Origin of the sequence: Xanthomonas sp. LMG 8993 (assembly GCF_009835065.2) — a bacterium.
GTDB lineage: Bacteria > Pseudomonadota > Gammaproteobacteria > Xanthomonadales > Xanthomonadaceae > Xanthomonas > Xanthomonas arboricola.
On record NZ_QVIF02000004.1, the window covers coordinates 170,985 to 285,768 of the forward strand.

Sequence of the window (114,784 nt, forward strand, 5' to 3'; positions counted from 1 at the left end):
CGACATCGGCCAGGTCGGCCTTGCCGACTTCGTGCAGCAGCGTGCCGGTGGCCGGTTCGATGATCTGCACGGTGCCGCCGTTGCCTGGCACCCAGTCGCCATTGAAGATGCAGCCATGCCACGCCGGAGCAGCGCTTGCGGCAATGGCGGTATTGGGGAGAGCGTTCATGGTCTAGCCTCCTGCTGAGGGGGTGGTGTTACAGAGTGGTGGACGCCAGCCCGCCATCGACCGGCAGGGTGATGCCGTTGATCCAGCGCGCCGCATCGGAGGCGAGAAACACGATGGCCTCCGCCACCTCGTCGGCATACGCCGGTCGCGTCATGCGCTTGGCATCTTCCTTGACACGCTCCTCGCCGAGCATGGTGACGAAATCGCCAAGAATCGGCGTAAACACCGGCCCCGGCGAAACGTTATTGACGCGCACGCCGTGCTCGGCGAACCAGGGCCGCGACTGCAGCAGCGTCCAGACGATCAGCGCTTCCTTGAAGTACTGGTAGCAGGTGTCGTGCGCCACCGGATGCGCCTGCAGCCATGCGTCGCCAGATGTAAAGCTGTCGGTGGCGGCCAGTTGTTTGTGCAGTTCCAGGCGCTGCGGCCACTCGGCGCCCAGGATGGAGGCCACATTGATGATGGAACCGCCGGGCGTCATGCGCGGCAGCAGCGCCTGGCTCAAATGGCGCAGGCCCAGATAGTTGACGCGCGCCACCACCTCCAGCGGCGCGGTACCGGGGACGCCAGCCACATTGGCCAGCGCATCGATACGCGCCGGCAAGGCCTGCACCAGCGCATCGATGGATGCCGGATCACCGAGATCGGCCTGGTGGAACCCGTGCAGCGACATCTGCACCGGCGTGCGATCGACGCCGATCACCGTGGCGCCATGGAAACGGGCCAGACGCGCGACTTCGGCACCGATGCCCGATGCCACGCCGGTGACCACGATGGTCTTGTTCTGCAAATTCATTGCCACTCTCCGAAGAGGCCGGCCGTGCCGGCGCTAGAACACATGGACGTACTGCAGGTTGACGTTGTTGCCGGAGGCGGCGTTCTTGACCTCCACCGGCAGATACACATTGGCAAACAGCATGTTGTTGGCATCCATCCGCCACACGCCGCCGGGGCCGGCATAGAACACGCTCTGGCGGGTATCGGCCACGCGCTGCCCATTGGTGCGGTTATCGCGGAACTGGGTGAGGTAATAGGCATTCACGCCAAGCCGGATGTCGGGCACCACTTCCCAGGAGGTGGCGAAGTTGATCCAGCCCGCGTCGCCGGCCTGGCCGTTGCGGAACTCGAAGCCCGGCGGCAGGTTCGGGCGCCGCTCGCTGCGAAAGTTGTAGATGTAGTTGATGCGTGCGCTGACTTCCCAGTTGGATGTCGGGAACACGGTGAACGCATATTGCGGCACCAGCGACCAGTAGCCGGCGCCCTGATTGAGGTCGCGATCGCGGTCGAACTTGCCGATCGGCGCGATCGCATCGATTTCGAAACGCTGCGAAAACACCGGCCTGCCATTGCGGATCACCGGCAGCATCTGCAGATACGGGCCAAAGGTCAGGTCGCCCACGCCGGCGCCGTTGTCGCGCAAGCTGGCAATGCTGTTGCGCCCGAACGAAGCATCCAGATTGATCAGCGGCAGCAGCGTGTTGATGCCCACTGCGCCGCCGAAGAGCGTGTACGGGGTGACATAGGCGACCTGGGTCAGCAGCAGGGTGGAATCGATGCGTGGGCGGTCGAACACCGGCACGTCGTCACCGCGGGAATCCTTGATCGCGTCCAGTGAGCTCTGGCGCAGATAGGTGACCACCGCCCAGCCGGGCGTGGTGCGGGTGAAGCCGTCCAGATAGCTGGTGCCGCCGGTATTGATGCCGTTGGTCAGCGTCGTACTCTGCGGCAGGTTCTGTGCGCCGGCCGTGCCGGCAGCAAGCAGCGACAGCATGCCAAGCGCTGCGCGGCGCAGTGACGACGCGCGGGAAGACAACCCAGACAGGACCGATCGATAGCTCACTGCGAACATCTCCAGCATTGGGAGGAACAGCGGGAACTGCGGCGGGACAACGGTCAGGCAGGCGCGATCGACACGCCGGCAACGGCGCGTGCGCAGGTCAACAGGAAAGCTGGCCGTGCGCCTGCACGGCAGCGGCGGATTACAGGGTGTCCAGGCGGTCCAGCCGGTCGAGTGCGCGCAGCAACGGCGCCTCGCTGCTGCCCAGCACCACGCTGAGCTGCTGTTCCATGCGCAGCACTTCGGCCTCGGCAGCGCTCAGCAGGGTCACGCCGGCGCTGGTCAGCGACAGATGCTGCATGCGTCGGTCCTGGCGTCCCCGCACCTGCCGCAGCAGGCGGCGCTTGACCAGGCGTGCCACCACGATCGCCAGGTTGGGCGCCGACACGTGCAGCACGTCGCCGATCTGGCGCTGGTTGATGCCCGGGTTGCCGTCCACCAGCATCAGCAGCGAGAAGTCGACCGGCTTGAGGTCGAACGCAGCCACGCAGTCCTGAAACATCCGCCGCACCAGCAACTCGGTGCGGGTGATGCGGTAGCCCAGCAGCCGCAGCAGGCGTGCCTGATCCACCGTGGTGACGGCATCCGGCAGCGGTACGGCAGTGGCAGTGACGGACATGACGGTTCTCGCAGCGAAGACGACAGGCGGACCGGTGCGCGCAACGCTCACCGCCCGCAACGCCGATCCGCGGCGTGAGCTGCATTGTAGACGCGCGCAGGCATGCCGATGTGGGCGTGGCCGCCGAGCGCGTGGCACCGCCGTGCAGGCAGGCGGCCACAGGCTGGTGCCAGTCCAGCGCCAGCACGTGGCGGCCACATGCGGCGGCACGCAGGTGTGGGAAGCGACGGTCATCCAGGCACGGCTGCGACATGGGATCCGGGGTCGGCAAGTGATTGCGTTCCGGAATAGTTATTGATCATAACTACATTGCCAAGCTGCAGCGCAGCATGGTCGCGCTCGCCAGATTGACTACGCGGGTCAATGGGCCTGGCGGGCGTGGTGGCAACGCCTGTGACAGGCACACCGGGCACAGGTGCGCGCGGCATGCCGGGCCTGGCAGCGGTGGTGGCAATCACGACGGCAGGGCTGCGGCCATCGCCAGACGACGCCTGCGGACCCAGCCCACTCGCCCAGCGCATCTCCGCGCCAGGTAGGCCGCGTGCATGCGTGCGGCCTGTGGCCAGCGGGTTACGGGTACGGGTTACGGCAGCCAGAGCTTCTCGAGATCGCGGAAGCCCCAGTCCGAGGGGCTTTCCATCTGCGCGATGCGGTCCTGGCAGTCCGGGCGCGACAGGTCGATGTCCTGCACCAGCACATGGCTGCGCAGCTTGGCCGAATAGAACACGCGCACCTTGGGCTTGAGCAGCGCATCGGGGGTCTGCTCGATCACCACTGCCAGTTTCTGCGACTCCAGCCGCACCAACGAGCCGACCGGATAAATTCCCAGCCGGCGCACGAAGGCCTGGAACACCACCGGGTCGAAGTGCCCCTGCCACGACGCCATGCGCTTGAGCGATTCGGCCGGATCCCAGCCGCGTTTGTAGGGGCGGTCCGAGCTGATGGCATCGTACACATCGCACACCGCGCCCATCCGCGACATCAGCGCGATGTTCTCGCCCGCCAAGCGGTTCGGGTAGCCGCTACCGTCCATTTTCTCGTGGTGGTGCAACGCGATCTCCAGCACCACCGCGTTCTGCACGCCGCCGGCCACCAGCAGGCGATGACCGTCCAGCGGGTGCTGGCGCATGATCGCCATCTCTTCGTCGGTGAGCTTGCCGGGCTTGTTGAGGATGTCCAGCGGCGTCACCGCCTTGCCCATGTCGTGCAGCAGGCCGCCCATGGCCGCCTCGACGACCTGCCCTTCAGGCAGACCGAGCTGGCGCGCCAGCCCGCTCATCAGGCCGGCCACCGCCATCGAATGCAGATAGGTGTAGTCGTCGGCGGTCTTGAGCCTTGCCACGCTGATCAAGGCCTGCGGATGCCGCAGGACCGAATCGTTGATGGCCTCCACCAGCGGCATCGCCGCCTCGGTGTCGACGGTGCGGCCAAGCCGCACATCGCGGAACATCGCCTCGACCGTATCGCGGCCGTCTTCGAAGATCTTGCGTGCGCGCACCACTTCGGACTCGATGCCGACCTGCGCGGTGACGCTATTGGTCCGCGCGGTGCGCGTGGTAGTGGCCGGCTCGGGGGGTTCCGGTACTGGCGGCGGCGGTTGCTCCGGCTCAGGCTGCGGATCGGGCGCGTCCGGCGCCGCCGTGTCCAGGTCCAGGCCACGCGCGGTGTCGATCACCAGTTGCTCGATCCGGCTGCCATGGATCTTCTCCACGTCGTCCGAATCGACCAGGAACGAGGTCTTCCAGAACGGGTGGTGCACCCACGCGCCCAGCAGCTTGTAGACATACATGCCGGGGCGGAGTTGGTCTGAATCGATGGTTCTGAGCATGCCGGCGCTGATCTGCAAATGGTCCGCGGAAGAGCCCGCCACGACGATGGAGGGTCTGTCGGGTTATCGGCAGTGCGCAGGATTTCTTTGGTCCGGTAGAACTCGCTCGCGCCGCGCGGCGACCGCCGGTTGAGAAGTTCAGCGCGCCGGCAGGCGCATGCCCAGCACGGCGATGGCAGCGAGCAGCAGCGGCACGCTGCAGGCCAGATACAGGGCCGCCGGCGACCAGCCCGCATCCACCAGCACGCCCACGCACAACGGCGAGGCGATCGCACCGAAGCGGCCCACCCCGATCGCCCAGCCCATGCCGGTGGAACGCACCGCCGCCGTGAAGACCACCGGCGCCACCGCATACAGCCCGGCGATGGCGGCAAACAGCACCGCGCCGCTCAGCACCGCAATGACGAACGCCCAACCCAGCACCGTGCTGTACCAGCCAAAGGCCAGCAGCGCCAGCGCCGACAGCCCCAGCACACCGGCGGTCAGCCACGACAGCCGCGCACGCGCGGCCAGCGCGCTGAAGATCGCACCGCCGGCGATCCCGCCCAGGTTCAACAACACGCCACCGGTCACGCCCTGCTCTGCCGACAAGCCGGCCACGACCAGCAGCTTCGGGGTCCAGCTGAGCACGAAATAGAACGCAAACATCAGCAGAAAGAACGCCAGCGCGATCAACAGCGACTGCCGCCGCAATGCCGGCACGAACAAGGCCGCATAGCCCCGCGCCCGACCGGAGCCATGCGGCGGCGGTGACGGCAGTACCGCCTGCGGCGGCATGCCCATACGCGCAAGCACTGCGTTGAAGCGTGCGCCTGCGTTGGGTGGGCGACGCGCGATCAGAAATTCCAACGACTCAGGCAAGAACGCCAGCACCAAGGGCACACACAGCAGCGACCCCAGCGCGCCGAGCACAAACACCGCGTGCCAGGACCAGTGCTGCAACAGCAGTGCTGCGATCGCGCCGCCCAGCGTCGCGCCGATCGGATAACCGGTGGCCTGCAGCGCCAGTGCCGTGCTGCGCCACTGGGCGGTGGAATATTCGGCAGCGATGACCGCAACGCAGGCCAGCATGCCGCCGATGCCGATCCCGGTAAATGCCCGCAACGCGCCGAGTTGCCACACCCCGGTGGCCAGTGGCGAGGCGCCCATGCCCATGGTCAAGATCGCCAGGCATACCAGGATCGTCGCGCGCCGCCCGATGCGGTCGGCCAGCGGCGCCAGCAGCAGCGACCCCACCGCCATGCCGACCAGGCCGGCACTGAACAAGGCCCCGAGCAGCTTGCCCGACAACTGCCACTGCGCCGACACATGCGGGGCGGTGAAGGCCATCGCCATCACATCGAAGCCATCGAGCATGGTCAGCAACACGCACACCGCCACCGCCCTCCACTGAAACGGCGTCATGCGTTGCAGTACGAAGGGTGCAGGTGTCGCGGCGCTCTGGGTCATCGGGTGATCCTGGTTAGGGAGGGCAGCTGCATTGGCAACCTCACGCGTGGCCATGCGCTCACGCAGCGCCGCCACGACGAAGACGCAAGCACGCTGGACGCTGCGACGGCCTTCGACAGCGCAGCGGCACTGCAACGCGGCAACGACAGTCGGGGTGTTGCAACGTCACCGCACGCTAGGCCGATCGCAGAGGGCGTTCAAGACAGCGGCCTGCACGGGTGTGCGCTTATCGAACAAGCCGGCAGCGCGCTTCGCTTGCCTCTCCACGCATTCGTTGAGCTGTCTGCGCAGCGGCATCTGCGGTGTGCGCCTTGCCTGCACGGAAACGATCGACCTCGCATGTAGTGCTGCAGCGCGTGACTCGAGTGCGATCAGACCGGGCAACCCTCACGCTCGCCCGATCAGGATTGCAAAGCGCAGTGCCGCACTCGTGATGCAGGCATGGATGCAACGCTGCTGGCAGCGAGGTTGAACGACGCGACATATGCATGACTACTCACCGCCACACACACCTCGATCCGTTCGAAGCGGCAGCGAATGTGCAGGCGCAGCCTCACACGCCCTGGCGCCAGCTGTTCCAACACGCTGCGCCGCTGCATCAGGCACGTCCGCAGCCAGATCGATCCACTGCCGCACCAGCGCTTTCCGCATGCAGACGCTCGCCCGCTATCATGCAGGCCGTGCCCGCACCGGGCGGCACGCCGACATGCCGGAGATCATCGTGACCCCGATTCGCTCGTTCCTGGAAGACACCCCGCAACTGGGCGCACGCGTCTATGTCGATCCTGCCTGCACCATCATCGGCAAGGTGAGCCTGGGCGATGACGTGTCGGTGTGGCCGGGCACGGTGATTCGCGGCGACGTCAATCATGTACAGATCGGCGCACGCACCAACGTGCAGGACGGCACCATCATCCACGTCAGCCACCATAGCCCGTTCAACAAGGCCGGCTACCCGACCGTGATCGGCGCCGACGTCACGGTCGGCCACGGCACCATCCTGCATGCCTGCACCATCGAAGACCTGTGCCTGATCGGCATGGGCGCCTGCGTGCTCGACGGCGCCACCGTCAAACGCTACGGCTTTGTCGGCGCCGGGGCGGTCGTCGGCCCGGGCAAGATCGTTGGCGAAGGCGAATTGTGGCTGGGCAATCCCGCACGGCTGGCCCGCACGCTCAGCGACAAGGAAATCGAAAGCCTGCATTACTCCGCACAGCATTATGTGCGGCTCAAGGACCAGTACCTGGGCACCGTCGGCACCAGCTGAGCCGTTGTCCGCCCTACGCAGGCATGGCAAGATCGGCGCCCTGCGGCGTGGGGACGCTGCCCTCGAATGGATTCGACCCGATGCATACGCGTTTTGCCCTGCGCAGCCTGCTGGCCGCCTGCCTGCTGATCGCGAGCCAGTCGCTGCTGGCCATTCCAGCCGACGCCGTCGACGAAGCGCAGGTGCTGTCTGCCCTGCAGTACCGCAACGGCCACATCGACGTGCCGCAAGCCAAGGCGCACTTCGATCTGGACCCGGCATTCCGCTACCTGGACAAGGCCGACACGCGCCGCGTGCTCGAGCAGCTGTGGGGCAACCCGCCCGACGACAGCGTGCTGGGCATGATCGTGCCGCGCACACCCGCGCTGGATGCGCCGGGTGGCTGGGCAGTGGTGGTGACCTATGCCGACGACGGTTATGTGTCCGACGAGGATGCCGCCAAGATCGATTACAGCGAATTGCTGGCCGACATGCAGAAGGGCACCGCCGAAGACAACGCCGCGCGCCGTGAGCAGGGCTACGGCACCGTCGACTTGCTCGGCTGGGCGGTGCCGCCGCGGTACGACGCCGGCAGCAAGAAGCTCTATTGGGCCAAGGAACTGCGCTTCGATGGCGCCCAGCAGCACACGCTCAACTACGATATCCGCGTGCTCGGCCGCAGCGGCTACCTCAGCCTCAATGCCGTCGCCGGCATGGACCAGCTCGAACAGGTCCGCCAGGGCATGCAGCAATTGCTGCCGATGACCGAATTCGACCAGGGCGCGCGCTATGCCGACCACAACCCGTCCACCGACAAGATCGCCAGCTATGGGCTGGCCGGCCTGATCGGCGGTGGCCTGGCGGCCAAGGCCGGGCTGTTCGCCAAGCTGGGCCTGTTGCTGGCCAAGGGCTGGAAGCTGGTGCTGTTGGGCGTGTTTGCCGTGGGTACGGGCATCAAGCGGGTCTTCTCCCGCAAGGCGCAGGGCACCGGCAGCTGAGGCGTGCCGCGGCTCACGGCCGCGTGGCGTGCTCCAGTGCCGTCAACGTGGCCAGCGCCTGCGCGCGCGATGCGCCGCACATGTCCTCGGACGGACGCAGGCTGGCGCACACCGCCGGCCGCGTCGGCAACCCGAACAGGCGACAACGGCCCTGGCCGTCGAGCTGCACGCAGGGCACGCCCGCCGGCTTGCCTTGCGGCATGCCGGGGATGGCCGAACTGATCGACGGCGCGATGCAGCAGGCCGCGCAGCCGGCGCGGCACGGGAGGTTCTTGCGCATGCCGCCAGTGTAAACCGCCGCCGCGTGCCGGCAGCGGCAGCGTGGCTAGCGCGGCGGGATGTAGCTGGACAGGCGCACGTCGAAGAAGGCCTGCACGGCAGCGAGATTGCTCTTGGCCTGGATGTCCGCGCCCACGTCGCGGCTCATGCCGAGCACGTCGTCATCCGGCCAACCGGGGCCGAAGCACCATTGCGTGCTGGGGATATTGTTCGCCTGCAGATGGGCCAGCATGCGTGTGGTGGCGACCTCCGCGCTGCGGTTGCCGGCCGGGTAGCCGTGCTCGCCGAGATAACCGCGCTTGCCGGCATCCCGCAGGGCGTCGATGAAGGGCGTCACCATCATGATGCCGGTATCGGGCTGGATCACTTCGTTGCGCCCGCCCGGTCCGATCCAGTTGCCGCCGCCAGCCCCGTTGTTGTCCAGATAGTTGTGCGCTTCGTAGACGATGCGGTTGTAGGGATCGGGGATGTCGAACAGGCCCATCGAATCCTCCTGCCAGAGCCGGGCACTGGCATAGCCGTTGCCGCACACGAACACGAAGTGGTCGCGGTCGCGATCGATGATGGTCTTGCAGCACGCAGTGGCGGTGTTCTGCCAGTGCGCCGCCATCGACAGCACGCTGCCGTCGGCGGCGCGCTCGTCGCCCTGATAGGGCTCGTTCATCACGCCCCAGCCGAACACCGCCGGGTGCTGCCGGAACCGGTTGACGATGCGTGCCCACAGGTCGGGCAGGCCGGACGCGTTGTAGAGCGTGCACCCCGGCGTGCCGATCACGCGGTATTCGTACAGCTTGAGCAGCCCATCGCGGCGATCGAAATAGCCCTGGTAGCCGAAATTGCGCAGCGGATAGGTGTCGGCCCAGACCGCGGCGGCCGCCGGGTCGTCGATACGGTTGCCGCGCGCATCCACAAGCGTTCCGCTGGCGTCGCGCCGATAGCCCGACTTGACGGCCACCCGCTGCGGCAGGCGCATATAGTCATGCAGCTCCACGATGGCGCGCTTGCCGCGGGCGGCGATGTGGTCCAGCGCATCCTGGACCTGGCTGCAGTAGGTCTCGTTCAAGGCCAGGCCCTGCCCCCGCGTGAAGCGCGCGGCGGTGGTCGGCAGCCGGAACAACGGGCAGGCCCCGGCGGCGGCCACGTGCTGTGCGGTAATGGCGCGATAGTGCGTGCCGATCTCCGCATTCTCCACATAGCTGTTGGAGGCCAAGCCCGACAGGTTCAGGCCCGCAAACGGCAGGGTGGCGCTCTGCGCAGCCGCGCGACCGCCCCACCCGAGGCCGGCCAGTGCCACCGCGCCGGCTGCGCCCTGCAGCACGCGACGGCGGGTGATCCCGGCGGTTGCTGCCGGCGTCTGGTCGATGGGATGCGGGGCTGCCGCCGCCGTGCGGCGTGGGTGTGGATGGTCGGACATGGGCGCCTCCTGCGGTGCCGTTGGTGGAGATCCTTGGCGGTGGTGCTCCCCTCTGCCGCACCGGTCTGACGGCGATGGTGCCGGTGTGGCAACGGCGCAATCTGCGCTCCGGTTCGCACTCCGGGCACTGCATGCAGCCCCGCATACGTTTACATCGCATTACATGCCACGCCGACCAGCGGGAGGCGCGTGTTCGCGCGCCGTGCCCGCGAACGCTCCGCCGCCGCCTGTGCGATGCGCGCGGCGCGCGCCCTCCCCACCGCCACGGCGTGCCCTGGCCCGCGTGCTACCGTGCCGGATCACCGGAGCGCGCCGCGACCGTTGCAGCAGCAACAGTCACGACGCGGTCTAATTGCCAGCCACCGCTCGCCAATCAGCCGTCGAATTCGCCATGCCCGAGTACCGCTCCAAAACCTCCACCCACGGCCGCAACATGGCCGGCGCCCGCGCACTGTGGCGCGCCACCGGCATGAAGGATGGGGACTTCCACAAGCCCATCATCGCCATCGCCAACTCGTTCACGCAGTTCGTGCCCGGGCACGTGCATCTGAAGGATCTCGGCCAGCTGGTCGCGCGCGAGATCGAACGCGTCGGCGGCGTGGCCAAGGAGTTCGACACCATCGCCGTGGACGACGGCATCGCCATGGGTCACGACGGCATGCTGTATTCGCTGCCCAGCCGCGAGATCATCGCCGACTCGGTCGAATACATGGTCAACGCGCATTGCGCCGACGCGCTGGTGTGCATTTCCAACTGCGACAAGATCACCCCCGGCATGTTGATGGCCGCGCTGCGGCTCAACATCCCCACCGTGTTCGTCTCCGGCGGGCCGATGGAAGCCGGCAAGACCAAGCTGGCCGAACACAAGCTCGATCTGATCGACGCGATGGTGATCGCCGCCGACGACAGCGCCTCCGACGAAAAGGTGGCCGAGTTCGAACGCAGCGCCTGCCCCACCTGCGGCTCGTGCTCGGGCATGTTCACCGCCAACTCGATGAACTGCCTGACCGAAGCGCTGGGCCTGTCGCTGCCGGGCAACGGCACCGTGGTGGCCACGCATGCCGACCGCGAGCAATTGTTTTTGCGCGCCGGACGCGTGGCGGTGGAGCTGTGCCACCGCTGGTATGGCGGCGAAGACCCCACCGCCCTGCCACGCGGCATCGCCACGTTCGAAGCGTTCGAGAATGCGATGACGCTGGATATCGCCATGGGCGGCTCGACCAACACCATCCTGCATCTGCTCGCCGCCGCGCAGGAAGGCGACGTGCCATTCGGCATGCGCGATATCGACCGCCTGTCCAAGCGCGTGCCGCAGCTGTGCAAGGTCGCCCCGAACACGCCGAAGTACCACATCGAAGACGTGCACCGCGCCGGCGGCATCATGGCCATCCTCGGCGAGCTGGCGCGTGGCGGCCTGCTGCATACCAACGCGGCCACGGTGCACGCACGCACGCTGGCCGACGCCATCGCGCAATGGGATGTCACCCAGACCGACGCAGAGACCGTGCACACGTTCTACAAGGCCGGCCCGGCCGGCATCCCCACCCAGATTGCCTTCAGCCAGGCCACGCGCTGGGACAGCCTGGACACCGATCGCAGCGAAGGCTGCATCCGCGACGTCGCACACGCGTTCTCGCAGGAAGGCGGCCTGGCCGTGCTGTACGGCAATATCGCCCGCGACGGCTGCGTGGTGAAGACTGCGGGCGTGGACGAATCCATCCACGTGTTCGAAGGCAATGTGCGCGTCTTTGAGAGCCAGGATTCGGCGGTCAAGGGCATCCTGGCCGACGAAGTGAAAGCCGGCGACATCGTGGTGATCCGCTACGAAGGCCCCAAGGGCGGCCCCGGCATGCAGGAAATGCTCTACCCCACCAGTTATCTCAAATCCAAGGGCCTGGGCAAGCAATGCGCCCTGCTCACCGACGGCCGCTTCTCCGGCGGCACCTCGGGCCTGTCGATCGGCCACGCCTCACCGGAAGCGGCGGCGGGCGGCGCGATCGGGCTGGTACGCGACGGCGACAAGATCCTGATCGACATCCCCAACCGCTCGATCAACCTGCTGGTGTCCGACGAAGAGCTTGCCAGTCGTCGTGCAGAGCAGGATGCCAAGGGCTGGAAGCCGGTGGAAGTGCGCCCACGCAAGGTCACTACGGCGTTGAAGGCCTACGCGTTGCTGGCGACCAGCGCGGATAAGGGTGCGGTGCGCGACAAGGCGATGCTGGACGGCTGAGGCGCGCAAGCAGCACTTATCGCCAAGCCTGCGGCTGACGATCGAGCGGGCTGCGCACCGCCGACGCGCCTCGCCCCAGCACATGGGTGTAGAGCTGGGTGGTCGCCACGTCCTTGTGACCCAGCAGCTCCTGCACGGTGCGGATGTCGTACCCAGCTTCGAGCAGATGGGTTGCGAAAGAATGCCGCAGCGTGTGGCAGCTGGCCGGCTTGTCCAGCCCTGCCTGCCGACAGGCCGCCTTCACCGCACGCTGCAAACCCTTCTCGTCCACATGATGGCGGCGAACCGCACTCCCGCGCGGATCCACGCTACGACGCGGCGCCGGGAACAGATACTGCCATCCTGGCTCACGCGCTGCATTGGGATACTTGCGCAGCAGCGCGTGCGGAAGCCAGACCTCACCTGCGCCCACCTGCAGATCCCGCGCATGCACGCGCTTGGCTTCGTCCAACTGGAGCTGCAGCGCATCGCGCAATGACTGCGGCAGCAGTGTGCGGCGGTCCTTCCCACCCTTGCCATCGCGCACCACGATCTCGTTGCGCGCAACATCCACATCCTTGATGCGTAGGCGCACGCACTCCATCAAGCGCATGCCGGCCCCGTAGAGGAGTGCCTCCATCAGTGCGTGACGCCCCTCCATCTGCGCCAGCACCGCCATGACCTCCACCTCACTCAGGACGGTCGGCAACCGCCGCGGCCGCTTGGCACGCTGAATCTCGTCCATCCATGGCAGATCGCGTCCCAACACCTCGCGATACAGAAACAGCAAGGCGGCCAGTGCCTGATTCTGCGTGGAAGGCGCCACGCCATCGCGGGCCGCCAGCATGGTCAGGAACGCCTCCACTTCGCGCACTCCCATCGTCTCTGGATGGCGTTTGTCGTTGGCCAGGATGAAGCGCCGAATTCAACCAACATAGGCATCCTCGGTGCGCTTGGCACGGCCCAGCCGCTGCAACCGATCGCGGACGCGGTCCAACAGCCTGGCAGGCCGTCGCCCGCTAGGCGCTGCCGAAGACGGCTGCCTGGCGGCCGATGCAGACGAAGACATTGAAGCCGTTCGGTCGGAATGATACGGTCGCATTGCGATGAGTCGCCGCAGGGGAATGCGACATGTTTACGCACCGTGGTCACGCACCACGATCGGGATGTCGCGGTAAAACCAATGGGAATGCACTTGGTGTGGAGGTCAGAGATTACGTACTACACCCCGGCGCTACGCACCTTTTTGACTTCGAATAGTTGTTAGGCGGCACAGGGGAGAATTATGGGTCGGTCATACAACACTTCGCTTGTACTCATTCGGTTCTTCGGATTAATCGGCGTGGTCATGGGCATAATGTGGCTGGTCAATCTGGTTGCAACCTTCGCGCTTCGTGCCTTTGGAGCACCCGATTGGCTAATCAATCCCTTATGGTACGTGGCGTCCCAAGGCCTGCTATCTGGTCCGATTTGGGCTGTGGCCGGCATCGTTGTGCTCAAATACTCAGTCGATCTCGCTCGTTTCGTGGCACGCGGCAATACTGACAGTGAATAGACGGGATAGGCACTCGCGAGTGCCGCCTAACAATTCGTTCAAGCCGAGCCCAAATCGTGGCAGCGCCTTCGTGCCTACGCTACGCTAGCACGCAGTCACCGCCCCGCTTTGGGCCGGCTTAACTCAGGCGTTAGGCCGTGTTGGAGCAAATGCGTTGGTGGTTGCCGCTTCGGTGAGTTCGCGGGCGTGCATGCGGTTGGCTCCGGACAGCAGTCATCACCGTTACTGGTTGGGGTAAGTTCGGTGCTTCGCTTGGCACGTCGTTCCCGCGCTGCGCTCGTTGCAGTTGGCTTCGGTGGCATCACGCGACGCTACATCGCTGGGCAAGCTCCATCCCGCAAGCTGTGGCACACTCGGTCCAGGCGGCAGTGCTGGGGAGCATGGTTGCACCATCCAACCTTCGCGGCCACTCACTGCCTAACAACTCATTCAAGCCGAAGTTGCTTCGCAACTCGGCTTAACTCACGCGTTAGGCCTCTATGAGTCGTGCGGACGTTCAACTATCACTTTCTAAATTCTTTGACCGCGCTGCCTGTGCAGCCGTCGCGGATAAAGCTCTTCTGGCTACATATATGTCCTCACTGAGCGCCTACATCTCGGAGATTGAGGATACCTTTGACCCGATAGATGATTGGTCAGTCCAAGAGTTGGAGAGCGTGTCAGAGTATATTCTCCACAATAGGCAATGGGTTGCGGGAAGCGATCAGGCCATCCAGCTACTGGCTGCCGCCTTCTCGGCAATCGATCGGCACAAGGACTTCTTGGCCGTGAATGGCCTGCTCCCTGACCATCTGCGGGAGAGGCCTAACAACTCATTCAAGCCGAAGTTGCTTCGCAACTCGGCTTAATTCAGGCGTTAGACCTGCCATGAGAGAAATCTACAACTTGATGGTTTTTTCTCTCGGCATCGCGCTGTGCGCGTGCGCTTCAGCTGCGCCGCCCCCGCGCTGCTCGTTCGGGCTTGCCCCTACAGCTACAGTTGCACCAAGGCTGCCACCCCGGCTACACAATGAGTTTTCTGGCAAAGCCCAAGTCGCTTTTGTCATTGGGCCTACCGGGCATGTGCAGTCCCCGGTCATTGTCTCGGCGGAGTGGCACCCCATCGGCCGCAGTCGCGGCCAACCAGTTGGCTACAACGACGCCATCCTTTCCGCTGTAGCACAGTGGCGCTATCCGTCGCGATAGCAAGCCTGCCGCCACCAAGTTCCGGTAGAGTTTCACTTTGAGGGCTCCAGCCCCGCGGTTGGCAGGTCTAACAATTCATTCAAGCCGAACCCGCTTCGCGGGTCGGCTTAATTCAGGCGTTAGGCCGCATGGAACAGATGACCGCAAGCGAACCTATGATGATTGGCTGCGGACCTCACGGCGAGCGAATCTCCGCCATTGTCTGTAGGCATCTGCTTCAAGGTCAGTCTGCTCCTTCTGGATTCGTGGAGAACAGCTGCGATCCAAATGACCTCCAAGCATGGTGCTACCTATGCGAGGATAAGTTCCAGTTGGAGGGAGACATGACGGATGCCTTTAGAGAATTCAATGGCATGGCCGTCGTCTGCGTTGTCTGCTACGGCGAGGCAAAGGCCTGCCACTCAATCTCAGCGGGTCAGTAGCCATGCAACTTGGCGTGCGGCCTAACAATTCATTCAAGCCGAACCCGCTTCGCGGGCCGGCTTAATTTAGGCGTTAGGCCGTGGTGGAGCAAATGCATTGGTGGTTGCCGCTTCGGTGAATTCGCAGGCGTGCATGCGGTTGGCTCCGGACAGCAGTCATCACCGTTGCTGGTTGCGGTAAGTTTGGTGCTTCGCCTTGGCACGTCGTTCCCGCACTGCGCTCGTCGCACTTGGCTTCGGTGGCATCACGCGCCGCGGCGTCGCTAGGCAAGCTCCATCCCACAAGCTGTGGCACACTCTGCCCAGGCGGCAGTGCTGGGGAGCATGGTTGCACCATCCAACCTTCGCGGCCACTCACTGCCTAACAATTCATTCAAGCCAAAGTTGCTTCGCAACTCGGCTTAATTCAGGCGTTGGGCCGCATGAAAGCTAGCCGCATACTGTTTTTCCTAGTTTTGACGCTGCTCACCGAGCCTGCCATCGCGCATCAGGACCGCATACTTAGCCTTGAGCCCGACGGGTCGATCCCCGAGATTCCCGCATCGTTCGGCAAGGCATTTCTGGTTGTTGAGGGCTTAGGCACGAAGGCGCCTGTCGTTAAGCTTAAAATTGGCGCTCGTAGCACCGCTCTACCACTTTGCATGACGCGACTCATTAAAACGCGCCAGAGGTCAAGTATAAGACTGAGCGGATCCTGGTATCACGATGAGAGAATTGTACCTTTCTACATCAATGTTGAGTTTCCTGACCCTGGTCAAGAACAAGAAAAATATCCAAGATCGGGCCAGACGTTCTTGTTCAACCTGCGCACCCCTAGTCTTATAGACTCCAGCTCTCCTGAAGGCTGCAGAACAGTGTCCTCTGCGCTGCGGCCCAACAATTCATTCAAGCCGAACCCGCTTCGCGGGTCGGCTTAATTCAGGCGTTAGGCATCACATGACAGATTCGAGCTACGTTTGTGCCAGTTGCGGCAGGACGCACGAGGGGTTGCCCACAGACTGGGGCTTCAAGTTGCCGGATGAAGCCTTTGAGCTTTCCTACTTGGACAAGTATCGGCGCACCCGCTCTAACACCGACCTTTGCGTCCTTGATGAGCAACGCTTTTTCATTCGCGGCATTCTCATGATTCCATTCACCCACCAAGAAGGTGAGTTTGCTTGGGGCGTTTGGGCCGAGGTCTCAAAGCCTGAGCATGACTTCTACGTGGACAACTACAGCAACGAACTCGTCCAGGGCACCAAATTTCAAGCAAAGCTCGCCAACACCATCCCCGGCTTTCCTGAGATCACCGGACTGCTCCTCGACATTGAGATTCAAAGTGCAAAGAGCCGGCCCATCTTTACGTTTCCGCTATCCGCGGATCATGAGCTCGCTATTGACCAACGCGATGGCATCGGTCACGCCAGACATCATCGATTCCTTGAGTTGTGCGGCCACTTCGACGAGAGTGATGCCTAACAACTCATTCAAGCCGAAGTTGCTTCGCAACTCGGCTTAATTCAAGCGTTAGGGGGCAGTGACAGTTATGGATTGGCACCACGTTCTCTTTGCCGCGGAACAAGGTATTCCTGGGCTCATCGGACTCACCGTTATCCTCCCGGCTTTTGTTCTCTCTTCGACGCCAAACCGTAAGCTCAAGGCGTCAGCCGCAGGCCTTTCTGCTTTCTTTTTCTTTGCGGCCTCATGCCTTGTGGTCGGCATTCCCGGCATTGAATCATCGCAACTCGCTAGGTATTTCCCACTGGCTGGGCTCGTCGTAACGGTCACCCTAGTTGCCCCTTCGGTCTTGGCCCTTCGGTGGCGCTGGGTCGGCGTGCTGCACTTGCTTACTGTCGCAGCGGCTGCGTACTTGTGGTTCGTCGGCAGCCTGGCAATCAGTCATGACGCCACGTAGGCTGCTCCCTAACAATTCATTCAAGTCGACGCCGCTTCGCGGCGCGGCTTAATTCAAGCGTTAGGTGCCATGGGGAAGGTTGCCCGCAACTGGATCGAACACACACAGGACTGGCGCAATGAGCCAATGGCCTACTGGGTTCACTTGGAGCTGGACGGCTCCACATGGCGCGCGTCCGAGTCATACAGCCCGCCGGCTCCCAAGGCCAAGGGTCGCAGCGGCTATCCCGTGCTTTGCGTCGAGTCGCAGGGTTTTGTCTTCCGCTTCTCTTCCGCCGCACAGCTTGCGGAGTGTGTGAATGTCCTTGGGCGCACCCCCCTCCCGACATCGCGTCGTCTATCCGCCATTCGCGGTGGCGGGCACGGCCCCAATAGTCACTGGCTTAGTCGGTTGCCTGGCCATATCAAGTCCCCCAAGATTCGACAACGTGCCGTGGAGGATCTCCGCTCAGTGATCTCTGCCATGGCACCTAACAATTCATTCAAGCCGAACCCGCTTCGCGGGTCGGCTTAATTCAGGCGTTCGACCGCTATGTACCGTCTCGGCCACCTTGTTAACGGTGAGTGGGCTGCCCACTCGCACCTGCCCGTGTTCGACATCGGGCAGCACATAACTGCGGGCGCTCCCGGCGGAGACCCTGGCGTTTTTGAACGATTAGTTGAATGCTTGGGCCCACCGTACCACTTGCTGTACGTGCTTCACACTCCTCGCGGAGAGGCGCTGCCTGGCCGTTACCAAAGCCCAGCCTTGTCGCTGGCTCAGGTCAAAGAGTTCCTAGCCAGGTTTGCGCCGTTTCTCTCCGCAGATGCACGCTTTGACCTCTGGGCATACTCTCCAGGAGACAAGGCCACTGTTGTGTGGGACCGTCACAACCAAGTATTCGGCTATGGCCCACTTGAGCGGTACTCTCGCACTCTGAGGTCCATGGGCTTTGCCCTGGGGCGGCCTGAGGTTCCGGCACCACATGAGCATCACTACCGTGAGGAGTTCGATGCTCTGGCCAGACACGTACTGACCGCTTTTGACTGGTCCCACTCTCCACTGCGCCCGGAGGATGAGCAGTGAGGGCGCAGTCTAACAATTCAGTCAAGCCGAAGCTGCTTCGCAACTCGGCTTAATTCAAGCGTTAGGCCCTGTATGAAATATCCCCGACATCGGCTTCTTCTCGCCGCGTTATTTCTGCAGCCGCTTCCTGCGTTGGCATCGGACCCCACCGGCCTGATCGTACTGCTCTACGGTGTCCTTGTTGCTGGCCTAGCAATCACCTTTTTCTTCACTTGGCTTTTCACACGATCCATTTCTACCTTTTGGCTCAAACTCTTGATCCGCACGGCTGTAGTGTGTGCATTTCTTACACCTGTCCAAATCGGGAACGCCGGTTACTGGTGGGCTGCACCCTTTGTCGTAATGGAACCAAAACTGCTCGCCACGGCGATTTCCTCTGTAATAATTGCCACTTTCACGGTCTGGCTTGCAATACTTATCGTACTCGGGCTCGGCCGTTTCCGGCGCGGCGCCTAACAATTCATTCAAGCCGACACCGCGGTGCGGCGCGGCTTCATTCAGGCGTTAGGCCGTACAGGGGACTCTGTTGCAATCTATCAAATTCTTCGCATTATCGTGTTTGGCGGTGGTCGTGTTTGATGCGGTCACATCTCTCGCGTCTCTGGTGCTTGGCTTTCCTTACACTTACGCAACGTTCGGATCCGCTATTCTCTACATCGCATTTGCATTCTTTGCTGCTCGTAAGTTTGGGTTCTGGGCTGCAGTTTTGCTCGGTTTAGCTATGGGCATCACTGATGCAACGCTTGGCTGGGCCGTCTCTTGGGCCATTGGTCCAGGCCGCCTTGCCGCAGGCACTCTTACCCTGTCGGTTTGGCTCTACACTGCGACGTTTGTCGTAGTCTTGGGCGCAATTTACGGGCTTATTGGCGGCGGCATTGGTGTGCTCACGCCGCGGCAGCGTGCGGCCTAACAATTCATTCAAGCCGAACTGGCTTCGCGGGCCGGCTAAATTCAGGCGTTAGGGGCAAAAAGGATTGCAGCCATGCATCAGGAAGCTGAAAGGACCATCAATCACGGCCTCAGCCTTAGTGCGAGACTGCTCCTTGGTGTCTTTGCCATGCTGTTTTGCGCCGTCATGGTCGTTGTTGCGCCGCCTACCGACAAGGCGATTTATTTCCACTTGTTTGCCGCTTTTTGCTTGCTACTCGCCCTTGCCTGCTTTACTCAAGGCCGAGTCAGGCAATTCATTGGCAGCCTCATTGGCTGCACCATCTTCGGTCTTGGCATCTGGTACCTTGTGGTCGAGCTTTCTAGGGCCCCAACTTGGCTTGGTGCGCGCAGTCAGCCATCAGTTCTAAACGCTTGCTTGTATCTCTTGTTTATCGGTTTTCCAGGTGCGGCATACGCTTATCGGGCACGCTTTGGCATGCGGCGTAAGTCCTAACCACTCATCCACGCGGACGGCTCCGCCGCCGCTTAATTCCAGCTTTAGACCGCACTGATGCAATCACACTCTCTCGAACTATTTGCTGACTACTTACAATTCTATCTCCAGGACGAGGGAGCGAGCGGCGACCTGTCGGATGCGTGGAGTCCAATAGCCATTTAACGCATGTTCGCTGTCTCAATGGGCGTGGTCGGGATCGGCACTGCGCGCAACATGTGCGTACCAGTTACGCTTGAGTTCCTGGATTCGGCGCCGTCTGCTGACTTCATGGAATTCGATCATGTTGTCGAGGGTTCACTCGCGATCACAAAAGGCCCGCTCGTTGTGGCTGGCTGCATGGACTACTTGCCTGATGCGGCACGCTTTGACTTGGCGCCTGGCGAGTACAGAGTCCGTCTTTCTTCTTCCGGCCTTTGCACGCTGTCGGAGGACGGGCTTGATGGCCAAGATCACTACCGCCTACAGCTTTGGCAAGCTTCGCCCACTGAACCAACCGTCCTTAAGCAGCGTGCGGTCTAACAATTCATTCAAGCCGATGCCGCTTCGCGACGCGGCTTAATTCAAGCGTTAGTCCGCAAGGGAGATCGCGTGGAAGGCCCAACCAACAAGCTTCTCATCGTCGGCGGCGCACTGAGTGGCGTTGCAGCACTGGCACATCTTGCATGCTTGGTAGTGGGCGCACTGCCCTTCCGCCTCTTGGGCGCCGGAGAGCAGATGGCGCAACGTCACGTTGAAGGCAGCTGGTACCCCACAGTGGTCACGCTAGCAATCGCCACCATCTTGGCCATTTGGGGTGCGTACGCACTCTCGGCCGCAGGCGTATTCCGGCCGTTTCCGCTACGTCGAACAGTCCTTACGGCGGTCACAGGTATTTACATCGTTCGCGGTGTGGCATTTGTCCCGGTCATGGCCTACTTCCCTGGCAACAGCCTCACGTTCTGGGTCGTGAGCTCGGCGACCTGTCTCGCCATTGGTATAGTGCACCTTGTGGGGCTTCGCCAGTCGTGGGGCAGGCTACGCCGGCTTGCGGCCTAGCCATCCATTCAAGCCGAAGCCGCTATACGGTTCGGCTTAACTCAGGCGTTGCGTCTGCTTTTTCGCAACTGACATTTGAGGCAAAGATCATGAGCGACTCCCGATTTTGCCGTTCCAACCCCTACTTAAAGATTGGCAGATCGCTGGTCTTGGTCGCCCTAGGAGTGATAGCTTTTACCTCGTTCTTTATTCCGGATAAAGATCTCCAAGCTATTGTCCGCAACATCGGTGGCGTGGTGCTGCTTTGCGGCGCTGTCGTCTATGTGATCGGTCGGTTCGTGCAGGCCAAAGGTGCACGGGCGACGGCCTGATAATCCATTCATGCCGTCGCCACTTCGCGGCGTTGCTTAACTCAGGCGTTCGCCGCTGTCAGGAGTCATCGCAAGAGGGAAAGGACACAAGCCGACGCAGTCGCGAAGGCCATTTTGGGGCCGGATCTGCGTACTCAGGAGCAGATTCGCCAGAAGCGTATAGCGGAGACCGCTTATCTCTCGCGAAAGCGCAAAGTAGCATGGTTTGCTTTAGCGGGCTCGGGGATCGGTGCTGGCGTTGCATACCTCATCGGCGTGCAGTTTCCAATCGGAGTGGTTTGGGGCGGGCTTGCGAGCTCCATAGTTGGCTGGCTGGTGACGCGCAGGTCCGGGGCCTAACAAGTCATTCAAGCCGTACCCGCTTCGCGGGTCGGCTTAACTCAGGTGCTAGGAAGCAAAGCAGACATGATCGCAACTCTATTCATCGCACTTCTCGCTGCTAGCTCGTCGACTGTGCCTGCCACTGAGCAACCCGCGCTTCAATGCAACATTTGACCGGCCTTGAAGCAGTTCGGAGGCAATGAGTGGCTGATATATGGCTGCGCTGACGGGCATTCCGTAGTGGTCGCTGCCCGCGCGCCTAATCCCGCTGCGCCGTTCGTCTTTATCCTCACGCCGGACGGTAACGGTGGCATTGAGTTGCGCGGCGAAGGTACTGGGACCGAGTCCGCCACCAAATCCGCGTATGACAGGCTCAGCAAGATGTCCAGCTCGAACCTGGCTGCGCTTTTTCAGGAGGCTAGTCGTGCCAATGGGCGGTAAGCTGCCGCCTAGCACTTCATTCAAGCCGAATCCGCTTCGCGAGTCGGCTTGATTCCGGTGTTGGAACTCAGGAGGAGAGTGCTGTGAACTGGAAGCGCGTCGTTGGCTGGTCTGCTCTACTCATGATCTTGACCAGTGGTGTCGGTGTTGTTAGCGGAGTCTGGGTGGCTCATTCGCAGATCGAACCGGCGACGATTGACCAACTAGTAGAGAGAGCCCGCCTTTTCAGGCGTGTTGCAACTGGGCTTATCGCAGTCGTCTGCTATTGGCGCCTTGCCACTGGTGCCCCGACTCGTAGGGCCTGGCAGGTAGGTGCTGCATTCTTGCTAGTACAGCTGACGGACATGGCTCTGTCTTTGGCACTGGGTGCGCATGTCGGTGAGTTACTCGAGCCGTGGGGTGTCTTGCGTTCTATGTTGTACGCACTAGCAGGCTACGTTCTAGCAACGCTGAGCCACAGCAACTCACGCAAGCCGAAACCGCTACGTGAGTCGGCTTAACTCAGGCGTTAGACCTAGCTGGAAATTTTATGGTGTTCAAAGGCTTGCTCATCACTATGGCTGTCTTGTGCGCCTTTCTCGGATACCGCGTTCTTCGCCTGGAGTCTGAGGTGCATCAGCCCGCTAAAAATTGAGAATAAGGGGGCGGGGTTATTTTCCAGATGTCTCATCGGTATGGGCAACGGCTTCGTTGGACGCTGATCGGCTCCCTGCTTGTTGAGGCAGTTGACATCCCAACAAACTCGCAGCAATCTCTTCCTCAAGGAGCGTAGAAACTCCTCGAACAGCGGTACCCACCTCCGTCAAACCGGTGGGTTTTTTGTGCCTGCAGCGTCTTGCGGGTGCAACCGACGCGATGCCTGCGTCGGGAGGGCGGCTAATACAACACCCTTTGGGGAAATACGCCCGCCGACTGTTCGCGGTTTCTAACCTCCCGACATCCCGTCGCCGCCCGGCGGCGGGGCCTGTTCGTCAAGGAGGGCTTTGCCATGCGTCGACCCACGTCCCGCCCCACCTCAGCGCGCAAGCGCGCCACGGTGCCGCCACCCACCGAGATCGGCTGGCACTCGCTCGACCCCTCGATCACGCCGCGGCGCTACTTGGAGCGCACCCCTATCCCCGAGCCCCGCCCCGATCCCAGCAAGCCGCGCCGCCAAGGTCACCCGCGTGCCCCGCAACGCTGCACCGTCGGCTACGGCTACTACCCCGACAGCCACCAACGCATCCCCACGCTGCGCCTGCGTGGCCGCTGGCTGGAGCAGTTGGGCTTCACCATCGGCAGCAAACTCAACATCCGCATGCGCAACGGCGAGCTGGTCGTCAGCGTGGCACCCAAGGACTAAGCAGATGCGTCGCGCAGCATGCAGACCAACGCCCGCATCAAGCGCAACGCGTTTAGCATCACACCTTGCGCGCTCACTGCTTCTCGCGCAGGAGGACAAAGGTGGAGCACCAGGCCGTCGTCCTGCATCTCACATTGGATCAACTTGACTATGGCATAGCACATGGTCATGGGCAGCCGCGCTGGCATAACGAGCGTTTGTTGCAAAGGCTTGCAGCGATTGACGGCAATGGACGACTCGGCGAGGATCGTTTTTACGCCACACGGGCAACCCCGGTAATAGCCAGGCGACTTGGAGGTTTGGATGAAGTTGATGCTTCTATTGGGTGTGGTACTTGCGCTTGGCAATATCGTTGCATCGGTTGCCGTGCTTCGCGTTTCGGTGCTGTCGCCATCACAACGCGCATTGCAAGTTGCCCTCATCTGGCTTGTTCCAGTCATTGGCGCGGTGGTTTGTGCGGCATTTGCTTCTTCTCAGGCAGCTGGCTCCACGTCGTCCGATACAAGTGACCCGTTCTATCTGTCATCCGATGGTGGCGCATCGGCTGGTCAGGACATTGGTTTTTCCAGTTGCGATGCGGGGGACTCTGGCTGTGCCGGAAGCAGTGACTAGTGGCGACGCCGGGCAAGTCGTTCAAGCCGGATCCAGTTCGCGGTTCTGTTTAATCCAGTTGCTGGACCGCTAAGGATATTTCGAGGGAGACAGATGATTCTTTGGGGAAGGGGCGAGCGAGTGCTGACCTTCGACCTGGCAGAGCATGAGCACTGCCAGAGGTGCGAGCAAGAGCAAGACTTTACATTGCGTCTCAAGTACACGTACGGACACTTCTACCATCTTTTCGGATGGGTTATCTCCAAGCAGTACCAGCTCATTTGCCCCGTTTGCTCCCACGGCTGGATAGTTAACGCTTCGGCGGCGGAAGCGCAGATTGGGTACAACCCAGTGCCGTTCCATCAGAGGTCAGGATGGATTGTCATGCTTGTCCTTGCGGCAATCATTGGACTTGCCGCCGTGACGTATCAGCATGCGGCGTGACAATTCATTCGAGCCGAAGCCGCTTCGCCGGTCGACTTAGCTATTCGCTCAAGCCGAAGACGCCTAACAGTCCAACTTAGCCAGACTATTGAAATCCATGTCTGATCCCCCACAAATATCGGCAATTGAGGCATCACACCTCTCATACAATGCTTTCCTCTTTACTGTAGAGACGTTGGCCGAGCCAGCGGAAGAGCAGTGCCAAGCGATGGGCGACTACAACACCGCTTGGGAGCTACGAGATGATGCTCTGTACGGACAGAACCTGAAAGGTACTGGCTTCTTCACAGAGCAGCAGGAATCTGCTGTTCTTGCATTGATGGCTGCGGCACATCCTGTTCCGGTCAATGACATACCAGGAGGCTCGGGGCGCACCGTAAACCTTGTAGCAATGCAGCGCCCCGCTTGGGAGCAGGTTCACTTGTTGGCTAAAGCTCTCCTGGAAATACTTGCTCCAGTGACCGAGACAAACAGAGCATTTATTGGCTCTCCCGCTGATTCGTCCTAGAATTTCAATCAAGCCTCATCCACCTATCAAATCGAATGAGCGTAGCCGTTCGGTGCTACAGGGATTTGCAATGACTCATTCAACGCCCTACCGCGTTGTGCATCAAACACCGACTGTCGAAGCGTATCGGCATCTTCGGCAAGCAAGCGGCTTGAGTCCGAAGGCACTTGAAGCCGCCGAGCGCGGGCTGCCCAACTCGCTCTTCAGCGTGCAGGTGCTTTGCGATGGCGAGCCGGTGGCGATGGGGCGCGTTATCGGTGATGGCGGCTGTTTCTATCAGGTGGTGGACATTGCCGTCTTGCCAGAACATCAGGGCCGTGGCCTGGGTAAGGCTGTCATGGGCGAGATCGCCAATTATATTGAGCAGGAAGTCCCTGAATCGGCGTACGTCAGCCTGATTGCGGATGGTCAGGCCTACAGGCTCTATCAGCAGTTCGGTTTCGTGTTGACTGCGCCCGCCAGTGTAGGCATGGCCTTCAAGAGGAACACCGCGAGCGCAGCGCCGAACCTTCGGTAGAGCTACCATTGTTCTGCTGCGCTCGCGCCCAGCGTTCCAATCTGTCACTCACGCACTGCCGCCAAGGAAAGCATGTTCTCCATCTTCAAGAAGAAAGCCGCTCCGTTATTGATCGTTCGCGCCGATGGGCGAGAGTTGTGCCGCGTTACCGAGAGCGATGTCCCATGCGAGCTCAAGCCCCGTGCGTGGTTGAAGGCCAATAGCGTCCTGGAGTTTGCCGACTCGGCGGGAGAGGTGCACCGGCATGAACTCGGTGCTGCGACGGGGTGGTTCCACTTCTCCGTTCGTGTGCATCCCAACCTCGGGTGCCAGGCAGACTGTGTCATTTCGCAGACCGAGCAGCTGGAGCCGGATGCGTTTGCGAACGGCAAGGCAGCCGGGATCAGGTTTCAGCCGTTCTTCCTGCCGGGCGCCAGCGTCAGCAGTTCCGTATTTGCAGGCAAGGGGCTGTTTGCCAGGGGGCTGCACTTCAATGGAATCGTCACCGGTGGCAATGTGGTGCTTTCCTGTGAGTGCGACCACTGCCAGCGTTCGTTCCTGATCCGCTCCTATCACGCGGGTTTTAGCAACGCGGGATACTTCTACTCGGGGTCCGGCAAGTACACCATCACCGTCGATAGCCACCTGCCTGGCAGCCCCGCAGCGCTGTCCGAGCCGGATGCCGAAGCGCTTGCTGCGCTGGAAGACGCACTGCCGTTGGCGCCGGATGGGTCCAGCTACGCCTATCTCAATCCCTTTCGCTGCCCGCATTGTTCCGAGCCTTACATCGATTTTGAGGCGAACCCGGGGCTGAGAGCGAGCGAGTACTACGGGAATTACTTCGAGGGTTCAACGCTGTTGCGATACGCGCCGCCCGATGTTCAGCATCCTTCCTGATGACTCCATTGTTGCATTGCCGCTGGTCTTTCCGAGCTCGCAAAGCAACGCTTTTATAACGAGTCCGAATGCGCTTGAGCAGGCATGCATTGCCATCTCATGGGCTGAAAATCAGCCTTGCTTGTTGGCGTGATGTCACGCTTCCGCTACGCAGCGCGGAGTTCCGGAGTTGCAACGCGAGCCCAAGACATTAGAATCAATACGCGTAGTGCGCGTCAGTTCCCGCCTGCGCAGCGTAATCGTTAGGTGGATCGGTTCAACTATCAACGAAGGAATGCTCATGTTGAAACCAGCAGATACCAAGCTCTATTCCAAATTGGTCGGCACCAGCATTGGCATCGGTGCAGCCTTGGGGGCTGCCCTCGGGGCAGCAATGGGCAACCTGCCGCAAGGCCTCGGCCTGGGGCTGTCGCTTGGCTCCGTGTTCGGCATTGCCTGGGCGCGTCGGCGTGGTGCCATCTGACGCCGGCATGAGCTGACACGCGCATGTCGCTCGCCGACTGCGCTGTGCTGCCGGAGCCGACGTTGATACCGCCTGGTAACCGCTGTGACATGCAGCCATGGCAGCGGATTCGCAGCTGTTTTGGTACCGCTCCTCAATGACGGTCGGCAAGGCGCTGGCATGCGCTACCATGGGTCGATGAACGTTAAATCGTGTCTTGTAGTGTTCCTGCTCGGTGCCTGTGCATCGCTTTCGGCCCAAGGGGTTTCGCCCGCCACCACGCGTGAGGTCGATCAGCTTTTCAAGGTCCTTGCGCAATCCAACTGCGAGTTTTCGCGCAATGGGTCGTGGTACGCGGCGCCCAAAGCCAGTGAACACTTGCAGCGCAAGTACGACTACTTACAGAAGAAGGGGCTGGTGACGTCTACCGAATCCTTCATCGAGCTTGCTGCCACCAAGAGCAGCATGTCGGGCACGCCGTATCAGGTGCGTTGCGGCAACCTTGCGCCGGTATCCAGCCAATCCTGGTTCACTGGCAAGCTGCGGGAGCTGCGCAAGTAATCGGCAGGCGTCGGAACCACAGCATCCGCCTTGCAGCGTTGCCTGAGGCGCTGGCAACTGCTGCTGGACAGCTTCTGTGGACCGGCCGGCCGAAAGCGGTGGTTGCACTATCGGCCCTGGAAAACCCGGCGTCAGCTCCAGCGATCAGGCAAGATCACGCGTGGTGCTATCGCGCGCCAAAGATGCGCTGATGTAAATCAGGCAACGCGCAGCCTCTGCGCTGCCTCAGCGCTGCCATCGCGCTCATCGGCCACAAACGCACTCACTGCATCTTCCAGCTGCGCGGCATGGTCGCCCATGGCGCGTGCGGCGGCGCTGGCGTCCTGCATGCGGGTGACGCCGTCGCGCATGTCGGCGTCTACGCCGGCGAGGGTGTGATGCACCTGCGCGATGCTGCCGGCTTCCTGTTGCGAGGCGACGGCGATCCTGCTGAGCGTGCTGCTGACCTGGCCGATGGTGGCGACGATGTGCTGCATGCCTTCGCCGGCGCGGCGCACCTGCTGCACGCCGGCCTGCATATGCGTGACCGATTCGCCGATCAGCGTCTTGATCTGGCTGGCGGCGGTGGACGAGCGCAATGCCAGCGCGCGCACCTCGCCCGCAACCACGGCAAAGCCGCGGCCTTCTTCGCCGGCGCGTGCGGCTTCGACGGCGGCATTCAGGGCCAGGATATTGGTCTGGAAGGCGATGCCGTCGATGACCGAGACGATGTCCTGGATGCGGCGCGAGGCCTGTTCCATCTGCTGCATGGTGCCCATCGCCTGGTGCATGGTGTCGCCGCCGCTGCGTGCGGCCTCGGATGCGGCGGCGGTGAGCTTGTCGGCGTCGGCTGCCTGCGCGGTGTGCTCCTGCATGGTGCCGAGCACGGCCTGCATCTGGGTGGCGGTGCGGCCCAGGGTGGCCGACTGCCGCTGCACCTGCTGCTCCAATGCATCGTTGCGGGTCAGGATGTGGCCGGCGGCGTGATTAATCGCGGTGCTGGAGCTGCGGATCTGCGTGATGATGCGCGCCAGCTCGTCGGCGGTGGCATTGGCGTCGCGCTTCATCTGCTCGAACACGCCTTCGCAGTGGCGGTCGATACGCTGGGTCAGATCGCCACGCGACATCGCCGCCAGCATGCGACGCATGTCCTGCAGGCTGTCGTCGGTGATGGCCAGGAACTGGTTGACGCCCTCGGCCAGCTGGCCGAGTGTGCCGCTCCTAGCATTTCCCTGCAGACGGGCACCGAGCTCGCCACGCGCAGCCTGGGCAATGACCGTGGCCAGTTGCTCTTCCAGCGCCAGGTCCTGGGTGCGGTCCTGCCACTCCACCACCACGCCCAGCGAGGCGCCGTCGTCATCGCGGACCGGGGTGATGTTTTCCTGCAGCTGCAACGCCGCCAGCGCGCGCGTTTTGCTGCTGCCTGCGTCATGCCCCAGCTGCACCGCATCGGCCAGTGCGGTGTGCAGCACGTGCGCATCGACCTGCGTGCTCAGTTGCTGGAACGACTGATTGCGATAGATGGCAGCGCCCTGCCCGTCGACGATGGCCACCGCCATTGCCGATGCATCCAGCGCCAGGCGGATACGGCGATTTTCCAGTAGCAGCTGCTGCTGTTGGGCGATGCGCTCTTCCACCTGCACGCTCATGCGCACCAGCGCCTGCGCCAGCGAGCCGCTGCGGAAGGGCTGCTGCAGGATGGCCGGCGGCAAGGTGGCGCCGGTGGCCAGGGTGTCGGCCAGTTCGGCCAGCGCTTCGGCCTCGTGGTCGAGGGCATCGACCTGGCGGCGCAGCTGGATGGCCATCACGCAGACGAAGGCGGTTTCGACGATCACGTAGCCGGCATGCAGCACCACGATGCCGAAGCCGCTGCCGACGGTGAACGCCTGCACCGGCATGCCGCGCGATTGCAGCCAGTAGAACGCCAGGTGATGCACGGCGATGGCGCCTGCGGCGACCACCACCGGCAGCCAGTCGCGGTAGTACAGCAGCAGCGCCAGGATCACGAACACGCCAAAGTGCATTTCCACCAGGCCATGCGCCTGCTGGATGGTGGCCGCGACCAGGGCCATCAGCACCAGCGCGTTGGTGATGCGGGTCAGGCGCGTGCCGGGGTTGGCCTGCACTTGCCAGGCCATCAGCAACAGGCTGGGCAGCGTAACCGCCAGAAACGTGGTCCATTGGCCCTGGTACCAGGCCAGGCCCAGCGAGCCGACGCTCTGCAGCACGGCCAGCCATAGAAACAGCCGGTCGGCCTTGATCGCCAGGCGGGTGGCGTAGGTGGAGGTCGGCGGCGCCGATGCGGACAGTTCCATCATGACAGCGACTCCACGGCACAGGGACAAGGGGACACCAGCGCGGCACCCGGGGTGCGCGCCAGGACATCGGGTAACCAGCGCGACCAATCCGCCGTGCCGGCGGTGCCGCACACGGCGCCGCCGTCTGCGGGGCCGGCGTAGCGCGGTTGGCCGTCGGCACCGAGCAGCCACACGGCATAGCCGCTGCCACGCAGCGCGGGGGTGTCGAGCATGCGCACCTGGCCGCCACGCGAACGTACCGCGCTGCTGAGCACGGCCCAGGCGCGATCGGCGGCCGGGTCGGTGCAGGCGCAGGCACCTGCGACGCCGATCAGCATCGGCGCCCGCTGCGCGGCCGGCAGGCTGGCCTGGACCTGCGCCCATGCACTGGCGACGTCGGTGGCTTGCGCACGTGGCGTGGTCCAGGCCACGGCGATCCAGCCGCACCACAGCGCGAGCAGGGCAGCGCCCAGGGTGCGTCGCGTTGAGGCGGACAGGGTGCCGAAGACGGGCATGGCGCAGCGGATTCGCGAGGTAAGGTGAGCCCCTTATCGGGTGCCGGTGCAGACGCTTGAGCCGGCTTGCGATTGAAATTAGCGATGGCAGCGATAGCACGCGCCAGGCCCGTTACGCCGCAAGGGTTTGCGGGCGATGCGTGGCGTGGCTGTGCTGGCAGTCGTTTATCCGGCGCGGGATTTTGTGAGCACGCGTTCACAGATCGACGGTGGGGCTGCTGCATGCATGGCAGGCCGTGGTGGCTGTGATGTCGTCACTCTGGATTCGGGTCCAGGTGCCAGGGCGTGCCCTCGACAGCGGCGATGCATGGCGAGTCCGCCACTGAGCCGCCTACGCTTCCGGGCCCGAGTATCGATGCCTCAACAACGCACATCTAGCAGACGCGGAAATCCATCCACCGCTGCGCCTAGTGCAAGCGCTTAGGCGATCCTCCAACGCGTCGAGGCGCCCACCCGGAAGTCAGCGCTGTCAGCTCGCTTGCCGATACTGCAGAGCGACGCTTACGCCAGCGCTTCGTCGGCATCCAGCGCAACCGCCGGCTGCTGGGCATGATCGAAGCGTTCGCGTGCGGAGCGGATGGCCGCATGGTTTTCGCCTGCCCAGTTGAGCAGCTGCGAGATCGGGCCGAGCAGCGCCACGCCGAGCTTGGACAAGGCATATTCCACGCTGGGCGGCTTGGTCGCGTAGACCTTGCGGGTGATCATGCCGTTGCGCTCGAGGTTGCGCAGGGTCTGGGTCAGCATGCGCTTGGAGATGTCCGGCACGGCGCGCTGGATGGCGCTGAAGCGGGAGGGGCCGGGGATCAGCGTCAGCAGGATCAGCATGGTCCATTTGTCGCCGATCTGATCGAGCACGTCGCGCACCGGGCACTTGGTGGCGTCGAACGGCATACCTTGCAGGGACGGCGGCGGCGGAAACAGAGCAATCGCGTTCACTGGGATATCTCACGGTAACCAGGGGGTGGAAAACTGCCTCCTTGCGGAGGTTCGAACGGCCCTGACAATAGGTGCGCGGACCAAGAGTCTAGATAGTAGACCACACCTCTTATCAATACCTACTGGAGTTCACCATGGCACACACCTCCCCCCTGATCCTCGTCACCGGCGCCAGCGGGCAGCTGGGCGCATTGGTGGTCGACGCATTGCTGGCGCGTGTCCCGGCCGCTCGGATCGTAGCAACGGCCCGCGATACTGCGTCACTCGCGCAGTTCGCAAAACGCGACATCACCGTGCGTCGCGCCGACTACGCGGACCCGCAGAGCCTGGATCAGGCCTTCGCAGGTGTGGGCCGGGTGCTGCTGGTGTCGTCCAATGCGGTGGGCGAACGCGTGCCGCAGCACCGCAACGTGATCGAAGCCGCCAAGCGTGCCGGCGTGGAGTTACTGGCCTATACGAGCGTGCTGCATGCCGATACCAGCACGCTGGCACTGGCACCCGAGCATGTGGCCACCGAGGCGATGCTGCGCGAGAGCGGCGTGCCGCACGTACTGCTGCGCAATGGCTGGTACACCGAGAACTACACCGGCTCGATCGCGGCCGAGGTGGCGCATGGCGCGGTGATCGGCAGCGCCGGCGAGGGCAGGATCAGTGCGGCCACGCGCGCCGACTATGCCGAGGCCGCCGCAGCGGTGCTGGCCGCCGACACGCCGCAGGCCGGCAAGGTCTACGAACTTGCCGGCGATACGGCCTTCACGATGGCCGAGTATGCCGCCGAGGTGGCGCAGCAGTCGGGCAAGCCGGTGGCCTATCACGACCTGCCCGAAGCCGACTACGCGGCGGCCTTGGTGCAGATCGGCCTGCCGGCTGCATTCGCACAGGTGTTGGCGCAGTGCTCGGCGTCCTCGCGCGGCGGCAGCCTGTTCGACGACAGCCACACGCTGAGCCAGCTGATCGGCCGCCCGACCACCCCGCTGCGCGATGCGGTGGCGGCGGCCTTGCAGGCGACGCCGGCTGGCTGAGCCGAGCCCTGGCACGGTGTTGCGCGACACCGTGCAGCCGCACCGGCCTGGCGCTACGCCACGCGGTGCGTGATCCGGCAAAGGCGGGCGATGACCCCGCCTTTGCCATGTTTCTGAGTCATCGTCCCTTGCCCACGCGTTGGCGACGACGACAGCACGCCATGGCCGTGCCAAGCACGCGCTTCGGCCTTTGCGTCGGCAGCTGCTCCTTGCGTCACCATCTGCCCATGGCACCGCAGGTCCGATGGCCGGCAGCAGCAACCAAAGCGTCACATCCGCGCCTGATGCCGCGCCGCTCGCCGCTAGGCCGGCCTTCTGCACGTCGCACAACTGACACGCGCCAGACACGCAGCTGACACAGCGTTGCGTTGTGCGGGGCCGCCGGTGTCACCAAACTGACATCAAATCTAAATATAACTGCACGCATTGCCGCACCGTCAGGACGACCGGGCGCCTGGTGGGCGTGCCGGCGCCGTGTTCGCCGCCCGCGAGGCAGCGCCGGCCTGACGCTGCCGCCGACCCGTTTCCCTTGCACGAGCCGGACCAATGAAAAAACGCAATCTCGCCACCGTCCTGTGCGCCCTCAGCGCGACCGCCAGCGGCAGCACGCTGGCCGCCGAGCTGGAGCTGTACGTCGACCGCAAGACCAAGCAGATCTTCGCCGAGCCGGCCCCGGGCCGCGACAAGCTGGGCAAGTTCGTGCAGGTGGACGAGAACGGCAAGCTGCCGGCGTCGGCGATGCCGGCCGCACCGGCACTGCCGCCCGCCCCTGCGGCGCCGGTGCCTGCCGACACCGCCATCGCCCAGGCCGCACCTGCACCCGTACCGGCTGCGGCACCGGCCAAGGCTGGCGAGGCCGGCAAGAAGTGGTACGACAAGCTGAGCCTGCGCGGCTACACGCAGATCCGCTACAACCAGGGCATCGGCGGCGACGCGCAGGATCTGCGCGCACCCGGCGACCGCTTTATCGGCAACGACCAGAGCCTGGGCATCCGGCGTGCGCGCCTGGTGCTGAGCGGCGATCTCAATGAGCACGTGTCGCTGTACTTCCAGCCGGATTTTGCGAGCACGCCGACCGGTTCGACCACCTCCAACTTCGCGCAGCTGCGCGATGCGTATGCCGACATCTACTTCGACAAGAAGCGCGAGTACCGCGTGCGCGTGGGCCAGTCGAAGATGCCGTACGGCTGGGAGAACCTGCAGTCCAGCCAGAACCGTCTCACCCTGGACCGCGCTGACGCGCTCAACTCCGGCCTGCGCGACGAACGCGATATCGGTGCGGTGTTCTACTACAGCCCCACCGTGGCCAAGGGCCGCTTCCAGGACCTGGTCAAGTCGGGCTTGAAGGGCTCGGGCGACTACGGCGTGATCGGTGCCGGCGTGTACAACGGCCAGGGCGCCAACCGCGCCGAGCGCAACGACAGCATGCATGCGGTGGTGCACGCCACCTACCCGTTCAAGTTCGCCAACGGCCAGTACCTGGAAGTGGGTGCCGATGCCTACAGCGGCCGCTTCGTGCCGACCGCGGCGGCAGTCAACATCGGTGGCCGCAGCTTCACCCCGGCCATCACCGACCCGAACGGCTACACCGACCAACGCGTGGCCGCGCACATCATCTACTACCCGCAGCCGTTCGGCCTGCAGGCCGAGTGGACGGTGGGCCGCGGCCCGGAGCTGGATGTCGCACAGCGGCGCATCCGCACCCGCTCGCTGAGCGGCGGCTACGTGCAGGCGATGTACAAGCACGATGGCAGCTACGGTACCTTGCTGCCGTACCTGAAGTGGCAGACCTACCGCGGCGGCTCCAAGTTCGACACCAATGCACCGCGCATGCGCCTGGACGAGGTGGAAGCCGGCGTCGAGTGGCAGCCGATGGATGCGCTGGAACTGGTGTTCGCCTATTCGAAGATGAAGCGCACCGACGTCACCACCGCGCCGTATCCGGTGGTGGAAGGCGACTTGCTGCGGCTGCAGTTGCAGGTCAATTACTGAGCCCTGCACCGTGATGGAAGACCAACAAGCCCCCCGCATGCGGGGCTTGTTGGTGGTTGCGTCGCGAGCCGTGGTGGCGACGTGCGCCGGCACGATGGCGCTAGCCGCGGCCCTGTTGCTTCGGCCGCCGACCCAGCGCCAGCACCGGCGCGCTAGCGGGCTGCCAGTTCTGCGCGAATGATGTCCGCGCCTGCGCTGAGGGCCTTGAGCTTGCCTCTTGCAACGTCACGGGCCAGAGGCGCCATTCCGCAGTTGGTGGACGGGTAGAGCTTGTCGGCATCGACGAAGCGCAAAGCCTTGCGCAGCGTAGCGGCCACTTCTTCCGGCGTTTCGATCGTATTGCTCGCCACGTCGATGGCCCCGACCATCACCTTCTTGCCGCGCACCAGTTCGATCAGGTCGATCGGCACGTGCGAGTTGTGGCACTCCAGCGAGATGATGTCGAGCGTGGATGTCTGCAGCTTGGGAAACGACTCTTCGTACTGACGCCACTCCGACCCCAGGGTCTGCTTCCAGTCGGTATTGGCCTTGATGCCGTAGCCGTAGCAGATGTGGACGGCGGTCTCGCACTTGAGCCCTTCGACCGCACGCTCGAGGGTGGCAACACCCCAGTCGTTGACCTCGTCGAAGAAGACATTGAAGGCCGGCTCGTCGAACTGGATGATGTCCACGCCGGCCGCTTCAAGCTCCCTGGCTTCCTGGTTGAGGATGACGGCAAATTCCCACGCCAGCTTTTCGCGGCTTTTGTAGTGCGCGTCGAAGAGGGTGTCGATCATCGTCATGGGTCCAGGCAACGCCCATTTGATCGGCTGGCGGGTCTGCTCGCGCAGGAACCTGGCATCGTCCACGAACACCGGCCTGGGGCGGCTCACCGCGCCAACGACGGTGGGGACGCTGGCGTCGTAGCGATTGCGGATCCTGACGGTTTCGCGCTTTTCGAAATCGACGCCGCTGAGGTGTTCGATGAAGGTGGTGACGAAATGCTGGCGGGTCTGCTCGCCGTCGCTGACGATATCGATGCCGGCGTGCTGCTGTTCCTGCAGCGACAGGCGCAATGCATCCTGCTTGCCTTCGATCAGTTCCTCGCCCTGCAGCTTCCAGGGCGACCAGAGTTTCTCCGGCTGTGCGAGCCAGGACGGCTTGGGCAGGCTGCCGGCGGTGGAGGTAGGGAGCAGCTTTTTCATGATGAGTGGTGTCTTGCGTTCTTGTTGATCAGACAGCGTGGTGAGAAACCCACTGCGCGAGAATCTTGCCGTAGGGCCTGATGAAGTGCTCCTCGGTGAACTTGCCCTGCGTCACCGCGAGCTGGCTGCGCTCTTCCCGGTCGTAGACGATCTTGGTAGAGGAATAATCCTGGTGCTTCAGGCTCGGCTGGTAGATGGCCCCCGCCGCGGAATTGGCGTTGTAGATTTCCGGGCGGTAAATCTTCTGGAACGTCTCCATGGTGCTGATGGTGCCGATCAGCTCCAGATTGGTGTAGTCGTTGAGCAGATCGCCGAAGAAGTAAAAAGCCAACGGGGCGACACTGTTGGGAGGCATGAAATAGCGCACCTGCAGGCCCATCTTCTCGAAGTAGAGATCGGTCAGGGAAAATTCGTCCTGCCGGTATTCGATGCCGAGCACGGGGTGCCGGTTGCCGGTTTGGTGATAGACCCTGCTGCTGGAGACGCTGATGCAGATGACCGGCGGCTTGGCGAAACGCGCCGTATAGGCGTCCGAGTCCACGAAGTGCTTGAACAGCTTTCCGTGCAGACTGCCGAAATCGTTCGGGATGCTGAAGCCGGATGCGTCCTGATTGTGTGCCGGCAGCAGCACACTGAAATCGTAGTCGCGCACGTAGGAGGAGAAATTGTTCCCTGCGATGCCATCGATGCGCGCGCCGCTCGTCTTGTCGAGGATGCTGGGCTTCAATATCTCGATCAGCGGGAATGCATCGCCACTTTCGTTTTCGCCGATGTTCATCTCGACAGAGATGATGTCCAGCTCCACCGCGTAGCGGTCGCGGGTGGGGTTATCCCAATGCGCCAGGTCGTTGCAGCGGTTGTTGATCATCGCAAGCGTGTTGCGCAGGTTTTCCTGCCGACGCTGCCCCCTGGCCAGGTTGGCAAAGTTCGTCGTGTTGCGCGTGTTGGCCGCGGGACGGTAGTCCTCGTCAAACCGCTGACGTTTGATGCTGAAGGTGAATTCCTGAGTCATTGCAAGCTGACGCCTTGTTTCCGAAATTGATTACGAGCGCAGGTCTCGGCGCAGGGGGGATTCCTGCTGGATGGATGCCGGGACTCTGGATCTGCGGACAGTTGCCAACCGATCCTGTAGCCGGCGAAGGGTGGCGGCCCGCCGCGCAACGGTGGCCGAGTGGCCTCAGGCCGCGGCGACGTTTTCTGCGGCGATGGCACCTGCCTGCCGCGTCAATGCGATCAGCGGCAATGCACGCTGCACCGCCAGCCTGGCCCGCTCGGCCAGGGCCTCGTTATGCACGCGGTAGTCCAGGAAGTCGCGGTCGGTGGCGTAGACGCCCAGCGGCAAGGTGCGTGCCTGGAAGAAGCTGAAAAGTGGCCGCAACTGGTGGTCGATCACCAGCGCATGGCGCTCGCTGCCGCCGGTTGCCGCCAACAGCACCGGGGTGTCGATCAAGGCATCCTGGTGGATGAAGTCGAAGAAGTGCTTGAACAGGCCGGTGTAGGAGCCGCGATAGACCGGCGTGGTCACCACCACCACGTCCGCCTGCTCCACGGCGGCAAGTTCCTGCTCCACCGTTGCCGGCAGCTGCGAGCGCCAGACCGCACCGGCGAACTGTGGCGCCAACGCCCCGAGTTCGACCAGATGTTGCTCGCACGGCACGGCAGCGGCGATCAGCGCCAGCAGGTGCTCGGCCAGGGCGACGGCCTTGGAGGGGCGCTGCAGCCCGCCGGAGACCGCGACGACGCGGAGGGGGTGTGGCACGTTGACAGTCATGCGGGTTGACCTGAAACGACGAACCCCGATGCTAGGGCTCGCATTCAATGAAGTAAAATGGTGTTATTTCAACAATCCATGAATTCGGATCATCTGAATGCTTGAGCGCATCCATCTCACCATCGTCCAGCAAGTCGAGCAGCAAGGCTCGCTGACCGCCGCCGCCGGCGTGCTGAACCTGACCCAGTCGGCGCTGAGCCACAGCATGAAGAAGCTGGAGCAACAGCTGGGCACCGACGTGTGGCTGCGCGAGGGACGCAACCTGCGCCTGACCCAGGCCGGCCAGTACCTGCTGGCGGTGGCCAACCGGGTACTGCCGCAGCTGGACCTGGCCGAGGAGCGCCTGGGCCAGTTCGCGCAGGGCGAACGCGGTGCGCTGCGCATCGGTATGGAGTGCCATCCCTGCTACCAGTGGCTGCTCAAGCTGGTGGCGCCCTATCTGGCCACCTGGCCGGATGTGGATGTGGACGTCAAGCAGAAGTTCCAGTTCGGCGGTATCGGCGCGCTGTTCGGCTACGAGATCGATCTGCTGGTCACGCCCGACCCGCTGTACAAGCCCGGGCTGCGGTTCGAGCCGGTGTTCGACTACGAGCAGGTGCTGGTCGTGGCCAAGGGCCATGCGCTGGCGTCGGCCGCCTACGTCAAGCCCCAGCAGCTCACACGCGAGGTGCTCATCAGCTATCCGGTGGACCTCGAGCGCCTGGACATCTACAGCCAGTTCCTGCTGCCGGCCGGTGTCACGCCCAGGCGCCACAAGGCCATCGAAACCACCGACATCATGATGCAGATGGTGGCCAGTGGCCGCGGCGTGGCCGCCATGCCACGCTGGCTGGTGGAGGAATACGCCGCCAGGATGGACGTGGTGCCGGTGCGGTTGGGTGCGCGCGGCATCGCCAAGCAGATCTTCCTGGGCGCACGCGAGGCCGATATCGCCGTCGACTACCTGCGCGCCTTCATCGAACTGGCCCGCCAGCCTGCCAATGGCACCGCCACGACATCGGGAGCCCACTGATGGATACCACCGCAACCCGCACGCCACTCCCCCTGCCTGCCGGCCACGACAAGGTGTTGCTGCACTCCTGCTGCGCGCCATGCTCCGGCGAGGTGATGGAGGCCATGCTGGCGTCCGGCGTCGACTACACCATCTTCTTCTACAACCCCAACATTCATCCGCGCAAGGAATACGAGCTGCGCAAGGACGAGAACATCCGCTTTGCAGAGCAGTGCGGCGTGCCCTTCGTCGATGCCGACTACGATCGGGACAACTGGTTCGAGCGGGCCCGCGGGATGGAGAACGAACCCGAGCGCGGCGTGCGTTGCACCATGTGCTTCGACATGCGCTTTGAACGCACTGCGCTGTATGCGCACGAGCACGGCTTTCCGGTGATCACCAGCTCCCTGGGCATCTCGCGCTGGAAGAACATGCAGCAGATCAACGACTGCGGCGTGCGCGCTGCGGCCAGGTATCCCGGCCTGATGTACTGGGACTACAACTGGCGCAAGGGCGGCGGTTCCTCGCGCATGGTCGAGATCAGCAAGCGCGAGAACTTCTACCAGCAGGAATACTGCGGCTGCGTCTACTCGCTGCGCGACACCAACCGGCACCGCGTGGAAAGCGGGCGCAATCGCATACAACTGGGCGTGAAATTCTACGGCGATGCGGAACAGGACGATTGAGTGCAGGCGGGTCTTGGGGCGCGGCCGGGATCTCGATGTGCTCTTGGCCCCTGCCCGCTCGATCGGGGCTGACGCAGCGGCGCAGCCAATCACCACGACAGGACGGCAACACCCTTGATCGACCCGGACACGCCCAGCCTCGCCAGCACCATCACCGAGGCCTATTCGCTGGAGGTCAGCGCAAAGCACATTGCCGGGCTGGCTGCAGCGGCGCCCCGGATCACGCGTGGCGCAACCATTGCCATCCCCTACCTGCCCAACCAGGACGACGATGCGCGGCTGGCCGCGGCACGGATGGTGCGCACACTCGGCTTTCAACCGATGCCGCACCTGTCCGCGCGCCGTATCGCCTCGCGCGAGCAGCTGCATGCCTTCGTCAGCCGCGCCGTCGATGACGCCGGCGTCGAGCGATGTTTGGTGATTGCGGGCGATCCGCCTACTCCGCTCGGGCCGTTTCCGGACAGCTTGTCGCTGATCGATACCGGGATCTTTGAGCGCTGCGGCATCCGGACCATCGCCGTGGCGGGGCATCCGGAAGGGCATCCAAGCATGCCTGCAGCCGATCGATGGGAGGTGCTGCAGCGCAAGTGTCGCAGCATCGCCGAGCGCGGCATGGTGCCGCTGATCGTCACCCAGTTCGCGTTCGATGCCGACATCGTGCTGACGTGGTTGCAGGCGCTGCGCGCGCACGGCATTGCACATCCCGTGCGTGTGGGCGTACCCGGTCCTGCCGGCGTGGCGGTGCTCGCACGCTATGCCGCCAGCTGCGGTGTCGGCGCATGCGCATCGATGCTGTCAAAGTACGGCATCTCGCTCGGCAAGCTGTTGGGCACCGCAGGGCCGGATCGTTTTGTGGAACGGCTGGCCACTGGCCTGACTGATGCGCACGGCGAGGTCCGCATGCACTTCTACCCGTTTGGCGGCATCGCGCAGACTGTCGCGTGGGTGGAGCAGTACCGCTCCCGCTCCGCGCGCGTTTAGGCGGACTGAGGCGCGCCGAATTCGGCGCTGCATAGCGACCGCAGACCTGTGCGTTGTGGCAAGCAATGCGTCGTGGACCTCGACATGTCCACGACCTCGATCACAGTCTGTAGTTTTCATTCCTGGCGGTTTGTTTGCCGCGCGTGAGGTGCTGCAGCGCACAGCAGACCTGTCACAAGCGCGCGGTATAACCATCGGCGAATCGCGGCGAGGGGGCGCTGCATCCGATGCCGTTGCCATGCGCGGCGGCATCGCTTCTGCAACGTTCAAGGAGAGATGTCGCCATGCCGAAGCCGTCGCTGTTGTCCTTGCTGTGCACCCTGTCGCTGGTCTCCACGCCGCTTGCCGCGGCCGAGCTGCAACCCAAACAACTGGCTGGCCCACCGGAGGAGTTCGCGCAGATGCGCGCGCCCGATCCGGCCGAGTCGGCGATCCTGTCCAAGAGCGCCTTGCTGCCGGTGGAGTTGACGCCGGCCGGCAAGTCCGCACGCTGGCAAGGCACCTTGCCGGTGGAAAACGGCCATCTGCGTTTCATGGTGCTGGCCGGCGACCAGCCGTGGGAGGCGGCGGTGACTGCACCACGCGTTGCCGGCGCACGTGCCGCTGCTGTTGCACCGCAGTTGCAGGCACAACGCACACTGCTGGGCAGCGCCGAGAGCGGCACTGGCGGCATGCGTTACGCGGTGGAGTCCGCGCAGAACGGCAACTGGGCGCTGACGCTGCAATCGGCGGCACCGGTGGCGCAACGCGGGTATGTGCTGATGGAAGGCGATGCGCGCACGCAGCTGGCCTCGTACCCGCGCCATCGTCGGCAGCAGGTCGGCCAGTCGCTGACGCTCAACGCCTTGCTCAGCGGCAACGATGCAGCCGGCGCGAGCTTGCTGGCCGCGCAGGCGGGGCAGATCGAGACAGCGAGCCTGCGTGTGATCGACCCGCAAGGCGGCATCCGCACGCTGCCGATGGCCGATGACGGACAGCACGACGACGGTGCTGCCGGCGATGGCGTGTATGGCGGCACGTTCCAACCGACGGCCGAAGGCACCTGGATTGCACAGGTGATCGTGCGCGGTCGCGACCAGGCCGGGCAGCCGTTCGTGCGTACCAGCGAGCATGTGTTGCCGGTGCTGGATACCTCCCTGCGTCTGCTCGGCAACGCGCTCAGCGCACGCGCTGCCGACGGCACCCGGCTCAGCATTGCCTTGCCGGTCGCCGCGCGCGGCAAGGCACCATCGCATTACCGCGTGTTTGGCCAGGTCTGGGGCACCGATGCCAAGGGCAAGGACGTGCCGGTGGCATGGATCGGCGGCATGCTGACGCCGCAGCAAGGCCAGCTGCCGTTGAGCCTGGACGAGCGCTGGGTCGCACGTGCCGGCGCACGTGCGCCGTTTACGCTGCGCGGGCTGCGCATCGAGGACCCGGACCATTACATCCCGCTGGTACAGGCCGACACGCTGCCGTTGCAGCTGCCCGCATTGCGCCGCGCCAGCATTGCGCGCTCTGCCGCTGCGATCGACGAAAGCATGCGCATGGGGCCACGTCCGACGACGCTGGCCCGTGCCACTGCGATGGCGCAACCGCAGGCCGCGGGGTCACAACTGGTGCTGGTGCATGGCTATTGCTCCAACGGCGTGTGGCCGCAGGCGCAGTTCACCAATGCGTCCTCGTTCCTTGATGCCAAACAGAACCGCAGCAACGACCAGTTCGCACAGCGGTTGGCGCAGTTCGCCAGTCAGTGGTCCTCGTTCGCGACGGTGGCGCACAGCCAGGGCGGCATGGCCGCGCTGCATCTGTATACCTACTACTGGAGCGGGCTGGATAACGCTACAGGTGGGCGGGTGATGCAGTCGGTCGGCACGCCGTACCAGGGCACCAATCTGTCAGGCATTCTGGCGGCGGTGGGCTCGTGGTTCGGCGTGGGTTGCGGCACCAATACCGACATGACCTACGACGGCGCCAAAGCCTGGCTGGCCGGTATTCCGGCCGATGCGCGTGCCAAGGTCAACTACTACACGACCTCGTTCGCCAAGACCAACTGGTACACCAACGACTACTGCAACGCGGCCTCGGACCTGGTACTGAACGACCCGGAAGATGGCACCGTGGAGCAGGTCAACGCGCAGCTGCCGGGCGGCGTCAATCGCGGCCACACCACCGGGCAATGCCACACCACCGGCATGCGCGACCCGGCGCAGTACCTGGATGCCAGCCGCAATGCAGTGATGAACGCCAACGCCGCGAAGTGATGCGGTTCTAGCAATGTGCAATGCGATGGCCGGCGTCTGCGTCGGCCATCGCAGCGTGCGTGGGAACACGTCGCGTGCCGGCGACTGGCACGACTCCTGCGTTCACATAATTCGATTCCTCCTCCCTTGAAGGTGACGAGGTCCCAACGGGAGCTTGACCCCTTCTCCCGCCGGGAGAAGCTGCCCCAGCAGGAGCGGATGAGGGTACGGGCAAAGCCTCTCAACTCTCACTCTTGTGTGGCTTCGCTCCGTACCCTCTCCCCAACCCCTCTACAGAGGAGAAAGGGGCTTTGGTTGCCTTGAAAGGTGATTGAACGCTGTGGGTGCGTCGGTTTTTAGAGCGGATGATTTGCGGCTTGGTTGCAAGGCCCTTGCCCGCCCACCATCGCGGGACACGCCGCAAGTACGTCCGTGTAGGCTCTTACGCGGCATCCATGCCGCGTAAGGTCCCGCGACGGTGGGCGGGCAAGGACCAGTCGAGATAGTCGGCGTGCAGGGTTTTAAACAAAGATACCGATCAACTCTCTGGTGCGGTGTCCTCGCCGATTGCGGGACCGTGTGGCGGCATGGATGCCGCCACCGAGCCCCCAGGGATGGGTTCACGGCGTGTCCCGCAAGCGGTGAGGGCACCGCGCACTCGACCGACTCAGCTTTTGATTTCGGTACAGCGGTCGAAAGGTTTTACTAGCCACTCCAAGCCGCTTCGGAAGCCCACAGTTCTGCATCCGCGCCTGCAGGAATAAACATCGGCGCGGCCGGATCGGTGGCTGCGCGCCAGATGGCCTGCGCGACATCGATCGACTGCGTTTCGGGGCCGGCGGATGCGCTCATGCGCGCCATCGTCTGTTGCATAAACGTTCCATAGACCTCGTCATCAAGACCGCGAAGACCCGCGCGGGCATTGGCACGAAATTCCGTCTCCCCGCACGAGCCCGGCGAGACGATGCGCACGCGGATACCGAAGTCCTCCAGCTCGGCGGCCAGCGATTCGCTCAGCGCATTCACCGCGGCCTTGGCTGCGCGGTAGGCACCGATCAGTGGGAGGGGTTTGAGCGTTGCGCTCGACGACACGTTGACGATGACCCCGGCGTGGCGCGCACGCATCTGCGGCAAGACCGCCTGGGTTACCGCAAGCGTGCCGAAGGTATTGGTCTCGAACAGATCACGCACCGACTGCAGGCTTGCCAGTTCCAGCGGCGCGGGCGCACCGGAGCCTGCATTGTTGACGAGAACGTCGACCGTGCCGGCCGCAGCGATCGCGGCCTGGATGCTCGCGACATCGGTGACATCGAGCTGCAACACCCTCATTCGTGGCGACGCAGGAAACAGGTCTTCGCGTGGAGTGCGCATGGTGGCGACCACATTCCAGTCGCGCTCTAGGAAGTAATTGGCGGTCGCTAAGCCAAAGCCGGATGAGCAACCAGTGATGAGTACGGTTTGCATGAAGCGCCCTCGGTGATGTTGTGAGGGATGTACGTTAGGCTTCGAATGTCGTACTTTCGATATTCTAAAGTGCTTAATTCATTTGCGAGAGTCCAATGCTGCCCGACCCGCTTACCGAGGTTGTCCTGCTGCTCAGGCCGGCGGCACGGTTTTCCAAGCTCGTCGTGGGCGCCGGTGCGTGGTCGGCACACCGCTCCGATGCGCCAGGCCCGTTTTATTGCGCAGTGATCGAAGGGACGTGCCGTCTGACGCTCGAAGATGGCGAGGCGCGTGTTCTTGAAGCAGGCGACTTCGTGCTGGCACCGGCCATGCTGGCCGTCACGCTCTCCAGCCTGCAGGCGTCGACCGGGCAGGCCCACACGGTGCCGACCAACATGGGCGATGGCACTTTCCGTATCGGCGCGCAGGACGGCCCGACGGATCTTCGCATCGTGATTGGGCATTGCAGCTTCGGCTCGCCCGATGCCGCGCTACTGGTGTCGCTGCTGCCCCGGCTGGTGCATGTGCGCAGCGAGCCGCGACTTACCACGCTGGTGACTCTGGTTGGCGAAGAGGCACGTGCAACCCGGCCCGCACGCGAGGTGGTGCTTGCGCGGCTGTTGGAGGTGCTGTTGATTGAAGCATTACGCTCGCTGACAGCGAGCGACACGACGCCAGGACTGGTGCGCGCGTTATCCGACGCGCGGCTGGCGGCGGCAATGCGTGCACTGCACGGTGCACCGGCGCATGCGTGGACGGTCGATGCATTGGCCAAGGAAGCGGCGCTGTCGAGATCATCGTTCTTTGCGCGCTTCAACCGGGCAATGGGCATGGCGCCGATGGAATATCTGCTGGCATGGCGCATGGCGCTGGCAAAGACGCTTCTGTCAGAACAAGGGCTTGGCGTAGCGCAAGCCGCGCAGCGTGTGGGGTATGGCTCGGCAAGCAGTTTCAGCGTTGCCTTCACCCGCCATACCGGCAGCCCACCATCGCAGTACGCGCGCGAGCGTGCTGCAGCGCCTGCAATGTCTGCAGCCGCTTTGTAACGGCATCAGGTGTGCCAGACCCGAGCGCGCAGTGCCGCCTGCAGCTGCAGTGAGAAACAGCTGTAACTGCAGGCAAGTGCCCTCGCACTGGCGCATCGATGCATGACTACTGTTGCGCTACCGGTGGCGGTTGCGATTGCGCATCGGCGCCGCCGCCGAGCACCTTGTACAAGGTCACCCGGTTGCTCGCTTCGGTCAGCCGCAGGCTGATCAAGGTCTGCTGTGCGCTGTAGAGCGAGCGCTGCGCGTCCAGCGCCACCAGATAACTGTCCACGCCATTGCGGTAGCGCGCATCCGACAGGGTGAAACCGCGTTGTGCCGCATCCACCAGGGCGCGCTGCGCGTCCATGCGTTCGTCCAGCTGGGTGCGCTCGGCCAGCGCGTCGGCCACTTCGCTGAAGGCGGTCTGGATCGCCAGTTCGTATTGGGCGATGGTGATGTCCTTCTGCAGCTTGGCCACATCCAGTTCGGCCTTCAAGGCGCCGGCGCGGAAGATCGGCAGGCTCACGCTGGGCGTGAACGACCAGGTGTGGTCGCCATCGAACAGGCTGGACAAGGCATCGCTGCCGCGCCCGACATTGCCGGTCAGCGAGATGGTGGGGAAGAACGCCGCACGCGCTGCGCCGATGTCGGCGTTGGCGGCCTTGAGCGTGTGCTCGGCCGACAATACGTCCGGGCGCTGCAACAGCACGCGCGATTCCAGCTGCGCCGGCAACGGTGCCAATGCCACGCCGCTCTCGATCGCATCGGCAGCCGGCAACAACGCTGCCGGTACCGACGTGCCCACGACCAGGTTCAGCGCATTGCGCGACTGCGCCAGCTGGGTGGTGAAGCTGGCGACATCGGCGCGCGCGCTTTCCACGCTGGTCTGGATCTGCGCCAGATCCAGCCCGGAGACGATGCCGTTGTCGTGCTGCAATTCGGTCAGGCGCAGCGTCTTGCGCTGGCTCTCCAGGGTTTGCTGGGCAAGTGCCAGCCGCTGCTGATCGGCGGCCACGGTGAGCCAGTCGCTGGCCACCTCGGCCACCAGGCTCAGGCGGGTGCTGCGCTGGGTCTGCTCGCTGGCCAGATAGGTTTCCAGCGCTTCGTTCTTGAGGCTGCGGATGCGCCCGAACAGGTCCAGCTCCCAGCTGCTGATTCCCACCTGCCCGGTGGCGCTGCGGATGATCTGCGGCGCGCCGGTGAAACTGGTCGCGGCCGCAGCACGTTGCGCCGTGTGCGAGACGGTGGCGTCCACCGCGGGAAACAGGTCCGCACGCTGGATGCGGTACTGCGCACGTGCCTGCTCGATATTGAGCACGGCCACACGCAGGTCGCGGTTGTTGTCCAGCGCCAGTGCGACCACCTGTTGCAGGCGCGCATCGACCAGCACCTGCCGCCAGTCCAGCCCAGCCGCAGCGGTAGTGCGGCCATCGGCACTGTCGCCGTGAGGCGGGCTGCCGGTGTCGCCGACCACGCCGGGCACCGGCGCATCCGGGCGCGCATATTGCGGCGCCATGCTGACGCAGCCGCTCAATGCGATGGCACAGGCCGCCGCCAGGCTGAGGGATGTCGTGCGCATCATGGCGTTACCTCGGAGGTGGAAACGACGGGGGAGTGCGCGGCCGCCTTGCCGGGAAACAGGCTGCGCACCATCACGTAGAACAACGGCACGAAGAAAATGCCAAGCACGGTGGAGGCCAGCGTGCCGCCGAGCACGCCGGTGCCCAGCGAATGGCGTCCGCCGGAGCCGGCGCCGCTGTTGATCACCATCGGCAGCACGCCGAGCATGAAGGCCAGCGAGGTCATCAGGATCGGGCGCAGGCGCATGCGTGCGGCGTGCAGGGTGGCCTCGATCAAGGGCTCGCCTTTCTCTTCCAGCTCCTTGGCGAACTCCACGATCAGGATGCCGTTCTTGGCGGCCAGGCCCATCGTTGCCAGCAGGCCGACCTGGAAGTAGATGTCGTTGGACAGCCCGCGCATCCAGGTCGCCAGCAGCGCGCCGACGATGCCCACCGGCACCGCCAGCATCACCGAGATCGGGATCGACCAGCTCTCGTACAACGCGGCCAGGCACAGGAACACGAACACCAGCGACACCGCATACAACATCCAGGTCTGGGTGCCGGCGGCCTGTTCCTGATACGACATGCCCGACCAGGCGTAGCCCACGCCCTTGCCCATGCCGTCCACTTCACCGGCGATCGCGGTCATCGCATCGCCCGAGCTGATGCCGGATGCGGCGCTGCCGGTGATCTCCATCGATTCGCTGCCGTTGAAGCGGGTCAACACCTGCGGCGCATACGCCCAGGCGCTGCTGGCGAACGCCGAGAACGGCACCATGGCAGCGTCGCTGTTGCGCACGTACCAGCGGTCGATATCGCCGGGCAGCATGCGCGCGGACGCTTCGCCCTGCACGTACACGCGCTTGACCCGGTTGTTGTTGAGAAAATCGTTGACGTAGCGCCCACCCATCACCGTGGAGAGCGTGGTGTTGATGTCGGCTGCGGCCACGCCCAGCGCGCCGGCCTTGGCATCGTCGATCTGCACGCGGTAGGTCGGCGCGTCGTCCAGGCCGTTGAAGCGCACCGCCGTCAGGTTCTGATTGCCGTTGGCCAGCTGCAGCAACTGCTTGCGCGCTTCCACCAGCGCCTCGTGGCCGTTGCCGGCGGCATCCTGCAGCTGCAGGGTGAAACCGGAACTGGTGCCCAGCCCGTTGATGGCCGGCGGCGTCAATGCAAACACCTGCGCGTCGGGCAGCGTCATCATCATCGCGCCGGTGATGCGCTGGGCCACCTCCTGCGCCGAACCCTCGCGGTCGGCCCAATCCTTCAGGCGGATAAAGCCCATGCCCGAGTTCTGGCTGCTGCCGGCCAGGCTGAAACCGGAGATGGTCATGATGCCCTGCACTTCCGGCTGCTTGAGGATGAACGCGGTAGCCTGGTCGATCGACTGCTGGGTGCGTTGCTGGGTGGCACCGGCCGGCGCACTGAACATCACCATCAGCATGCCCTGGTCTTCCTCGGGCAGGAACGCGCTGGGCAAGCGCCAGAACAGCAGGCCAAGCACCACCAGCAACAGCGCGTAGACCAGCGAGCCGAGCTTGCGATGGCCGACCACGCGCTCCACGCCACGCCCATAGCGCTCGGTACCGCGATCGAAGCGGGTGTTGAACCAGGTGAAGAAGGTGCCCAGCGCGCCCTTGCGCGAGACATGGCCGCCCTTGTCGATGGGCTTGAGCAAGGTGGCGCACAGCGCCGGACTCAGGGTCAGCGCGACCACCAGCGACAGGATCATCGCCGCGGCAATGGTCACCGAGAACTGCCGATAGATCTCGCCGGTGGCGCCGCCGAAGAAGGCCATCGGCAGGAACACCGCCGTGAGCACCAGCGCGATGCCGACCAGGGCGCCGGTGATCTGGCCCATCGAGGTGTGCGTGGCCTCGCGCGGCGACATGCCCTGCTCGGCCATCAGGCGCTCGACGTTTTCCACCACCACGATGGCATCGTCCACCAGCAGGCCGATCGCCAGCACCATCGCGAACATGGTCAGCGTGTTGATCGAAAAGCCCAGCAGCGACAACACCCCGAAGGTGCCCATCAGCACCACCGGCACCGCAATCACCGGCACCAGCGTGGCACGCCAGTTCTGCAGGAACAGGTACATCACCACGACCACCAGCACGATCGCTTCGATCAGGGTCTTGACCACTTCCTCGATGGAGATGCGCACGAACGGTGTGGTGTCGTAGGCGACCTCGTACTTCAGGCCGGCCGGAAAATACGGCTTGAGCGCATCCAGCTTGGCTTCCACCAGCTTGGCTGCGTCCAGCGCATTGGCACCGGTCGCCAGCTGCAGGCCCATGCCCGAGGCGGCCTTGCCGTTGAACTTGGAACTGGAGCCGTAGGATTCCGAGCCCAGCTCCACCCGCGCGACATCGCGCAGGTAGACCGTGGCGCCGCCGGCATCGGACTTGAGCACGATGTTCTCGAACTGCGCCGGTGTGCGCAGCTTGCTGCGCGAGGTCACCGTGGCATTCAACTGCTGGCCCTGCAGCGCCGGCAATGCACCCAGCGCGCCCGACGAGACATCGGCGTTCTGCGCGGCGATCGCGCTGCTGACATCCGAGGGCATCAATGCGTAGGTGTGCAGTTTCTCCGGATCCAGCCAGACGCGCATCGCGTACTCGGCACCGAACACGTTGACGCTGCCGATGCCGTTGAGGCGGCTGATCGGGTCCTGCAACGAGGACACCATGTAGTCGCCGATGTCGGTGCTGTCCATGCTGCCGTCTTCGGAAGTGAAGGCCAGCACCATGAACATGCTGCCGCTGGCCGACTTGGTCACGGTCACGCCATTGGTCTTGACCTCGTCGGGCAGCAGCGCCTCGCCTTGCGACACCTTGTTCTGCACCTGCACCTGCGCGGTATCCGGGTCGGTGCCGGACTCGAAGGTCAGCGTGAGTTGCGCGGTGCCCGCCGAGCTGCTGCTGGAGGACATGTAAAGCAGATTGTCCAGGCCCGTCATCTGCTGTTCGAGGATCTGGGTGACCGAGTTCTGCACGGTCTCTGCGGAGGCACCGGTATAGGTCGCACTGACCGTGACCGAGGGCGGTGCGATGTCCGGGTATTGCTCCAGCGGCAACGAGAAGATCGAGATCGCGCCGGCCAGCGTGATGACGATGGCGATGACCCAGGCGAAGATGGGGCGGTCGATGAAGAAACGAGCCATGGGATTTCCTCAGTCGGCCTTGGGCGTGGCGCTGGCCGGCGCTGCAGGCGTCGGCGCATCCGCACGCGCAGCGGCAGCGGATGCGCCCGGTGCGGCTGCAGCGGCTGCATTCGGCGCTGCCGCTTTGGTAGCTGTGGTGGCGCTCACCTCGCGCGTCTTCACCGGCATGCCGACCTGGATCTTCTGCAGGCCCTGCACGATCACGCTCTCGCCCGCAGACAGCCCTTCGCTGACCACCCAGCGATCGCCCACCGCATCGCCGGTCTTGAGCACGCGCTGCGCCACCTTGCCATCGGCGCCGACCACCATCGCCACCGCCTCGCCCTTGCTGTTGCGGGTGACGGCCTGTTGCGGCACCAGGATCGCCTGCTCGTTGACCGCCATCGACAGCACCGCCTTGACGTACATGCCGGGCAATAGCAGATGGTCGGGGTTCGGAATCACCGCACGCAGCTTCACCGTGCCGGTGGTGGCGTCCACCGCGGTATCCACCACTTCCAGCGTGCCGGTGCGCGCGTAGGCAGTGCCGTCTTCCAGCAACAGCTTGACCTCGGCCTTGCCATCGGCCGCCTTGAGCTGGCCGGCATCGAGCTTGCGCCGCAGCTGCAGCAGCTGGGCACTGGACTGGCTGACATCCACATAGATCGGATCGAGCTGGTTGATGGTGGTGAGCACATCGGTCTGGTCGGCGGTGACCAGCGCGCCCGGGGTGAAGCTCGAAGTGCCGATACGGCCGCTGATCGGCGCGGTGATGCGGGTGAAATCCAGATTGAGCTTTGCGGTCTGCAACGCCGCCCTGGCCGCGGTGACTGCGGCCTCGTTCTGACGCAAGGTGGCGGTGGCGTCGTCGCCGTCCTGCTGGCTGACCGCATCCAGCTTGACCAGCGTCTGATACCGCTGCGCCTTGGGCCTGGCCGAGAGCACCGCCGCTTCGGCCTGCGCCAGTTCGCCTTGCGCGGACGCATACGCAGCCTGGAACGGCGCCGGCTCGATCTGGTACAGCACCTGCCCGGCCTGCACCTGCTCGCCTTCGGTAAACAGCCGCTTGCGCAGGATGCCGCCCACTTGCGGGCGCACCTGCGCGCTTTGATAGGCCACGGTGCGCCCGGGCAGCGTCTGGTCCAGCGCCAGGCGCTGCACGTCCACGCGTTGCACGCCCACTTCCACTTGCCGCTGCTGCGGCGCTTGCGCAGGCGAACACGCCGCCAGCGCGACGGTGATCATGGCGGCCAGCAGCCACTGACGCGGCACCACGGCAGAACGGGAGGAAGCAACGCAACGCATACGGCGCACTCGGGAGTGATCGGAGGATGCGCACGCTACGCTGCGAATATGGAGCAAATTTGAAGATTTGCATCGGCAGACAGCAGGCGCTTGCTTTCGGGGTTTAATGAAGTCCCAATACGGCTGTGCACGACACGCGCTACACCGGCAGCGGCAGGCGCCGCTGCTGCAACCTGCCGTGACTGCAGCAAGCATCCGTGCCTGACCTCGTTCGCAACAAGGTTGTCCCAGCCTCGATGAAACTCGGAATCACCGCCAAACTCTTCCTTGCCATCCTCAGCGCCTGCATTGCAGTGCTGCTGATCAATGGCCTGGCCGGGCAGCTGTTGCTCAGGAAGCAGTTTCTCGACTATCTCAGCGAGCAGGGCATCGAGCGGATGCTGGAAGTATTGCCGCGCGTGCAGGCCGACTACGCCAAGCACGGCGACTGGAACTTCATCCGCGACAATCCCGACGCCTGGTTCGTGCTGATGCGCCCGGAGCTGCCGCAGAACCTGCCGCCACGCGCACCACCGATCTCCGATCAGACCGGCGCGGTGTTTCGTTTCGCGCTGCTGGATCGCGACTACCGGGTAATCATCGGCAACCCCGATGTCAGCCGCACCGACACGCTGCGCCCGGTGGTGGTAAACGGGCAGACGGTGGGCTGGATGGGCATGCTGCCCTTCGAGAAGGTGCTGACCGCCAACGACGCGCGCTTCTACCAGGCCCAGCAACGTCTGTGGTGGACTATCGGCGCGGCGTCCATCGTGGTGGCCGCGCTGTTCGGCTGGCTGCTGTCGCGCACCTTGCTGCGGCGCGTGCGCAGCCTGACCGCGGCAACCCATCGCCTGGCGGCCGGCGACTACGGCACGCGCCTGGAGGCGCGCATGCGCGATGAGCTCGACCAGCTCGCGCGCGACTTCAACCAGCTGGCGCAGGCACTGGACAACAACGAACGTGCGCGTCGCGATTTCATGGCCGATGTCTCGCACGAGTTGCGCACGCCGCTGGCGGTGCTGCGCGCCGAGCTGGAAGCGCTGCAGGACGGCATCCGGCCGATGACGCGCGACTCGCTGACCTCGTTGCACCAGGAGGTCGGCCAGCTCGGCAAGCTGATCGAGGATCTCTACGACCTGTCGCTCACCGATGTCGGCGCGCTGGCCTACCGGCGCGCGCCGATCGATCTGAGTGTGGTGCTGCAGTCCACGTTGGCCGGCATGCACACGCGCATTGCCGCAGCCGGGCTCACGCTGCAGGCCCACGGCATCACTGCGCCGTTGCGTGTCGACGGCGACGAGCGTCGCCTGCAGCAGCTGCTGTCCAACCTGCTGGAGAACGCCTTGCGCTACACCGATGCCGGCGGCCAGTTGCGGGTGCAGTGCGCACGGCGCGCGCACCTGGTGGAGATCGTGATCGAAGACAGCGCGCCCGGCGTGCCGGCAGACAAGCTCGATCGCCTGTTCGAGCGCTTCTATCGTGTGGAAGGCTCGCGTAATCGCGCCAGCGGCGGCAGCGGGCTGGGCCTGGCGATCTGCCGCAATATCGTCGGCGCGCACGACGGCGAGATCCACGCCACCGCTTCGCCCCTGGGCGGCCTGCGCGTGACGCTGCGGCTGCCGGCCCTGGAGGCATAATGGACGACACCACCACCGCAGCACCGAACGCACACGTGCTCATCGTCGAAGACGAACCGCGCCTGGCCGCGGTGCTGGGCGAGTATCTGCACGCGGCCGGCTATTCGCATCATTGGGTGGCCGATGGTGCGCTGGCGATTACTGCGTTTCGCGCGCAGTCGCCGGATCTGGTCCTGCTGGACCTGATGCTGCCCAATCGCGATGGCATGGAGATCTGCCGCGAGCTGCGCAGCCTCGGCGCGGTGCCGGTGATCATGGTGACCGCGCGCGCCGAAGAGATCGACCGCCTGCTCGGGCTGGAGATCGGTGCCGACGACTACATCTGCAAGCCGTTCAGCCCGCGCGAGGTGATTGCACGGGTGCGCGCGGTGCTGCGCCGCCACCGGCACGATCCCAATGCGGTGCCCACGCATGGATTGCTGATCGATGAGGCCGCCTGCCGCGCCAGCGTGGCCGGGCGCGACCTGGACCTGACCCAGGTCGAGTTCCGCCTGCTGCGCACGCTGTGCGCAGCGCCGGGGCGTGTCTACTCGCGCGAGCAGTTGATGGACCACGTGTATGTGGACCACCGCATCGTCACCGATCGCACCGTGGACAGCCACATCAAGAACCTGCGCCGCAAGCTGGCCGAGGTGGGCGGCGAAGAATGGGTGCGCTCGGTGTACGGCGTGGGCTACCGCTTCGAGTATCTAGCCACCGAAGCGTAATCAATATCCCCCCTCGTAGGAGCGTGCCTGCGCGCGACGCACTCCCGATACTCCAGCAACCACAGGCGCGCGACTCCCAACACTCACACCTTCAACCACCGCGTCGACACCGCCACGCCCACCATCAGCACCGCAACAGCGAGCAAGGCGCCGACCAGGCCGATGCCATGCGCGGCGAAACCGATCAGCGCCGGCCCGGCCAGGATGCCGGCATAGCCCAGTGTGGTGACCGCAGTGATGGCAATGCTCTCCGGCATGCGCGTCTGGTTGCCAGCCAACGAGAACAGGGCCGGCACGATATTGGCGCAGCCCAGGCCGACCAATACGTAACCGGCCAACGAGGCCTGCCATGGGCTCACCAGCGTGAGCACGCAAAAGCCTGCGCTGGCCAGCAGCGCGCCCACCACGATCGAGCGGATGCGCCCCAGGCGCTCCACCACCGCATCGCCCAGCAGGCGCGTCACCGTCATGGTCAATGCAAACACCACATAGCCCACGCCGGCGGTGCTCGGGGCGACCTGGTGCACATCGGCCAGGAACACCGAGCTCCAGTCCAGAATGGTGCCTTCGGCCAGGAACACCACGAACGCCAGGATGCCGATGAACAGCACGATGCCCCTGGGCAGCGCCAGCAACGGCCCCTGTTGCGCCACGCGCTCGGTCCGCCAGTGGCGCACCGACGCCACGGCGACAAGCAGCATGGCGATCGCCCCGGCAACCGCCGCGCTCGGCGGGGAGAGCTGCGCCGACAGCAGCAAGGTCATCGCGCCGGCCCCGACAAACCCGCCGATGCTGAAAAACGCATGGAATCCCGACATCATCGCGCGCCCGGCATCGCGCTCGACCACCACCGCCTGCATGTTCATCGCGCAATCCATCGCGCCCACGCCGGCGCCGAACACGAACAGCACCGCGCCCAGCAACCACGGATCGGCGACCACCGCCAGCAACGGCAGGCTGAGGCAGATCAGCGCCGACGTCACCGCCATGACCGCACGGAAACCGAAGCGTGCCGACACCGCGCCGGCCAGCGGCATCGCCAGGAACGAGCCTGCCCCCAGGCACAGCAGGATCAGGCCAAGCGCGCCATCGTCCACGCCGGTCCTGGCCTTGGCGAATGGCACCAGCACCGCCCAGACCGCGGCAGCAAAGCCGGGAATGAAGAACGCCGCGCGGGTGGCGTGCTGTTGCGCGCGAGCGTTGGAACCGGGGACAGGCGACATGCAAACAATTCCAGAAGGAAGCGGCGAGGAGAGTGCGACGGTGGCCCAGGCCGGCGCGCTCGCTGGCCGGACCTGACCACGGCTCCATTGCGCGTGCTGCGACCGTCCGTGGGGATATGCGACGGTGCGCTAGCGAAACACCACCGTGCGATGGCCATTGAGCACGATGCGGTGCTCGACATGGCGACGCACCGCACGGGCAAGCACCAGCGATTCGGTATCGCTGCCCAGCCGCACCAGATCGCGCGGCGTCATCGCGTGATCCACGCGCGCCACGTCCTGTTCGATGATCGGGCCTTCATCCAGATCTTCGGTGACGTAATGCGCGGTGGCACCGATGATCTTGACGCCGCGTGCGTGCGCCTGGTGATACGGCTGCGCGCCCTTGAAGCTGGGCAGGAAGCTGTGATGGATATTGATCGCCCGCCCTGCCAATGCGCGGCACAACGCGGGCGAAAGAATCTGCATGTAGCGCGCCAGCACCACCAGATCGATCTGCAGCGCCTCGACCAGCGCAAGCAACTGCGCTTCCTGCGCGGCGCGCGTGTCGGCGCTCACCGGCAGATGGTGGAAGGCGATGCCATAGGAGGCGGCCAGCGGTGCAAAGTCGGCGTGGTTGGACACCACCGCCGCGATATCCACCGGCAATTGCCGGCTATGCATGCGGAACAGCAGATCGTTGAGGCAATGCCCCTGCTTGCTCACCAGCACCAGCAACCGCGCGCGGCGGCGCGCATCGTGCAGCTGCCAGTCCATCTGGAATTCATCGGCCAGCAGCGCAAAGCGGCGTTCCAGCCCGGCAATGTCGGTGCCCGGCGGTTTGTCGAAGTGCACGCGCAGAAAGAAGCGGCCACTTTCGTCGTCGCCGAACTGCTGTGCGTCGAGGATGTTGCAGGCCAGATCAAACAGCAGCCCGGTCACGCGATAGACGATGCCGGTGCGGTCGGGGCAGGACAGGGTGAGGATGTAGTCGGAGCGCATCGGCGCAATGATAGCCAATGCGCCCGGCTGCGGGCGCAGTGCTTGCGCCCGTAACTTTCCGCTGCAACTCAGCGCGGCGGCAGGCGCAGCATCAGCCGCCGATTGATCTCGTCCAGTTGCGCCATCGATGCCTCCACCGAGGTCTCCATCGCTTCCTGGGTGGTGATGTGCGCACGCAGATGCGCCGGATCGGCGAGCTCGCCACGCACCAGAAACACGTTCTCGCCCACCTCGCCGACGTGCCGGCTGAGCACCACGTGATCCACCTGGTCGAAGCCATGTTGCTTGGCCAGCGGCAGCAGGCGCGCGGCCATGCGCACGCTGGCCTCGTCGGTGGGTTTGTTCAACTCGGCATCGAGCGCGGCCACCGCTTCGCGGATCTGCGCGAACAGATAGTGGTCCGGATGCTCGGGGTGGTCTGGGCCCACCGGGCCCTGGTCGACGACCGGTACGGCGGTCATCGTGTCCCACCGGCGCAGGTCGTTGCGCGCGGTGTGCGCTCGGTCGAACCGAGCGTGATATGCAGGTGTCGCATCGCATCCTCCCTGGAGCGGCGGCTGTCACGAGCCGGCATTTTAGAAGGTCTGCTGCATGTTGAGGTGAGCAAGACGCATCGCGCGTCACCTGCAAGGCCAGGCACGCTGCGCAGAACCCACGCGCGCGCCTGGGTTGCGATCAGGCCTGCCCGGCCCGCCGCGCCGATACTTCTGCCAGCACCGCCCAGTCGGCGTTGCCGTCGCCATGCGCGATGGCCTCGTCCAGGCCGGCGCGCAGCAACTCGCCCAGTGGCATCGGCACCTGCTTGTCGGCGCCGGCCTGGATCGCCAGATCCACATCCTTGCGGCCCAGGGTGGCGGTGAAGCCGGCGGGCAGGTACTCGCGCTGCATGATCAGGCGGCCGTAGCCCTGGTACGCGGGCGCGGCGAACAAGGTGCTGGTGAGCATGCCCAGGAACTGAGTGGCATCCACGCCGTGGCCGCGTGCCAGCGCGCTGGCTTCGGCCATGGCGCCGATCGCGCTGGCTAGGCAGAAGTTGGCTGCCAGCTTGACCGCATTGGCCTGCTCGGGGGTGCAGCCGATCTCCCAGGTGCGTTGACCGAGCACATCGAACATCGGCTGCACGCGCGCCAGCGCCGCCTCGTCGCCGGCGGCCAGAATGTTGAGCTTGCCGGCTTCGGCCACATCGACCCGGCCGAGCACCGGTGCGGCCACATAGGCCACGCCGCGTTCGGCATGCAGGGCGGTCAGCTCGTGCGCCAGTGCCACCGAGATGGTGGCCATGTTGACGTGCACGCTGCCGGCCGGCAGCGCGTCCAGCACGCCTTGCTCCAGCACGGTGGCACGCACCGCGTTGTCGTCGGCCAGCATCGAAAACAGCAGCGGGCCGTGCGCGGCGTCGCACGGTGCATCCACCACCGTGGCACCGGCCTCGCGCAGCGACTGCGCGCGCTCCGGCGAGCGATTCCACACACGCAGTTCAAAACCGCCGCGCAGCAGGTTGTGCGCCATCGGCAGGCCCATCGTCCCCAAGCCCAGAAATCCTATCGGCATGCGTTGTCCTTGTTGTTATGACGTCTATCGGATGGATCAGCTGGCGAACACGCCACGCGCATCGCGTGGCTCGCAGCGCAGGTATTGCGGCGAGGGCGTAACCGACGCGCCGAGTGCGGCCGCGGCATGCCACGGCCAGCGCGGGTCGTACAGGATGCCGCGCGCCAGCGCGATCGCATCGGCCTGGCCGTCCTGCAGGATCGCCTCGGCCTGCGCCGGCTCGGTGATCAGGCCCACGCCGATCACCGGCGTGCTGACCTGCGCCTTGATCTGCTGCGCAAACGGAATCTGATAGCCCGCCTGCACCGGAATCTGCTGGCGCGGATCCAGCCCGCCGCTGGAGACATGGATGTAGTGCGCACCGCGCGCATCCAGCGCCTTGGACAAGGCGATGCTCTGCTCGAGATCCCAACCGCCCTCCACCCAATCGATGGCGGAGATGCGCACGCCGATGGCGAGCTTGTCCGACACCGCCGCGCGCACCGCGTCGAAGATGCGCAGCGTCAGCCGCATGCGGTTTTCCAGCGAGCCGCCATACGCATCGCTGCGCTGATTGCTCAGCGGCGACAGGAACTGATGCATCAGATAGCCATGCGCGGCATGCAGCTCGATCAGCGCCAGGCCCAGGCGTTCGGCGCGCCGTGCCGCATCGACAAAGGCCTGCACCACCGCATCGATGCCGGCCTGGTCCAGTGCCTGCGGCAACGGCTGACCGTCACGGAACGCCAGTGCCGATGCGGACACGGTCTGCCAGCCATGCGCGTGATCCGGCGCGATGGCCTCGCCGCCGTTCCACGGCAGATCGGTGGAGGCCTTGCGTCCGGCATGCGCCAGTTGGATGCCGATGGGCATCGGCGACCAACGCCGGACCGAGTCCAGCACCTCGCCCAGCGCCTGCTCGGTGGCATCGTCGTACAAGCCGAGGTCGGCGTAGGAGATGCGCCCCTGCGGCTGCACCGCGGCCGCTTCCAGGATCAGCAGGCCGGCACCGGATTGCGACAAGGTGCCCAGATGGATGCGGTGCCAGTCGCTGGCGCGGCCGTCCTGTGCGGAGTACTGGCACATCGGGGCGATGACGATCCGGTTGGCGAGCGCAAGCGGACCGAAGCGGATGGGGGAGAACAGCTGGCTCAAGGGGGCATCCACAGATGACACGGGGATGCCCATTGCACTGCGCCGCGCGCGTGGGCACAACCGCTGCAATGGATCACTGCGTCATGCCGAACGCGCGCTGGCATCGTTGACGCTGCGTGCACGCAGCGGATCGAACGGGGTGTGCAGGAACGCCAACGCCTGCGCGCACGACTGTTCGACCTTCAGGCTGAGCAGCTCGTCCGCGCGTGTGCGCCCGAAGTTGAGCGCGGCGATCGGCAGGCCGGCCTTGGCCGCGGTCTGCACGAAACGAAAACCCGAGTACACCATCAGCGACGAGCCCACCACCAGCACCGCATCAGCCGCCTGCAGATGCGCAAATGCGCGCTCCACACGCTCGCGCGGCACGTTCTCGCCAAAGAACACCACATCCGGCTTCAGCACGCCGCCGCACACCGGGCACGGCGGCACTGCAAAACTGTCGAAGGCCACATCGTCCAGGTCCGCATCGCCATCGGGTGCCTGCGCCGCGTCCAGGTCGGCCCAGCCGGGGTTGGCGTGCTCGAGCAGCAGCTGGAATTCGGTACGGGGCATGCGCCGCTCGCAGCCCATGCAGCGCACCACATCGAGCCGGCCATGCAGATCGATCACCGCCTGACTGCCGGCGGCCTGATGCAGGCGGTCCACGTTTTGCGTCAGCAGCAGTTCCAGCTGGCCGCGCGCTTCCAGTGCGGCCAATGCGTGATGGGTGGCATTGGGTTGCGCCAGCCCGAAGCGCGGCCAGCCGACCAGGCTGCGCGCCCAATAGCGCTGCCGCGTGGACAGCTCGCCCATGAAGGCCTGGAACGTCACCGGTTGCGGACGCTTCCAGCCGCCTTGCAGATCGCGGTAATCGGGAATGCCCGAATCGGTACTGCAACCGGCGCCGGTGAGCACGAACAGGCGCCGATGGCGCTCGATGAAGTCCTGCAACACGTTGCTGTCCTGAACTGCTACCGCCGTCATCGCGCAACTCCGGTGGCCATGAGGTAACTGTGCAGCAACACCACCAGTTGCGCCTGCAGCGGCGCAATCCGCACCGCAGGCGCACCCTCCTCGAGCAGGCTCTTCACCGGCCCGGTGATGGCCGCCATGCCGATCTCGGCCACCGCCTCGCAATCGTCGAAGCGCACATCCGCGGCGGTGGCCAGCGCAGCGGCAAACGCCTGCTGCGAGCGCTTGCGCGCCTGCGACCCCAGCGCGGCGCCACCATGCAGTTCGGCAATGGCGTACAGCGCGCGCGAGACGTCCACATGCTGCAGCTTGGCCTGCACGAAGGCATGCACCAAGGCCTCGCACTGCTGCGCCAGCGTGCGTCCGTGCTGTTGCGCACAGGCCCGTTCCACCGCGTCGATCACCGCCTGCAGATGCCACTGCAGCAACGCGATCAACATCGCCTGCCGATTGGGGTAGTACTGGTACACGCTGCCGACCGACACGCCGGCACGCTCGGCCACCCGCGTGGTGGTGCAGCCCTGCAGTCCGTCGGCTACCAGCACCTGGATGCTGGCCTGGCGGATGACCTCCACGGTGGCGCGCGAGCGCGCTTGCTGCGGGGCCTTGCGCGGTGCTGGCAGGGGGAATGAGGTGCTCACGAAGGCGACTGTACACACGGATGGGTGGCACATAGTCTGGGGGCCTTCTTGGTGATTCCAAGCAAGCGCCCCTCTCCAGCTCCACACCCCTGGCGCTGCACGGCGACGCTGAGCGCCAGATTGCTTCACCGTGTTGCTGGCGAAGCACTGCGTAACGCAGGCTTTGCGGTCAATGCGCCGATGCGGTAAATCACGATCGTACCGCCACCGATCTCGACGACCACGCCGGTCCAGGCAGCGTCGAACAAGCGGCTGCCAGCGTAGCGCGGGTTGCGATGTCCGAGCTGGCACCGGCGCGATGACACCGAGGGCGGAATGATTGGCCTGGTGATGCGCACCGAATGACGCACAGCCGGCAACCTACTGCACACGGTTGAAACCGCTTGAAAACACGTTCCACGTCACAGATCGGCACGCGGGTCCGCCAACTTAGCGTGATCGGGCGCACACGCAATGCTGCGGAAACATGGCGCCGCGACAGTGGGCAGCTCCCCCGCTGACCCCACTCCTGCCATGCCCTACACCCACATCCGGACGCGCTCCGGAGTGCGTCGTGCCGTGTCGCGTCGTCCGCTCGCCGTCCTGCTTGCACTGACCCTGGCCACCCCCGCGCTCGCGCAGGAAGCCGCACCCGCCACGCCTGCCACCCGCAAGGGCGAGGACGGCATCTTCTCGCTGGATCGGATGATCGTCACCGGTGCCGGCCAGGCCCAGAACCAGTTCGACGCCTCGTATGCGATCACCGCGCTGACCGCCGAGCAGATCGACAAGCTGGCCCCGCTCAACCTAGCCAGCCTGATCGGCTCGATGCCCGGCATCTATGCCGAATCCACCGGCGGCGAAGTGCAGAACGTCTACCGCATCCGCGGCATTCCCGACGAAGGCTCGTTTGCCGTGATCCAGGAAGACGGCATCAGCCCCTACCCGGACAACAACGGCTACTTCTACAAGACCGAAGGCCTGGTGCGCCCGGACCTGATGGTCGAATCGGTGGAAACCGTGCGCGGCGGGCCATCGCCGATCTTCGCTTCCAATGCCGCGGCCATCGTCAATTTCGTCACCCGCCAGGGCGGCGACACCCCCGAAGGCGCAGTGCGCACCACCGTCGGCGACACCGGGCTGTATCGGCTCGATGGCTACTGGTCGGGCAAGCTTGCCGACGGCTGGTACCTGGCTGCCGGCGGCTTCGTGCGGCGCAACGACGGCTACCGCGACGTGGGCTTTCCGGCCGACGAGGGCGGGCAGTTCCGCATGAACCTCACGCATACGCTGGAGCACGGCAAGCTGACCTTCACCGCCAAGCATCTGGACGACAAGAACGCGTTCTACATGCCGATCCCGCTGTACGACCCACGCGACACCGCGCGTTCGCTGGACCCGTTGATCGACCGCTTCACCGGCACCTTGAGCAGCGCGCAGCTGAAACGCGCCAGCATCGTCTCCAGCGATGCCAACGGCGCGCCGCAGCGCGAGTTGCGCGACCTGTCCGATGGCCGCCACATGAAGTTCAACCATCTGGGCGCCAACCTGGACCTGGCCTTCGACAACGGCTGGAGCCTGTCCAACAAGGCCATCGTCAATCGCCTGGACATGACCTTCGACGCGCTGTATTCCAGCAATGCGCCGCAGGATGCCGCCGCGTATGCCAACAGCCGCCGCGCCGCCGCCAGCGCCGCGTTTCCCGGCCTGAGCTCGCTGGGCTACGTCTACACCGACGACGGCAGCCGCTTCGATCCGGCCAGCACCGACGGCCTGGTGATCCAGGGCCAGTACCGCGCCATGAACGTGCGCGCCGATTCGTTCGCCGACGACCTGCGCCTGCACCGCCGCTTCGACTGGGGCGGCGACAGCCACGACATCACGCTCGGCGTGTACGGCGCCTACTACGCGCGTTCCTACAATTCGCGTTACCAGAGCTATCTGTTGGAAATGCGGCAGAACCCGCGCACGATCGACCTGCTCGGCTACGACGCGGCCGGCAACGTGGTCGGTGGCGTGACCAAGGACGGCGTGGTGATCTACGGCGCCGACCGCACCCAGGGCAAGGCCTACACCAGCATGCTGGCGCCCTACATCGCCGACACCTGGCAGGTGACCGACAAGCTGCGCCTGGAAGCCGGCGTGCGTCACGAGCGCTACCGCTATCGCGCCTGGAGCATGCTGCGCAGCACCGGCAACCTGGGCATGGCCGACACCCTGGCCGACGATGCCGCGCGCCTGTTCACCGGGGCCCGCGCGCACACCGCGCTGGACGTGGGCGTGACCAACTGGACCGCGGGCTTCAACTACGACATCACTCCCACCGTCGGCATCTACGGCCGCGCCTCGCGTGCGCACCGCGCGCCCAGCGAGGGCGCCAACGAGGGCAACGTCAACATCCCCACCGCCGACCAGTTCGAGCTCGGCACCAAGCTCAACTTCGACACGCTGGATGTGTTCGCCACCGCCTTCTACACCAAGTACGACCCGTACAACATCGGCACCAGCGCGGTGAATCCGCAGACCGGCGCGGCCGAATCCAAGGACTACCGCGGCAGCGTCACCAACCCCGGCATCGAACTGGCGGCGGTGTGGACGCCGGCGCAGTGGCTACGTCTTGATGCCAACCTGACCTACAACGACACCAAGGTGTCCGACCTGACCGAAGTGGTGGCCAATGGCGCAGTGGCCGTGGTCGACGTGGACGGCAACATGCCCAACCGCCAGCCGAAGCTGTACGGCAATGCCGGCCCGACGCTGTTGTTCACCACCGGTGCGTTCGATTGGGAAACCTCGTTGCGCTACGCCTATGTGGGCAAGCGCTACGCCGACCTGGAAAACACCACCGAGCTGGCCGCCTACGACACCCTGGCGGCCAACATCCTGGTGCGCACCGGGCCGTGGGACGTGCAGCTGTCGGTGGACAACCTGACCAACACCTTTGCGCTGACCGAAGGCAACCCGCGCACCGACACCATCTCCGGCCAGGGCACGCGCGCACCGATCTACGGCCGGCCGATCTACGAGCGCAACTCGCGGCTTGTGGTGACCTACCACTTCTGAGTGCGCCGGCGTCCGGGGTGTCGCAGCCTCGATGCCAGCGCTCCACTTCCCGATCCATCGCCTGCAGCGCCGCAGCTGCGCTGCAGGCCACAAGGACTGCCATGACAGCTTCCCGTCTTGCCTGTGCGCTGCTGGTTGCAGCAGCGACGTGTTCCGGCGATGCCGCCGCCTGGGGCCACCGCGCGCATGCCGCCATCGACAGCGCCGCCGTGCAGGCGCTGCCCGACGACGGCCCGGTCTTCCTCAAGCAGTACGCGCAGGTGATCGCCGACGGCGCCACGCTGCCGGACGGCTGGCGCAGCGAGAGCGAACCCTTCCTCAAGATCGAAGAAGACCCCAACCACGGCTGGTTCCGCGAGCAGTTCGCCTTCATGCAGCACCCGCCGCGCTCGCGCTACGCCTTCGTACTGGCGCTGTACGACGAACAACGGCGCATCGCCGGCAGCGACCCGCAACTGGCGCAGCGCATGAACGTGCGTTGGGCCGGCACCTTGCCGTACGCCGCCACCGAAGGCTACCAACGCATCGTGGCGACCATGCGGCAGCTGCGCACGCTGCGCGCCAAGGGCCAGGACACCCGAGAGCTCGAACGCAACTGCGCGTTCTACGTCAGCTGGTTTGCGCACTACATCGGCGATGGCGCGCAGCCGCAGCACGACAGCATCCATCACGACGGCTGGCAGGGGCCGAACCCGCACGGCTACAGCACCGACCCGAAGGTGCACGGCAAGTTCGAGAGCGATTACGTGGAGAAGATTGCGCTGACCCCGCAGGACCTGCTGAGCCGCATGCCGGCCCTGGCGCACCAGGATGGCGATGTGTTCGAGCAGATCCTGGGCTTTCTCGACATCGGCACCGGCCGTGTCGAGCAGGTCTATCGCCTGGAAAAGGCCGGCGCCTTCGACGACGCATCCAGCAGCGCCGGCCGCGCGATGGTCTATCGCACCGCCGGCGATGGCGCGGCGATGCTGCGCGACCTGCTGGTACGCGCCTGGCGCGAAAGCGCGCTGCGCCCCGGCACCTCCACGCCACCCAGCATGGACCCCGGCCATCCGCAGTACGACCCGGCGACCGGATCTGCACCTGCCAGCACCTCGCCCACGCTGTAACCGCCGATGGCGACATGGGTGTGCCGCCATCGGTGTGCCGACCCGCGCGGCACCAACGGGCGCTGCGCGGGGCGGCAGCGCAGCGCGCCCTACGGATCGCGCGTGCCGTCACGCCGCGTCAGTGGGCGTTGGCGGCCTGTTCGACAAAGCGCAGCAGATCCTGATTGAAGCGCGGGCTGTCTTCCAGAAACGGGGCATGCCCTGCGTTGGGATACAGCACCGTCTGCGCACGCGGCTGCAGCTGCCGTGCACGCGCCAGCGCCGGCCCGGTGGTCACCAGTGCATCGCGCGCGCCGTACATCAGCAACACCGGCAGCTGCGTGCGTTGCAGGCCGGCAACGTCGATCGACATGCCCTGCACGGCCCGTTGCATGTCCCACGAGGCCAGCGACGCGTTGGCCAGCAAGGTTTCAAACACTGGCGCCGGAGGCTGGGTGGCAAAGCACAGCCGCAGGAAGTCCTGCACCGCCTGCAGGTGCGTGCGCAGGTCGTCGGAGACCAGATCGCGATAGATCGCCGGATGCGCGCCCAACTGCTCTGCGCGCAGTTCGATCACGCCATCGACATACACCACCCCGCCAAGCCCTTCGTCGCCATAACGGGTGAGGTAGTTGCTGATCACCGCACCGCCCAGCGACCAACCCACCAGCACCGCATCGCGCGCGTTTGCGGCCTTCACCACGGCGGCAAGGTCGTCGGCCCAGCGCATGCCGTCCCGATACGCGGACGCTGCCGCCGGCTTGCCGGACAGCCCATGCCCGCGCAGGTCGTAGGTGATCAAGCGATAGCCATGCAGGCGCGGATCGGCCAGCTGCGCGTCCCAATCGATGCGGCTGCCGAGCAGGCCGTGCACGAACACGATTGCCCGGCCATCAGTGCCGCCATGCTCCTGCACGGCCAGGGCCACGCCGTCGGGCGCGGTGACGGTGTAGCTGCGCGACGCCGGGGATGAGGCCGGCCCCGCCGCCGCCAAGGTTGAAGAGAACAGCAGCAGGCAGGCCAGCAGGTAGCGCATCGGCAACATGCCAATGACGGGCAGAAAGCGAACAGGCATCGGAGTGAGCTCCAGACAATGGGAGCCACCATCCTCGAGCCTCACACCAATGTGAGGGTCAAGCATTGCGTGCAACGTATGCTGGGCGCATGGCCACATCGTCCGAACCCTCACTGAGCATTGGCGCGCTGGCGCTGCAGACCGGCGCCAGCGTACGCTCGCTTCGTCACTACGACGCGCATGGGCTGCTGACCTCCTCGCGCAGCGCAAACGGCTACCGGGTGTTTCCCGCCGCCTGCGTTGCACAGGTGCGGCAGATCCAGCGCCTGATCGCCACCGGCTTCAGCCTGGACGACATCCTCGGCTTCCCCGATTGCATGCGTCTGGTGGAAGGCGCGCAGATGTGCCCGGAAACCGCGCAGGCGCATCGGGCACGCCTGCAGCTGATCGAGCGCCAGCTGGCCGACCTGGAGCGGCGCCGTGCGCGTTTGCTGGAAACCCTGGCACAGGGTGCGGCGGATGCCGCGGCCACGCTGCCGCCTGCAGCGCAGACCAGACGCAGCAAGCGGGCGCGCTAGAGCGGCTGACAGACACCGCGCAGTCGTGCAGCCAGTCGCGCTTGCACGCGGCGGTCGAGCCGCGTCACTCGCCGCGTGCAGGGTGCGGCGCAAAGCGCCCGTATGGCCGCGTGTCGTCGGCGCGCTGGCGCAGCACGTAGGCCGCGGCGAAGGCGAGCGCCAGCAAGGTCAGGCACATGCCGACCAGCGCGCCCCAGCCACCGTGTTGCCAGAACCAGCCGCCGAGCGCGCCGATCACGCTGGAGCCGGCGTAATACGCCAGCAGATACAGCGATGCGGCGTGACTGCGGTGCGCACCGCCGAGCCGGCTCACCCACGCGCTGGCCGCCGAATGCGCAATGAAGAAGCCGATCGTCAGCAACACGATGCCGCCCACCACCAGCGCCAGCACATGCGCCAGGGTCAGCGCCACGCCGAGCACGCACAGCACGATGCCGGTGGTGACCACCGGGCCGCGCCCGAAACGGTCCGACGCCGCACCGGCCACCGACGAACTGACGATGCCGAACACATAGGCGCTGAAGATCATGCCGATCTGGCTCTGGCTCAGGCCGAATTCCGGCCCGCCCAGCCGGAAGCCGGCGTAGTTGTAGAGGCAGACGAACACGCCCATCAACAGGAACGGCAGCGCGAACAGGAACGGCAGGTTGCGGTCGCGCAGATGCCCGGCCCAGGCGCGCAGATGGAAGCGCAGGTTGATGCCGTGCCGGCGCACGAAGTTGCGCGACGGCGGCAGCAACCAGAAGAACGCCAGCGCGCACAGCAGGTCGAACACGCTCAACACCGCCAGCGCGGTGCGCCAGTCGTAGTGATCGGTCAGCACGCTCATCACGATGCGACCGCTCATGCCGCCGAAGGCATTGCCGGCCACATACAGGCCGGTGGCCGCGCCCATCTTGTTGGCCGGCAGTTCCTCGCCCAGATACACCATCGCCACCGCCGGCACCCCGCCCAGCGCGATACCGGACAAGGTGCGCACCAGCACCAGCGCGCCCCAGTGCGGCAGGAAGGCGGCGACCAGGTTGAGCACCGCGGCCAGTGCGATCGATACGAACATCAACCCGCGCCGGCCCAGGTTCTCCGACACTGCGCCGGCACAGAAGATCGCCAGGGCCAGCGCGCCGGTGGCCAGCGACAACGGCAGCGAGGCGGTGGCCGCGTCCACGCCAAAAGCGCGTGCAAACTCCGGAAGCACCGGCTGCACGCTGTACAGCAGCGAGAAGGTGGCAAAGCCGGCCAGGAATAGGGCCAGGCGGATGCGGCCGCTGGCCGGCGCATCGGCGGCGGCGGCGTTGTCGGCAGGGCCGGCGGTGGCGCCCGGCAGGCTGCCGGTGCGGCGATCAGGAGGGGACACGGGCGCAGCATCGAGACGTGGGACGGCGAGTATTCGCCTGCGCTGACCCCCTGTCCAATATATGATTCTGGCAGTTTCCATATGCAGAACAGATAGAATGGAACTTCGCCACCTGCGCTACTTCCTGGCTGTCGCCGAGGAGGGCAACTTCACCCGCGCCGCAGCGCGGGTCGGCGTCGGCCAGCCGCCCTTGAGCCAGCAGATCCAGGCGCTGGAGCGCGATCTGGGCACGCCGCTGTTCCGGCGCACCCACAGCGGCGCCGAGCTGACCCCGGCCGGCGAGGCCTTCCTGGTCGAGGTGCGCCGCGTGCTCGCCGATGTGGAGCGCGCCGCCGAAACCGCACGGCGGGTGGCGCGCGGCGAATCCGGCCGGCTGCGGCTGGGCTTCACCGCCTCGGCCGCGTTCAACCCGGTGGTGCCGCACCTGATCCGCGACTTTCGCCGGCAATGGCCGCAGGTCGAGCTGTTGCTGGAAGAGACCAACACCGCCGGGCTGCTGCTGGCCCTGGCCGATGGCCGCCTGGACGCGGCCTTCGTGCGCTACGGCCTGAGCACGCCGCCCGACCTGCAACTGCTGCGCTTTGCCGACGAACCGATGAAGATCGCCGTGCCCACCGCGCATCGGCTGGCCGCCCGCAACAGCGCGCCACTGGCGGCGCTGGCGGGCGAACCGTTCATCCTGTTCCCGCGCAGCTTCGGGTCCAGCCTGTACGACGAGATCCTCGCCGCCTGCCGGCAATCCGGCGTGACCCTGCGCATCACCCAGGAGGCGCCGCAGATGTCGTCCATCGTCAACCTGGTCGCCGCCGAACTGGGCGTGTCGGTGGTGCCGGCCTCCACTGCGCAGCTGCAGCTGCCCGGCGTGCGCTATCTGGATATCGAAGGCCAGATGCCGCTGGCCCGGCTGGCCCTGGCAGTCGCGCCGGGCGCCCTGGACACCGCGCCACTGGTCCAGCATCTGTGGGCGCTGGCGGAAGTGCTGTGAGCCAGGCTGATCTCGAGCCGACAGCACCACGGTTGTTGTAGGAGCGCACCCGTGCGCGACGTGGCTCTCCCGGTAAGGCCCTCGCGCACAGGTGCGCTCCTACACCTGCCAACAGATGGCCAGATGCCGCTGGCCAGGCTGGCGCTGGCGGAAGTGCTGTGAGCCAGGCTGATCTTGAGCCGACAGCACCACGGTTGTTGTAGGAGCGCACCCGTGCGCGATGTGGCTCTACCGGTAACGCCCTCGCGCACAAGTGCGCTCCTACACCTGCCAACAGATGGGCAGACGCCGCTGGCCAGGCTGGCCCTGGCGGAAGTGCTGTGAGCCCGGCTGATCTCGAGCCGACAGCACCACGGTTGTTGTAGGAGCGCACTTGTGCGCGATGTGGCTCTCCCGGTAACGCCCTCGCGCACAAGTGCGCTCCTACCTGCCAACAGATGGCCAGATGCCGCTGGCCAGGCTGGCGCTGGCGGAAGTGCTGTGAGCCAGGCTGATCTCGAGCCGACAGCACCACGGTTGTTGTAGGAGCGCACCCGTGCGCGATGTGGCTCTACCGGTAACGCCCTCGCGCACAAGTGCGCTCCTACCTGCCAACAGGCGGAAAGATGTTGGATTGCGTTGTCTGCCACCAGCGGTGGCGCTGGTTCTCTTGATCCGAGGTCTGATCCACACACCCTCAGCCGCACCCGAAGCCATCGATCCTGTGGGAGCACGCATGCCCGCAATGCTGCTTGCGTGGCGACATCATCGCGGCCAGGGCCTTCGCTGCAGACAGCATGCACGTTGCCAGCGCGCGCAGGTGCCCTGCCGAATCCGCGCACACCATCCGGGCACACCGCTTGACCTCAACCGCGATTGAGGTCGTTCAATGCCTGCACCTTCCATCACCTGCGCCCGCCATGCATCTTCGCCATCTGTTGCTGCCCTGCCTGGATCCCGACCTCAGCCTGCGCTTCTATCGCGAGGTACTGCAGCTGCCGCAGCACGGCAACAGCATCCGCATCGGCTGGAGCAGCCTGGAATGCGTGCAGGCGCAGCAGCCGGTGGGCAGCGTGCATCTGGCGTTCAACGTGGCGCCGTCGCGCTTCGACGCCGCTGCGCAATGGATCGGCGAGCGCAGCAAGCTGCTTGCCGATCCACATGGGCGTCGGCAGTTTCAACTGGACGGCGTATGGCAGTCGCGATCGGTGTATTTCGCCGGCCCCGACGGCGCGGTACTCGAGTTGATCGCGCGTCGGGCGGTGCAGGACGTGGCCACCGGCGACGGCGTGTTCCACGGCGACGAGTTGCTGTGCGTGAGCGAGATCGGCTTACCCAGCAACGATGTCGCGGTGGTGACCAGCAGCGTCGCCCATCACTTCGGCGTGCGGCCGTTTGCGCCGGCGCTCGCGGGTTTTGCCGCGCTGGGCGACGATGATGGCTTGTTGATCGTGGTCGATCAGGCGCGGCGCTGGTTTCCGCAGCAGCGGCAGCTGCCGTGGGCCAGCGGCGTGCGGGTCAGCGTGGATGCACCGCAACCGGGGCTGCGCTTGCGCGATGCGCAGGGCTGGGAGTTGCTGGCGGCGTGATCGTCCACGCCGCGCAGGTTATGCCGCCGCTGCAGGCGCGGGCAGACGGAAGAACGCCCGCGCCGCCGCGGTGCTGTTGGCCGCGGTCAGCGCCACCTCCTCGCCACGATCGCGTGCGAGTTCGTCGACGATATGCGACAGGAACATCGGCTCGTTGCGGCGGTCCTTGGGCATCGGCTTGAGCGTACGCGGCAGCAGGTACGGCGCGTCGGTTTCGATCATCAAGCGGTTGGCCGGGATGTTGCGTACCAGCTCGCGCAGATGCAGGCCGCGGCGCTCGTCGCACAGCCAGCCGGTGATGCCGATGTAGTAATCGCGGTCCAGGTAGTCGAACAGTTCTTCGCGGCTGCCGGTGAAGCAATGCACCACCGCCGGGCCGAGGCGGCCATCGAAGCTGCGCATGATCGACAGGAAATCGTCGTGCGCCTCGCGCTGATGCAGGAACAGCGGCTTGCCGTTGTCGGCAGCCAGTTGCAGCTGGCGCTCGAAGGCCTTGTGCTGGGCCGGACGCGGGGCGAAATCGCGGAAATAATCCAGCCCGCATTCGCCCACCGCCACCACCTGCGGGTGCGCCTGCAGCGTGCGCATTTCGGCCTCGCATTCGGCGGTGAACTCCACTGCGTGGTGCGGGTGCACGCCGGCGGTGGCGTAGAGGAATCCGGGATGTTGCTGGGCCAGCTGCAAGGCCAGCGGCGAATGCTCGCGGCTGGCACCGGTGATCACCAATTGCGCAACGCCTGCCTCGCGTGCGCGTTGCAGCACGGCGTCGCGGTCGCGGTCGAAGGAGTCGTGGGTGAGGTTGGCGCCGATATCGATCAACTGCATGTTGCGGTGTCGTGTGGGGAGAGCCGGGCAAGTGTAGCGAGTGGGGGTTGTGTGCGCTTAGCGCTTCGCGTCCCTTCTCCCGCCGGGAGAAGCTGGCGCGTAGCGCCGGATGCGGGTGCGAGCGAAGCCTCGCATGATCAACCACCCAATGTGGTGTCGCCCGGTCCCCTCACCCCAACCCCTCTCCCGCAGGAGAGGGGCTTTGCTCCCTTCTTCCAGGAGAGAAAGGGGTTCAACCCACCACCGGCACCACCATTGCATCGATCTTCGCCGCCAGCGCCTGGATCGTCAGCAGCGCCGAGCGCGACAGCTGCCGCTGCGGGGCCACGCACAGCGCCAGCGTCATCGGCTTGGTCAGGTGGCGGCGGAATGGCACGAACGCCAGGCGGCCGTCGGCCACATCCGGCGCGGCGTCCAGCCACGACATCAGGCCCACGCCGGCACCGGCGCGCACCAACCCGCGCAGGGTGCGCACATCGTTGCAGTGGGTCAGCCGCTTCACGTCGATGTGCTGGCGTTGGTACAGCACCTTGGCATGCTCGCCGACGATAAGCGGGGCGGCCGGCAGCAGCAGGCGGTGTTCCAGCGTTTCGCTCAGCTGCAGCTCGGTGCGGGTGCTGAGCGGGTGGCCGACCGGCATCGCAATCCCCAACGGAATGTCGGCAAAGGCGCGCACCTCCAGGTCCACGCTGCTCACCGGGTCCAGCAGCAGGCCGATGTCCACATCGGCCGAGGTCACCATTTCCATCACCCGCTGGTTGCGCGCGGTGGACAGGTTGAAGGTGATGCCGGGGTACTCCTGCACCAGCGCCGCCACCGCCTCCGGCACCACGCCCTCGCTGAGCGCGTCGATCATGGCGATCTCCACGTGCCCGCGGCGCAGCCCCTTGAGCTCGTCAAAGCGCTCCAGGGTGCGGGCGTAGGCCTTCTCCCAGCCGCGCACGTCCACCAGCAGCAGCTCGCCGGCGGCGGTCAGCCGCAGCCGGCCGGGCAGGCGTTCGAACAGCTGCGCGCCCAGCTCTTCCTCGGCCTTGAGGATCTGACGGTCGATCGCCGAGGCCGACACGTGCAGCACGTCAGAAGCCTTGCGGATGCTGCCGCAGCGGGCCACTTCGATGAAGTAACGGGTGAAGCGGGAAAAGGTCAGCATGCGGCGGGGCTCGGTTGGCGTTGCATTTTTTGCAATGGCTTGGCTGAAAATCGATGTTTGATAACACACCCCCGGCTTCCTAGAGTCAATCCGGCACCGCTCCCGCCCTACGCCAGAGACTGGACCCATGGATGTCGCCGTCCCCGCCCTGCCGCTGCACTGCACCTTCGAGGCCGCCGACTGGCAGCGCCTGGCCCAGCACTGGCACGCGGTGGCGCTGAGCAGCGAGGTCGGGCAGGCGCCGTTCAAGGCCACCCTGCTGGACGAGCCGCTGGTGCTGTACCGGCTGGGCGAGGAATTGGTGGCCGCGCGCGATGTCTGCCCGCACCGCGGCGTGCCGCTGAGCATGGGCACCGCCGATGGCGGCGGCGTGGTCTGCGCCTACCACGGGCTGCGCTTCGGTTCGGGCGGGCGCTGCAACCACATCCCCGCCAGCCCCAGCCAGAACATCCCGGCCAAGATGCGCCTGCACACCTACGCGGTGGCCGAGCGCTACGGGTTGATCTGGGTGTGCCTGGCCAAACCGGCTGGCGTCAGCGCGGCCGAGGTGCAGATTCCGCCGATGCCCGGCTGGGACGAGGACGGCTTCCAGCAGATCGTCTGCCCGGCCTTCGACATCGGCGGCAGTGCCGCGCGCCAGCTGGAGGGCTTCATCGACGTGGCGCATTTCGCCTTCGTGCACACCGCCACCTTTGCCCAGCCGGACAAGCGCGAGGTGCCGGCCTACACCACCACCGAGACGCCGACCGGTTTCAATGCCGACTACCTGAGCTCGGTGGCCAACTATTCGGTGGACATGCCGCTGCCGGACGTGGACCCGGATTTCCAGTGGCTGCGCCATTTCGAGGTGCATCTGCCGTTCACCGCCACCCTCACCATCCACTTCCCGGTGCCGGGCAAGCGGCTGGTGATCATGAACGCAGCCAGCCCGGTGTCTAAGCACAAGACGCGCCTGCTGGTGCCGATCGCGCGCAACTTCGACACCCATCTGCCGGTGGAGGACGTGCACGCCTTCAACCTGCGCGTGTTCGAGGAAGACCGCGCCATGGTCGAGGCGCAGCGCCCGGAATACCTGCCGCTGGACCCGCTGCTGGAAGTGCATATCCCGGCCGACCGCAGTTCCATCGCCTATCGCCGTGGCCTGCGCAGCCAGGGCTATAGCGACTTCTTCCTGCGCTGACCGCCAAGGAGCACGCCATGCAGTTGCACGAGGTCCGCGTTGCCGAGGTCTTCGACCAGGGCCATCGCCAGCGCGCGATCCGGCTGGAGCCGGTCGGCGCGGAATTGCCGGCCTTCGAGGCCGGCGCGCATGTGGACCTGCATCTGCCCGACGGCATGATCCGCCAGTACTCGATCGCCAGCGCACCGCATGTGCGCGACCACTACCTGCTGTGCGTGAAGCTGGCCGACGCCTCGCGCGGCGGCTCGCGGCATCTGTGCGAGCAGCTGAGCACCGGCGACCGCCTGCGTATCTCCACACCGCGCAACCTGTTTCCGCTGCATCCGGGCGAGCGCCACGTGCTGCTAGCCGCCGGCATCGGCATCACCCCGCTGCTGTCGATGGCCGAAGCGCTGGAAGCGCGCGGCGAACCCTTCGTGCTGCACTACTACGCCCGCCGGCACGCCGACGTGGCGTTCGGGCAGCGGCTGCAGCAGGGCTTCGCGCACGGCCAGGTGCAGGTGCATCTGAGCGACGGCGGCGAGAGCCCGCGCGTGCATGTGCCCGAGGAATTGGGCCAGGCGCGTGCGCGCGACCAGCTGTACCTGTGCGGGCCGGCCGCCTTCATGGACCACTACACGCTGCTTGCCAGGGCGCACGGCTGGACGGCGGAGCAACTGCACCGCGAACACTTCGCCGCCGCAGAGCCCGGCATCGCCCACGCTGCCGACAGCGCCTTCGAAGTGGAGCTGGCCGCCAGCGGCCGCGTGGTGCAGGTGCCGGCCGGCTGCAGCATCGCCAGCGCCCTGCTGGACGCCGGCATCGAGGTGCCGCTGTCCTGCGAGCAGGGCATGTGCGGCGCCTGCCTGACCGGCGTTCTGGCGGGCACCCCCGATCACCGCGACAGTGTGCTCAGCGACAGCGAACACGCGCAGAACCGGCAGATCACGCTGTGCTGTTCGCGTAGCCGCTCCCCGCGGCTGGTGCTGGATCTTTGAGGCGGCCTGTGTGCGGCGGATGCCTGTGCAGCGCTGCCGCGAGTGCGGCCATTGCCTCATGACGATGGTCCTGCCGGTGCGATTGGTGAGCACTGCAGATGAGCATGCGTTGTGCCGCCGATCGTCATGACCTGCGCGCGGCCGCAGCGCATCACCCGTACATCGCGTGCCCGCTGCCGGAAACGGCCTGGTCGCTGCAGCGCGCTTGCCTGCGCTGCGCTGATGTGCCGCGTCAGGCCTGGTGTGCCGATGTGCAGGACGCTGCGGGAGATTCGCAAGCGACGAAGCAGCGCTTGTCGATCCGCAGGCATTGCTGGTGGCGCGTCGCCTCATGCAGCACTAAGCCGCCTTGCAACCTCGCCCAGGCGTCCACCCACCGATACGAGCTTCAGCACCAGCAAAAACCCACTCCAGTGCTGGCCGTCCACCACGCATGCAAGGCATGCTTCGCATCTACCGGCGTGATTGCGCCATTGCCGTTCTTTTCGAGCTTTCCATCGCATGTCCATCGTTCATCGCAGTCTGATTGTGGCGCTATGCCTGCTGTTGCCCACCGCCGCACAGGCACGCAGCCAAGCCACCCCTGCACAGCAACGCGAGCAGCAGGTGGCGCAGCTGCTGCGCACCGCCGCCGATCAACCTGCGCAGCTGCGTGCCTGGCTGCAGGCGATGCCCAAGGGCGGCGACCTGCATAACCATCTGTCCGGCTCGGTGTATGCCGAGGACTACCTGCAGTGGGCCAGCGAGGATGGCGCCTGCGTGCAGCTGGACGACCTGAGCCTGCGCGCGCCGCCGTGTGGCAACGGCCAGGAGCCGGCACGCGACCTTGCAACACGCAATGCCGCGCTGTATGGCCGGGTGGTGGATGCCTTGTCGATGCGCAAGTTCCTGCCCAGCCCGTCGCAACCCACCGGACACGATCAGTTCTTCGGCACCTTCGGCAAGTTCGACGCGGTGGTGCGCACGCGCGTTGCCGACACCGTGGCCGCGGTGCTGGAGCAGGCCGCACGCGACCGCGTGCCCTATGTGGAAATCATCGCCAACCCGCCGCAGATGGATCAGGCCGCAAAACAGATGCAGTCCTTGCCCTGGAAGGGCGACGACGATGCGGCCAACCTGCGCGCCTTGCAGGATGCCTTGCCACCGCTGGTGCAGGCCGCACAGCGCGCGCTTGCCGACACCGATGCCCAGGTGCGCCGCGTGCTGCACTGCGACCAGCCCGATGCGCGTCCCGGCTGCCAGGTCACCTACCGCTACGTGCCTTACGTGCTGCGCGTGTTGCCGCAGCCGATGGTGTTCGGGCAGATGGCGCTGGCGCATGCGCTGATCGCCGCCGGCGGCAGCCGCGCGGTGGCGTTGAACATCGTCGCGCCCGAAGACAACCCGGTGGCACTGGCCGATTACGCGCGGCACATGGCGATGTTCCGGTTCTTCGCCGCGCACTACCCCGACGTGCCGCTGTCCCTGCATGCCGGCGAGCTGGCCCTGGGCCTGGTGCCGCCGGCGCAACTGCGCTCGCATATCCGCCAGGCGGTGGACGCCGGTGCGCGCCGCATCGGTCATGGCGTGGACCTGCCTTATGAAGACGACGCCGACGGCCTGCTGCAGCGCATGCGCCGCCAGCAGGTTGCGGTGGAGATCAACCTCACCAGCAACGATGTGATTCTTGGCGTCAAAGGCCCCGCACATCCGCTGGCGATGTATCTGCGCGCCGGCGTGCCGGTGGTGCTGTCCACCGACGATGCCGGCGTCTCCCGCGCGGACATGACCCACGAATATCAACGCGCGATGCAGGAACAGGGCATCGATTACCCCACCCTCAAACAGCTCGCCCGCAACGGCCTGACCTACAGCTTCCTGCCGGGCACCAGCCTGTGGGATGCCGGCGGTAACGCTGCGCAGGCCTGCGCCACTGCGTTGCAGCGCGAAACCGATGATGCTGCCTGTCGCGCATTCCGCCAGGGTAGCGAGAAGGCCCGGCTGCAATGGCAGCTGGAAACCGACCTGGCCCAGTACGAGCGCACGTTGTTGAATGCAGGAGCGCGCCAGAGCGCGAACGGGCTTTACCGGTAACCCCCCGTCGCGCGCAGGCACGCTCCTACCAACGCCCTCGATCCATCGCCGCTGCAATGCATTCAACCTTCCACGACAAAAACGCAATGACCGACCCGCACGCCACTTCATCCAGACGCCGCGTCATTCTCGAAGACGACATCGACGGCTTCACACCCGCGCAGCTGCTGCTGTTGCAGTCGCCCGAGGTCGAGGTGCTGGGCATCAGCGCGGTCAGCGGCAACATCTGGCGCGACGAAGTGCTGGCGCATAGCTGCCGCCTGCTGGAATTGGCTGGTCACCCCGACATCCCGGTGCTGCCCGGCCCGGTGCATCCGTTGCTCAACAGCGAACTGGCCACTGAGCGCTGGGAAGCGCTCTACGGCAAGCTGGTCTGGAAAGGTGCCTGGACCAGGCACTGGGTGGATGGCGATACCGTGCAAAGCGCGCCGCGTTATCACGCCCACGACGTGGTGCCCGACCTGCCGTTGGGCAATCCCAGCGTGGTGCGCGCGTCCGACGAGCCGGCTGCGTTGTTCATGCTGCGCATGGTGCGCCAGTATCCGGGCGAGGTGAGCATCATTGCCACCGGCCCGTTGACCAATCTGGCGCTTGCGCAATCGCTGGATCCGGCCTTCGCCACGCTGGCGCGCGAGCTGGTCTACATGGGCGGCAGCCTCAACCCACGCCAGCAACGCAACAGCATCAGCGCGCAGCAGTTCGCGCGCGAGTTCGTCAACTCGCCACGCCGCGAATTCAATATCCGCTGGGATCCGGAAGCGGCCAGCATCGTCATGCGCGCCCCCTGGCGCAGGATCACCATGGTGCCGGTGGATCCATCGACCGCGACCGAACTCACGCCCGACCTGCTGGCGCGCATGAGCGCGGCCGATACCAGCATCGGCCATGCCTTGCGCCGCCGCGAACCGGGTTTTCCGATGTGGGACGAACTGGCCACTGCGGTATGGCTGCGGCCCGAGCTGGCGACACGGACCGAGACGCTCTACGTCGATACCAACACCGCCTTCGATGCCGGCTACGGCGACATCCTGTCGTGGGCACCGGGGTACCAGCCGGGCCTGGGCGAGCAGGCGCAGACCGTGGTGCACGCGGTGGATATCGAAGCGTTCGAACAGCTGCTGGTAGACCACCTCACCGCGCCGCAACCACCAGCAGTCGGCTTGCCGCTCCCCCCTCTCCCCTCGGGAGAAGCTGCCCGAGGCGCGGATGAGGCTGCGGCATCCCAATCCCGACTCCCGACTAGCGAATCCCCGCTTCCAACCAGGTGACCCCATGCAACTCCCAGCGCAGTGGCAGGCCGGCATCGATCGCAATACCGAGGTCCTGCGTGGCCACGCGCAGCTGCTCGCCAGCTTCAACGCGCCGCGCCCCGCCGCACCGGACACCACCACGCCGCGCGGGCTGATCGCCTCCATCGTCAGCACCACCCACAGCCAGCCCACCCTGGCCGCACGCCTTGCCACGCAGACGCTCACGCGCATCAACCAGGCCAACGACAGCCTGCGCGCGATCACCCGCCTGCTGCCCGCACGCGCCGCCGCCGATGCCGCGCGCGTGCAGGCCGCGCTGGCCGGCGGCAGCGACGGCGGTGCCTTGGCCGGGGTGCCGTTCGTGGTCAAGGATCTGTTCGACGTCGCCGGACAGGTCACCACCGCTGGCGCCGTCATGCGCGCGCAGTGCGCGCCCGCCAGCCGCGATGCGGCCGTGGTGCAACGGCTGAGCGACGCCGGCGCGGTGCTGGTCGGCACCGCCAACATGGACGAATTCGCCTACGGCTTCGCCACCGTCAACGCGCACTACGGCACCACCGCCAACCCGCACGATCACCGTCATCTGGCCGGTGGCTCGTCGGGCGGTTCGGCCGCCGCGGTGGCCGCCGGGCTGGTGCCGTTCGCGCTGGGCTCGGACACCAACGGCTCCATCCGCGTCCCGGCCGCGCTATGCGGCGTATACGGCCTGCGCCCCACGCACGGCGCATTGCCGCTGGATGGCGTGTTCGGCTTCGTCGATGCGCTGGATGTGGTCGGCCCGTTCGCCAGCTCCATCGCCGACCTGCGCCGCGTCCATGAAGTCATGCTCGGTCAGCCGCTGGCGTCGTGCAATGCCGGCAGCCTGCGCATCGCCCGCCTGGGCGGCTGGTTCCAGCGCAACCTGGATCCCGAGCTGGATGCCGGCCTCGGCACGTTGCTGACCGCCTGCAACAGCAACACCCTCATCGAATTACCCGAAGCAGAACGCGCCCGCGCCGCCGCCTTCGTGCTCACCGCCGCCGAGGGCGGCCACCGCCATCGCGCCGGCCTGAGCACGCAGGCCGAGCGGTTCGACCCGGCCACCCGCGACCGCCTGCTCGCCGGCCTGCAACTGCCAGCCAGCGCGGTGGCCGATGCGCACCGCTTCGCGCAGTGGTTTGGCGCCGCCATGCAGCGCCTCTGGGACGAGGTGGATGTGTTGATCGCCCCGGCCACACCCTGCGTGGCGCCGCGCATCGACCAGGACACCATCCAGATCGACGGCCTGCCGGTGTCCGCACGCGCCAACCTGGGGATCTTCACCCAGCCGCTCGGCCTGGCCGCCTGCCCGGTGCTGGCCGCGCCGTTGCCGCGCCCCGGTCGCCTGCCGCTGGGCGTGCAGCTGATTGCCGCACCCGGCCGCGAAGACCGCCTGTTCGCGCTCGCCGCGCAACTCGAACGCGACGGCCTGCTGGCCTTCAGCCCACCGGCGGAGACGTGCTGATGCTGCACACCTTGCGCGCGCGCCGCGGCGTGGTCGTGGCCCCGCACCATCTGGCCGCACAGGCCGGGCGCGATGTGCTGCGCGACGGCGGCAATGCCATCGAAGCGGCCGTCGCCACCGCCGCCTGCCTGGCCGTGGTCTATCCGCACATGACCGGTATCGGTGGCGACGGCTTCTGGCTGATCCACGATCCCGACGGCCGCGTGCACGCCATCGACGCCTGCGGCCGTGCCGCACAGGCTGCAACACTGGAGTTCTATCGCGGCCACAGCAGCATTCCGTGGCGCGGCCCGGGCGCGGCCAATACCGTCGCCGGCACCGTCGCCGGCTGGGCGCTTGCCCTGCAGCACGCAGGCGGCGGCCTGTCGCTGCAGCGCCTGTTGCAGGACGCCATCCACCACGCCAGCGCCGGCGTGCCGGTGACGCTGGGCGGTGCGCACATCGCCACCAGCAAGGGGGTCGAGCTGCGAGTGCAACCCGGTGCCTACGCGGACATCTTCGAACCCCACGGCACTCCGCTGCACGAAGGCGCACTGCTGTATCAGACGCAGCTCGCACATACCCTGCAGCGGCTGGCCGACCACGGCCTGGACAGTTTCTATCGCGGCGCATTGGCCGACGACATCGCCGCCGACCTGCAGGCGCTCGGTAGCCCGCTACGCGCGCACGATCTTGCTAGCCACCGTGCCGACGCCAGCGTACCGCTCTCGGTCGCCATTCGTGGTGCGCGCCTCTACAACCACGCACCGCCCACGCAAGGCCTGGCCTCGCTGCTGATCCTTGCCTTGTTCGATCGCCTGCAGGTCGCACAGCCCGACAGCTATGCGCACCTCCACGGCCTGATCGAAGCCAGCAAACAGGCCTTCCTGATCCGCGACGCACACCTCGGCGACCCCGACTGGATGACGCTGGACGCACAGGCGCTGCTCGATGACAGTGGCGCACTCGATGCGCTCGCCGCACGCATCGACATGCGCAGCGCGCTCCCCTGGCCGCAGCCCTCGCAGGCCGGCGACACCGTCTGGTTCGGCGCCATCGACGCGCACGGCCGCGCGGTCAGTTGCATCCAGTCCACCTATTTCGAATTCGGCTCCGGTCTGGTGCTGCCACGCACCGGCATCACCTGGCAAAACCGCGGCTGCAGTTTCCGCCTTGCCCCCGACGGCTGGAACGCACTCGCCCCGGGCCGTAAACCCTTCCACACCCTCAACCCGGCGCTGGCCACCTTCGACGACGGCCGCGTCATGGCCTACGGCACCATGGGTGGCGAAGGCCAGCCACAAACCCAGGCGGCGATCTTCTCCCGCTACGCGCGTTTCGGCGTGTCGCTGCAACAGGCCATCACCGCACCACGCTGGTTATTGGGACGCACCTGGGGCGAAGAGAGCACATCACTCAAGCTGGAAGACCGCTTCGATCCGGCACTGGTGCAGGCACTGCGCGATGCCGGGCATGCGGTGGACCTGTTGCCCGCCTACAGCTCGGTGATGGGACACGCAGGCGCGCTGGTGCGCGAGGCCGATGGCGTGATCAGCGGAGCAAGCGATCCGCGATCCGATGGTGCGGTGGCTGGGTGGTGATGGTCGGGCGTGGTGATGCTTGCTGCGCCTGCGTGGTGACGGGCAGACATCCCTGCCCGCCAATCAGGCGATCGGGTCAGAGCGTGCTTGCACGCCAGCACCGGCTAGCGCGCAGGACCGAGACTGCAGCCAGTTGCAGGCCGACAAGGTGAACATGTCATAGACTCTGGGCATGCTCTCCAAGGCGACGATGGCGGACTCAACCACGCCGTTCACCGGACAGGACGCACCTGCTTTCTTGGGCATGCATGGCGATGGGTAAGCTACGTCGCCGTGCTTATTTCGACAGACGCATCAACCCTTCCACCAAGGAGAGCCATATGACAGAGCAAGAAGACAACCAACCCAGCCTGGAAGACGTCAAGCTGGCGTTCGACGGCCAGAGCCTGGATTGGTATCTGCAGAAGCTGGTCGCAACGGTCAACAGCTCGAACGTGCAGTTCGGCATCACGCTGTTTGTCGAGGGCATCATCGTGTCCGGCCAGCTGGTCAGCGGCAAGCAGTACTTCGAGGCGTTTGCGCAGGAATTCTCTGCCGCCTACCCCGGCGATGCCGAGGAAAAAGAGGATATCCGTCGTGCGTTTGCCAGCCACGCCAGCATCTACGACACCGAGGAAGATGCGCAGCAAAGCAGCCGGCCGCCGCAGTTCATTCACCTGATCGACTCGCGTTGCTTCTCGCCCGGCGGCCAGCCCCTGCCCAGCAACCGTGGTGTGCTCTGGCGCGGCAAGGTCAATGCCGTGTCCGGCTTCACCCTGGGATCGCTGTCGGCCGATTGAGCCTGACAAGTTCCGCGTTGGTGTGAGGTGCTCGTCATCTCACATCGGACTGTTGGAGATAACGCCAGGAGTCCGCCACGACGGCACAACAGCCACACGCGCTTGCGCTTGCTGACAACGGTGCGCTCGCCAACGTTTTCCGTTGTCTCTCGGCATCAGACCGGCGCTGCTCGATGGCAGCAGCACCGGCCATGCGGCAATACCTACGCAGACACCTTGGGTGTGCGCCGCGAGAGGGAGCCAAGCACTGCCTCTGGCGTCGTTGCGTGGCACGGGCCGACGTCCGCGCAATGCGCGCCGCATCGTGCGATCGCCATCGCTCACGGCTGTAAGCGATCGCCACGCCCTGCAACCAGTGACGCGGCCAACAGCAACACGCTGGCACCGACAAAGGTGGCGCCGATCGACACATGATCCAGCAGCACGCCGCCTGCGGCCCCGCCCAGCATGATGGAGAGCTGGATTGCGGCAACCATCAGGCCGCCACCGCTCTCCGGTGCGTCCTTGACGCAGCGGCTCAACCAGGTGGACCAGGCCACCGGCATCGCCGCGTTGAGCGTGCCCCAGGCAATCATCGCCACGGCCACGGCCCACACCAGGTGACCGGCCAGCAGCATGCCGATGGTCGCCACACCCAGTGCGACCGGCAGTACGCTGAGCAGGGTGAACAAGCGCTTCGGCACCAACGCGGTGGCGGCATAGGTACCGACGAATCCGGCCAGGCCCAGGCCGAGCAGCAGCAACGACAGTTGCGACACATCGACCTGCGCAACGGTTTCCAGAAACGGGCGGAAGTAGGTGAAGGCAGAAAACGCACCGGCAAATCCGAGCATCACCGCGAGCATGGCGCGCGCAACATAGCGACGCTTCAACAACGTGACGATGCCGCTCAGCGAAGTTGTGCCCTGTGCGGGCATCGATGGCAGGCTGCGCCATTGCCAGGCGATGGTCAGCGCAACCAACGGCAACATGCCCCAGAACACCCCGCGCCAGCCGATGGTGGCGCCCAGATAGCTGCCCAATGGCGCGGCGAATGCAGCAGCGACTGCGTTACCGATAAACACGATGCCCAACGCCTTGGGCACCGCATGCTCGGGCATGATGCGCATCACCGTGGCGGTGGACAATGCCCAGAAGCCGCCGATGGTGATGCCGAGCAACGCGCGCGCCACCATCAACATGCCGAAGCTGTGCGCATTGGCGATCAACAGCAGCGACAACAGCATCACCCCGGTCAGTGCGATCAACACATGGCGCCGGTTGAAGCGCGACGACAGCGGTGCGATCAGCAGGCTGGCGACCACCGCGAACAGGCCGGAGATCGAGATCGCCTGGCCGGCCATGCCGGCACTGGCGTGCAGATCGGCGGCGATCGGCGTAAGCAGGCTGACCGGCATGAATTCGGAGGCGATCAGCAGCGCAACGCAGAGCGACATCGAGCCGACCGCGCTCCAGGTCTGGCGGGTTGCGACGGCTGCGGCGCGCGAGGATGGATCGGTAGCGAGCGAACTGGCTTGCATGTGGAGCCTTTGTGCGAAGTGGAATGCGAGACGAACGCCACGCCGCAAGCGCGCTGACGCCGCGCTTGATCGCGAACCTGGTGTTCGGAGGGGATGCGCCGCAGGCAGCGATGCACTGCATCGACCTGTCAGCGCAGCGACGCACGACGGGCGCAATGCAGCAACGGGCGCTGCGGCTCGGGCGTGTGCGTGTCTGGATGTGCTGCAGCTTACGCAGGCCGTGAACAGCGATAAAGATGGCGGATGCGCACGGGCTTATGAAGCCCGCTCATCAACCACTTGCCTGCGTCGAGCGCCTCTGCCTGGCGCGGACCCTCAACCCTTGTAGCGCAGCGCATCCACGACGAGGTTGAAGGCGGACGAGGAATGGCGGCGGCTGGGATAGAACGCGTGCAAGCCCGGCCAGGTCGGCGACCAGTCCTTCATCACCCAGCGCAGCCGTCCGGCCTTGATATGCGGGCGCGCCAGATCCTCCTGCACGAACGCGATGCCGAAGCCATCCACCGCCGCGTCCAGCGCTTCGTAGGTGCCGTTGAAGGTCAGCTGGCCATCCACGCGCACGATGACTTCGCGGCCGTCCTTTTCCAGCTCCCAGGCGTAGATGCCACCGGCGGTCTTCATGCGCAGGTTGATGCAGCTGTGCGCGGTGAGATCCTGCGGCGTCTTGGGGATGGGCCGACGCGCGAAATAGGACGGCGCGGCGACGATGGCCATGCGCATGTCCGGTGCGATGCGCGCGGCGATCATGTCCTTTTCCACCTGGTCGCCCAGCCGTACACCCAGGTCGTAACGGTCCGCAACGATGTCGGTCAGGCCGTTGTCGACCACGATCTCGACCTTGATCTCTGGTTAGTCGCGCAGCAGCCTGGACAGCTTGGGCCACAGGATCGCGCGCGCGGCGTAGTCGGTGGCGGTGATGCGCACGGTGCCTGCGGGCGTGTCGCGCATTTCGCCGAGCGCAGACAGCGCCTCCTCGATTTCGGCAAAGCGCGGCGCCACCGTCTGGATCAGCCGCTCGCCGGCTTCGGTCGGCGCCACGCTGCGCGTGGTGCGGGTCAGCAGGCGCAGACCCAGCGTCGCTTCCAGCCCGCGGATGGTGTGACTCAGCGCCGACTGCGAAACGCCCAGCTTGGCGGCAGCGCGGGTAAAGCTGCCCTCGCGAACGATGGCGATCAGCGCCAGAAGGTCCTTGAAGTTGTCGCGCGCCATTGGTGAATCTCTTTCATGGAATCCACATGACTGTAGCAGCCGGTGAAAAAGGAATCCCAAAGCCCCGCTCTTGCGGGAGAGGGGTTGGGGTGAGGCTACGGCTGCTCAGCTATCTCGACGCTGCCGCACCCGCATCCGCCCTTCGGGCAGCTTCTCTCGGAGGGAGACGGAACAACGCCGGCCACGAGCTGCCCGTCGCATTTTTTGCAACGCCCAACCCTAAAAAAACCGCTTTGGGGTGACGGGGCCGGTTCGTATAGTCGATTCGACGGCCGCCGCCGGCCGCGCAAGCACCTGATGCCATTGCTGCGAGGCGACCAACGTTGGCGATATCCGCCCCCTTTCCACACCGCCTGCGGAGGCTCCATGCATCAGTCCCTGTCGCATCGCGGTCCTGGCAGCTGCGTTGAAACAACACCCCCGCACGGCCCCCAATGCTGAGCGCGCAACGCCGCTCACCCGTCCACAGCTCGGGCGCACGCGCGGTCGGCCGCTGCGACGCCCTGGGTGTTCCGCCCTACAGCGACACACCCGGCGGGCTGTTCCGCGCCTGGCTCAGCCCGGCGCATCGCGCCGCCGTCGCACAGGTGGGCGAATGGATGCGCCAGGCCGGCATGCAGGTGCGTCTGGACGCAGCGGCCAACCTGATCGGGCGTTACGAAGGCGCGCATGCCGACGCACCTGCGCTGCTGATCGGCAGTCATCTGGACAGCGTGCGCGATGCCGGGCGCTATGACGGCCCGCTCGGCATCCTGCTCGGCATCGAATGCGTCGCCGCGCTGCACGCCCAAGGGCGGCGCCTGCCGTTCGCGATCGAGGTGATCGCCTTCGGCGATGAGGAAGGGTCGCGCTTTCCTGCCTCGATGTTCTGCAGCCGCGCCGTCGCCGGCACGCTCGACCCCGCCACGCTGGCGGTCACCGACGCGGCCGGCACCGACGTGGCCAGCGCGCTGGCCGACTGGGATCTGGACATCGCGCACCTACAACACGCCGCACGCGCGCCCGGCAGCGTGCTGGCCTATCTGGAAACCCATATCGAACAAGGCCCGGTGCTGGAAGCCGAAGGCCTGCCGGTCGGCATCGTCACCGCGATCGCCGCGCAGCGGCGCTTCGCCCTGCGCTTCGACGGCCGCGCCGGCCACGCCGGCACCACCACCATGGCCTTGCGTCGCGATGCATTGAGCGCCGCTGCCGAGGCCCTGCTGGCGATCGAAGGGATTGCACGCGCCGGCAGCGACGACCTGGTCGCCACGGTCGGCAAGCTGCAGGTCGCACCCGGTGCCACCAACGTGGTGCCCGGCCGGGTGGACTGCACGCTGGACGTGCGTGCCGGCGACGATGCAACGCGCGATGCGGCAGTGCTGGAAATCGAACGCGCACTGGCCCGTATCAGCAAAACCCGCAACATCGCCATCGCCATCGACCCATTGCAGACGCTGGCCGCCAGCCCCTGCGCACCGGCACTGATGACCCGTCTGCAACACGCAGTCGCCGCACAAGGCGTCGCGCCGCGCCAGTTGGTGTCCGGCGCCGGCCACGATGCGATGGTGATGGCCGCGCTCTGCCCCACCGCGATGCTGTTCGTGCGCTGCGCCGGCGGCATCAGCCATCATCCGGACGAACACGTGGCCCCGGCCGATGCCGAGCTCGCACTGGCGGTCATGCGCCACTTCATCGAACACCTGGGAGATCCCCTTGTCACCTGATCTGCGTCACCTGCACACCTTCGGCGAGCTCGATCCCCCGCAACGGCTGTTGATGGGCCCGGGCCCGGTCAATGCGCATCCGCGCGTGCTGCGTGCGATGGCCGCCGATCTGCTCGGCCAGTTCGATCCGGAAATGACCACCTACATGAACGAGGTGATGGCGCTGTACCGGCCGCTGTTCGGCACCGAGAATCGCTGGACGTTTCTGGTCGACGGCACCGCGCGCGCCGGCATCGAGGCGGCGCTGGTGTCGCTGGTCAGCCCGGGCGACCGCGTGCTGGTGATCAACTTCGGCCGCTTCGGCCTGCTGCTCACCGAGATCCTGGGCCGGCTCGGTGCCGACGTGCACACCGTGGATGCGCCCTGGGGCGAGGTGGTGCCGCTTGCTGCAATCGCCGAGGCGATCGAGCGCGTGGCACCCAAATTGGTCGCTACCGTGCATGGCGACACCTCCACCACCATGGCCCAGCCGCTGGATGGCCTCGGCGCGCTGTGCCGCGCGGCCGGCGCGCTGAGTTACGTCGATGCCACCGCCACCATCGGCGGCATGCCCATCGCCAGCGATCGCTGGGACGTGGACGTGGTCACCGGCGGGCTGCAGAAATGCCTGGGCGGGCCGTCCGGCTCGGCGCCGATTACCGTCTCCGACGCGGCGGCCGAGGCGATCTTCGCGCGTCGCCATGTCGAGCGCGGCATCGTGCGCGAGGACATCGTCAACGGCAGCGGGCCGCGCATCGCCTCGAATTATTTCGATCTGGCGATGATCATGGATTACTGGTCGGACAAGCGCCTCAATCACCACACCGAAGCCACCACCATGTTGTACGGCGCGCGCGAATGCGCACGCGTGGCGCTGCAGGAAGGCCTGGACGCCCGCTTCGCCCGCCACGCCGCCGCCGGGCGTGCGGTGAGTGCCGGCATCCGCGCGCTGGGGCTGGAGGTGTTCGGCGACGATGCGCACCGCATGACCAATGTCACCGGCGTGGTGATTCCGCACGGCATCGACAGCGATGCGGTGCGCCGGCGCATGCGCGAGGATTTCGAGATCGAGATCGGTACCGCGTTCGGGCCGTTGCAGGGCAGGATCTGGCGCATCGGCGCGATGGGCTACAACGCGATGAAGCACAAGGTACTGATCACCCTGGCCGCGCTGGAAGCGGTGCTGCGCGCCGAAGGCTACGCCTGCACACCAGGGCTGGCGGTGGAAGCGGCACTGGCGGCCTGGCAAGCGGAGCCGCAGGCATGAACACGGCGCGCGACCTGGTCGGCTATGGCGCCACCCCGCCTGCAGCGCAGTGGCCCGGTGGCGCACGCATCGCGGTGCAGTTCGTCATCAATTACGAAGAGGGCGCGGAAAACTGCGTGCTCAACGGCGATGCCGGCTCGGAAGCCTTCCTGTCGGAGATGGTCGGCACGCAAGCGCAGCCCGGCGCGCGTGCCATGGCGATGGAAAGCCTGTACGAATACGGCAGCCGTGCCGGCTTCTGGCGGCTGCACCGGCTGTTCACTGCGCGCAATGTGCCGGTGACCGTATTCGGCGTGTCGCAGGCGCTGGCCTCCAATCCCGAAGCGGTCGCCGCGATGCAGGCCGCCGACTGGGAGATCGCCAGCCACGGCCTGCGCTGGATCGATTACCAGCATGTGGATGAAGCCACCGAGCGTGCGCATATCGCCGAAGCCATCGCCGTGCACACCCGCGCCACCGGCAGCCGCCCGCTCGGCTGGTACCAGGGCCGCACCAGCCCCAACACCGCGCGGCTGGTCGCCGAGGAAGGCGGCTTTGTCTACGATGCCGACAGCTACGCCGACGATGTGCCGTACTACGACCACCGGCACGGCCGTGCGCAGTTGATCGTGCCGTACACGCTGGACGCCAATGACATGAAATTCGTCGCCTACAACGGCTTTGCCGATGGCGAGCCGTTCTTCCGCTATCTGCGCGATGGCTTCGAGCAACTGCGCAGCGAAGGCGGGCGCATGCTGTCGGTCGGCCTGCACGGGCGCATCGTCGGCAAGCCGGCGCGCGCGGCGGCCCTGGCACGTTTCGTCGATCACGTGTTGGCCAGCGGCGATGCCTGGATTGCGCGCCGCATCGATATTGCGCGGCATTGGCTGCAGGTCCATCCGGCATGAGCATCGACACAGCCGACATCGACCTGCCCGAGGTGATCGCGCAAGTGACCGCCGCCTTCCATGCCTACGAACAGGCCCTGATGGACGACGACATCGCCGCAATGGATGCGCTGTTCCACCCGGCACCCAGCACGGTCCGCTACGGCGTGGGCGAGGTGCTGTACGGCATCGAGGCGATCCGCGCCTTCCGCATCGGCCGCGGCGGCTCGCCACAGCGCCAGCTCGCACATGTGGAAGTGCATGGCTTCGGCCACGACTTCGCCACCACGCATGCAGAATTTATCCGCGACGGCAGCAGCGCGCGCGGCCGCCAGAGCCAGAGCTGGGTGCGTTTTGCCGACGGCTGGAAAGTGGTGGCCGCGCATGTGTCGCTGCAGGGGACGCATGCATGAGCGTGATCGACGACAGCGTGCTGGACGATGCCGCCTTCGTGGCGCGCTACCGCGAGCTGTTCGAGCATTCGCCGTGGGTGGTCGAACGCGCTGCACGGCGGCGCCCGTTCGCCGATGTGTACCGCGGGCTGATGCAGGTGGTGTTCGACGCGTCGCAGGAAGACCAGGTTGCGTTGATCCGCGCGCATCCGGAGCTGGCCGGCAAGGCGGCGATCGACCGCACGCTCACCGCCGCGTCGGCCGCCGAGCAGGCCTCGGCCGGGTTGGACCGGCTCAGCGAAGCCGAATTCAAGCGCTTCCACGCGCTCAATCAGGCCTATCGCCATCGCTTCGGATTTCCGTTCGTGATCTGCGTGCGGCTGCACGACAAGGCCGGCATCCTCGCCGCGCTAGAACGCCGGCTGGATGCCTCGCGCAGCGAAGAACTGTCCACCGCCCTCGCCGAGATCGGCAAGATCGTGCAACTGCGCCTGGAGGCACTGCCATGAGCCTGGCCCAACTCGAACGCGAGCTCCACCACGACCTGCAACGCCTGGCACATGGCGGCGATGCCTGGACGCAGCCGCGCGTGCATCCGGCAGGGCATGTGTATGACGTGGTCATCGTCGGCGCCGGCCAAAGCGGCCTGGGCGCGGCGTTCGCACTGCAACGCGAGCGCGTGCACAACCTGCTGGTCATCGATGAGAACCCGGCCGGGCAGGAAGGCCCGTGGGTGACCTACGCGCGCATGCAGACCTTGCGCACGCCCAAGCAGATCACCTCGATCGACCTGGGCGTGCCATCGCTGACCTTTCGCGCCTGGTGGGAGGCGCAACACGGCGGCGCTGGCTGGGACGCGCTGGACAAGATCCCGCGCGGCAGCTGGATGGACTACCTGCGCTGGTACCGCGCGGTGCTGCGTCTGCCGGTGCGCAATGCCACGCGGCTGGCGCGGGTGGAGCCGGACGTGGCGCCGGGCATCCATCGCCTGCATCTGGCGATGGGCGCGCCGCTGCTGACGCGCAAGCTGATCCTGGCCACCGGCATCCAGGGCGGCGGCCAGTGGATGGTGCCGGACTGGATCAGCGGCGCCCTGCCTGCACAGCGCTATGCGCATACCTCCGGCCACATCGACTTCGCCGCGCTGGCCGGCAAGCGCGTGGGCATCCTGGGCGGTGGCGCCTCCGCGTTCGACAATGCCTGTTTCGCGCTGGATCAAGGCGTCGCCAGTGCCGAGGTATTCGTGCGCCGCAGCGCATTGCCGCGCATCAATCCATTCCGCCACATGGAACAGGCCGGCATCATCCCGCGCTTTCTGACGCTGCCGGATGCGGACAAGTACCGGATGATGGCCAGCTTCTTCGCACACAACCAGCCGCCGACCAACGACACCTTCCAGCGTGCCTGCGCGCATGCCGGCTTCGCGCTGCACCTGGGCGCGCCCTGGCTGGAGGTGGCCGAGCGCGATGGCGAGGTGGTGGTGCGCACGCCGCAGGGCGAGCACCGCTTCGATTTTTTGGCCGTTGCCACCGGCCTGGTCACCGACCCGCAACTGCGCCCGGAACTGGCCGCGCTGTCCGGGCGCATCGCCTGCTGGGGCGACCGCTACCAGCCGCCGCCGGGCCAAGCTAATCCGGTGCTGGATGCGCACCCCTACCTGGGCCCGGGCTTCGAACTGCTGCCGCGCACGCCCGACGATGCCGCGCTGCTGCACGGCTTGTTCGCCTTCAACTATTCGGCGCTGATCAACCACGGCCCGTCGGCCGCGGCGCTGTCCGGGCTCAAGGTCGCGCTGCCGCGGCTGGCCCGCGCGGTGGCCGACCAGCTGTTCCTGGACGACCGCCAGGCCATCGTCGACAGCTACCTGGCTTACGACCAACCCGAGTTCATCGGCCAATGGCCGCAACCGACCCAGGCGGTGGCATGAGCACGCTCTCCACCCACGTGCTGGATACGGCCACCGGCCGCCCCGCCGCCGGCATCGCCTTGCGCCTGTTCGCCGGCGCCACGCTGCACTTCGACGGGGTCACCAACCAGGACGGGCGCTGCCCCGAACTGGCTGCACTCACGCTGCAACCCGGCCGCTACCGGCTGGAATTCGAGGTGGCCGGCTACTGGCGGGCGGCCGGAACCGCACTGTCCGACCCGCCCTTCCTGGAACAGGTGCCGATCGCGTTCGGCATTGCCGACGACGGCCATTACCACGTGCCGCTGCTGCTCTCGCCGTACGGATATTCCACCTATCGCGGCAGCTGAGCGCCCGACGGTTCGGCAACGGATCGGCGGGGCACACGCCGCGTTCCGCATCGGCCCCGTAGAATGGCGCCTTTCCGGCGACAGGCCGGGGCCCCGGAATTGTCATGATCCACAACGATGTACTGCGCAGCATCCGCTACATGCTCGACCTCAGCGACGACAAGGTGGTGGAGATCACCCACCTGGCCGACCCGGAGTTCGCGCTCGACAAGCCGCAGGTACAGGCCTGGCTGAAGAAGGAAGACGAGCACGGTTTCGAGCCCTGCACCGACGCAATGCTGGCGCGCTTCCTCGATGGCCTGGTGCTGCGTTTCCGCGGCCGCGACGAGAGCCAGCCGGTGCGCCCGCTGGAAACCCGCGTCGGCAACAACCTGGTGCTGAAGAAACTGCGCGTGGCTTTCGAGCTGAAAGACGTGGACATGCACGCCATCTTCGCCAGCGCCGGCTTCCCGCTGTCCAAGCCGGAACTGTCCGCGCTGTTCCGCCAGCCCGGCCACAAGAATTTTCGCCCCTGCGGAGACCAGTTGCTGCGCGCCTTCCTCAAGGGCCTGACCGCGCGGATGCGCGAAGCGGGTTGATGCCCGGGTGCTGAGTTTGGCCTGGCTTGGTCGTCCGACGACGCTGCGACTTGAATTCGCAGGTTTTTAGCGCAGTTTTCGTGTGTCTCGAAGTGACTGGATGGTGCGGTTAGAGCGCTCGTGGAGCGGTCGATCTGCTGCTTGGTTGCAGGGCCCTTGCCCGCCCACCATCGCAGGACACGCCGCAAGTACGTCCGTGTAGGCTCTTACGCGGCATCCATGCCGCGTAAGGTCCCGCGACGGTGGACGGGCAAGGACCAAGCGAGATGGTCGGTGTGCTTGGTGCAAGCAATGCATGACGTGCATTGTGCGAATTATGGGCGTCCAGTTAGCCTCTTAATCGACGCCTAGCAACAGGCAAGCTTTGAACAAGGCGACCTCGAACTCCTAGGCGTCCCAAAGCAAACACAGGTTTTGACCGGGCCACCGACCAAGGCTCTGGTGCGGTGTCCCCGCCGCTTGCTGGACCCTTGGCGGCATGATGCCGCCAAGGAGCCTCCACGGACGGATGCACGGCGTGTCCCGCAGGTGGCGAGGGCACCGCGCCCTCGACGCACCGGGCCTTTGATTCAAACACCTGATCGCGCCTGGGCCGCTACAACGCCTTACGCAATCAAGCCGCAGCCGCCAGGCTTGGCCGGCGTGCGTCCAGGCGGAACACCGATACCGCTTCGCTCAGTTCCACCGCCTGCTCTTCCATTGCACGTGCCGCCGCGGAGGCTTCTTCCACCAGTGCGGCATTGCGCTGGGTGGTTTCGTCCATGTCGTTGACGGTGCGGGCGACCTGCTCGATGCCGGAGGATTGTTCGCGCGATGCAGCGGAAATCTCCGCAATCAGCGTGGTCACCTGCTGCACCGACTGCACGATCTGCTGCATCGTCTGCCCGGCCTGGTCCACGCGTGCGCTGCCGCGCTCCACGCTGTCCACCGAGGCGTCGATCAGCTGCTTGACCTCCTTGGCCGCGCCGGCCGAACGCTGTGCCAGCGCGCGCACTTCCGAGGCGACCACGGCAAAGCCGCGGCCCTGTTCGCCGGCACGCGCCGCTTCCACCGCCGCGTTCAAGGCCAGGATGTTGGTCTGGAAAGCGATGCCGTCGATGACGCTGATGATCTCGGCGATCTTCTTGGACGACACCTCGATCTCGCCCATGGTGTCGACCACGCTGGCCACCATCTCGCCGCCACGGCCGGCGATCTCCGCGGCCGCCTGCGCGCCGCGGCTTGCCTGCTGCGCGGTGTCGGCGTTCTGGCGCACGGTGGAGGTGAGCTCTTCCATCGAGGCGGCGGTTTCTTCCAGGTTGGCGGCCTGCTGTTCGGTCCGCTGCGCCAGGTCGTTGTTGCCGGCGGCAATCTCTGCCGAGGCGGTGCGAATGGTCTGCGCGGCCACGGTGATGTCGCCGACGATATCGGTCAGGCGCTGCACGGTGGCATTGGCATCGTCGCGCATGCGTGCGAACACGCCTTGCTGGTTGCCGTGCATGCGCGCGGTCAGGTCGCCGTCGGCGATCGCCTTGAGCAGCTGCGACAGCTCGGCCAGATTCTGGTCCACGTTCTGCATCAGGCCGTTGACGCCGCTGACCATGGCGCGGAATTCGAACTGGTAGGCCTCGGCATTGCCGCGCGTGGCGAAGTCGCCGGCCGCAGCCGCGTCGACCAGGCCACGGATTTCGCCATTGATCGCCGCCAGGTTGCGCTTGGTGGTGTCCATCGCCTCGGTGATCTGCGCTTTCTCGCCCGGTAGGCGCGGCATGTCCACCGACATGTCGCCGACCGCGTAATGCTGCATCACCTGCAGCATGTCGCCGATCAGACCGACCTGCGCGCCGATCAAGCCATTGGTGTCGTCGACCATGCGGCCGTACGCGCCCGGGAAGGCCTGCGCGTCCATGCGGTAACTCATCTGCCCGGCTTCGTGGCGCTGTGCCATGTCGGCCTGCGCGGTGGAGACGTCGGTGAGTGTGTTGACCACCTGGCCCATGGCCTGGCCGAGCAGACCGATTTCGTCGCGCGTGCTGACCGCTGCACGCGCCGACAGATCGCCGGCCGCCACCTGGCGTGCCGCACGCGCGACGTTTTCAATCGGGCGCACGATCGAGCGACGGATCCACCAGCCCAGCACTGCCACCAGGCACAGCGCCGCGGCGATCGTGGCCACCGCCGACAACACCAGCTTGTGCTGCGCCGATTGCGAACTGGCCAGCACCGCCGCATCGGCCAGGGTCTTGCTGCGCTTCACCAGTTCTTCGAGGGTGTGGCTGGGTGCGCGGTCCTGGCCCTTGACCAGTTGGTCGCCCACCTGGGTGTCGTAGCCGGCCTCGGCAAACTTGCCCAGCGCCGCTTCGTAATTGCGCTGCAGACCCAGATGCGCCTTGGCAAAGTCCTGCGCCAGCGTGCGCGCCTGCGGGTCCTGGGTTGCCTTGGCCAGCGCCGCGGTGCTGGCCTGCACCTTCCTGCCCTGCTCGCGGAAGGCGCTCAGGTGCTTGTCCAGCAGCGCCGGATCGCGCCCGCGGATCAGCACGTTCTTCCATTCCTGCACCTGCAGGCGGAAATCGCGGGTGATCTCTTCGCTGCTGGAAGCCTGCGCCACCTCCGGCGGCACCTTGCCCGACAGACTCAGCCACGCCGTGCCCAGACCGCCCAGGGCACACAGCAGGATGACCGACAGACCCAGCGCGAGCGCGCCGAGCAGCTTGCTTTGCAGGCTGACGAATTTTGGGGAAGCAGCAGACATGGGATATCCAAAGCAGGGATTACCCCGGTTATCGACTCGCGTATTACCGATCTGAAGTAACGCTGGCGCCGAAGTCAGCCTTGAACGCCCAAAGGGTGAGCACTTCCGGATTCCCCGACAGGCTTCACCCGACGGCCCGACCGTCGCGCCATCTGTGACGTGCCCGTATCCTTCCCGCGCATGACCGAGCCTGCCTTTCCGATCTCCCCCCTGCTGCCGCAGCTGTGCGACAGCCTGGCCGCCCATCCGCGGCTGGTGCTCGAAGCCCCGCCCGGCGCCGGCAAGACCACCCAGGTACCGCTGGCCTTGCTGGACGCACCCTGGCTGGCCGGCCGCAAGATCGTGATGCTGGAACCGCGGCGCGTGGCCGCCCGCAGCGCCGCCGTGTTCATGGCGCGCCAGTTGGGCGAGCCGGTCGGCGAGACGGTGGGCTACCGCATCCGCTTCGAGAACAAGACCTCCGCGCGTACCCGCATCGAGGTCGTCACCGAAGGCATCCTGACCCGGCTGATCCAGGATGACCCGATGCTGGAGCACATCGGCGCGTTGCTGTTCGACGAATTCCACGAGCGCCATCTGGCCGGCGACCTAGGCCTGGCGCTGGCGCTGGACGTGCAGGCGCAGGTACGCGAGGACCTGCGCATCGTGGCGATGTCGGCCACGCTGGATGGCGAGCGCCTGGCCGGCTTTCTCGACGCGCCGCGCCTGAGCAGCGCCGGGCGCAGTTTCCCGGTGGAGATCGCGCACTTTCCCGCGCGCCGCGACGAAGCGCTGGAGCCGCAGACCCGGCGCGCGGTGGAACACGCCTTGTCCACCCACCCGGGCGATGTGCTGGTGTTCCTGCCCGGCCAGCGCGAGATCGCACGCGTGCACAGCGCGCTGCAGGACGTACTGGACCCGGCGGTGCAGGTGCTGCCGCTGCATGGCGAGCTGGCGGTCGAGGCGCAAAGCCAGGTGCTGCAACCCGACCCGTCCGGCCGCCGCCGCGTGGTGCTGGCGACCAACGTCGCCGAGTCCTCGGTGACCCTGCCCGGCGTGCGCGTGGTCATCGACAGCGGGCTGGCACGCGAGCCGCATTACGATCCCAACAGCGGTTTTTCGCGCCTGGACATCACCACCATCGCGCAGGCCTCGGCCGACCAGCGTGCCGGCCGCGCCGGACGTGTGGCCAGCGGCTGGGCGTACCGGTTATGGCCGCAATCGCAACGGCTGGAACCGCAGCGGCGCGCGGAAATCACCCAGGTGGAGCTGGCCGGCCTGGCACTGGAACTGGCCGCCTGGGGCAGCGCTGCGCTGCGCTTCGTGGATGCCCCGCCGGCCGGTGCGCTGGCCGCCGCGCACGAATTGCTGCAGCGGCTGGGCGCGCTCACCGGCAGCGGCGGCATCACCGCACTGGGCCGGCGCATGCTCGCGCTGGGCACCCATCCGCGTCTGGCCGCGATGCTGGCGCAGGCTGGCGACGCGACACGCGTGGCGCTGGCCTGCGACCTGGCCGCCTTGCTGGAAGCGCGCGACCCGCTGCGTCAGGGCGGCGATGGACTGGCTGCGCGCTGGCGCGCACTGGCCGCATTCCGCCAAGGCCGCAGCGCGCACGATGCCAACCGCGGCGGCCTGGCCGCGATCGACAGCGCCGCCAAACAATGGCGCCGCCGGCTGCGCTGCGACAGCGCTCCGCCCGCCAGCGTGGAAGCGCACGCGCTCGGCGACCTGCTCTCGCACGCCTTCCCCGACCGCATTGCCACACGCCATCCCAACGACCCGTTGCGCTACCTGCTGGCCAACGGCCGCAGCGCGCGCCTGTTCGACCACAGCGACCTGCGCGGCGAACCCTGGCTGGTTGCTAGCGAGCTGCGTTACGAAGCCAAGGACGCGCTGCTGTTGCGTGCCGCGCCGGTGGACGAAGGCTATCTGCGCCGCAGCGTGCCCGAGCGCTTCGTGCAGCAGGATCTGGTGCAGTGGGACGCGGACAAGCGCGCCCTGGTCGCGCGTCGGCAATCCAGCTTCGACCGCATCGTGCTCGACAGCCGCCCGGCCGGCCGCGTCGATCCGGCGCAAGCCGCCGGTGCGCTGACCGAGGCGGTGCGGCAGCTGGGCCTGGATGCCTTGCCGTGGACCGACGGCCTGCGCCAATGGCGGGCCCGCCTGCAGTCGTTACGCGCCTGGATGCCCGAGCTTGCGCTGCCCGACCTGTCTGACGCCGCGTTGCTGGAGACACTGGACACCTGGCTGCGCCCGGCCTTCGCCGGCAAGACCCGCCTGGATGCGCTGGACGAGGCCAATCTGGGCGAAGCACTCAAGGCCGCCCTGCCGTGGGACCGCCGCCAGCTGATCGACCGGCACGCGCCCACCCGCATCAGCGTGCCCTCGGGCATGGAGCGGCAGATCGTCTACGCCCTCGACCACGCCGAGCAACCGTTGCCGCCGGTGCTGGCGGTCAAGCTGCAGGAACTGTTCGGCCTGGCCGAAACCCCGCGCATCGCCGACGGCCGCATCCCGCTGACCCTGCATCTGCTCTCGCCAGGTGGGCGCCCGTTGCAGGTCACGCAGGATTTGAAAAGCTTCTGGGTCACGACCTATCCGGATGTCAGGAAGGAGATGAAGGGACGGTATCCCAGACATCCGTGGCCGGAAGATCCATGGACCGCGACTGCAACCCATCGGGCAAAGCCGCGCGGCACCTGATGTAAGCCCCTCTCCTCTCGGGGGAGGAGTTGGGGTGAGGGTACGGGGCGAAGCCCTCGCGCTGCTCAAGTGCACGTGGCTTCGCCCGTCCCCTCATCCACCCGACGGGCACCTTACTTCCGGCGGGAGAAGCGACGTCAGCGTCGACACCGGCCAGGTCAGGCTTCTGCCACATCCACGTAGATACCGGATCCAGGTAAACGCCGATCACAGCATCGCCCCGCATCATTACTTAACCGCAACCCAAACAAGCCCTGCCACCGCTAACACCGTCTATACGCAACAGCCCACACACTGCGGCCCACGTACTCAGAAAGGAAACGCCTCCAATGAGCAAGTTGACTGTGATCACCGAACGCGCCCTGGAGCGTGCCCTGGAACTGGCTGGCAATGCGGGCGACCATCTGCGTCACGCCGCCTCCAACGCTGGCGATCAGGCCCGTCATGCAGGCAGCAGCCTGCGTCATTTCGGTCCAGGCGCCAGCGAATGGTTGAAGACCGGTGCTGCCCTGGGTGCCGTGCGCACCGGCGGCAAGGTCGTCAGCAAAGTGGTCAAGCGCAACCCGGCCGTCACCGTGGCTGCTGCCGTCGCCGGCCTGGGCCTGATCGGTTATGCCGTGTATCGCAAGCGCCAGCGTGACCAGCAGGTGCTTGGCGGCAACGTCCACCGTCTGGACCGCGAACACGCCAGCAATGCCAGCGCACGTCGCGCCGCCTACCAGCGTCGCGGTGCAGTGACTCCGAGCGACGGCATCGAGTAAGCCGTCCTTCCAAGCATAAAAAAACGCCACGGCCCCGCGCCGTGGCGTTTTTGTTTGTGGACGACGATCGATGCCACCGTTAAATCGCCATGTCATCGACACCCACTCGCGTGGTCGAAGAATGCGGCACTACATGTGCGGGGCCGTAGCGATTAACGATCGCGTGTGATCGCGTTGCTTGCCCATAGTCGCGCTCGTCATTACCGCGCCTGTCCTGACCCGCGCCGTATTGCCGCATCGCAGGGTGGATCGGCACGCAGACACGCAACCGTTGCATCTGTGCTCGCGTTACCAATCCTGCTGCTCATGCCGCATGAGCGGTTCTGTAAGCAGCGCCGTCCAAGATGCATCGAGCTCAGCGCCGCGTGCGGTGCAGCGACCGCTGTACCGAATGCATCAGGCTCCGCGTCGCGTCCTGCCCGGGCGCGCGCCATGTGTTTGTTCGATGCGCCACTGACCCGGCGCCAGCGCATCCAGGGTCCAGTCGCCGATCGCCACGCGGATCAGACGCAAGGTCGGAAGGCCCACCGAGGCAGTCATGCGCCGCACCTGCCGATTACGGCCTTCGGTGATCTGCAGCTCCAGCCAGGCATCGGGCACGGTCTTGCGCACGCGCACTGGCGGATCGCGCGGCCACAGCTGCGGTGCCGGATCGAGCCTGCGCACTTCGGCCGGGCGGGTCGGGCCGTCGTTGAGCAGCACGCCATCGCGCAAGGCCTGCAGTTGCGCAGGTTCCGGGTCGCCTTCCACCTGCACCCAGTAAGTCTTGGGTTGCTTGTGGCGCGGGTCGGTCAAGCGATGCGCCAATGCGCCGTCGTCGGTCAGCAGCAACAGGCCTTCGCTGTCGTGATCCAGGCGACCGGCTGCATAGACGTCGGCCGGCAGACCGAATTCGGCCAGCGTGCGCTTGGGCGGCTGCGAGCGGTCGCTGAATTGCGACAGCACGCCATAGGGTTTGTTCAACAACACCAACATGCCAATCCTGTTGCGCAAGGTCGTTGCCGGCCACGCGCGTGGCGCGTGAGTCGTGCACCGGGTTGAAGAGGTCGCGCTACCAGCGGCAAGCGGTGCGCTGCTGCCCGCAACCGCGTTGCACGCTGACGCAGCCGGCATCGCTACGCGGGGCGGTTGTGCATCAGTGGCCTGCCGCATGCAAACCAGCGCAGCGTTGGTCCAACTGGCCGTCGTTGCGCTGCCCGCGCCGTCCTTACGGTCGTGCAGCCAATTGCACAGTCATCGCATGCCGCGCGTCAGGCCAGCATCGATGCACCGTAGCGGGCAGCGCCCAAGACCAGCATGCCGACGCGCAATGCGTCGGCATGCGGGCCGCGTCTCACTGCTTGACGAACTTCAAGGTCATGCGGTCGCTCTCACCGATCGCCTTGTACTTGGCGTCGTCGGCCTTGTCGTGGTTGTTGCTCGGCGGCAGGGTCCACACGCCACCGGCATAGTCCTTGGTGTCGCGCGGATTGGCGTTGACCTCGCTCTTGCCGGCGAGCTTGAATCCGGCTGCCTCGGCCATCGCGATCAACTGCGCCTGGCCGACATAGCCGCTCTTGTCGTCGGCCGGCACGTCGGCCTTGGCACGGTGCTCGACCACGCCGAGCACGCCGCCGGGCTTGAGCACCTTGTAGAAGCCGGCAAACATCGCCTCGGCATTGCCGGCCATGCGCCAGTTGTGCACGTTGCGGAAGGTCAGCACCAGATCGGCCGAGTTGTCCACGCCGAACGACGGCGTCTTGGGCACATAGGAAACGAACGACGGTTTGCCGTACACCTCCGGCTTTGCGGCAAACTTCTTCTCCAGCTCGTCGCGCCCACGTTGTGCCGAATCGCGGCCGCGCCCCTCCGGCACCGCCGCCGGGTCGACCACTGCGGCAACATACTTGCCCTTATCGCGCAGGTACGGCGCCAGGATTTCCGAGTACCAGCCGCCGCCCGGCGTGATTTCAATGACGGTCTGGGTCGGCTTGATGCCGAAGAACGCCAGCGTCTGGCCGGGATGACGATAGACGTCGCGCTGCACGTAGACGCGATCGCGCCAGTTGCCGTCGATGGCTTTTTGCAGCGCCGCATCGGGCGCCGGCAAGCTGGCGCTATCGGCCGGTTTGATTGCCATTGCCAGTGGCGCGCTCATCGCCACTGCCATCCCCACCACACATGCACACACCAGCTTGTTGCGGATCATCGCAGCGCCCTTTGCGGGAAAAAGTAGCGCGAGCCTAGCATGCGGCCCGAAGCCTGCCATGTGCACGGATCCGTACGCCGCATGACGCGCCGCACCAGGCGCGGCGGACGACATGTTCAGACGACGTGAGTCGATGAGGGCGATCTGCGGAACGCTGAATCCACGCAGGTGTCACACGCAACATCGGCACGCATGACTATCCTGTCGGCAGTTCGAATCAGGAGCAACCGTGATGACCCACTCTCGCGCGCTAGGCCGCTCCGGCCTGCAGGTTCAACCGATCGTGTTCGGTGGCAATGTGTTTGGCTGGAGCGCCGACGAGGCAACCTCGTTCGCGTTGCTCGATGCCTTCGTCGATGCCGGTTTCAATCTGATCGACACCGCCGATGCCTACTCCGGCTGGGTGCCGGGCAATCGCGGTGGCGAGTCGGAAACCATCATCGGGCGCTGGCTTGCACGCAGCGGCAAACGCGACAAGGTGCTGATCGCCACCAAGGTGGCCAAATGGAGCGAGCATCCAGGCCTGTCGCCGGAGAACATCGCCGCCGCGGTGGAAGATTCGCTCACCCGCCTGCAGACCGATGTGATCGATCTGTACCAGGCGCACGAAGACGACGAATCGATTCCGCTGGAAGCCACGCTGGCCGCGTTCGGCCGCTTGATCGAACAGGGCAAGGTGCGCGCGATCGGCGCATCCAACTACAGTGCCGCACGCCTGCGCGATGCCCTGGATATCTCCGAGCAGTACAAGCTGCCGCGTTACGAAAGCCTGCAACCGGAATACAACCTTTACGACCGCGCCGGCTATGAGGCCGAGCTGGAGCCGCTGGTGCGCGAACGCGAGCTCGGCGTGATCAGCTACTACTCGCTGGCCAGCGGTTTTCTGACCGGCAAGTACCGCAGCGCCGACGACGCCGGCAAGAGCAGTGCGCGCGGAGCCTCGGTGGTCAAGCAATACGTCAATCCGCGCGGCCTGCGCATCTTGCAGGCGCTGGACGATCTGGCGGCCACCCACCGCGCCACGCCGGCACAGATCGCACTGGCCTGGTTGATCGCACGCCCCGGCCTGACCGCACCGATCGTCAGCGCCACCAGCGTGACCCAGTTGCACGATGTACTGGCCGCCGCGCAGCTGTCGTTGAGCGCCGATCAGATTGCACAGCTCGATGCCGCAAGCGCCCCCGAGCCGGCCGACGCAGCCTGACGCATCGGCTTGCATCACGCACGCAGTCGACCACGCGCGTCTTTCCGCGCGCAGCCGCCATCGCGGCTGCGCTCCCCCGGTCGCGTACGCGCGGCCTTTTCCGCAAGGAATCCCCCATGACATCGATCACCAATCGCCGCATCGTGCTGGCCTCTCGCCCGCACGGCGAGCCGAGCGCCGACAACTTCCGCAGTGAAGACGTCGCCTTGCCGCCCACCGGGCACGACCAGATCCTGGTGCGCAACCGCTTCCTGTCGCTGGACCCGTACATGCGCGGACGCATGGACGAAGGCCCGTCCTACGCCGCACCGGTGGAGATCGACGCGGTGATGGAAGGTGGCACCGTCGGCGAAGTGCTCGAGTCGCACCATGCCGGCTATCAGCCAGGCGACCTGCTGGTACTGCCCGGCGGTTGGCAGAGCCATAGCTTGCTCACGCCCACCGCGCCGTTGCGCAAGCTGCCCAAGGACGATGCCCTACCGCTCAGCACCGCGCTCGGCGTGTACGGCATGCCCGGCTTCACCGCCTACGCCGGCCTGCACGAAATCGGCAAGCCGCAGGCCGGCGAAACCCTGGTGGTGGCAGCAGCCAGCGGGCCGGTCGGCGCCACCGTGGCCCAGCTGGCGCGTCTGCAGGGGTTGCGCGTGGTGGCCATTGCCGGTGGCGAGGAAAAGGTGCGGTATCTGCGCGAGGTGCTGCGCGTGGATGTGGCGCTGGACCATCGCGCCGACGACTTTGCCGAGCAGCTGCGCGCGGCCACTCCGGACGGGATCGACATCTATTTCGAGAACGTCGGCGGCAAGGTCTTCGACGCGGTATTGCCGCAATTGAACGACTTCGCGCGCATCCCGGTATGCGGCGTGATCGCCACCTACAACAGCCGCGGCCAGGCCTTGCCGGGGCCAGATCGCCTGCCGGAGTTCATGGGCCAGGTGCTGCGCAAGCGGCTGACCGTGCGCGGCTTCATCCAGCACGATTTCATCCGCCTGATGCCCGCCTTCCTGCGCGAGATGGGCCAGTGGCTGCGCGACGGCCAGATCCAGTACCGCGAACACGTCCTGCACGGGCTGGACAGCGCCCCGCAGGGCCTGATCAGCCTGCTGCGCGGCGAGAACTTCGGCAAGGCCGTCGTCGCACTGGACTAATGGCTCACAGCGCCCCCACGACATCAGCTTTTGCGATTCACGATTCCCCATTCCCGATTACCAAAGGAACACAATGACAGTCCCCGCATTCGGCCTCGGCACCTTCCGTCTCAAGGACCAGGTCGTCATCGACTCGGTGCGCAATGCACTGGAGTTGGGCTACCGCGCCGTCGATACCGCGCAGATCTATGACAACGAAGAACAGGTCGGCCAGGCCATCGCTGCATCCGGCCTGCCGCGCGATCAGCTGTATCTGACCACCAAGATCTGGGTCGACAAGTTCGACCGCAGCGCCTTGTTGCCCAGCCTGCAGGAAAGCCTGCGCAAACTGGGCACCGACCATGTCGACCTGACCCTGATCCACTGGCCTTCGCCCAAGGATCAGGTGCCGATGCGCGACTATCTGGAAGCCTTGAACGAGGCCCGGCAGCAGGGCCTGACCCGCGCGATCGGCGTCTCCAACTTCACCATCGCGCTGATCAAGCAGGCCATCGAGATCCTGGGCGCCGAGGCCATCGCCACCAATCAGATCGAAGTGCATCCGTACCTGCAGAACCGCAGCCTGATCGCGTTCCTGCGCGAGCAAGGCATCCATGTCACCTCGTACATGACGCTGGCGGTGGGCGAGGTGCTGAAGGACCCGGTGATCCAGGCGATCGCCGCACGCCATGACGCCACCCCGGCGCAGGTCACCCTGGCCTGGGCGCTGCAGCAGGGTTATTCGGTGATTCCGTCTTCGACCAAGCGCGACAATCTGGAGAGCAATCTCAAGGCGCAGACGCTGCGGCTGAGCGAGCAGGATATGGCCGAGATCGCCGCACTGGACCGCGGGCAGCGGCTGGCCAACCCGAAGGCCATCGCACCCGACTGGGATTGAGGTCCCGGCTGCCATGGGTCGGCGCTGTCCGGCCCGTGGCATCACCACCGTGACGACCGCTCGTCGTCGCGTGCTGGTTGCACGCGGCAGGCACTGCTACGGTGCCGGGCACAGGGGGTAGTCTCGGCAACGGAGTCCTACCCATGCACAGCGCATCCGTCTTGACCCGCCGCAGCGTCGATCTCGACACCGAGATCGCCTACTGGCGCGGTGTCCACGCCGAAGGCCATCTGGGTGGCTACGCCTTCGCCGATTACGCCCGGCTACTCACGCTCGGCTACGACATCTATCTGGCCTATCCGCGCGCGACCGAAGCGCAGCTGTATCGCGTGCTGCAGGACGGCTACTACCACTATCAACCGCTGCTGTCGGTGCCCTGGGACCAGGCGCGCTGGATCGTGCGGCATGCGTGGCGGCATCTGGAAGAGGCCGCCGTCCGGCATTGAAGCAAGCATGTTGACGTGAAGCGACCGTTCGGAAGCCGGCGCAGCGCTTGCGGCCGCGCAGCGCTGTCAGCTCACTGTCACAGTGCCATCGCCTGGCGGTCGATGCGGTGCTTGTCGGCCAGTGCCTGCATGCCCTGCAGGGTGGCGGCGATCAGGCTGGCATAGCGCAGCCGCCACAGCGTGGCGCGGTCGTTGTCGTCATGCGTATTGCCCAGGCCATCGAGCACCTGCGGCAGGCGGCGATCGGCCAGCGCGGAGGGGGCCAGATAGGGCTTCTCGGGTGCGATCACATCCACCGGCGCGCGCCAGTCGTTGGCAACCTGCTGGGAAATGCCCGCCAGGTGCGACAGCTGGTGCATGCCGATCAGCGTCTCGTGCAGCATCTCGCGGCACGCCCACTGCCACAGCGCCACCTTCTCCGATGGGTCCTTGGCAATCTCGGTGAGTGCCAGATCAACCTTTTCGATGCGTGAGTCGAGCATTGCTGAGCTCCGATGCTGCTGTGCAACATAATTCACACCATACACCGTGAGAATCAAGTGAGCCAAACGTTTGCAGGATGTCGGCGCAACGATGCTCGACCCGGTTCACGTTTTACGTGGCGAGGCCCAGACGCCGCTACGGCGCCCCGACGTCCTGCCACAGGTCGATGTCACGCTGGGGCGTGGCCGCCGGGAACAGGCGCTGGCCGACGGCTGCCGCGCGGTGAGGGTGGCGGTGCAGCGCAAGCGGACTTGCGCGCCTTGCGGCGGCCCAACGATTCGCTTCGGCCGGATGGCTACCGTGACCAGGTACGACACCGTGCGTGCAGGAATGCACGCATTACGTATCAGCCGACGGCATGCTGATGCTTGCGCCCCAACTACCGCTGGTTCAGAACCACGCATCGCACACTGGTCGATGCCACCCACGGCGATCGCACGGCGGCAGGCATGGCTGGGTCGGCTCGGTCGTCGCGGTATCAGGCGAGCAGCCATTGCCGCAGTGCATCCGACACCGCCTGCGGTTGTTCCAGCGGCGACAGATGGCCACACGCAGGCACCTGCACCAAGCGCGCCTGCACTGCGAGTGCGGCCATTTCCTCGTGCAATGCCGGCGGGGTGATCGCATCGTCCTGGCCGCACAGCACCAGCAGCGGGCCGGCATAAGCGCGCAGCAGCGCGCGGCCGTCTTCCCGCTCCAGCCGGTTCTGCCGCAGGAACACCTCCACGCCCAGGCGCTGGGTCATGCCACGCACCCGCTCCAGCAAGGCCTCGTCCTGCCAGCGCGAGGGATGCACGTAGTGCCGCAGCAGCCGTTCGCCGAATCCGTGGAAGGCACTGGCGCCACGCACACTCGCTTCCTGCGCGCGCCGTTGCGCCGCACGCTCGGGCGAATCGGCACGTGCAGAGGTATCCAGCAAGGCCAGCCGCTCCACACGCTCCGGCGCGATACGCAGGATTTCCTGCGCGACATAGCCACCCAAGGAAAACCCTGCCAGTGCAAACCGCGGAGGCATCTGCGCCAGCAGCTGTGTTGCCAGCGCGCGCATGCTCTCGCCCTGGGTGATGTCGCCGACCACGCAGTCGGCAAGCTCGGCCAGGGCCACGCGCTGTGCCTGCCACAACTGCGCATCGTTGAGCAGACCGGGGAGCAGCAACAAGGTGGGACGCGTTGCGCTCATGCGCAGCAAAGTCCGATCGGGATCGCAGAAGCAGGCACTGTCATCGCAACAGTGTGCCGCGCGGTGACGCCCATCGCCAGCGCGTGCGTGCGCACCCGGACGCGGGTGCATCGCCTCGTTGGCGTGTCTTGCGTCCATGCCAGGTCGCGCTGACACAGCGACGCCGGCTGCCTGTGTTCTTCAGGGCAGCGCTGCTGCTGCAACAAAAACGGCCCGACGCAGGCGCCGGGCCGTTTCTGACTCCACCACGTGTTACGCGTGGTGCTGGCGTGGATCAGGCCAGGGTCAGGGTGACGTCGATGTTGCCGCGGGTCGCGTTGGAGTACGGGCAGACCTGGTGGGCCTTGTCGACCAGCGCCTGCAGTTCGGCCTGGTCCATGCCCGGCACTGCGATGCGCAGCTCCACGGCAATGCCGAAGCCGCCCGGAATCTGGCCGATGCCGACGCTGCTGTCGATGCTCACTTCGCCCGGCAGCTTGAGCTTGTCCTGCGCCGCGACAGCCTTCATCGCGCCGATGAAGCAGGCGGCGTAGCCCGCAGCGAACAGCTGCTCCGGGTTGGTGCCGTCGCCGCCTGCGCCGCCCAGCTCGCGCGGGGTGGACAGCTTGGCGTCCAGCGCCTTGTCGGAAGAAACGGCGCGGCCTTCGCGGCCGCCGGTGGCAGTGGCATGGGCGGTGTAGAGGACTTTTTCAGGTGAGGCCATGGTGGTTCTCCAGAATGAGCGCTGTCAGCGCGTGATGTAGCTGAGTAGTTGACGATTAAATCGTGTACGACATGTTGCAAAAACGTGCGGACCTTGCGGGGCCGGCTTACCCGGTGCCGAGGTTTGAGCGCAGCGTTTCCAGTTGCTGCTTGAGTTGACGCAATTCGTCCAACGAACACGCTGAGGCGCACAACACCTGCTCCGGCACCGCCCCGGCCTTGGCGCGCAGTGCGCGGCCGGTATCGGTCAGCGCAATGATCACCTGGCGCTCGTCGCTGGCAGCACGCGTGCGGGTGACCAGTCCAGCAGCCTGCAGACGCTTGAGCAGCGGGGTCAGCGTGGCCGAGTCCAGGTACAGGCGCTCGCCGATCTCCGACACGCTGCGGCCGTCGGTTTCCCACAGCACCAGCAGCACCAGATATTGCGGATAGGTCAGGTCCAGGGTCTTCAGCAGCCCGCGGTAGAGCTTGTGCATCGCCAGGTTGGCCGAATACAGCGCAAAGCACAGCTGGTTGTCGAGCTGCAGCAGCGCGTTGGTCCGGGCGTCAGTGGCTGTGGCGGTGTCCATGGCTACAATTTACATAGCGCACGATTTAATTGCAAGCGATTTTTTATCTGTCGCTTTTGCGGGGCTGGTGGCCGCACCACGGCCGCGCGCGACTGCACGGCGCGAGGACTCAGGTGAACTGGATGAAGAAATGTCCCGCCGCAACGCCGTCGCCCAGCTTCCTGGCGCGCTGGTCTGCAAACAGATAACCGGTGCCGTCACCGAACAGGCCGGCGTAGCCGGGATCGACCCGGCCCAATTCCGCCTCTACAAACTGGGCAAGAAAGTAGTAGCGCGGGCTCGTATAGATCGGGTCCTGCAACCAGCATGGTCGGCCGAGTTGTTTGCTCATTCCTGCGCCGCTGTCTTCATCTTCCAGCTCTTCGGCCATGTCGTGGTCGCCAAATGGCTGCAGCCCGATGAAATGACGCCCGAGCAACCGCGCACTGTCACCGACGCACACCTCCTGCGCGGCACGTCGATGCAGCAGCACCTTGCTGTGGCCCTGCGCGAGCTTGTCGGACTCACCTTGCTGGTTGACGGCGAGCCTACGCAGCGACGACCGGCCATCCGCGCCGCCGGGCCGCTCGATCGAGGCGAAGACCGTCAGCACCCTATCGTCGGGCAGATAGGCCGTAGGTAGAAACAAGCCGGTGAGCATGACGATGGGCAGCATCGGTCGGCCGGTCGATGGATCCATTGGCCAGAGCGCTGCATCGTGCAACCAGGCACCGCCGCCAAACTGGCCCAGGCCGCCGTCCTGATCGGTCACAACGATCTTGTGCAGTCCGGGGCCGGGCCGCGTCTGCATGTCTAGGCCCGATGCGCGGTCGCCAGATACTCGGCGCTCTGCATCTCGATCAGGCGCGAGGCGGTGCGCTCGAAGGCGCCGGCCAGGCGCTGGCCGCTGTACAACGCGGGCGGGGCGTCCTGCGCGGTGCAGACCAGGTTGACGTGGCGGTCGTACAGCTCGTCGATCAGATTGACGAAGCGACGCGCGGCGTCCTCGTTCATGCGATCGAAGTGCGGGATGCCGCCCAGCAACACGGTGGTGAATTCGCGCGCGATCTCGATGTAATCGCCCGGGCCACGCGGGCCTTCGCACAGCGCGGCAAAATCGAACCAGGCGATGCTCTTGCCGCGCGCGCGCACGGCGATCTTGCGCGCCTCGATTTCGATGTTGCCACTGCGCGGCTCGGAATTTCCGCTCAGCTCGCCCCAGCGCTGCGTCAGCCACGCATCGGCCTGCGCATCCAGGGGCGCGCGATACACCGGTGAGCGCGTCAGCGCGCGCATGCGGTAATCCTCGGTGCCTTCTGCATAGAGTTCCACGCAGAATTTCTGCAGCAGACCGATCGCCGGCATGAAACTGTCGCGCTGCAGGCCGTTGGCGTAGAGGTTTTCCGGTGCGGTGTTGGAGGTGGTCACCAGGGTCACGCCTTCGGCGAACAGGCGTTCCAGCAGGCGCGCCAGCAACATCGCATCGCCGATGTCGGTGACGAAGAATTCGTCCAGCACCAGCACGCGCAAATTCTCGCGCCACTGCTGCGCGATCTTGGCCAGCGGATCGCTTTGCCCGGCGTGCTCGCGCAGTTGCTCGTGCACCCCGCGCATGAAGCGATGGAAGTGCGTGCGGTACTTCTGCTTGATCGGCAACCCGTCGTAGAACAGGTCGACCAGGAAGGTCTTGCCGCGCCCCACCCCGCCCCAGAAATACAGGCCGCGCACCGGCTCGGGCTTTTTCCAGAACGCCGACAGCCGATCCAGCCAGCCGTCCTGCGCGCTGTCCACCAATGCCTCGTGGATACGGTCCAGCTCGGCCAGCGCCGCCTGCTGCGCGGGGTCGGCGCGCCAGTCGCCGCGTTGTACGCCGGCGGCGTAGCGCTGCGACGGGGTCATCTCACTCATCGTGTTCTCCGCGGGCCGGCTGCTGCCTTGCCCGCTCAACGGCGCATCGCCGGGCGATACGCATGGGCCCTGCCGCGGTCAGACGGCGGCCGGCAACCAGCGCCGGACACCATGCTGGATCGCACCGCGCAGGTCGATCAATTTGCGGTGGAAGAAGTGGCTGGTGTCGGGCATGCGTACCAGCTCGGGCTGCTGCTCCAGAGTCTCCAGCCAGTCATACACCGCCTGCGGGTCGACGATTTCGTCGGCATCGCCCTGCACCACCAGCCACTGCGCCGGCGGCTGCATGTCGCTGAAATCCCAGCGCCCGGCCGGCGGCGCGATCGAGATCAGCACCTGCGGTTCAAGCGAGCCGGCGGCGCGCAGCGATACATACGCCCCGAAGCTGAAACCGGCCAGCCACAGCGTGTCGCCCGGGCGCTGGCTGCGCACCCATGCGGCGACCGCACGCAGATCGTCCTGCTCGCCATCGCCATGATCGAACGCACCGGCCGAGTTACCGACACTGCGGAAATTGAAGCGCACCACGGTGATCCCCAACTCGCGCAGCGCGCGCGCAGCCATGGTGACGACCTTGTTGTGCATGCTGCCGCCCTCGGTGGAGAGCGGGTGGCAGACGATGGCGGTGACCGGTTGCACGGCAACGTCCGGCTCGGGCAGATCGACCGCGACATCGAGCGGGCCGACCGGCCCATCCAATGTCAGCGCAGCCGATTCGATGGGGAATAAGGGATTGGACATACCGTCATAATAGCCGCCCCGCCGGCCGCGTTCATCGCCCTGCCTGCACACTTCGTTGCGTTGCCCATGCATTTTCTGCTGTTTGCCGTCGTTTGCAGTGTCCTGGTGTCGGTGCTTCTCAAGCTGCTGCCGCGCTATCGCCTGGATGCTGCGCAGGCGATCACCTGGAACTACGCCACCGCTGCGCTGCTGGCGTGGCTGACCCTGCATCCGTCACTGGACACGCTGCGCGCGCCGACCACGCCCTGGCTGGCACTGTTTGCATTGGCGGTGGCGCTGCCCTCGATCTTCATGCTGCTAGCACGCGCGGTCGCCACCGCCGGCATCGTCCGTACCGACATTGCCCAACGCCTGTCGCTTCTGCTCTCGCTGGCGGCGGCGTTCACGCTCTTTGGTGAACCGGTCAATGCCTGGAAGCTGGCGGGACTGGGCCTGGGTCTGCTGGCCATCGTCTGCATCCTGCAACGGCCACGGCAGGCCGCCGGTGCGGATTCGGCCCCGACCTCGATCGGCTGGCCGTGGCTGGCAGGCGTGTGGATGGGCTTTGCCCTGATCGATCTGTTGCTCAAGCACATCGCACAGGCCGGTACGCCGTCGCTGACGTCATTGACGCTGTGCTTTGCGCTGGCAGGTGTGCTGATGCTTGGCCTGCAAGTCGTTCGCCGGGGTGGTGTCGCGCGCCTGAGCTTTCGCAACCTGCTCGCCGGCGTGCTCCTGGGCGCGCTCAATTTCGGCAACATCCTGTGCTACGTGCGCGCCCATCAGCTGCTGCCACACAGCCCGGCCACCGTCTTCGCCAGCATGAACCTGGGCGTGGTCATCCTGGGAGCGCTCGTCGGCAAGCTGGGGTTCGGCGAACGCATCGGCCGACGCGGCTGGGTGGGGCTGTTGATGGCGGCGCCGGCAATCGCAGCGATCGCCTGGGGCATGCGGCTGGGCTGATGGCGGCATTCGGCCGGCGCGACGCCGGTTCGCCACTCGCCTCGAAGGGGCAGCGCTGGAGATCATGCGTGCAGTGACCCAAGGGGGGACTGTGATGCGCATGGGTCAGTTGTTTGGCAGCCGTCATCGCGTCGCAGTGTGCTCACTTCGGCGCCTAGATCCGTCGCCGCCCTCCTCACGTCGCCGGCCTGGACGACGGCTCTCGTTGCCAGTCTGCCGAAAAAACAAGAGCACATCGCAAGGCAAGCGACAACGGCTACCGCGGAAGATCCGGACAGCGCCGTTGCCTGTGCGCGCTGTCCGGAGGCCGCAGGTGAGGCATGCGATACACCGCCACGTGGCGGCACATCCGCACGCCGCACTGCAGATGCAAGCCTGCGGCAGATTGCATCCGGAACCAGGCGCGAACGGATGTCGACAGCGCGATCCAGGCCGCCATCAGCGCTGCCAGTGCGGAAACGGATCGTCCAGCAGTTGCCATTGCGCCGGGCCCTGGCGCAGTTCGTGATCGCTGAGCAGGCAGGCATCCAGCGCAGCGCGCGTGCGCGGCGCGTCCATGTCCACGCCGATCACCGCCAGCTCCTGGCGACGGTCGCCCCACAGTGGGTGCCACAGCCGCTGCATCGCGGCGTATTCGCTGGCATCGCCAACCTCGTGCGGTTGCGGCAGCGGCGCGGTCCAGCATTGCGTCTGCTGACGCTGCCAGCCGATATCGGTATACGGCAATGGCGTGATGCTGGTCTGCAGCGGCTCGCCGATGGCATGCGCATCCACGCGATGGCGTGCGGCAAACCAGAAGCCCGCTGCATTGGTCTGGGTCGCGCCACCCACGCTGGACAATTCGCCGACCCAATCCATGCGGCTGGCCAGCCAGAAAAATCCCTTGCTACGTATCACCTGCGGCAGCCCGCCTTGCACCATGCGCGCAAAACGCTGCGGGTGAAACGGCCGGCGGGCGCGATAGACGAAGCTGCTGATGCCGTATTCCTCGGTCTCCGGCGTGTGCTGGCCGCGCAGTTCCTGCATCCAGCCCGGCGCCAGCTGCGCACGGGTGAAATCGAAGCGGCCGGTGTCTAGCAACTGGCGTAGCGGCACCTCGCCATGCACCGCGTCCACGATCGCCGCCTCGCGATTGAGCGCACGCAACACCGCACGCAGGCGTTGCAGCTGCTGTGCATCGATCTGATCGCACTTGCTGATCACCAACACGTTGGCAAATTCCACCTGTTCGCCCAGCAACTGCACCAGCCCGCGGCTATCGTCCGGGCCGGCTTGCTGGCCGAGTTCGGCCAGCGTGGCGGCCGAGCCGAAGTCCTGCAGGAAGCGGCTGCCGTCCACCACCGTCACCATGGTGTCGAGCCGGGCGATGTCGGCCAGGCTGAAGCCGTCGGCATCACGCACCGCGAAGGTGGCCGCCACCGGCATCGGCTCGGCGATGCCGGTCGATTCGATCAACAGATAGTCGTAGCGCTTCTGTTCGGCCAGCTTGCGTACCTCCTGCAGCAGATCGTCGCGCAACGTGCAGCAGATGCAGCCGTTGCTGAATTCCACCAATGTCTCTTCGGTGCGTCGCAAGGCCGCGCCGCCCTCGCGCAGCAGCTGCGCGTCGATGTTGACCTCGCTCATGTCGTTGACGATCACCGCCACGCGCAGGCCGTCGCGGTTATGCAGGATGCGGTTGAGCAGGGTGGTCTTGCCGGCGCCGAGAAAGCCGGACAACACGGTGACGGGGAGGCGTGAATCGCGCTTGGGGGACAGGGGCATCCTGAGAGCCTGGCTGGAGTGAAGTGTTACTATATAACATTCGTTCGACAGGACACCCCCCGATGCGCGTTACCGCTTCCGTGCTGGACAACTCGGCCATCGCCTTATCCAGCCTGTGCCTGCTGCACTGTCTGGCGCTGCCATTGCTGGCCGCTGCACTGCCGCTGCTGGGTGCCTGGAGCCGGGCCGAATGGGTGCATGTGGTGTTCGCCACGGCCGCCGTGCCGCTGAGCGGCTACGCGCTGTGGAGCAGTCATCGCCGGCATGCACTGCCCGCGCCGGTGTGGGCGCTGGCGGTCTTCGGCCTAGCCGGCCTGGTGCTGGGCGCCAGCGGGGTTGCCGGCGGCAGTTGGGAAACCCCGATCACGGTGACCGGTAGCCTGCTGCTGGCCAGCACGCACCTGCTCAACCTGCGGCTGCGCCGCCGCGCCGGGACGTGCGCCAGCTAGCGCGCTATAGCGAAAAACCCAGCAGCACCGGGTCGTGGTCGGAACTGCGCCACGGGCCGGGCAGATTGCGCTTGGCATAGCCGGCATCGTCCATGACATCGGCGTTGATATGCCATTCCACCGCGCCGCGCAGTTGCTTGGCCATCGCCGGGCTGAGCAGGGCGTGGTCGAGCCGCCCGCTCATGCCATCGTAGACGTAGCTGTAGGGCTGCTTCACGCCGGCCACCGCAAAGGCGTCCTGCCAGCCGCTGGCGCGCAGGCTGCGCATCGGCGTTTCCATCGCGTAGGCGTTGAAATCGCCCAGCAACACAGCCAGCTTGGTCTGCGCGCCGGTGGGGTCGGTCTGCAGCCACTGGTGCAGGCGCTTGGCCGATTCGGTGCGGGTGGCGTTCCAGCAGGCCTGGCCGTCGCGCTGGTCGGCATCGGCGCCGCTGGCGCTGCCGCAGCCCTTGGACTTGAAGTGATTGGCGACCACCACGAAGGTTGCCCCGCGGGTGCTGCGAAACGCCTGCGCCAGCGGCACCCGGCTGTGGCTGTCGAACGGCCCGCCGGTCAACGTGGCCGGCTTGCCAACCGGCGTGACCTGCGAACTGCGGTACACGATGCCGACCCGGATCGCGTCATCGCCCGGGCCGCTGCCGGTGTCGACGAACTGCCAGTCCTTGTCCTTGTCAGCCGCGTTGAGCGCGGCGACCAGTTGCGCCACCGCCGCATCGGCGTCATTGCCATCGTTTTCCAGCTCCATCAACGCAGCCACATCGGCGTGCAACGGCACGATGGTGGACACCAGCTTGGTCAGTTGCGCCTGGAACTGCTCGTGCGTGCGCGCACCGCGCTTGGTCGGAAAGCCGCCGCCGCGGCCATTGCCGTTGAAGAAGTTCTCCAGATTGAACGAGGCGATACGCAGGTCGCCGCCCACCTGTGGCGCCACCGCGGTCGGCATGGCCGGCAGCGTCAACGGACTCAGTACCTGGATGCGGTAGTTGCCGTCGTAGCGCTGGTCGACGATGCCGTCGACCGACTTGAGCAGGCTGCCGCTGCGCAGCACCGGATCGGCCGGCAGATAGGCCACCGTCTTGGGGCTGCGGCCGTTGCGCGCGTCGTCCAGCAACACCTGGCGACGGGCGTTGTCGGCCTGCACCTGCGCGAAGGCCGGAGTGCCGGCGGCGGCCACTTCGCTGGGCTGCCACAAGCGCCCGCCGAACGCGGCGACCAGCTCGCCATAGGTGTCCAGACGATCGCTGCCGTTGAGCGTCAGCGCAGCGATGCGCACGTGCTCGCCTTCCAGCGCTTCCCAGTTGGCCGGCGGCCCGCTGAGCATGCGCACCGGCACCGGCTGGCCGCTGGCCAGTCGCTCGATGCTGCTGGCATCCACCGTGGTCAGGCTCGCCTCGCCGCCTGCCGACACCTCGCGCACGGTGCCGACGATGCGCACGCGGTCGCCCACCGCCACCTCGGCATTGCCGGCACCGGTGACGAACAGACCGTGCGAGCGCCGCGGCTCGAAGCCGGGCTGCTGCACGAACAGCCCGGCCAGACCGGTACGCGTATCGGCGGTGACAATGCCCTCCACGTCGACCACACGGCCGTCGTAGGGGCTACGGGTGTCTTCGCCTTGCACGTCGGCGATCGACAGACGTTGCGGCGCGCCCTCGGCGGCACTGCCCAGCAGTGGCGCCAACAGACCGATCACACCGAGCACAACCAGCGAGCAACGCGACATCGACACACTCCAGAAAGACGTAGACCACATGCAAGCGCCGCCCCGAAGGCGGCGCGCGAGAACCGCGACAGGCTAGCAAAACGTTGCGAGTGGCGACCAGCTGCTGCGTGGGTAGCGTGGCCGATCTACAGATGCCGGTAACTGCAGGCATTCCCCGAAGCACTTGCGCCGGCCCGGGCGTCCAAGGCTGACGTTGTCGTGCAAGCACGTCGTGCAGCGAGTGCAAACGCTCGCGCAATGGGTGCTGGCCTACAAAAGCTAAAGCGTGCTCCAGCGCGTGCAAGCCTGGCGATTGACCGGTCGACGCACCCGCGCACGGCGCGCGCTGCCACCTGGCTGCACACCGACCGCTCGTGTCAGCCGCCTGCTGCGCTGCAGGCGCTTACTTCAGATTGCTCAGCATCCAGTCGACCGTGGCCCGCACCTGTTCTTCGGTCAACGCCGGGTTGCCGCCCTTGGGCGGCATGATGCCGCCATCCGGGCCGGTGTAGCCCTCGATCGCATGCTTGTACAAGGTGTCCTTGCCCTGGGCGATGCGCGCGTCCCAATGCGCGTGGTCCAGCGTCGGCGCCTTGCCCACGCCGGTGGTGTGGCAGGCGGTGCACAGGTTGTCGAAGATGGTCTTGCCGTCGGTGCTGCCGCCGTAGGCGGACTGCGAGGCGGCCTTGGCCAGCGCTGCCGCCTGGGCTGCGGCCTGTGCGGACGCGCCGGTGGTGCCGGCATAGACCGCGCCGGCCGGGGCGATGCGTTGCTGCACGCGCTTGGCCGCGGTGGGGGAGACTTCGTCGGGAATGGCGCGTTGCAAATAGGCTGCCAGGGCAATCAGGCCCAGGGTGATCACCACCAGTAGTCCGATCACCATCGAGAATTTCTTCAGGAACTCGAGGTCGTAATTCCGCACGCGCTCACCCCTGGCTGTTGGTCGAAGACCTCTGCTAGCGCCGGAGTATAGAGCACAGTTCGCGCCCGTCTGGCCAGTGTGCATGACCGTGATTGCAGCGGTGTGCGCTGCGCCCTGGCGCGCTATGGGTCTTGCAGGCACGCCGGTCCGCGCAGCCCGATGAATTGCCGCAATGCCGCATGAGACGTTGGTCGCGCTTGAGGGAATTGCGTATCATTCCCATCAATCCACGGTGATGCGGTCCTCGCCTCGCCCGGTCCCGCTGACGAGGAGTCGCCGCGATGAAGTCCTTCCTGCTGTCCTGCCTGGCCTTGGCCAGCATCAGTCTGTCTGCCCAGGCCCACGAGATCTGGATCGAGCGCGACGGCAGCGGTCCGGTGCGCATCTACTTCGGCGAGCCGGCGCAGGAGGCCCTGGATCACGGCGAAGACGAGATCAAGCGCGTGGTCAAGCCGACCGTGTTCGGCAGCGCCGGCAAGGCTGGCGCCCTGCAGCGCGGCAGCGAATTCCTCACCGCGCCGTTGTCCGGCACCGGCGATGCCTGGCTGAGCGATGACAGTGTGTTCGAGCCGTGGAAGGGCGAGGCCGGCGGCTTCGAGACGGTGAGCTACTACGCGCGCGCCGGGCGCGCCACGCCCTCGGCCAAGCTCGATTTCGAACTGGTGCCCACCGCCGCCAACAGCAACACGCTGACCGTGCTCTATCGCAACAAGCCGCTGCCCAAGGTCGAGGTGACGGTGATCGACCCGCAGAAATGGCAGAAGACGCTGACCTCCGACGCCAAGGGCCAGGTGACCCTGCCCACGCTGCGCGCCGGCCGGCACATCCTGGTCGCCACCAACAAGGAGCCGGTGAAGCGTGAGATCGCCGGCAAGCAGGTGTCGATGATCCATCACATCAGCACGTTGACCTTCCTGGCCGAGTAAGTCGGCCACACGCCTGGCTGATCCGATGTCCACCGCACCGTCCCTGCCGCTTCCCTGGTTCAGGCGTCCCTGGCTGGGCGTGCTTGGCCGCACGCTGGCGGCGATGTTTGGCGGCTATGCACTCGCCAGCGCCACCAATCTGCTGCTGGCGCTGGTCCTGCCGATGCCACGCAGTGAGGCGGTGTTGACCAGCATGCTGGTCGGCATCGTGGTGTGCGCCTGCGCGCCGCTATGGGCCTTCGCCACCGCCAGCGTGTGGCGCGCCTGGGCCGGCATCGCGGTGCCGGCGGCGCTGATGTTCGCACTGGCCGCATGGCTGCAACGGGGCGTGGCATGAAGCAGGGATTCCGCCAGTCGATGGCGTGGCTGCATACCTGGACCGGTCTGCTGGTCGGCTGGGTGCTGCTGTTGATCTTCATGGGCGGCACGGCGAGTTATTACCGCGACGAAATCAGCCGCTGGATGCGCCCGGAATTGCCCACCACCACGGTGAGCAACGCAACCGCGCTGCGCAGTGCCGAGCAGTATCTGCAGACGCATGCAGCCGATGCGCAGAGCTGGAACATCACCTTGCCGGACACGCGCAATCCGGTAGTCAGCATGTACTGGCAAAACCCTGCGCCAGCCGATGGCAAACCGGCCAGCCGCCGGCAGATGTACGGCACCGCCATCATCGACCCGGCCACCGGCAGGGAAATCGCCGCACGCGACACCCTGGGCGGCGAATTCTTCTACCGGCTGCATTTCGATCTGCATTATCTACCGGTGATGTGGTCGCGCTATATCGTCGGTTTCTGCGCGATGTTCATGCTGGTGGCGATCATCAGCGGCGTGATCACGCACAAGAAGATCTTCAAGGATTTCTTCACCTTTCGCCCGGGCAAGGGCCTGCGCTCGTGGCTGGACTTCCATAACGTCAGCGCGGTGACCGCGTTGCCGTACCACGCGATGATCACCTACACCGGCATCGTGACC

99 protein-coding genes and 2 pseudogenes (2 of these 101 only partly in view) are annotated in these 114,784 nt (G+C 65.9%); 56 read left to right on the forward strand and 45 right to left on the reverse strand.

Annotated features, from left to right (window positions below; genetic code table 11):
- The 6 genes from DYQ94_RS09775 to DYQ94_RS09800 form a co-directional block, all read right to left on the reverse strand.
- A protein-coding gene (locus DYQ94_RS09775; RefSeq protein ID WP_126965398.1) for a benzaldehyde dehydrogenase crosses the window boundary here: on the reverse strand, positions 1 to 169 show its start. The gene continues 1,313 nt to the left of window position 1, outside the view; 169 of the gene's 1,482 nt are visible here — the first part of the coding sequence; its start codon is at positions 167 to 169; the stop codon falls past the left edge of the window.
- A gap of 28 nt (positions 170 to 197) precedes the next feature.
- A complete protein-coding gene (locus DYQ94_RS09780) occupies positions 198 to 965 on the reverse strand; it encodes a coniferyl-alcohol dehydrogenase (RefSeq protein WP_024938803.1) in 768 nt (255 codons plus the stop codon).
- 33 nt (positions 966 to 998) lie between these two features.
- Complete coding sequence (locus tag DYQ94_RS09785; RefSeq protein ID WP_425518993.1) at positions 999 to 2,027, reverse strand: SphA family protein; 1,029 nt, start codon at positions 2,025 to 2,027, stop codon at positions 999 to 1,001.
- 121 nt (positions 2,028 to 2,148) lie between these two features.
- Complete coding sequence (locus DYQ94_RS09790) at positions 2,149 to 2,625, reverse strand: MarR family winged helix-turn-helix transcriptional regulator (protein WP_126965400.1); 477 nt, start codon at positions 2,623 to 2,625, stop codon at positions 2,149 to 2,151.
- A gap of 583 nt (positions 2,626 to 3,208) precedes the next feature.
- Positions 3,209 to 4,453: an HD-GYP domain-containing protein gene (locus DYQ94_RS09795; protein WP_046346170.1), complete on the reverse strand. Its 1,245-nt coding sequence runs from the start codon at positions 4,451 to 4,453 to the stop codon at positions 3,209 to 3,211.
- Positions 4,454 to 4,591: 138 nt separating this feature from the next.
- Positions 4,592 to 5,902 (reverse strand): MFS transporter, encoded by a 1,311-nt coding sequence (locus DYQ94_RS09800; RefSeq protein ID WP_126965402.1) that lies wholly within the window; start codon positions 5,900 to 5,902, stop codon positions 4,592 to 4,594.
- Between the two features lie 721 nt (positions 5,903 to 6,623).
- Here DYQ94_RS09800 and DYQ94_RS09805 point away from each other — a divergent pair.
- Positions 6,624 to 7,169, forward strand: coding sequence for a gamma carbonic anhydrase family protein (locus DYQ94_RS09805; RefSeq protein ID WP_160955248.1), 546 nt, complete (start codon positions 6,624 to 6,626; stop codon positions 7,167 to 7,169).
- An 80-nt stretch (positions 7,170 to 7,249) separates the two neighbouring features.
- Positions 7,250 to 8,146, forward strand: a complete 897-nt coding sequence (locus tag DYQ94_RS09810) for a DUF2167 domain-containing protein (protein WP_046345395.1) — start codon at positions 7,250 to 7,252, stop codon at positions 8,144 to 8,146.
- Positions 8,147 to 8,159: 13 nt separating this feature from the next.
- Here the strand turns inward: DYQ94_RS09810 and DYQ94_RS09815 are convergent, their stop codons facing one another.
- Positions 8,160 to 8,426 (reverse strand): YkgJ family cysteine cluster protein, encoded by a 267-nt coding sequence (locus DYQ94_RS09815; RefSeq protein ID WP_039513263.1) that lies wholly within the window; start codon positions 8,424 to 8,426, stop codon positions 8,160 to 8,162.
- A 45-nt stretch (positions 8,427 to 8,471) separates the two neighbouring features.
- Positions 8,472 to 9,839 (reverse strand): glycoside hydrolase family 5 protein, encoded by a 1,368-nt coding sequence (locus DYQ94_RS09820; RefSeq protein ID WP_126965403.1) that lies wholly within the window; start codon positions 9,837 to 9,839, stop codon positions 8,472 to 8,474.
- Positions 9,840 to 10,230: 391 nt separating this feature from the next.
- Here DYQ94_RS09820 and ilvD point away from each other — a divergent pair, with 391 nt between their 5' ends.
- Positions 10,231 to 12,069, forward strand: a complete 1,839-nt coding sequence (gene ilvD / locus DYQ94_RS09825; RefSeq protein WP_126965404.1) for a dihydroxy-acid dehydratase — start codon at positions 10,231 to 10,233, stop codon at positions 12,067 to 12,069.
- Positions 12,070 to 12,085: 16 nt separating this feature from the next.
- Here the strand turns inward: ilvD and DYQ94_RS09830 are convergent.
- Positions 12,086 to 13,117, reverse strand: a pseudogene (locus DYQ94_RS09830) (integron integrase).
- 3,029 nt (positions 13,118 to 16,146) lie between these two features.
- Between DYQ94_RS09830 and DYQ94_RS09835 the strand changes: the two are divergent.
- The 13 genes from DYQ94_RS09835 (at position 16,147) to DYQ94_RS09895 (ending at position 26,945) form a co-directional block, all read left to right on the forward strand.
- Positions 16,147 to 16,668, forward strand: a complete 522-nt coding sequence (locus DYQ94_RS09835; RefSeq protein ID WP_126965405.1) for a DUF2199 domain-containing protein — start codon at positions 16,147 to 16,149, stop codon at positions 16,666 to 16,668.
- Between the two features lie 2,027 nt (positions 16,669 to 18,695).
- A complete protein-coding gene (locus DYQ94_RS09840; protein ID WP_126965407.1) occupies positions 18,696 to 19,079 on the forward strand; it encodes a hypothetical protein in 384 nt (127 codons plus the stop codon).
- 72 nt (positions 19,080 to 19,151) lie between these two features.
- Positions 19,152 to 19,553, forward strand: coding sequence for a hypothetical protein (locus DYQ94_RS09845; RefSeq protein ID WP_126965408.1), 402 nt, complete (start codon positions 19,152 to 19,154; stop codon positions 19,551 to 19,553).
- 168 nt (positions 19,554 to 19,721) lie between these two features.
- Positions 19,722 to 20,075: a hypothetical protein gene (locus tag DYQ94_RS09850; RefSeq protein ID WP_202397623.1), complete on the forward strand. Its 354-nt coding sequence runs from the start codon at positions 19,722 to 19,724 to the stop codon at positions 20,073 to 20,075.
- Positions 20,076 to 20,680: 605 nt separating this feature from the next.
- Positions 20,681 to 20,902 carry a hypothetical protein gene (locus DYQ94_RS09855; RefSeq protein ID WP_126965410.1) on the forward strand — a complete coding sequence of 74 codons (222 nt, stop codon included), beginning with the start codon at positions 20,681 to 20,683 and terminating at the stop codon, positions 20,900 to 20,902.
- A 1,750-nt stretch (positions 20,903 to 22,652) separates the two neighbouring features.
- Positions 22,653 to 23,006 (forward strand): SymE family type I addiction module toxin, encoded by a 354-nt coding sequence (locus DYQ94_RS09860; RefSeq protein WP_046345383.1) that lies wholly within the window; start codon positions 22,653 to 22,655, stop codon positions 23,004 to 23,006.
- Between the two features lie 303 nt (positions 23,007 to 23,309).
- On the forward strand, positions 23,310 to 23,618 hold the full coding sequence (locus tag DYQ94_RS09865) for a hypothetical protein (protein ID WP_126965411.1): 309 nt from the start codon (positions 23,310 to 23,312) through the stop codon (positions 23,616 to 23,618).
- Between the two features lie 120 nt (positions 23,619 to 23,738).
- Complete coding sequence (locus tag DYQ94_RS09870) at positions 23,739 to 24,041, forward strand: hypothetical protein (RefSeq protein ID WP_184428939.1); 303 nt, start codon at positions 23,739 to 23,741, stop codon at positions 24,039 to 24,041.
- 97 nt (positions 24,042 to 24,138) lie between these two features.
- On the forward strand, positions 24,139 to 24,549 hold the full coding sequence (locus tag DYQ94_RS09875; RefSeq protein WP_126965412.1) for a hypothetical protein: 411 nt from the start codon (positions 24,139 to 24,141) through the stop codon (positions 24,547 to 24,549).
- 70 nt (positions 24,550 to 24,619) lie between these two features.
- A complete protein-coding gene (locus tag DYQ94_RS09880; RefSeq protein WP_046345381.1) occupies positions 24,620 to 25,066 on the forward strand; it encodes a GNAT family N-acetyltransferase in 447 nt (148 codons plus the stop codon).
- Positions 25,067 to 25,138: 72 nt separating this feature from the next.
- The gene (locus DYQ94_RS09885; protein ID WP_160954774.1) at positions 25,139 to 25,942 is read left to right on the forward strand and encodes a hypothetical protein; all 804 of its coding nucleotides are present in this window, start codon (positions 25,139 to 25,141) and stop codon (positions 25,940 to 25,942) included.
- A 280-nt stretch (positions 25,943 to 26,222) separates the two neighbouring features.
- Positions 26,223 to 26,405 (forward strand): glycine zipper domain-containing protein, encoded by a 183-nt coding sequence (locus DYQ94_RS09890; RefSeq protein ID WP_102253267.1) that lies wholly within the window; start codon positions 26,223 to 26,225, stop codon positions 26,403 to 26,405.
- A 177-nt stretch (positions 26,406 to 26,582) separates the two neighbouring features.
- Complete coding sequence (locus tag DYQ94_RS09895; protein WP_126965414.1) at positions 26,583 to 26,945, forward strand: YfeK family protein; 363 nt, start codon at positions 26,583 to 26,585, stop codon at positions 26,943 to 26,945.
- A gap of 197 nt (positions 26,946 to 27,142) precedes the next feature.
- Here DYQ94_RS09895 and DYQ94_RS09900 read toward each other — a convergent pair whose 3' ends face one another.
- The 3 genes from DYQ94_RS09900 to DYQ94_RS09910 form a co-directional block, all read right to left on the reverse strand.
- Positions 27,143 to 29,242, reverse strand: coding sequence for a methyl-accepting chemotaxis protein (locus DYQ94_RS09900; RefSeq protein ID WP_237474917.1), 2,100 nt, complete (start codon positions 29,240 to 29,242; stop codon positions 27,143 to 27,145).
- Positions 29,239 to 29,736, reverse strand: coding sequence for a hypothetical protein (locus tag DYQ94_RS09905; RefSeq protein ID WP_126965415.1), 498 nt, complete (start codon positions 29,734 to 29,736; stop codon positions 29,239 to 29,241). The genes DYQ94_RS09900 and DYQ94_RS09905 overlap by 4 nt, the downstream gene beginning before the upstream one ends.
- Positions 29,737 to 30,237: 501 nt before the next feature.
- A complete protein-coding gene (locus DYQ94_RS09910; protein WP_046345376.1) occupies positions 30,238 to 30,672 on the reverse strand; it encodes a winged helix-turn-helix transcriptional regulator in 435 nt (144 codons plus the stop codon).
- 134 nt (positions 30,673 to 30,806) lie between these two features.
- Between DYQ94_RS09910 and DYQ94_RS09915 the strand changes: the two genes are divergently transcribed.
- Positions 30,807 to 31,694 (forward strand): SDR family oxidoreductase, encoded by an 888-nt coding sequence (locus tag DYQ94_RS09915; RefSeq protein ID WP_126965416.1) that lies wholly within the window; start codon positions 30,807 to 30,809, stop codon positions 31,692 to 31,694.
- A 546-nt stretch (positions 31,695 to 32,240) separates the two neighbouring features.
- Positions 32,241 to 33,686 (forward strand): OprO/OprP family phosphate-selective porin, encoded by a 1,446-nt coding sequence (locus tag DYQ94_RS09920; RefSeq protein ID WP_047127880.1) that lies wholly within the window; start codon positions 32,241 to 32,243, stop codon positions 33,684 to 33,686.
- Between the two features lie 152 nt (positions 33,687 to 33,838).
- Here the strand turns inward: DYQ94_RS09920 and DYQ94_RS09925 are convergent, their stop codons facing one another.
- The 3 genes from DYQ94_RS09925 to msuE all read right to left on the reverse strand — a co-directional run bounded on the left by DYQ94_RS09925 (position 33,839) and on the right by msuE (position 36,641).
- Positions 33,839 to 34,870: a methionine synthase gene (locus DYQ94_RS09925; protein ID WP_024938832.1), complete on the reverse strand. Its 1,032-nt coding sequence runs from the start codon at positions 34,868 to 34,870 to the stop codon at positions 33,839 to 33,841.
- 28 nt (positions 34,871 to 34,898) lie between these two features.
- A complete protein-coding gene (locus DYQ94_RS09930; protein ID WP_160954775.1) occupies positions 34,899 to 35,882 on the reverse strand; it encodes a DUF1852 domain-containing protein in 984 nt (327 codons plus the stop codon).
- A gap of 165 nt (positions 35,883 to 36,047) precedes the next feature.
- Positions 36,048 to 36,641, reverse strand: coding sequence for an FMN reductase (msuE, locus tag DYQ94_RS09935; protein ID WP_016904547.1), 594 nt, complete (start codon positions 36,639 to 36,641; stop codon positions 36,048 to 36,050).
- Between the two features lie 97 nt (positions 36,642 to 36,738).
- Here msuE and DYQ94_RS09940 point away from each other — a divergent pair, with 97 nt between their 5' ends.
- The 4 genes from DYQ94_RS09940 to DYQ94_RS09955 all read left to right on the forward strand — a co-directional run bounded on the left by DYQ94_RS09940 (position 36,739) and on the right by DYQ94_RS09955 (position 41,542).
- Positions 36,739 to 37,653: a LysR family transcriptional regulator gene (locus tag DYQ94_RS09940; RefSeq protein WP_024938835.1), complete on the forward strand. Its 915-nt coding sequence runs from the start codon at positions 36,739 to 36,741 to the stop codon at positions 37,651 to 37,653.
- Positions 37,653 to 38,318: an epoxyqueuosine reductase QueH gene (locus DYQ94_RS09945; RefSeq protein WP_126965418.1), complete on the forward strand. Its 666-nt coding sequence runs from the start codon at positions 37,653 to 37,655 to the stop codon at positions 38,316 to 38,318. Before DYQ94_RS09940 ends, DYQ94_RS09945 begins: the two co-directional genes overlap by 1 nt.
- Positions 38,319 to 38,432: 114 nt before the next feature.
- Entirely contained in the window at positions 38,433 to 39,299 is an 867-nt protein-coding gene (locus DYQ94_RS09950) for a methylenetetrahydrofolate reductase (protein WP_160954776.1), read from the forward strand.
- Positions 39,300 to 39,583: 284 nt separating this feature from the next.
- A complete protein-coding gene (locus tag DYQ94_RS09955; protein ID WP_160954777.1) occupies positions 39,584 to 41,542 on the forward strand; it encodes a choice-of-anchor X domain-containing protein in 1,959 nt (652 codons plus the stop codon).
- A 684-nt stretch (positions 41,543 to 42,226) separates the two neighbouring features.
- Here DYQ94_RS09955 and DYQ94_RS09960 read toward each other — a convergent pair.
- Positions 42,227 to 42,985, reverse strand: coding sequence for an SDR family oxidoreductase (locus DYQ94_RS09960; protein ID WP_126965419.1), 759 nt, complete (start codon positions 42,983 to 42,985; stop codon positions 42,227 to 42,229).
- Positions 42,986 to 43,083: 98 nt separating this feature from the next.
- Between DYQ94_RS09960 and DYQ94_RS09965 the strand changes: the two genes are divergently transcribed.
- Positions 43,084 to 44,010, forward strand: a complete 927-nt coding sequence (locus DYQ94_RS09965; protein ID WP_126965483.1) for an AraC family transcriptional regulator — start codon at positions 43,084 to 43,086, stop codon at positions 44,008 to 44,010.
- A 106-nt stretch (positions 44,011 to 44,116) separates the two neighbouring features.
- Here DYQ94_RS09965 and DYQ94_RS09970 read toward each other — a convergent pair whose 3' ends face one another.
- The 3 genes from DYQ94_RS09970 to DYQ94_RS09980 are packed head-to-tail and all read right to left on the reverse strand — an operon-like array spanning position 44,117 to position 50,004.
- Entirely contained in the window at positions 44,117 to 45,571 is a 1,455-nt protein-coding gene (locus tag DYQ94_RS09970) for an efflux transporter outer membrane subunit (protein WP_126965420.1), read from the reverse strand.
- The gene (locus DYQ94_RS09975; protein WP_126965421.1) at positions 45,571 to 48,720 is read right to left on the reverse strand and encodes an efflux RND transporter permease subunit; all 3,150 of its coding nucleotides are present in this window, start codon (positions 48,718 to 48,720) and stop codon (positions 45,571 to 45,573) included. Before DYQ94_RS09975 ends, DYQ94_RS09970 begins: the two co-directional genes overlap by 1 nt.
- Positions 48,721 to 48,729: 9 nt before the next feature.
- Complete coding sequence (locus DYQ94_RS09980; RefSeq protein WP_160954778.1) at positions 48,730 to 50,004, reverse strand: efflux RND transporter periplasmic adaptor subunit; 1,275 nt, start codon at positions 50,002 to 50,004, stop codon at positions 48,730 to 48,732.
- Between the two features lie 236 nt (positions 50,005 to 50,240).
- On the opposite strand from DYQ94_RS09980, the gene baeS reads away from it, so the two are divergent.
- Together baeS and DYQ94_RS09990 are read left to right on the forward strand one after the other, a co-directional pair.
- Positions 50,241 to 51,620, forward strand: coding sequence for a sensor histidine kinase efflux regulator BaeS (gene baeS / locus DYQ94_RS09985; RefSeq protein ID WP_126965423.1), 1,380 nt, complete (start codon positions 50,241 to 50,243; stop codon positions 51,618 to 51,620).
- Complete coding sequence (locus tag DYQ94_RS09990; protein ID WP_126965424.1) at positions 51,620 to 52,327, forward strand: response regulator; 708 nt, start codon at positions 51,620 to 51,622, stop codon at positions 52,325 to 52,327. The genes baeS and DYQ94_RS09990 overlap by 1 nt, the downstream gene beginning before the upstream one ends.
- Positions 52,328 to 52,410: 83 nt before the next feature.
- On the opposite strand, the gene DYQ94_RS09995 is transcribed toward DYQ94_RS09990, so the two are convergent.
- From DYQ94_RS09995 to DYQ94_RS10025, 7 genes are all read right to left on the reverse strand, one after another.
- Positions 52,411 to 53,550, reverse strand: a complete 1,140-nt coding sequence (locus DYQ94_RS09995) for an MFS transporter (protein WP_126965425.1) — start codon at positions 53,548 to 53,550, stop codon at positions 52,411 to 52,413.
- Between the two features lie 129 nt (positions 53,551 to 53,679).
- The gene (gene purU / locus DYQ94_RS10000; protein ID WP_160954804.1) at positions 53,680 to 54,531 is read right to left on the reverse strand and encodes a formyltetrahydrofolate deformylase; all 852 of its coding nucleotides are present in this window, start codon (positions 54,529 to 54,531) and stop codon (positions 53,680 to 53,682) included.
- 68 nt (positions 54,532 to 54,599) lie between these two features.
- Complete coding sequence (locus DYQ94_RS10005; protein ID WP_047126299.1) at positions 54,600 to 54,992, reverse strand: XVIPCD domain-containing protein; 393 nt, start codon at positions 54,990 to 54,992, stop codon at positions 54,600 to 54,602.
- 214 nt (positions 54,993 to 55,206) lie between these two features.
- Complete coding sequence (locus DYQ94_RS10010) at positions 55,207 to 56,082, reverse strand: NAD(P)-dependent oxidoreductase (protein WP_126965427.1); 876 nt, start codon at positions 56,080 to 56,082, stop codon at positions 55,207 to 55,209.
- A 36-nt stretch (positions 56,083 to 56,118) separates the two neighbouring features.
- A complete protein-coding gene (locus DYQ94_RS10015) occupies positions 56,119 to 57,216 on the reverse strand; it encodes an NADH:flavin oxidoreductase/NADH oxidase (protein ID WP_126965428.1) in 1,098 nt (365 codons plus the stop codon).
- Positions 57,217 to 57,297: 81 nt separating this feature from the next.
- Positions 57,298 to 58,179 (reverse strand): NAD-dependent protein deacetylase, encoded by an 882-nt coding sequence (locus tag DYQ94_RS10020; protein WP_126965429.1) that lies wholly within the window; start codon positions 58,177 to 58,179, stop codon positions 57,298 to 57,300.
- A complete protein-coding gene (locus DYQ94_RS10025) occupies positions 58,176 to 58,808 on the reverse strand; it encodes a TetR/AcrR family transcriptional regulator (protein WP_024939804.1) in 633 nt (210 codons plus the stop codon). Before DYQ94_RS10025 ends, DYQ94_RS10020 begins: the two co-directional genes overlap by 4 nt.
- Positions 58,809 to 59,366: 558 nt before the next feature.
- Here DYQ94_RS10025 and DYQ94_RS10030 point away from each other — a divergent pair.
- Positions 59,367 to 61,850: a TonB-dependent receptor gene (locus DYQ94_RS10030; RefSeq protein WP_241235228.1), complete on the forward strand. Its 2,484-nt coding sequence runs from the start codon at positions 59,367 to 59,369 to the stop codon at positions 61,848 to 61,850.
- A gap of 101 nt (positions 61,851 to 61,951) precedes the next feature.
- Positions 61,952 to 62,959: a phospholipase C/P1 nuclease family protein gene (locus DYQ94_RS10035; protein WP_237474918.1), complete on the forward strand. Its 1,008-nt coding sequence runs from the start codon at positions 61,952 to 61,954 to the stop codon at positions 62,957 to 62,959.
- A gap of 118 nt (positions 62,960 to 63,077) precedes the next feature.
- Here DYQ94_RS10035 and DYQ94_RS10040 read toward each other — a convergent pair whose 3' ends face one another.
- A complete protein-coding gene (locus DYQ94_RS10040; protein ID WP_126965431.1) occupies positions 63,078 to 64,013 on the reverse strand; it encodes an alpha/beta fold hydrolase in 936 nt (311 codons plus the stop codon).
- A gap of 89 nt (positions 64,014 to 64,102) precedes the next feature.
- On the opposite strand from DYQ94_RS10040, the gene DYQ94_RS10045 reads away from it, so the two are divergent.
- On the forward strand, positions 64,103 to 64,531 hold the full coding sequence (locus DYQ94_RS10045; protein WP_039528903.1) for a MerR family transcriptional regulator: 429 nt from the start codon (positions 64,103 to 64,105) through the stop codon (positions 64,529 to 64,531).
- Positions 64,532 to 64,595: 64 nt separating this feature from the next.
- On the opposite strand, the gene DYQ94_RS10050 is transcribed toward DYQ94_RS10045, so the two are convergent.
- Entirely contained in the window at positions 64,596 to 65,885 is a 1,290-nt protein-coding gene (locus DYQ94_RS10050; protein WP_425518994.1) for an MFS transporter, read from the reverse strand.
- A gap of 97 nt (positions 65,886 to 65,982) precedes the next feature.
- Here DYQ94_RS10050 and DYQ94_RS10055 point away from each other — a divergent pair, with 97 nt between their 5' ends.
- The gene (locus tag DYQ94_RS10055; RefSeq protein WP_126965433.1) at positions 65,983 to 66,870 is read left to right on the forward strand and encodes a LysR family transcriptional regulator; all 888 of its coding nucleotides are present in this window, start codon (positions 65,983 to 65,985) and stop codon (positions 66,868 to 66,870) included.
- Between the two features lie 899 nt (positions 66,871 to 67,769).
- Entirely contained in the window at positions 67,770 to 68,438 is a 669-nt protein-coding gene (locus DYQ94_RS10060; protein WP_126965434.1) for a VOC family protein, read from the forward strand.
- Positions 68,439 to 68,456: 18 nt separating this feature from the next.
- On the opposite strand, the gene DYQ94_RS10065 is transcribed toward DYQ94_RS10060, so the two are convergent.
- Together DYQ94_RS10065 and DYQ94_RS10070 are read right to left on the reverse strand one after the other, a co-directional pair.
- Positions 68,457 to 69,263: a TatD family hydrolase gene (locus DYQ94_RS10065; protein ID WP_024939812.1), complete on the reverse strand. Its 807-nt coding sequence runs from the start codon at positions 69,261 to 69,263 to the stop codon at positions 68,457 to 68,459.
- A gap of 232 nt (positions 69,264 to 69,495) precedes the next feature.
- Positions 69,496 to 70,413 carry a LysR family transcriptional regulator gene (locus DYQ94_RS10070; protein ID WP_016901444.1) on the reverse strand — a complete coding sequence of 306 codons (918 nt, stop codon included), beginning with the start codon at positions 70,411 to 70,413 and terminating at the stop codon, positions 69,496 to 69,498.
- A gap of 127 nt (positions 70,414 to 70,540) precedes the next feature.
- Here DYQ94_RS10070 and DYQ94_RS10075 point away from each other — a divergent pair, with 127 nt between their 5' ends.
- The 7 genes from DYQ94_RS10075 (at position 70,541) to gvpU (ending at position 79,735) form a co-directional block, all read left to right on the forward strand.
- Positions 70,541 to 71,593, forward strand: coding sequence for a Rieske 2Fe-2S domain-containing protein (locus DYQ94_RS10075; protein ID WP_039511158.1), 1,053 nt, complete (start codon positions 70,541 to 70,543; stop codon positions 71,591 to 71,593).
- Positions 71,594 to 71,610: 17 nt separating this feature from the next.
- Entirely contained in the window at positions 71,611 to 72,570 is a 960-nt protein-coding gene (locus DYQ94_RS10080; protein WP_160954779.1) for a PDR/VanB family oxidoreductase, read from the forward strand.
- A gap of 501 nt (positions 72,571 to 73,071) precedes the next feature.
- On the forward strand, positions 73,072 to 74,643 hold the full coding sequence (locus DYQ94_RS10085) for an adenosine deaminase family protein (protein ID WP_160954780.1): 1,572 nt from the start codon (positions 73,072 to 73,074) through the stop codon (positions 74,641 to 74,643).
- Between the two features lie 86 nt (positions 74,644 to 74,729).
- Entirely contained in the window at positions 74,730 to 75,911 is a 1,182-nt protein-coding gene (locus tag DYQ94_RS10090) for a nucleoside hydrolase (protein ID WP_126965436.1), read from the forward strand.
- A gap of 4 nt (positions 75,912 to 75,915) precedes the next feature.
- The gene (locus DYQ94_RS10095; protein WP_126965437.1) at positions 75,916 to 77,376 is read left to right on the forward strand and encodes an AtzE family amidohydrolase; all 1,461 of its coding nucleotides are present in this window, start codon (positions 75,916 to 75,918) and stop codon (positions 77,374 to 77,376) included.
- Positions 77,376 to 78,956, forward strand: coding sequence for a gamma-glutamyltransferase family protein (locus DYQ94_RS10100; RefSeq protein ID WP_126965438.1), 1,581 nt, complete (start codon positions 77,376 to 77,378; stop codon positions 78,954 to 78,956). The genes DYQ94_RS10095 and DYQ94_RS10100 overlap by 1 nt, the downstream gene beginning before the upstream one ends.
- A gap of 320 nt (positions 78,957 to 79,276) precedes the next feature.
- On the forward strand, positions 79,277 to 79,735 hold the full coding sequence (gene gvpU, locus DYQ94_RS10105) for a gas vesicle accessory protein GvpU (protein WP_024939820.1): 459 nt from the start codon (positions 79,277 to 79,279) through the stop codon (positions 79,733 to 79,735).
- A gap of 320 nt (positions 79,736 to 80,055) precedes the next feature.
- Here gvpU and DYQ94_RS10110 read toward each other — a convergent pair whose 3' ends face one another.
- Both DYQ94_RS10110 and DYQ94_RS10115 read right to left on the reverse strand, forming a co-directional pair.
- Positions 80,056 to 81,255, reverse strand: coding sequence for an MFS transporter (locus DYQ94_RS10110; RefSeq protein WP_126965439.1), 1,200 nt, complete (start codon positions 81,253 to 81,255; stop codon positions 80,056 to 80,058).
- A 315-nt stretch (positions 81,256 to 81,570) separates the two neighbouring features.
- Positions 81,571 to 82,464: pseudogene (locus DYQ94_RS10115) on the reverse strand (LysR family transcriptional regulator).
- Positions 82,465 to 82,898: 434 nt separating this feature from the next.
- On the opposite strand from DYQ94_RS10115, the gene DYQ94_RS10120 reads away from it, so the two are divergent.
- From DYQ94_RS10120 to DYQ94_RS10155, 8 genes are all read left to right on the forward strand, one after another.
- On the forward strand, positions 82,899 to 84,170 hold the full coding sequence (locus tag DYQ94_RS10120) for an allantoate amidohydrolase (RefSeq protein WP_126965440.1): 1,272 nt from the start codon (positions 82,899 to 82,901) through the stop codon (positions 84,168 to 84,170).
- Positions 84,160 to 85,416 carry a (S)-ureidoglycine--glyoxylate transaminase gene (gene pucG, locus DYQ94_RS10125; RefSeq protein WP_104553328.1) on the forward strand — a complete coding sequence of 419 codons (1,257 nt, stop codon included), beginning with the start codon at positions 84,160 to 84,162 and terminating at the stop codon, positions 85,414 to 85,416. The genes DYQ94_RS10120 and pucG overlap by 11 nt, the downstream gene beginning before the upstream one ends.
- Positions 85,413 to 86,303 (forward strand): allantoinase PuuE, encoded by an 891-nt coding sequence (puuE, locus tag DYQ94_RS10130; RefSeq protein WP_104543825.1) that lies wholly within the window; start codon positions 85,413 to 85,415, stop codon positions 86,301 to 86,303. The genes pucG and puuE overlap by 4 nt, the downstream gene beginning before the upstream one ends.
- Positions 86,300 to 86,695 (forward strand): oxalurate catabolism protein HpxZ, encoded by a 396-nt coding sequence (gene hpxZ, locus DYQ94_RS10135; protein WP_102250850.1) that lies wholly within the window; start codon positions 86,300 to 86,302, stop codon positions 86,693 to 86,695. Before puuE ends, hpxZ begins: the two co-directional genes overlap by 4 nt.
- Positions 86,692 to 87,183, forward strand: coding sequence for a 2-oxo-4-hydroxy-4-carboxy-5-ureidoimidazoline decarboxylase (gene uraD, locus DYQ94_RS10140; RefSeq protein WP_016901424.1), 492 nt, complete (start codon positions 86,692 to 86,694; stop codon positions 87,181 to 87,183). Before hpxZ ends, uraD begins: the two co-directional genes overlap by 4 nt.
- Positions 87,180 to 88,601 carry an FAD-dependent urate hydroxylase HpyO gene (gene hpyO, locus DYQ94_RS10145; protein ID WP_126965441.1) on the forward strand — a complete coding sequence of 474 codons (1,422 nt, stop codon included), beginning with the start codon at positions 87,180 to 87,182 and terminating at the stop codon, positions 88,599 to 88,601. Before uraD ends, hpyO begins: the two co-directional genes overlap by 4 nt.
- Complete coding sequence (gene uraH / locus DYQ94_RS10150) at positions 88,571 to 88,930, forward strand: hydroxyisourate hydrolase (RefSeq protein ID WP_126965442.1); 360 nt, start codon at positions 88,571 to 88,573, stop codon at positions 88,928 to 88,930. The genes hpyO and uraH overlap by 31 nt, the downstream gene beginning before the upstream one ends.
- A 104-nt stretch (positions 88,931 to 89,034) precedes the next feature.
- Positions 89,035 to 89,508, forward strand: a complete 474-nt coding sequence (locus DYQ94_RS10155; protein WP_126965443.1) for a YehS family protein — start codon at positions 89,035 to 89,037, stop codon at positions 89,506 to 89,508.
- Positions 89,509 to 90,121: 613 nt separating this feature from the next.
- On the opposite strand, the gene DYQ94_RS10160 is transcribed toward DYQ94_RS10155, so the two are convergent.
- The gene (locus DYQ94_RS10160) at positions 90,122 to 92,239 is read right to left on the reverse strand and encodes a methyl-accepting chemotaxis protein (protein WP_164738861.1); all 2,118 of its coding nucleotides are present in this window, start codon (positions 92,237 to 92,239) and stop codon (positions 90,122 to 90,124) included.
- A gap of 180 nt (positions 92,240 to 92,419) precedes the next feature.
- Between DYQ94_RS10160 and hrpB the strand changes: the two genes are divergently transcribed.
- Together hrpB and DYQ94_RS10170 are read left to right on the forward strand one after the other, a co-directional pair.
- Entirely contained in the window at positions 92,420 to 94,921 is a 2,502-nt protein-coding gene (hrpB, locus tag DYQ94_RS10165; RefSeq protein ID WP_102250854.1) for an ATP-dependent helicase HrpB, read from the forward strand.
- A 329-nt stretch (positions 94,922 to 95,250) separates the two neighbouring features.
- The gene (locus DYQ94_RS10170) at positions 95,251 to 95,682 is read left to right on the forward strand and encodes a hypothetical protein (RefSeq protein ID WP_016903604.1); all 432 of its coding nucleotides are present in this window, start codon (positions 95,251 to 95,253) and stop codon (positions 95,680 to 95,682) included.
- A gap of 396 nt (positions 95,683 to 96,078) precedes the next feature.
- Here DYQ94_RS10170 and DYQ94_RS10175 read toward each other — a convergent pair whose 3' ends face one another.
- Complete coding sequence (locus tag DYQ94_RS10175; protein ID WP_104626053.1) at positions 96,079 to 96,657, reverse strand: pseudouridine synthase; 579 nt, start codon at positions 96,655 to 96,657, stop codon at positions 96,079 to 96,081.
- A 358-nt stretch (positions 96,658 to 97,015) separates the two neighbouring features.
- Complete coding sequence (locus DYQ94_RS10180) at positions 97,016 to 97,870, reverse strand: class I SAM-dependent methyltransferase (RefSeq protein ID WP_024938993.1); 855 nt, start codon at positions 97,868 to 97,870, stop codon at positions 97,016 to 97,018.
- 232 nt (positions 97,871 to 98,102) lie between these two features.
- Between DYQ94_RS10180 and DYQ94_RS10185 the strand changes: the two genes are divergently transcribed.
- The 4 genes from DYQ94_RS10185 to DYQ94_RS10200 all read left to right on the forward strand — a co-directional run bounded on the left by DYQ94_RS10185 (position 98,103) and on the right by DYQ94_RS10200 (position 101,542).
- Positions 98,103 to 99,074, forward strand: coding sequence for an aldo/keto reductase (locus tag DYQ94_RS10185; RefSeq protein ID WP_024938994.1), 972 nt, complete (start codon positions 98,103 to 98,105; stop codon positions 99,072 to 99,074).
- Positions 99,075 to 99,190: 116 nt separating this feature from the next.
- Complete coding sequence (curA, locus tag DYQ94_RS10190) at positions 99,191 to 100,219, forward strand: NADPH-dependent curcumin/dihydrocurcumin reductase (protein WP_104553333.1); 1,029 nt, start codon at positions 99,191 to 99,193, stop codon at positions 100,217 to 100,219.
- Between the two features lie 73 nt (positions 100,220 to 100,292).
- Positions 100,293 to 101,096, forward strand: coding sequence for a 2,5-didehydrogluconate reductase DkgB (dkgB, locus tag DYQ94_RS10195; protein ID WP_024938996.1), 804 nt, complete (start codon positions 100,293 to 100,295; stop codon positions 101,094 to 101,096).
- A gap of 143 nt (positions 101,097 to 101,239) precedes the next feature.
- Complete coding sequence (locus DYQ94_RS10200; RefSeq protein ID WP_024938997.1) at positions 101,240 to 101,542, forward strand: hypothetical protein; 303 nt, start codon at positions 101,240 to 101,242, stop codon at positions 101,540 to 101,542.
- Positions 101,543 to 101,619: 77 nt separating this feature from the next.
- Here the strand turns inward: DYQ94_RS10200 and DYQ94_RS10205 are convergent, their stop codons facing one another.
- From DYQ94_RS10205 to DYQ94_RS10235, 7 genes are all read right to left on the reverse strand, one after another.
- Entirely contained in the window at positions 101,620 to 102,024 is a 405-nt protein-coding gene (locus DYQ94_RS10205) for a hypothetical protein (protein WP_039528967.1), read from the reverse strand.
- Between the two features lie 479 nt (positions 102,025 to 102,503).
- Positions 102,504 to 103,205, reverse strand: coding sequence for an alpha/beta fold hydrolase (locus DYQ94_RS10210; RefSeq protein WP_024938998.1), 702 nt, complete (start codon positions 103,203 to 103,205; stop codon positions 102,504 to 102,506).
- Between the two features lie 274 nt (positions 103,206 to 103,479).
- Positions 103,480 to 103,908 (reverse strand): organic hydroperoxide resistance protein, encoded by a 429-nt coding sequence (locus DYQ94_RS10215; protein WP_039515670.1) that lies wholly within the window; start codon positions 103,906 to 103,908, stop codon positions 103,480 to 103,482.
- Positions 103,909 to 104,014: 106 nt separating this feature from the next.
- On the reverse strand, positions 104,015 to 104,476 hold the full coding sequence (locus DYQ94_RS10220; protein ID WP_047127839.1) for a MarR family winged helix-turn-helix transcriptional regulator: 462 nt from the start codon (positions 104,474 to 104,476) through the stop codon (positions 104,015 to 104,017).
- A 109-nt stretch (positions 104,477 to 104,585) separates the two neighbouring features.
- Positions 104,586 to 105,266 carry a hypothetical protein gene (locus DYQ94_RS10225; protein ID WP_237474919.1) on the reverse strand — a complete coding sequence of 227 codons (681 nt, stop codon included), beginning with the start codon at positions 105,264 to 105,266 and terminating at the stop codon, positions 104,586 to 104,588.
- Positions 105,267 to 105,268: 2 nt separating this feature from the next.
- Entirely contained in the window at positions 105,269 to 106,363 is a 1,095-nt protein-coding gene (gene zapE / locus DYQ94_RS10230) for a cell division protein ZapE (RefSeq protein ID WP_026064606.1), read from the reverse strand.
- Between the two features lie 78 nt (positions 106,364 to 106,441).
- Positions 106,442 to 107,104, reverse strand: a complete 663-nt coding sequence (locus tag DYQ94_RS10235) for an alpha/beta hydrolase (RefSeq protein ID WP_126965444.1) — start codon at positions 107,102 to 107,104, stop codon at positions 106,442 to 106,444.
- 66 nt (positions 107,105 to 107,170) lie between these two features.
- Between DYQ94_RS10235 and DYQ94_RS10240 the strand changes: the two genes are divergently transcribed.
- A complete protein-coding gene (locus tag DYQ94_RS10240; protein ID WP_160954782.1) occupies positions 107,171 to 108,046 on the forward strand; it encodes an EamA family transporter in 876 nt (291 codons plus the stop codon).
- A gap of 438 nt (positions 108,047 to 108,484) precedes the next feature.
- On the opposite strand, the gene DYQ94_RS10245 is transcribed toward DYQ94_RS10240, so the two are convergent.
- The gene (locus DYQ94_RS10245) at positions 108,485 to 109,810 is read right to left on the reverse strand and encodes a GTP-binding protein (protein ID WP_126965446.1); all 1,326 of its coding nucleotides are present in this window, start codon (positions 109,808 to 109,810) and stop codon (positions 108,485 to 108,487) included.
- Between the two features lie 62 nt (positions 109,811 to 109,872).
- Here DYQ94_RS10245 and DYQ94_RS10250 point away from each other — a divergent pair, with 62 nt between their 5' ends.
- Complete coding sequence (locus tag DYQ94_RS10250) at positions 109,873 to 110,259, forward strand: MerC domain-containing protein (RefSeq protein WP_054592074.1); 387 nt, start codon at positions 109,873 to 109,875, stop codon at positions 110,257 to 110,259.
- Between the two features lie 4 nt (positions 110,260 to 110,263).
- Here DYQ94_RS10250 and DYQ94_RS10255 read toward each other — a convergent pair whose 3' ends face one another.
- Both DYQ94_RS10255 and DYQ94_RS10260 read right to left on the reverse strand, forming a co-directional pair.
- On the reverse strand, positions 110,264 to 111,982 hold the full coding sequence (locus DYQ94_RS10255) for an ExeM/NucH family extracellular endonuclease (protein ID WP_126965447.1): 1,719 nt from the start codon (positions 111,980 to 111,982) through the stop codon (positions 110,264 to 110,266).
- Positions 111,983 to 112,364: 382 nt separating this feature from the next.
- The gene (locus DYQ94_RS10260; RefSeq protein ID WP_016902056.1) at positions 112,365 to 112,883 is read right to left on the reverse strand and encodes a c-type cytochrome; all 519 of its coding nucleotides are present in this window, start codon (positions 112,881 to 112,883) and stop codon (positions 112,365 to 112,367) included.
- A gap of 281 nt (positions 112,884 to 113,164) precedes the next feature.
- Here DYQ94_RS10260 and DYQ94_RS10265 point away from each other — a divergent pair, with 281 nt between their 5' ends.
- The 3 genes in view from DYQ94_RS10265 to DYQ94_RS10275 are tightly spaced (at most 25 nt apart) and all read left to right on the forward strand, a layout consistent with a single transcriptional unit that may run on beyond the window.
- On the forward strand, positions 113,165 to 113,809 hold the full coding sequence (locus DYQ94_RS10265) for a DUF4198 domain-containing protein (RefSeq protein WP_104543290.1): 645 nt from the start codon (positions 113,165 to 113,167) through the stop codon (positions 113,807 to 113,809).
- Positions 113,810 to 113,834: 25 nt separating this feature from the next.
- Entirely contained in the window at positions 113,835 to 114,146 is a 312-nt protein-coding gene (locus tag DYQ94_RS10270) for a DUF3649 domain-containing protein (protein ID WP_024939006.1), read from the forward strand.
- Positions 114,143 to 114,784: the beginning of a PepSY-associated TM helix domain-containing protein gene (locus tag DYQ94_RS10275; protein ID WP_160954784.1), read on the forward strand. 975 nt of this gene lie beyond the right edge of the window; the window shows 642 of its 1,617 coding nt (coding positions 1–642); its start codon is at positions 114,143 to 114,145; its stop codon lies off the right edge, out of view. Before DYQ94_RS10270 ends, DYQ94_RS10275 begins: the two co-directional genes overlap by 4 nt.

Bases quoted from the DNA above. Each gene is read 5' to 3' on its own strand.
- hpxZ (WP_102250850.1), top strand. From the start codon at position 86,300: ATGAGCATCGACACAGCCGACATCGACCTGCCCGAGGTGATCGCGCAA.
- DYQ94_RS09960 (WP_126965419.1), bottom strand. From the start codon at position 42,985: ATGCAAACCGTACTCATCACTGGTTGCTCATCCGGCTTTGGCTTAGCG.
- DYQ94_RS09780 (WP_024938803.1), bottom strand. From the start codon at position 965: ATGAATTTGCAGAACAAGACCATCGTGGTCACCGGCGTGGCATCGGGC.
- DYQ94_RS09930 (WP_160954775.1), bottom strand. From the start codon at position 35,882: ATGACTCAGGAATTCACCTTCAGCATCAAACGTCAGCGGTTTGACGAG.
- DYQ94_RS10080 (WP_160954779.1), top strand. From the start codon at position 71,611: ATGCAGTTGCACGAGGTCCGCGTTGCCGAGGTCTTCGACCAGGGCCAT.
- DYQ94_RS10210 (WP_024938998.1), bottom strand. From the start codon at position 103,205: ATGAGCGCAACGCGTCCCACCTTGTTGCTGCTCCCCGGTCTGCTCAAC.
- DYQ94_RS10070 (WP_016901444.1), bottom strand. From the start codon at position 70,413: ATGCTGACCTTTTCCCGCTTCACCCGTTACTTCATCGAAGTGGCCCGC.
- DYQ94_RS10005 (WP_047126299.1), bottom strand. From the start codon at position 54,992: ATGACCGCCGTACCGGTCGTCGACCAGGGCCCGGTGGGCCCAGACCAC.
- DYQ94_RS09810 (WP_046345395.1), top strand. From the start codon at position 7,250: ATGCATACGCGTTTTGCCCTGCGCAGCCTGCTGGCCGCCTGCCTGCTG.
- DYQ94_RS09865 (WP_126965411.1), top strand. From the start codon at position 23,310: ATGAAGTTGATGCTTCTATTGGGTGTGGTACTTGCGCTTGGCAATATC.
- DYQ94_RS10075 (WP_039511158.1), top strand. From the start codon at position 70,541: ATGGATGTCGCCGTCCCCGCCCTGCCGCTGCACTGCACCTTCGAGGCC.
- DYQ94_RS10225 (WP_237474919.1), bottom strand. From the start codon at position 105,266: ATGCAGACGCGGCCCGGCCCCGGACTGCACAAGATCGTTGTGACCGAT.
- uraD (WP_016901424.1), top strand. From the start codon at position 86,692: ATGAGCGTGATCGACGACAGCGTGCTGGACGATGCCGCCTTCGTGGCG.
- DYQ94_RS09855 (WP_126965410.1), top strand. From the start codon at position 20,681: ATGAGCGACTCCCGATTTTGCCGTTCCAACCCCTACTTAAAGATTGGC.
- DYQ94_RS09890 (WP_102253267.1), top strand. From the start codon at position 26,223: ATGTTGAAACCAGCAGATACCAAGCTCTATTCCAAATTGGTCGGCACC.
- DYQ94_RS10270 (WP_024939006.1), top strand. From the start codon at position 113,835: ATGTCCACCGCACCGTCCCTGCCGCTTCCCTGGTTCAGGCGTCCCTGG.
- DYQ94_RS09895 (WP_126965414.1), top strand. From the start codon at position 26,583: ATGAACGTTAAATCGTGTCTTGTAGTGTTCCTGCTCGGTGCCTGTGCA.
- DYQ94_RS10200 (WP_024938997.1), top strand. From the start codon at position 101,240: ATGCACAGCGCATCCGTCTTGACCCGCCGCAGCGTCGATCTCGACACC.
- uraH (WP_126965442.1), top strand. From the start codon at position 88,571: ATGGCCGCAACCGACCCAGGCGGTGGCATGAGCACGCTCTCCACCCAC.
- DYQ94_RS09845 (WP_126965408.1), top strand. From the start codon at position 19,152: ATGCATCAGGAAGCTGAAAGGACCATCAATCACGGCCTCAGCCTTAGT.
- DYQ94_RS09860 (WP_046345383.1), top strand. From the start codon at position 22,653: ATGCGTCGACCCACGTCCCGCCCCACCTCAGCGCGCAAGCGCGCCACG.
- DYQ94_RS10040 (WP_126965431.1), bottom strand. From the start codon at position 64,013: ATGCCTGTTCGCTTTCTGCCCGTCATTGGCATGTTGCCGATGCGCTAC.
- DYQ94_RS10255 (WP_126965447.1), bottom strand. From the start codon at position 111,982: ATGTCGCGTTGCTCGCTGGTTGTGCTCGGTGTGATCGGTCTGTTGGCG.
- DYQ94_RS10175 (WP_104626053.1), bottom strand. From the start codon at position 96,657: ATGTTGGTGTTGTTGAACAAACCCTATGGCGTGCTGTCGCAATTCAGC.
- DYQ94_RS09800 (WP_126965402.1), bottom strand. From the start codon at position 5,902: ATGACCCAGAGCGCCGCGACACCTGCACCCTTCGTACTGCAACGCATG.
- DYQ94_RS09820 (WP_126965403.1), bottom strand. From the start codon at position 9,839: ATGTCCGACCATCCACACCCACGCCGCACGGCGGCGGCAGCCCCGCAT.
- DYQ94_RS10100 (WP_126965438.1), top strand. From the start codon at position 77,376: ATGCTGCACACCTTGCGCGCGCGCCGCGGCGTGGTCGTGGCCCCGCAC.
- msuE (WP_016904547.1), bottom strand. From the start codon at position 36,641: ATGACTGTCAACGTGCCACACCCCCTCCGCGTCGTCGCGGTCTCCGGC.
- DYQ94_RS10160 (WP_164738861.1), bottom strand. From the start codon at position 92,239: ATGTCTGCTGCTTCCCCAAAATTCGTCAGCCTGCAAAGCAAGCTGCTC.
- DYQ94_RS10205 (WP_039528967.1), bottom strand. From the start codon at position 102,024: ATGCTCGACTCACGCATCGAAAAGGTTGATCTGGCACTCACCGAGATT.
- DYQ94_RS10235 (WP_126965444.1), bottom strand. From the start codon at position 107,104: ATGTCCAATCCCTTATTCCCCATCGAATCGGCTGCGCTGACATTGGAT.
- puuE (WP_104543825.1), top strand. From the start codon at position 85,413: ATGAACACGGCGCGCGACCTGGTCGGCTATGGCGCCACCCCGCCTGCA.
- DYQ94_RS09795 (WP_046346170.1), bottom strand. From the start codon at position 4,453: ATGCTCAGAACCATCGATTCAGACCAACTCCGCCCCGGCATGTATGTC.
- DYQ94_RS09815 (WP_039513263.1), bottom strand. From the start codon at position 8,426: ATGCGCAAGAACCTCCCGTGCCGCGCCGGCTGCGCGGCCTGCTGCATC.
- DYQ94_RS10095 (WP_126965437.1), top strand. From the start codon at position 75,916: ATGCAACTCCCAGCGCAGTGGCAGGCCGGCATCGATCGCAATACCGAG.
- DYQ94_RS09915 (WP_126965416.1), top strand. From the start codon at position 30,807: ATGGCACACACCTCCCCCCTGATCCTCGTCACCGGCGCCAGCGGGCAG.
- DYQ94_RS09790 (WP_126965400.1), bottom strand. From the start codon at position 2,625: ATGTCCGTCACTGCCACTGCCGTACCGCTGCCGGATGCCGTCACCACG.
- DYQ94_RS09955 (WP_160954777.1), top strand. From the start codon at position 39,584: ATGCCGAAGCCGTCGCTGTTGTCCTTGCTGTGCACCCTGTCGCTGGTC.
- DYQ94_RS10035 (WP_237474918.1), top strand. From the start codon at position 61,952: ATGACAGCTTCCCGTCTTGCCTGTGCGCTGCTGGTTGCAGCAGCGACG.
- DYQ94_RS10085 (WP_160954780.1), top strand. From the start codon at position 73,072: ATGTCCATCGTTCATCGCAGTCTGATTGTGGCGCTATGCCTGCTGTTG.
- hpyO (WP_126965441.1), top strand. From the start codon at position 87,180: ATGAGCCTGGCCCAACTCGAACGCGAGCTCCACCACGACCTGCAACGC.
- zapE (WP_026064606.1), bottom strand. From the start codon at position 106,363: ATGAGTGAGATGACCCCGTCGCAGCGCTACGCCGCCGGCGTACAACGC.
- DYQ94_RS10220 (WP_047127839.1), bottom strand. From the start codon at position 104,476: ATGGACACCGCCACAGCCACTGACGCCCGGACCAACGCGCTGCTGCAG.
- gvpU (WP_024939820.1), top strand. From the start codon at position 79,277: ATGACAGAGCAAGAAGACAACCAACCCAGCCTGGAAGACGTCAAGCTG.
- hrpB (WP_102250854.1), top strand. From the start codon at position 92,420: ATGACCGAGCCTGCCTTTCCGATCTCCCCCCTGCTGCCGCAGCTGTGC.
- DYQ94_RS09945 (WP_126965418.1), top strand. From the start codon at position 37,653: ATGGATACCACCGCAACCCGCACGCCACTCCCCCTGCCTGCCGGCCAC.
- baeS (WP_126965423.1), top strand. From the start codon at position 50,241: ATGAAACTCGGAATCACCGCCAAACTCTTCCTTGCCATCCTCAGCGCC.
- DYQ94_RS09905 (WP_126965415.1), bottom strand. From the start codon at position 29,736: ATGCCCGTCTTCGGCACCCTGTCCGCCTCAACGCGACGCACCCTGGGC.
- DYQ94_RS10020 (WP_126965429.1), bottom strand. From the start codon at position 58,179: ATGACGGCGGTAGCAGTTCAGGACAGCAACGTGTTGCAGGACTTCATC.
- DYQ94_RS10090 (WP_126965436.1), top strand. From the start codon at position 74,730: ATGACCGACCCGCACGCCACTTCATCCAGACGCCGCGTCATTCTCGAA.
- DYQ94_RS10155 (WP_126965443.1), top strand. From the start codon at position 89,035: ATGATCCACAACGATGTACTGCGCAGCATCCGCTACATGCTCGACCTC.
- DYQ94_RS10185 (WP_024938994.1), top strand. From the start codon at position 98,103: ATGACCCACTCTCGCGCGCTAGGCCGCTCCGGCCTGCAGGTTCAACCG.
- DYQ94_RS09925 (WP_024938832.1), bottom strand. From the start codon at position 34,870: ATGAAAAAGCTGCTCCCTACCTCCACCGCCGGCAGCCTGCCCAAGCCG.
- DYQ94_RS09980 (WP_160954778.1), bottom strand. From the start codon at position 50,004: ATGCGTTGCGTTGCTTCCTCCCGTTCTGCCGTGGTGCCGCGTCAGTGG.
- DYQ94_RS10110 (WP_126965439.1), bottom strand. From the start codon at position 81,255: ATGCAAGCCAGTTCGCTCGCTACCGATCCATCCTCGCGCGCCGCAGCC.
- DYQ94_RS10170 (WP_016903604.1), top strand. From the start codon at position 95,251: ATGAGCAAGTTGACTGTGATCACCGAACGCGCCCTGGAGCGTGCCCTG.
- dkgB (WP_024938996.1), top strand. From the start codon at position 100,293: ATGACAGTCCCCGCATTCGGCCTCGGCACCTTCCGTCTCAAGGACCAG.
- DYQ94_RS10120 (WP_126965440.1), top strand. From the start codon at position 82,899: ATGCTGAGCGCGCAACGCCGCTCACCCGTCCACAGCTCGGGCGCACGC.
- curA (WP_104553333.1), top strand. From the start codon at position 99,191: ATGACATCGATCACCAATCGCCGCATCGTGCTGGCCTCTCGCCCGCAC.
- DYQ94_RS09990 (WP_126965424.1), top strand. From the start codon at position 51,620: ATGGACGACACCACCACCGCAGCACCGAACGCACACGTGCTCATCGTC.
- DYQ94_RS10215 (WP_039515670.1), bottom strand. From the start codon at position 103,908: ATGGCCTCACCTGAAAAAGTCCTCTACACCGCCCATGCCACTGCCACC.
- DYQ94_RS09940 (WP_024938835.1), top strand. From the start codon at position 36,739: ATGCTTGAGCGCATCCATCTCACCATCGTCCAGCAAGTCGAGCAGCAA.
- purU (WP_160954804.1), bottom strand. From the start codon at position 54,531: ATGCGCTCCGACTACATCCTCACCCTGTCCTGCCCCGACCGCACCGGC.
- DYQ94_RS10045 (WP_039528903.1), top strand. From the start codon at position 64,103: ATGGCCACATCGTCCGAACCCTCACTGAGCATTGGCGCGCTGGCGCTG.
- DYQ94_RS09880 (WP_046345381.1), top strand. From the start codon at position 24,620: ATGACTCATTCAACGCCCTACCGCGTTGTGCATCAAACACCGACTGTC.
- DYQ94_RS10055 (WP_126965433.1), top strand. From the start codon at position 65,983: ATGGAACTTCGCCACCTGCGCTACTTCCTGGCTGTCGCCGAGGAGGGC.
- DYQ94_RS09975 (WP_126965421.1), bottom strand. From the start codon at position 48,720: ATGGCTCGTTTCTTCATCGACCGCCCCATCTTCGCCTGGGTCATCGCC.
- DYQ94_RS10180 (WP_024938993.1), bottom strand. From the start codon at position 97,870: ATGATCCGCAACAAGCTGGTGTGTGCATGTGTGGTGGGGATGGCAGTG.
- DYQ94_RS09900 (WP_237474917.1), bottom strand. From the start codon at position 29,242: ATGATGGAACTGTCCGCATCGGCGCCGCCGACCTCCACCTACGCCACC.
- DYQ94_RS09785 (WP_425518993.1), bottom strand. From the start codon at position 2,027: ATGCTGGAGATGTTCGCAGTGAGCTATCGATCGGTCCTGTCTGGGTTG.
- DYQ94_RS09920 (WP_047127880.1), top strand. From the start codon at position 32,241: ATGAAAAAACGCAATCTCGCCACCGTCCTGTGCGCCCTCAGCGCGACC.
- DYQ94_RS10010 (WP_126965427.1), bottom strand. From the start codon at position 56,082: ATGCCGATAGGATTTCTGGGCTTGGGGACGATGGGCCTGCCGATGGCG.
- DYQ94_RS09835 (WP_126965405.1), top strand. From the start codon at position 16,147: ATGACAGATTCGAGCTACGTTTGTGCCAGTTGCGGCAGGACGCACGAG.
- DYQ94_RS09970 (WP_126965420.1), bottom strand. From the start codon at position 45,571: ATGCGCACGACATCCCTCAGCCTGGCGGCGGCCTGTGCCATCGCATTG.
- DYQ94_RS10265 (WP_104543290.1), top strand. From the start codon at position 113,165: ATGAAGTCCTTCCTGCTGTCCTGCCTGGCCTTGGCCAGCATCAGTCTG.
- DYQ94_RS09995 (WP_126965425.1), bottom strand. From the start codon at position 53,550: ATGTCGCCTGTCCCCGGTTCCAACGCTCGCGCGCAACAGCACGCCACC.
- DYQ94_RS09850 (WP_202397623.1), top strand. From the start codon at position 19,722: ATGTTCGCTGTCTCAATGGGCGTGGTCGGGATCGGCACTGCGCGCAAC.
- DYQ94_RS10245 (WP_126965446.1), bottom strand. From the start codon at position 109,810: ATGCCCCTGTCCCCCAAGCGCGATTCACGCCTCCCCGTCACCGTGTTG.
- DYQ94_RS10060 (WP_126965434.1), top strand. From the start codon at position 67,770: ATGCATCTTCGCCATCTGTTGCTGCCCTGCCTGGATCCCGACCTCAGC.
- ilvD (WP_126965404.1), top strand. From the start codon at position 10,231: ATGCCCGAGTACCGCTCCAAAACCTCCACCCACGGCCGCAACATGGCC.
- DYQ94_RS10065 (WP_024939812.1), bottom strand. From the start codon at position 69,263: ATGCAGTTGATCGATATCGGCGCCAACCTCACCCACGACTCCTTCGAC.
- DYQ94_RS10240 (WP_160954782.1), top strand. From the start codon at position 107,171: ATGCATTTTCTGCTGTTTGCCGTCGTTTGCAGTGTCCTGGTGTCGGTG.
- DYQ94_RS10250 (WP_054592074.1), top strand. From the start codon at position 109,873: ATGCGCGTTACCGCTTCCGTGCTGGACAACTCGGCCATCGCCTTATCC.
- DYQ94_RS09875 (WP_126965412.1), top strand. From the start codon at position 24,139: ATGTCTGATCCCCCACAAATATCGGCAATTGAGGCATCACACCTCTCA.
- DYQ94_RS09885 (WP_160954774.1), top strand. From the start codon at position 25,139: ATGTTCTCCATCTTCAAGAAGAAAGCCGCTCCGTTATTGATCGTTCGC.